Annotated in this window: 104 protein-coding genes, 1 tRNA gene and 1 other RNA gene (1 of these 106 running past the window's edge); 55 read left to right on the plus strand and 51 right to left on the minus strand. The window is 60.7% G+C overall.

All coding sequences use genetic code 11. The features are described 5' to 3' along the window. Nucleotides 1-493 precede the first annotated feature (493 nt). Nucleotides 494-2005, plus strand: a complete 1512-nt coding sequence (locus tag H567_RS0109245) for a B12-binding domain-containing radical SAM protein (RefSeq protein WP_028321186.1) — start codon at nt 494-496, stop codon at nt 2003-2005. A 72-nt stretch (nt 2006-2077) separates the two neighbouring features. On the opposite strand, the gene H567_RS0109250 is transcribed toward H567_RS0109245, so the two are convergent. Beyond that, complete coding sequence (locus tag H567_RS0109250) at nt 2078-2584, minus strand: response regulator transcription factor (protein ID WP_028321187.1); 507 nt, start codon at nt 2582-2584, stop codon at nt 2078-2080. 495 nt (nt 2585-3079) lie between these two features. Here H567_RS0109250 and H567_RS0109255 point away from each other — a divergent pair, with 495 nt between their 5' ends. The 5 genes from H567_RS0109255 (at nt 3080) to H567_RS0109275 (ending at nt 9857) form a co-directional block, all read left to right on the plus strand. After that, nucleotides 3080-3685: a flavodoxin family protein gene (locus tag H567_RS0109255; protein WP_035253905.1), complete on the plus strand. Its 606-nt coding sequence runs from the start codon at nt 3080-3082 to the stop codon at nt 3683-3685. 54 nt (nt 3686-3739) lie between these two features. Beyond that, complete coding sequence (gene glk, locus H567_RS24040) at nt 3740-4780, plus strand: glucokinase (RefSeq protein WP_051184667.1); 1041 nt, start codon at nt 3740-3742, stop codon at nt 4778-4780. Nucleotides 4781-4847: 67 nt separating this feature from the next. Further along, nucleotides 4848-6935 carry a thioredoxin domain-containing protein gene (locus H567_RS0109265; protein WP_028321189.1) on the plus strand — a complete coding sequence of 696 codons (2088 nt, stop codon included), beginning with the start codon at nt 4848-4850 and terminating at the stop codon, nt 6933-6935. 15 nt (nt 6936-6950) lie between these two features. Beyond that, on the plus strand, nt 6951-8534 hold the full coding sequence (gene murJ / locus H567_RS24045) for a murein biosynthesis integral membrane protein MurJ (protein ID WP_051184668.1): 1584 nt from the start codon (nt 6951-6953) through the stop codon (nt 8532-8534). Between the two features lie 15 nt (nt 8535-8549). Further along, entirely contained in the window at nt 8550-9857 is a 1308-nt protein-coding gene (locus H567_RS0109275) for an MFS transporter (RefSeq protein ID WP_028321190.1), read from the plus strand. Here H567_RS0109275 and H567_RS0109280 read toward each other — a convergent pair. After that, on the minus strand, nt 9850-10200 hold the full coding sequence (locus H567_RS0109280) for a hypothetical protein (protein ID WP_028321191.1): 351 nt from the start codon (nt 10198-10200) through the stop codon (nt 9850-9852). The genes H567_RS0109275 and H567_RS0109280 overlap by 8 nt on opposite strands. Before the next feature lie 617 nt (nt 10201-10817). Here H567_RS0109280 and H567_RS28465 point away from each other — a divergent pair. From H567_RS28465 to H567_RS0109295, 3 genes are all read left to right on the plus strand, one after another. Beyond that, complete coding sequence (locus H567_RS28465) at nt 10818-10994, plus strand: hypothetical protein (RefSeq protein WP_153306119.1); 177 nt, start codon at nt 10818-10820, stop codon at nt 10992-10994. Between the two features lie 16 nt (nt 10995-11010). Then, nucleotides 11011-11859, plus strand: coding sequence for a 3-hydroxybutyryl-CoA dehydrogenase (locus H567_RS0109290; RefSeq protein WP_028321192.1), 849 nt, complete (start codon nt 11011-11013; stop codon nt 11857-11859). 225 nt (nt 11860-12084) lie between these two features. After that, entirely contained in the window at nt 12085-12459 is a 375-nt protein-coding gene (locus H567_RS0109295) for a response regulator (protein WP_028321193.1), read from the plus strand. A gap of 71 nt (nt 12460-12530) precedes the next feature. On the opposite strand, the gene H567_RS0109300 is transcribed toward H567_RS0109295, so the two are convergent. Beyond that, the gene (locus H567_RS0109300; RefSeq protein ID WP_035253907.1) at nt 12531-13001 is read right to left on the minus strand and encodes a 23S rRNA (pseudouridine(1915)-N(3))-methyltransferase RlmH; all 471 of its coding nucleotides are present in this window, start codon (nt 12999-13001) and stop codon (nt 12531-12533) included. Nucleotides 13002-13228: 227 nt separating this feature from the next. Here H567_RS0109300 and H567_RS0109305 point away from each other — a divergent pair, with 227 nt between their 5' ends. Both H567_RS0109305 and H567_RS0109310 read left to right on the plus strand, forming a co-directional pair. Beyond that, nucleotides 13229-14428 (plus strand): aminopeptidase, encoded by a 1200-nt coding sequence (locus tag H567_RS0109305; protein ID WP_028321195.1) that lies wholly within the window; start codon nt 13229-13231, stop codon nt 14426-14428. A gap of 109 nt (nt 14429-14537) precedes the next feature. Continuing rightward, a complete protein-coding gene (locus H567_RS0109310) occupies nt 14538-15293 on the plus strand; it encodes a ribonuclease H-like domain-containing protein (protein ID WP_028321196.1) in 756 nt (251 codons plus the stop codon). Nucleotides 15294-15298: 5 nt separating this feature from the next. Here H567_RS0109310 and H567_RS0109315 read toward each other — a convergent pair whose 3' ends face one another. The 3 genes from H567_RS0109315 to H567_RS24050 form a co-directional block, all read right to left on the minus strand. Beyond that, the gene (locus H567_RS0109315) at nt 15299-16351 is read right to left on the minus strand and encodes a uroporphyrinogen decarboxylase/cobalamine-independent methonine synthase family protein (RefSeq protein WP_028321197.1); all 1053 of its coding nucleotides are present in this window, start codon (nt 16349-16351) and stop codon (nt 15299-15301) included. Continuing rightward, complete coding sequence (locus tag H567_RS0109320; protein WP_028321198.1) at nt 16332-17084, minus strand: tetratricopeptide repeat protein; 753 nt, start codon at nt 17082-17084, stop codon at nt 16332-16334. The genes H567_RS0109315 and H567_RS0109320 overlap by 20 nt, the downstream gene beginning before the upstream one ends. An 81-nt stretch (nt 17085-17165) precedes the next feature. Beyond that, complete coding sequence (locus tag H567_RS24050; RefSeq protein WP_051184669.1) at nt 17166-17465, minus strand: FtsB family cell division protein; 300 nt, start codon at nt 17463-17465, stop codon at nt 17166-17168. Nucleotides 17466-17656: 191 nt separating this feature from the next. On the opposite strand from H567_RS24050, the gene H567_RS0109330 reads away from it, so the two are divergent. Then, the gene (locus H567_RS0109330; RefSeq protein ID WP_028321199.1) at nt 17657-19381 is read left to right on the plus strand and encodes a DUF6178 family protein; all 1725 of its coding nucleotides are present in this window, start codon (nt 17657-17659) and stop codon (nt 19379-19381) included. Here the strand turns inward: H567_RS0109330 and H567_RS0109335 are convergent. The 13 genes from H567_RS0109335 to H567_RS0109410 form a co-directional block, all read right to left on the minus strand. Further along, entirely contained in the window at nt 19356-19571 is a 216-nt protein-coding gene (locus H567_RS0109335) for a hypothetical protein (RefSeq protein WP_028321200.1), read from the minus strand. The two genes, H567_RS0109330 and H567_RS0109335, sit on opposite strands and share 26 nt — an antisense overlap. An 87-nt stretch (nt 19572-19658) precedes the next feature. After that, nucleotides 19659-20618: an ABC transporter permease gene (locus tag H567_RS0109340; RefSeq protein WP_028321201.1), complete on the minus strand. Its 960-nt coding sequence runs from the start codon at nt 20616-20618 to the stop codon at nt 19659-19661. A gap of 3 nt (nt 20619-20621) precedes the next feature. Next, the gene (locus H567_RS24055; protein WP_051184670.1) at nt 20622-21374 is read right to left on the minus strand and encodes an ABC transporter ATP-binding protein; all 753 of its coding nucleotides are present in this window, start codon (nt 21372-21374) and stop codon (nt 20622-20624) included. A gap of 1 nt (nt 21375) precedes the next feature. Continuing rightward, nucleotides 21376-22587: a COG1470 family protein gene (locus H567_RS0109350; protein WP_028321202.1), complete on the minus strand. Its 1212-nt coding sequence runs from the start codon at nt 22585-22587 to the stop codon at nt 21376-21378. 15 nt (nt 22588-22602) lie between these two features. Then, nucleotides 22603-22974, minus strand: coding sequence for an FmdB family zinc ribbon protein (locus tag H567_RS24060; RefSeq protein WP_035253909.1), 372 nt, complete (start codon nt 22972-22974; stop codon nt 22603-22605). Between the two features lie 105 nt (nt 22975-23079). Beyond that, nucleotides 23080-23880: an enoyl-CoA hydratase/isomerase family protein gene (locus H567_RS0109360; protein ID WP_028321203.1), complete on the minus strand. Its 801-nt coding sequence runs from the start codon at nt 23878-23880 to the stop codon at nt 23080-23082. A gap of 13 nt (nt 23881-23893) precedes the next feature. Further along, nucleotides 23894-25768: a bifunctional acetyl-CoA hydrolase/transferase family protein/GNAT family N-acetyltransferase gene (locus H567_RS0109365; RefSeq protein WP_028321204.1), complete on the minus strand. Its 1875-nt coding sequence runs from the start codon at nt 25766-25768 to the stop codon at nt 23894-23896. Nucleotides 25769-26111: 343 nt separating this feature from the next. Then, nucleotides 26112-27155, minus strand: coding sequence for a histone deacetylase family protein (locus H567_RS24065; protein ID WP_161626589.1), 1044 nt, complete (start codon nt 27153-27155; stop codon nt 26112-26114). 383 nt (nt 27156-27538) lie between these two features. After that, on the minus strand, nt 27539-29497 hold the full coding sequence (gene acs / locus H567_RS0109385) for an acetate--CoA ligase (RefSeq protein WP_028321206.1): 1959 nt from the start codon (nt 29495-29497) through the stop codon (nt 27539-27541). A gap of 247 nt (nt 29498-29744) precedes the next feature. After that, nucleotides 29745-31661: a GNAT family N-acetyltransferase gene (locus H567_RS0109395; protein ID WP_028321207.1), complete on the minus strand. Its 1917-nt coding sequence runs from the start codon at nt 31659-31661 to the stop codon at nt 29745-29747. 21 nt (nt 31662-31682) lie between these two features. Next, nucleotides 31683-33404, minus strand: coding sequence for an AMP-binding protein (locus H567_RS0109400; protein ID WP_028321208.1), 1722 nt, complete (start codon nt 33402-33404; stop codon nt 31683-31685). A 147-nt stretch (nt 33405-33551) separates the two neighbouring features. Further along, entirely contained in the window at nt 33552-34043 is a 492-nt protein-coding gene (locus H567_RS24070; protein WP_051184672.1) for a GNAT family N-acetyltransferase, read from the minus strand. 148 nt (nt 34044-34191) lie between these two features. Further along, entirely contained in the window at nt 34192-34698 is a 507-nt protein-coding gene (locus H567_RS0109410; RefSeq protein ID WP_153306120.1) for a hypothetical protein, read from the minus strand. A 494-nt stretch (nt 34699-35192) separates the two neighbouring features. Here H567_RS0109410 and H567_RS24075 point away from each other — a divergent pair, with 494 nt between their 5' ends. After that, nucleotides 35193-36743 (plus strand): B12-binding domain-containing radical SAM protein, encoded by a 1551-nt coding sequence (locus H567_RS24075; protein WP_051184685.1) that lies wholly within the window; start codon nt 35193-35195, stop codon nt 36741-36743. A 23-nt stretch (nt 36744-36766) separates the two neighbouring features. Here H567_RS24075 and H567_RS0109420 read toward each other — a convergent pair whose 3' ends face one another. Continuing rightward, nucleotides 36767-38821, minus strand: coding sequence for an NAD(+) synthase (locus H567_RS0109420; RefSeq protein ID WP_028321210.1), 2055 nt, complete (start codon nt 38819-38821; stop codon nt 36767-36769). A 580-nt stretch (nt 38822-39401) separates the two neighbouring features. Between H567_RS0109420 and H567_RS24080 the strand changes: the two genes are divergently transcribed. The 8 genes from H567_RS24080 (at nt 39402) to H567_RS27120 (ending at nt 52545) form a co-directional block, all read left to right on the plus strand. Then, entirely contained in the window at nt 39402-40784 is a 1383-nt protein-coding gene (locus H567_RS24080; RefSeq protein ID WP_084517091.1) for a malonyl-CoA decarboxylase domain-containing protein, read from the plus strand. Between the two features lie 321 nt (nt 40785-41105). Then, nucleotides 41106-43715, plus strand: coding sequence for an FAD-binding and (Fe-S)-binding domain-containing protein (locus H567_RS27115; protein WP_051184674.1), 2610 nt, complete (start codon nt 41106-41108; stop codon nt 43713-43715). A 335-nt stretch (nt 43716-44050) separates the two neighbouring features. Further along, complete coding sequence (locus H567_RS0109440) at nt 44051-45292, plus strand: 2-hydroxyacyl-CoA dehydratase subunit D (protein WP_028321211.1); 1242 nt, start codon at nt 44051-44053, stop codon at nt 45290-45292. Between the two features lie 3 nt (nt 45293-45295). Next, nucleotides 45296-46069 carry an acyl-CoA dehydratase activase gene (locus H567_RS0109445; protein WP_028321212.1) on the plus strand — a complete coding sequence of 258 codons (774 nt, stop codon included), beginning with the start codon at nt 45296-45298 and terminating at the stop codon, nt 46067-46069. A 247-nt stretch (nt 46070-46316) separates the two neighbouring features. Then, nucleotides 46317-47897: a class I adenylate-forming enzyme family protein gene (locus H567_RS0109455; protein ID WP_028321214.1), complete on the plus strand. Its 1581-nt coding sequence runs from the start codon at nt 46317-46319 to the stop codon at nt 47895-47897. Between the two features lie 177 nt (nt 47898-48074). Beyond that, a complete protein-coding gene (locus tag H567_RS0109460; protein ID WP_028321215.1) occupies nt 48075-49265 on the plus strand; it encodes a thiolase family protein in 1191 nt (396 codons plus the stop codon). Nucleotides 49266-49536: 271 nt separating this feature from the next. After that, the gene (locus H567_RS0109465) at nt 49537-51216 is read left to right on the plus strand and encodes a Na/Pi cotransporter family protein (protein WP_208598359.1); all 1680 of its coding nucleotides are present in this window, start codon (nt 49537-49539) and stop codon (nt 51214-51216) included. Nucleotides 51217-51786: 570 nt separating this feature from the next. Beyond that, nucleotides 51787-52545, plus strand: coding sequence for a YkgJ family cysteine cluster protein (locus H567_RS27120; RefSeq protein WP_153306121.1), 759 nt, complete (start codon nt 51787-51789; stop codon nt 52543-52545). Nucleotides 52546-52576: 31 nt separating this feature from the next. Here the strand turns inward: H567_RS27120 and H567_RS0109480 are convergent, their stop codons facing one another. Beyond that, a complete protein-coding gene (locus H567_RS0109480) occupies nt 52577-53041 on the minus strand; it encodes a universal stress protein (protein WP_028321217.1) in 465 nt (154 codons plus the stop codon). 486 nt (nt 53042-53527) lie between these two features. Here H567_RS0109480 and H567_RS24095 point away from each other — a divergent pair, with 486 nt between their 5' ends. From H567_RS24095 to H567_RS0109495, 3 genes are all read left to right on the plus strand, one after another. Further along, complete coding sequence (locus H567_RS24095; RefSeq protein ID WP_244155449.1) at nt 53528-53932, plus strand: iron-sulfur cluster assembly scaffold protein; 405 nt, start codon at nt 53528-53530, stop codon at nt 53930-53932. A gap of 501 nt (nt 53933-54433) precedes the next feature. Next, nucleotides 54434-54970: a GNAT family N-acetyltransferase gene (locus H567_RS0109490; RefSeq protein WP_028321218.1), complete on the plus strand. Its 537-nt coding sequence runs from the start codon at nt 54434-54436 to the stop codon at nt 54968-54970. A gap of 49 nt (nt 54971-55019) precedes the next feature. Then, nucleotides 55020-56123 carry a M20 family metallopeptidase gene (locus H567_RS0109495; protein ID WP_028321219.1) on the plus strand — a complete coding sequence of 368 codons (1104 nt, stop codon included), beginning with the start codon at nt 55020-55022 and terminating at the stop codon, nt 56121-56123. A 30-nt stretch (nt 56124-56153) separates the two neighbouring features. Here the strand turns inward: H567_RS0109495 and H567_RS0109500 are convergent, their stop codons facing one another. Further along, nucleotides 56154-56990, minus strand: a complete 837-nt coding sequence (locus H567_RS0109500; protein ID WP_028321220.1) for a phosphate ABC transporter substrate-binding protein — start codon at nt 56988-56990, stop codon at nt 56154-56156. 497 nt (nt 56991-57487) lie between these two features. Here H567_RS0109500 and H567_RS0109510 point away from each other — a divergent pair, with 497 nt between their 5' ends. From H567_RS0109510 to H567_RS24105, 6 genes are all read left to right on the plus strand, one after another. Next, entirely contained in the window at nt 57488-58687 is a 1200-nt protein-coding gene (locus H567_RS0109510) for a M24 family metallopeptidase (RefSeq protein WP_028321222.1), read from the plus strand. Between the two features lie 436 nt (nt 58688-59123). After that, complete coding sequence (locus H567_RS0109515; RefSeq protein ID WP_035253914.1) at nt 59124-59414, plus strand: ComEA family DNA-binding protein; 291 nt, start codon at nt 59124-59126, stop codon at nt 59412-59414. 405 nt (nt 59415-59819) lie between these two features. After that, nucleotides 59820-60293: a PaaI family thioesterase gene (locus H567_RS0109520; RefSeq protein WP_028321224.1), complete on the plus strand. Its 474-nt coding sequence runs from the start codon at nt 59820-59822 to the stop codon at nt 60291-60293. 103 nt (nt 60294-60396) lie between these two features. After that, on the plus strand, nt 60397-60822 hold the full coding sequence (gene mscL, locus H567_RS0109525; RefSeq protein ID WP_028321225.1) for a large-conductance mechanosensitive channel protein MscL: 426 nt from the start codon (nt 60397-60399) through the stop codon (nt 60820-60822). Between the two features lie 304 nt (nt 60823-61126). After that, on the plus strand, nt 61127-61462 hold the full coding sequence (locus tag H567_RS28470) for a hypothetical protein (protein ID WP_028321226.1): 336 nt from the start codon (nt 61127-61129) through the stop codon (nt 61460-61462). A gap of 28 nt (nt 61463-61490) precedes the next feature. Beyond that, complete coding sequence (locus H567_RS24105; RefSeq protein WP_244155450.1) at nt 61491-62900, plus strand: glycosyltransferase family 2 protein; 1410 nt, start codon at nt 61491-61493, stop codon at nt 62898-62900. A 222-nt stretch (nt 62901-63122) separates the two neighbouring features. On the opposite strand, the gene H567_RS0109540 is transcribed toward H567_RS24105, so the two are convergent. Further along, nucleotides 63123-65366, minus strand: coding sequence for an aconitate hydratase (locus H567_RS0109540; protein WP_028321227.1), 2244 nt, complete (start codon nt 65364-65366; stop codon nt 63123-63125). Nucleotides 65367-65644: 278 nt separating this feature from the next. Between H567_RS0109540 and H567_RS0109545 the strand changes: the two genes are divergently transcribed. From H567_RS0109545 to H567_RS0109555, 3 genes are all read left to right on the plus strand, one after another. Beyond that, complete coding sequence (locus H567_RS0109545; RefSeq protein WP_153306123.1) at nt 65645-66013, plus strand: hypothetical protein; 369 nt, start codon at nt 65645-65647, stop codon at nt 66011-66013. Beyond that, a complete protein-coding gene (locus H567_RS0109550; RefSeq protein WP_028321229.1) occupies nt 66003-66482 on the plus strand; it encodes a metallophosphoesterase family protein in 480 nt (159 codons plus the stop codon). Before H567_RS0109545 ends, H567_RS0109550 begins: the two co-directional genes overlap by 11 nt. A gap of 149 nt (nt 66483-66631) precedes the next feature. Further along, nucleotides 66632-67531, plus strand: coding sequence for a S1C family serine protease (locus H567_RS0109555; protein WP_028321230.1), 900 nt, complete (start codon nt 66632-66634; stop codon nt 67529-67531). Nucleotides 67532-67544: 13 nt separating this feature from the next. Here H567_RS0109555 and H567_RS0109560 read toward each other — a convergent pair whose 3' ends face one another. From H567_RS0109560 to H567_RS0109585, 5 genes are all read right to left on the minus strand, one after another. After that, nucleotides 67545-67901: a hypothetical protein gene (locus H567_RS0109560; RefSeq protein ID WP_028321231.1), complete on the minus strand. Its 357-nt coding sequence runs from the start codon at nt 67899-67901 to the stop codon at nt 67545-67547. A 205-nt stretch (nt 67902-68106) separates the two neighbouring features. Beyond that, nucleotides 68107-68529 carry a universal stress protein gene (locus H567_RS0109565; protein WP_028321232.1) on the minus strand — a complete coding sequence of 141 codons (423 nt, stop codon included), beginning with the start codon at nt 68527-68529 and terminating at the stop codon, nt 68107-68109. Nucleotides 68530-68563: 34 nt separating this feature from the next. Continuing rightward, nucleotides 68564-69592: a zinc-dependent alcohol dehydrogenase family protein gene (locus tag H567_RS0109570; protein WP_028321233.1), complete on the minus strand. Its 1029-nt coding sequence runs from the start codon at nt 69590-69592 to the stop codon at nt 68564-68566. A gap of 378 nt (nt 69593-69970) precedes the next feature. After that, the gene (locus H567_RS24110; RefSeq protein ID WP_035253921.1) at nt 69971-70471 is read right to left on the minus strand and encodes a flavodoxin family protein; all 501 of its coding nucleotides are present in this window, start codon (nt 70469-70471) and stop codon (nt 69971-69973) included. A 527-nt stretch (nt 70472-70998) separates the two neighbouring features. Further along, entirely contained in the window at nt 70999-71643 is a 645-nt protein-coding gene (locus H567_RS0109585; RefSeq protein ID WP_028321234.1) for a class II aldolase/adducin family protein, read from the minus strand. A gap of 488 nt (nt 71644-72131) precedes the next feature. Here H567_RS0109585 and H567_RS24115 point away from each other — a divergent pair, with 488 nt between their 5' ends. From H567_RS24115 to manA, 4 genes are all read left to right on the plus strand, one after another. Further along, nucleotides 72132-72506, plus strand: coding sequence for a hypothetical protein (locus H567_RS24115; protein WP_153306124.1), 375 nt, complete (start codon nt 72132-72134; stop codon nt 72504-72506). Next, nucleotides 72503-73339 (plus strand): fumarylacetoacetate hydrolase family protein, encoded by an 837-nt coding sequence (locus H567_RS24120; protein WP_051184677.1) that lies wholly within the window; start codon nt 72503-72505, stop codon nt 73337-73339. Before H567_RS24115 ends, H567_RS24120 begins: the two co-directional genes overlap by 4 nt. 125 nt (nt 73340-73464) lie before the next feature. Continuing rightward, a complete protein-coding gene (locus tag H567_RS24125; protein WP_051184678.1) occupies nt 73465-74112 on the plus strand; it encodes an alpha/beta hydrolase in 648 nt (215 codons plus the stop codon). 2 nt (nt 74113-74114) lie between these two features. Further along, nucleotides 74115-75338, plus strand: coding sequence for a mannose-6-phosphate isomerase, class I (gene manA, locus H567_RS0109610; RefSeq protein WP_051184679.1), 1224 nt, complete (start codon nt 74115-74117; stop codon nt 75336-75338). 72 nt (nt 75339-75410) lie between these two features. On the opposite strand, the gene H567_RS0109615 is transcribed toward manA, so the two are convergent. After that, nucleotides 75411-76187 carry a prepilin peptidase gene (locus H567_RS0109615; RefSeq protein WP_028321238.1) on the minus strand — a complete coding sequence of 259 codons (777 nt, stop codon included), beginning with the start codon at nt 76185-76187 and terminating at the stop codon, nt 75411-75413. A gap of 225 nt (nt 76188-76412) precedes the next feature. Between H567_RS0109615 and H567_RS0109620 the strand changes: the two genes are divergently transcribed. After that, on the plus strand, nt 76413-77036 hold the full coding sequence (locus tag H567_RS0109620; protein ID WP_051184680.1) for an L-threonylcarbamoyladenylate synthase: 624 nt from the start codon (nt 76413-76415) through the stop codon (nt 77034-77036). Here H567_RS0109620 and sppA read toward each other — a convergent pair. From sppA to hisC, 4 genes are all read right to left on the minus strand, one after another. Beyond that, nucleotides 77020-77937 carry a signal peptide peptidase SppA gene (sppA, locus tag H567_RS0109625; protein WP_028321240.1) on the minus strand — a complete coding sequence of 306 codons (918 nt, stop codon included), beginning with the start codon at nt 77935-77937 and terminating at the stop codon, nt 77020-77022. The two genes, H567_RS0109620 and sppA, sit on opposite strands and share 17 nt — an antisense overlap. A 120-nt stretch (nt 77938-78057) precedes the next feature. Then, nucleotides 78058-79956, minus strand: coding sequence for a 30S ribosomal protein S1 (locus H567_RS0109630; RefSeq protein WP_028321241.1), 1899 nt, complete (start codon nt 79954-79956; stop codon nt 78058-78060). 112 nt (nt 79957-80068) lie between these two features. Continuing rightward, the gene (gene cmk / locus H567_RS0109635) at nt 80069-80734 is read right to left on the minus strand and encodes a (d)CMP kinase (protein ID WP_028321242.1); all 666 of its coding nucleotides are present in this window, start codon (nt 80732-80734) and stop codon (nt 80069-80071) included. A gap of 4 nt (nt 80735-80738) precedes the next feature. Further along, nucleotides 80739-81839 (minus strand): histidinol-phosphate transaminase, encoded by a 1101-nt coding sequence (hisC, locus tag H567_RS0109640; protein ID WP_028321243.1) that lies wholly within the window; start codon nt 81837-81839, stop codon nt 80739-80741. Nucleotides 81840-82498: 659 nt separating this feature from the next. Between hisC and H567_RS0109645 the strand changes: the two genes are divergently transcribed. From H567_RS0109645 to pgeF, 3 genes are all read left to right on the plus strand, one after another. Then, entirely contained in the window at nt 82499-82777 is a 279-nt protein-coding gene (locus tag H567_RS0109645) for an HU family DNA-binding protein (protein ID WP_028321244.1), read from the plus strand. Between the two features lie 36 nt (nt 82778-82813). Further along, an RNA gene (gene ffs, locus H567_RS27840) (signal recognition particle sRNA large type) lies at nt 82814-83073 on the plus strand. Between the two features lie 25 nt (nt 83074-83098). Continuing rightward, the gene (gene pgeF / locus H567_RS24130; protein ID WP_035253925.1) at nt 83099-83857 is read left to right on the plus strand and encodes a peptidoglycan editing factor PgeF; all 759 of its coding nucleotides are present in this window, start codon (nt 83099-83101) and stop codon (nt 83855-83857) included. A 7-nt stretch (nt 83858-83864) separates the two neighbouring features. Here pgeF and H567_RS0109655 read toward each other — a convergent pair whose 3' ends face one another. The 5 genes from H567_RS0109655 to H567_RS0109675 all read right to left on the minus strand — a co-directional run bounded on the left by H567_RS0109655 (nt 83865) and on the right by H567_RS0109675 (nt 90943). After that, a complete protein-coding gene (locus H567_RS0109655; RefSeq protein ID WP_028321245.1) occupies nt 83865-84602 on the minus strand; it encodes a hypothetical protein in 738 nt (245 codons plus the stop codon). Nucleotides 84603-84626: 24 nt separating this feature from the next. Beyond that, complete coding sequence (locus H567_RS0109660) at nt 84627-87764, minus strand: efflux RND transporter permease subunit (protein WP_028321246.1); 3138 nt, start codon at nt 87762-87764, stop codon at nt 84627-84629. After that, nucleotides 87761-88765 (minus strand): efflux RND transporter periplasmic adaptor subunit, encoded by a 1005-nt coding sequence (locus H567_RS0109665; RefSeq protein WP_161626590.1) that lies wholly within the window; start codon nt 88763-88765, stop codon nt 87761-87763. The genes H567_RS0109660 and H567_RS0109665 overlap by 4 nt, the downstream gene beginning before the upstream one ends. A gap of 236 nt (nt 88766-89001) precedes the next feature. Further along, nucleotides 89002-89952 (minus strand): dihydrodipicolinate synthase family protein, encoded by a 951-nt coding sequence (locus H567_RS0109670; protein ID WP_028321248.1) that lies wholly within the window; start codon nt 89950-89952, stop codon nt 89002-89004. Further along, nucleotides 89930-90943: a KpsF/GutQ family sugar-phosphate isomerase gene (locus tag H567_RS0109675; protein ID WP_028321249.1), complete on the minus strand. Its 1014-nt coding sequence runs from the start codon at nt 90941-90943 to the stop codon at nt 89930-89932. Before H567_RS0109675 ends, H567_RS0109670 begins: the two co-directional genes overlap by 23 nt. A 561-nt stretch (nt 90944-91504) precedes the next feature. Between H567_RS0109675 and H567_RS0109680 the strand changes: the two genes are divergently transcribed. The 3 genes from H567_RS0109680 to H567_RS0109700 all read left to right on the plus strand — a co-directional run bounded on the left by H567_RS0109680 (nt 91505) and on the right by H567_RS0109700 (nt 95864). Then, nucleotides 91505-92245, plus strand: a complete 741-nt coding sequence (locus tag H567_RS0109680) for a nicotinamidase (protein ID WP_084517096.1) — start codon at nt 91505-91507, stop codon at nt 92243-92245. Nucleotides 92246-92599: 354 nt separating this feature from the next. Further along, the gene (locus H567_RS0109690; protein ID WP_084517098.1) at nt 92600-93445 is read left to right on the plus strand and encodes a helix-turn-helix domain-containing protein; all 846 of its coding nucleotides are present in this window, start codon (nt 92600-92602) and stop codon (nt 93443-93445) included. 256 nt (nt 93446-93701) lie between these two features. Then, nucleotides 93702-95864, plus strand: a complete 2163-nt coding sequence (locus tag H567_RS0109700; protein ID WP_153306126.1) for a hypothetical protein — start codon at nt 93702-93704, stop codon at nt 95862-95864. 203 nt (nt 95865-96067) lie between these two features. Here the strand turns inward: H567_RS0109700 and H567_RS29005 are convergent, their stop codons facing one another. Then, nucleotides 96068-96271: a hypothetical protein gene (locus tag H567_RS29005; RefSeq protein ID WP_161626591.1), complete on the minus strand. Its 204-nt coding sequence runs from the start codon at nt 96269-96271 to the stop codon at nt 96068-96070. Nucleotides 96272-96637: 366 nt separating this feature from the next. Between H567_RS29005 and H567_RS27125 the strand changes: the two genes are divergently transcribed. Further along, entirely contained in the window at nt 96638-98998 is a 2361-nt protein-coding gene (locus tag H567_RS27125) for a hybrid sensor histidine kinase/response regulator (protein ID WP_161626592.1), read from the plus strand. Here the strand turns inward: H567_RS27125 and H567_RS0109710 are convergent. Next, complete coding sequence (locus H567_RS0109710) at nt 98988-99845, minus strand: methyltransferase domain-containing protein (RefSeq protein ID WP_084517100.1); 858 nt, start codon at nt 99843-99845, stop codon at nt 98988-98990. The genes H567_RS27125 and H567_RS0109710 overlap by 11 nt on opposite strands. A 518-nt stretch (nt 99846-100363) precedes the next feature. On the opposite strand from H567_RS0109710, the gene H567_RS0109715 reads away from it, so the two are divergent. The 9 genes from H567_RS0109715 (at nt 100364) to H567_RS0109755 (ending at nt 107724) form a co-directional block, all read left to right on the plus strand. Next, nucleotides 100364-101518, plus strand: a complete 1155-nt coding sequence (locus tag H567_RS0109715; protein WP_035253929.1) for a radical SAM protein — start codon at nt 100364-100366, stop codon at nt 101516-101518. Between the two features lie 116 nt (nt 101519-101634). Then, complete coding sequence (locus H567_RS24140) at nt 101635-102321, plus strand: precorrin-2 dehydrogenase/sirohydrochlorin ferrochelatase family protein (protein WP_028321255.1); 687 nt, start codon at nt 101635-101637, stop codon at nt 102319-102321. A gap of 5 nt (nt 102322-102326) precedes the next feature. After that, nucleotides 102327-103160, plus strand: a complete 834-nt coding sequence (gene ccsB, locus H567_RS0109725) for a c-type cytochrome biogenesis protein CcsB (protein WP_028321256.1) — start codon at nt 102327-102329, stop codon at nt 103158-103160. Then, nucleotides 103160-104500, plus strand: a complete 1341-nt coding sequence (hemA, locus tag H567_RS24145; RefSeq protein WP_051184683.1) for a glutamyl-tRNA reductase — start codon at nt 103160-103162, stop codon at nt 104498-104500. Before ccsB ends, hemA begins: the two co-directional genes overlap by 1 nt. Beyond that, nucleotides 104466-104828, plus strand: a complete 363-nt coding sequence (locus tag H567_RS0109735) for a molybdenum cofactor biosynthesis protein MoaE (RefSeq protein WP_208598360.1) — start codon at nt 104466-104468, stop codon at nt 104826-104828. The genes hemA and H567_RS0109735 overlap by 35 nt, the downstream gene beginning before the upstream one ends. Before the next feature lie 15 nt (nt 104829-104843). Next, nucleotides 104844-105275 (plus strand): cyclic pyranopterin monophosphate synthase MoaC, encoded by a 432-nt coding sequence (gene moaC / locus H567_RS0109740; protein ID WP_028321258.1) that lies wholly within the window; start codon nt 104844-104846, stop codon nt 105273-105275. A gap of 19 nt (nt 105276-105294) precedes the next feature. Beyond that, the gene (locus H567_RS27130; RefSeq protein ID WP_028321259.1) at nt 105295-105972 is read left to right on the plus strand and encodes a TIGR04211 family SH3 domain-containing protein; all 678 of its coding nucleotides are present in this window, start codon (nt 105295-105297) and stop codon (nt 105970-105972) included. A 292-nt stretch (nt 105973-106264) separates the two neighbouring features. Continuing rightward, entirely contained in the window at nt 106265-107578 is a 1314-nt protein-coding gene (locus tag H567_RS24155) for a competence/damage-inducible protein A (protein ID WP_084517104.1), read from the plus strand. Nucleotides 107579-107647: 69 nt separating this feature from the next. Next, nucleotides 107648-107724 (plus strand) — tRNA-Arg (locus tag H567_RS0109755). A gap of 652 nt (nt 107725-108376) precedes the next feature. Here H567_RS0109755 and H567_RS0109760 read toward each other — a convergent pair. The 9 genes from H567_RS0109760 to H567_RS28475 all read right to left on the minus strand — a co-directional run bounded on the left by H567_RS0109760 (nt 108377) and on the right by H567_RS28475 (nt 112702). Beyond that, nucleotides 108377-108613 carry a hypothetical protein gene (locus H567_RS0109760; RefSeq protein ID WP_028321260.1) on the minus strand — a complete coding sequence of 79 codons (237 nt, stop codon included), beginning with the start codon at nt 108611-108613 and terminating at the stop codon, nt 108377-108379. Further along, nucleotides 108610-108864, minus strand: coding sequence for a hypothetical protein (locus tag H567_RS0109765; RefSeq protein ID WP_028321261.1), 255 nt, complete (start codon nt 108862-108864; stop codon nt 108610-108612). Before H567_RS0109765 ends, H567_RS0109760 begins: the two co-directional genes overlap by 4 nt. After that, nucleotides 108861-109049 carry a hypothetical protein gene (locus H567_RS0109770; protein WP_028321262.1) on the minus strand — a complete coding sequence of 63 codons (189 nt, stop codon included), beginning with the start codon at nt 109047-109049 and terminating at the stop codon, nt 108861-108863. Before H567_RS0109770 ends, H567_RS0109765 begins: the two co-directional genes overlap by 4 nt. Before the next feature lie 233 nt (nt 109050-109282). Next, nucleotides 109283-109474 (minus strand): hypothetical protein, encoded by a 192-nt coding sequence (locus H567_RS0109775; RefSeq protein WP_028321263.1) that lies wholly within the window; start codon nt 109472-109474, stop codon nt 109283-109285. A gap of 54 nt (nt 109475-109528) precedes the next feature. Next, on the minus strand, nt 109529-110083 hold the full coding sequence (locus H567_RS0109780) for a hypothetical protein (RefSeq protein WP_028321264.1): 555 nt from the start codon (nt 110081-110083) through the stop codon (nt 109529-109531). Between the two features lies 1 nt (nt 110084). Further along, complete coding sequence (locus H567_RS0109785) at nt 110085-110393, minus strand: P27 family phage terminase small subunit (protein WP_028321265.1); 309 nt, start codon at nt 110391-110393, stop codon at nt 110085-110087. Between the two features lie 314 nt (nt 110394-110707). Then, nucleotides 110708-111925: a phage major capsid protein gene (locus H567_RS0109795; protein ID WP_028321266.1), complete on the minus strand. Its 1218-nt coding sequence runs from the start codon at nt 111923-111925 to the stop codon at nt 110708-110710. 322 nt (nt 111926-112247) lie between these two features. Continuing rightward, nucleotides 112248-112478, minus strand: coding sequence for a small ribosomal subunit protein bS21 (locus H567_RS30085; RefSeq protein WP_084517106.1), 231 nt, complete (start codon nt 112476-112478; stop codon nt 112248-112250). Further along, nucleotides 112454-112702 carry a hypothetical protein gene (locus tag H567_RS28475; protein ID WP_153306128.1) on the minus strand — a complete coding sequence of 83 codons (249 nt, stop codon included), beginning with the start codon at nt 112700-112702 and terminating at the stop codon, nt 112454-112456. The genes H567_RS30085 and H567_RS28475 overlap by 25 nt, the downstream gene beginning before the upstream one ends. A 65-nt stretch (nt 112703-112767) precedes the next feature. Here H567_RS28475 and H567_RS28480 point away from each other — a divergent pair, with 65 nt between their 5' ends. Then, a complete protein-coding gene (locus tag H567_RS28480; protein WP_153306129.1) occupies nt 112768-113034 on the plus strand; it encodes a hypothetical protein in 267 nt (88 codons plus the stop codon). A 136-nt stretch (nt 113035-113170) separates the two neighbouring features. On the opposite strand, the gene H567_RS28485 is transcribed toward H567_RS28480, so the two are convergent. Beyond that, entirely contained in the window at nt 113171-113455 is a 285-nt protein-coding gene (locus H567_RS28485) for a hypothetical protein (RefSeq protein WP_153306130.1), read from the minus strand. Between the two features lie 612 nt (nt 113456-114067). Beyond that, a protein-coding gene (locus H567_RS0109815; protein WP_153306131.1) for a hypothetical protein crosses the window boundary here: on the minus strand, nt 114068-114704 show its 3' portion. The gene runs 140 nt beyond the window's last position; only the last 637 of its 777 coding nucleotides appear in the window; its start codon lies beyond the right edge, outside the window; it ends in the stop codon at nt 114068-114070.

Genomic DNA, 114704 nt, shown 5'->3' on the forward strand with positions numbered 1-114704 from the left:
GCACGTTTGCTTGTGCGGCGACCACCAGGTCGCCTCCGCGCAAACGCTTGATCTCCTTGATATTGGCCAAAAATCCTCATTTCCGGATTGGAAACCGGGTTCTACCGCGAAATCATTTCCGGATCGGATCTATCTGAGGCGGCGTGCCGCTTCGGAGAGTGGAGAGCGGGGGCTGCATGTCCATTCGATGGGATTTTCGGGGGGCCGTTGGCCGGAAGGATGCCCCGGGTTCGATAAATGGTCGTTCCGGTTTACCTGGAAGCGAATTGTTTTGCTTTGCCGGCCCCGGAGGGGTAGATTGATCTGAGACTGACGGACATCGATCAAGGTCGAGGCCGGCCCCCGGCGGCATTGGCCGAGGGTGTCTTTGTGAATTTTCGATCAAGTTGCCTGTGCGACGGCCGCGCCCTGCGGAGCGCCGCATGAACGGCACCGATGAAGGTGCAAAGAGCGGGAGGCTGCCCCCTCCGCTGCTTGAAAGGAACGCTGCTTTATGAACGTCCTGCTCGTCTATCCCCGTTTTCCGGATACCTTCTGGTCCCTGCGCTATGCCCTCCGTTTCATCCGCAGGAGCGCCTCCCACCCGCCGCTCGGGCTGCTCACCATCGGGGCCCTTCTTCCCGGAGACTTCGACAAGCGCCTCGTGGATATGAATGTGGAGGCCCTGACGGATGGGGATCTCGGCTGGGCGGACATGGTCTTCATCAGCGCCATGGTCGTCCAGAGGGAGAGCGTGAGAAGCGTGATCGCACGGTGCAGGGAGAAGGGGGTGCCGGTGGTCGCGGGCGGTCCGCTCTTTACGGGAGAGCCTGATGAGTTCAGCGATCTCGACCATCTCGTACTGGACGAGGCGGAGATCACCCTGCCGCTTTTTCTGAAGGATCTCAAGGCCGGGCGGCCGAAGCGGGTCTACCGTTCGGAGGGCTTCTGCAGCATCGAGCAGAGCCCGACGCCTGCCTGGGACCTCCTCAAGATGAAAAAATACGCCTCCATGAGCCTCCAGTTCTCGCGCGGATGCCCCTTCAACTGCGATTTCTGCAACGTAACGGTCCTTTTCGGCCACAAGCCGCGCATGAAGCGGCCCGAGCAGATCACCGCGGAGCTGGACAGCCTTTACGCCCTTGGCTGGCGCGGCAACGTCTTTTTCGTGGACGACAACTTCATCGGCAACAAGCAGTATCTGAAGTCGCGCCTGCTGCCGGCCCTGATCGCCTGGCGTAAGGGCAAGAAGGGCTTCGTGTTCTACACCGAGGCGTCCATCAATCTGGCCGACGACCCGGAGCTCATGCGGCTGATGGTTCGGGCGGGGTTCGACTCGGTCTTCATCGGGATCGAATCACCGGATGAGGCCTGTCTGGCCGAGTGCCGCAAGAAGCAGAACACGAACCGGGACCTGCTTCAGAGCGTCAAGATCATCCAGCGCGCGGGTCTCCAGGTGACGGGCGGCTTCATCGTGGGCTTCGACAACGACACCCGCTCGATCTTTCAGCGCCAAATCGACTTCATTCAGAAAAGCGGGATCGTGACCGCCATGGTGGGCATCCTGAACGCGCCTCCGGGCACGCGGCTTTTCGCGCGGCTGCAGGGTGAAAACCGACTGATCTCGAAGATCACGGGGGACAATGTCGACGGCACGACCAACATCATCCCGAAGATGGGCATTGACAGCCTCCTCGAGGGGTACCGCACGCTGATGGGGCACATCTACTCCCCCAAGCACTACTACCGGCGCGTGAAGGTCTTCCTGAAGGAATTCGGGGTGCCCCGCGCGAAGGCGCCGTTGACCTTCCAGAGTTTCCTGGCTTTTTTCAGATCCTGTTTTCTGCTCGGGGTGTGGGGGAAGGAGCGGTTCCAATACTGGAAGCTGCTTTTCTGGACGCTCCTGCGCAAGCCGCGGGTGGTGTCGCTGGCCGTGACGCTGGCCGTTTACGGGTATCACTACCGGCGGATATGCGAGATGTACATTTTGCCGAAGCGCAAGGCCCTCCCCGCCGGCAAGGTGTGAAGGGACCGCACACAATAGATTTTTCAACACGCTTTCAGGCATGCAAAGGAGCGTCTACACCCGCCCGGGCGTTTACTCGGCGGTGTCGGCGCTCTTTTTGAGCTCTTCGAGAAATTCCTTGAAAAACCTGTCCTTTTCCCGCCAATCGGGTCCGAAATGCTTGTTGAAGGAGTCGCCGAGGCGGGTGAAAAGCCGTTTCCAGACCGGCTTTCCTCCGCCCAGGACCACGTCTTCGAGATAACTGGCGAGCTCAGAGATCTTTTCCTTCGGAAGAAAAGAGAGCGCACCGAGCTTGATGGCGGTCTTGAGGGCGTCGGGCGTAAGGGCGTGCGCCGTGAGCATGACGGTGGGAAATCCCCTGGAAACGGTGTGGCGCAGGAGTTCGAAACCGTTCACCCCCATGATGTCCAGGATGACGATATCGTAGGTGTAGCTGAGGAGATACTGGAGGGCGGTGTCGTAGTCGCCGGCCTTGTGGACGAGGCACATGTCCAGCTCTTCCTCGATCGTTTCCAGGATATCAGGTTCGTCATCCACCACCAGAACAACTTTGTCTTTGAGAGGGCTCGCATCGCTCATGACGGTCTTGCGCTCCTTTCCATCGGGTCGGCGGGCGAAGGGGGGCGGCGGTTCGCGACTCCCCCTGAGAAGCCGGGGTGAATGCCTCGTGTGCCTGCGCTTTCAGCTTTCACCTCTATAGCAGACTTCCTCATGCCAGTCAAAATCAATCATCGGGGTTTTCAGCGACCTTTTTCCCGCGGCTGTCAGGCGGGCCGATTTTCACCGTCGACAGGCTTATCGTGCTACCCACACCCTTCCGCAATGTGTTAGACTGCAGCCATCCGGAAAGGATCTTTTTTGCCCACCCCGGCATCGATCTGCCGCCCTGCTTGTGATGAGGACCTGCAGAGCGCCGCTGCGCAGGGATGTGAAGAAACCGGGGCCCGCCCTGCCGGGGTGGGACTGAGCGCGCAGTGTGTGGATAGACCGGGACCCGAAGTTTTCTTTCCGGATGCAAACGTTTCCCGACAGGAAAGGGCGACATTTCAACGATTGGAAAGGAGGTCGAATTACATGACGGTCAAGATTGTCGGTGTTTGTTGCAGTCCGCGGAAGGGAAAGACCACCCGCTATGCCTTGGATGTCTGTTTGAAGGCGGCTGAAGAGGCCTTCCCGGACGTGAAGGCAGTCGCGGTCGAACTGGCCGGGATGGATATCCGAGGGTGCATCGCCTGCGGGGCGTGCATGAAGAAGCTCGAGTGCAGCCAGGAGGACGATTTCGGGAAGCTTATCCCTACGCTGGCCGACCCCGACCTGGGGGGGCTCATTGTGGCGAGCCCGGTTTATCTCGGTGTGATGACCAGCCAGTGCAAGGCCTTCCTGGACCGGACGGTCATGTTCAGGCGCAACGGCTTCAAGTTCCGCAACGTCGCCAGCGGCGCGCTGGCGGTCGGCGGCTTCCGGAGCGGCGGACAGGAGGCGACGATCCAGTCGATCCACACCGCGATGCTGGTGCATGACATGGTCGTGGTAGGCGACGGGAGCCCGGGGGCTCATCTCGGCGGGACCCTGTGGAGCAACCATCAGGGCGGAATCGAGGCCGACGACCTCGGGCTTGCCACCGCGCGCAGCCTGGGTGCGCGTGTGGCGGAAGTGGCGCTGAAACTGCGCGGGAGATGATGCAGAGGAAGGCGGGTGCCGAACAAAGCCGCGGGCGCCCCTAGAGGGGGGGAAATGGACGGTGAGACCTCAACCGGCATGATGCTCGCCGGCGATATCGGAGGCACCAAGACGGTCCTCGGGCTTTTCAGGCGGGGCGCGGCGAGGCCTGTGCTTCAGGTGTCGGAGACCTGGTTGAGCAGCGCCGCACAAGGGGTTGCGGAGCATGTCGAGCGGTTTCTGGAGCGCCACCCCGCCGAGGTCCAGGGGGCCGTTTTGGCCATGGCCGGGCCGGTGATCGACGGGGTCTGCAAGACCACTAATCTTCCCTGGCGCGTTTCGGAAAAGGAGCTCGAGGCGCGTTTCGGATGGCGCGTCCGGCTCATCAACGACCTGGCTGCAGCGGGTTGTTTCGTGCCGTTCCTCGAAAGCGGTGAAGTCTACGCGTTGAACGAGGCCAAACCGCGCGCCCGCGATGCCATCGCCCTCATCGCACCGGGAACGGGCCTCGGAAATGCCTTTCTGACTTTCGTGGACGGGCAGTATCGGCCGTTCGCCTCCGAAGGCGGACACATGGACTTCGCGCCTGCCGACGAGGAGCAGCTGGAGGTGTGGCGCTGCCTTGCCAGGCGATTCGGCCATGTGAGCGTCGAGCGCGTTGCCTCGGGACGCGGCCTGCTGAACCTGTTCGCATCCCTGAGGGAGATCGGCGGGTACTCCATCCCTGATTGGCTCAGGGACGATATGGAACGTAAAGACCCGGCCCGCGCGATCACCGATGCCGCCATGGAAAAGGGCGAGCCATTGTGCGTCAAGGTTCTGGGGACCTTTTGCTCCGTCCTGGGGGCGGCCGCCGGAAATCTTGCGCTGGCGGTGCTTGCGACAGGCGGGGTGTATCTGGCCGGCGGCATTCCCCCGAAGATCCTACCGGCGCTTGCCGACGGCCGATTCATGAAGGCCTTCGCCGACAAGGGCCGGTTCAGCGGCCTGCTGCAGGGCATCGCCGTGAGGGTCATCCTCAATCAGAAGGCCAGCCTGATGGGAGCCGCCCAGAGAGCGTTCGAGATGGACGCGGCCGCAGCCCCGCGGGCGGGCGGAGACCCGCAGCTTTTTTGAACCCCGGTGCGCATGCCCGGTCGATGCATCGGCCACCCCTCGAGCCGTCGGCGGAAAGGACGCAGTCATGCAGGAGCGGAGAACGAACAGACTGGCCCGGGAGAAGAGCCCCTATCTCCTTCAGCATGCCTACAACCCCGTGGACTGGTACCCCTGGTCGGAGGAGGCCTTCGCCCGGGCGGCGGAGGAAGACAAGCCGGTGTTCCTGTCGATCGGGTATTCCACGTGCCACTGGTGCCATGTGATGGAGAAGGAGTCTTTCGAGGACGAGGCGGTCGCGCGGCTGATGAACGACGCCTTCATCTCGATCAAGGTCGATCGCGAGGAGCGCCCGGATCTGGATCACGTCTACATGACGGTCTGCAACATGATGACCGGCAGCGGAGGCTGGCCGCTCACGATCGTGATGACCCCGGAGAAGGCCCCGTTCTTTGCAGCGACCTACATCCCGAAGGAGAACCGCTTCGGGCGGGTCGGACTGCTCGAGCTGATACCGCGCATCCGCGAGGTCTGGCAGACCCGGCGGGCGGAAGTCATGGCCTCGGTGGGAAAGATCACGGCCGCGCTGAACGGGGTCGATGCGGGTACGGCCGGCGGCGACCTCGGGACCGCGCTGATCGAAAAAGGGTACCGCGAGATCGCCCGGCGGTTCGACGCAGCCCATGGGGGCTTCGGCCCGGCGCCCAAGTTTCCGACCCCGCATCAACTCCTCTTCCTGCTGCGCTGGTGGAAGCGCTCCGGGGATGCCGCGGCCCTGGAAATGGTCCAAAAGACGCTGAGGGCGATGCGCCTCGGGGGAATCTTCGATCAGATCGGCTACGGCTTCCACCGCTACAGCACGGATGCGGAGTGGCTCGTGCCGCATTTCGAAAAGATGCTCTATGACCAGGCGCTGCTCGCGCTGGCCTACCTCGAGGCGTTTCAGGCGACCGGTGTGGCCCTCTACGCGGAGACGGCGAGGGAGATCTTCGCCTATGTGCTGCGCGACATGCGCTCCCCGGAGGGGGCCTTCTACTCGGCTGAGGACGCCGACAGCGAGGGGGTCGAAGGGAAGTTCTACGTCTGGAGTGCGGCGGAGCTGCGGAGCCTCCTCGGGGATGAGGACGCCGCGCTTGCCATGGAATGCTTCAACGCGAAGCCGGAGGGGAACTTCCAGGAGGAGGCCACCGGCCGGAGGACGGGCGGGAACATCCTGCACCTCCGTGAACCGCTCGAGGCCAAGGCGGGGCGGAGGGGCCTTTCCCCTCAGACCCTCGCGGACCGGCTGGCGCGCATCCGGGAGCGGCTTTTCGCGGCGCGGGAAAAGCGGATCCGGCCGCACCGGGACGACAAGGTCCTGACGGATTGGAACGGGCTGATGGCCGCGGCCCTCGCCCGGGGCGCCATGGTCCTGGGCGAGCCGGACTACGCCTCGGCGGCCGCAGCGGCGCTCCGTTTCATCCTGGAGAGCATGGGCGGGGCGGACGGCGCCCTGCTCCATCGTTACCGGGAGGGGGAGGGAGGGATCGGCGCGTTTGTGGATGACTATGCCTTCCTGGTCTGGGGGCTCATCGAGTGCTACGAGGCGACCTTCGATGAAAAGTGGCTGCGCTCGGCCCTGGCGTTGAACGACAGGATGCTGGAGGACTTCTGGGATCGGGAGCGGGGCGGGCTGTTTTTTACGCCAGAAAAGGGAGAGGCCCTGATCGTCCGCAAGAAGGAGATCTACGACGGCGCGGTCCCGTCGGGCAACGCCGTGGCGATGCTGAACCTCCTGCGCCTGAGCCACCTGACGGGCCGGAGCGCCCTCGAGGAGCGGGCGGCTGAGCTGGCGCGCGCCTTTTCTTCGCGCATCGGCGACATGCCCTCGGCCTACACCTTTTTTCTGATGGCGGCGGATTTCGCCGCAGGGCCGGTATCCGAAGTGGTGCTGGTGGGGAGGCGGGAAGACCCCGATCTGCTGGCGCTTCGACGGGAACTGGCGGCCCGGTTCCATCCGAACCGGGTGACCCTCTTCCGGCCGGGCGACGAGGACCGGCCCGAGATCGACGCCTTGACCGGTTTTACGTCCGGCTACCGGATGCGCGACGGCAAGGCCACCGCCTACGTCTGCCGCTCCCAGGCCTGCATGGCCCCGACGACGGAGGCCCGTGAGATGCTTTCGATGCTGGAGTGAAGAGAGGCAGCGCTCTTGAAGACGGCCGCAACCCGAGACTCAGGGACCCACGGCCTCGGCCGTGCGGCCGGGGTGATCAGCGCCTTCACCTTCCTCAGCCGGATCCTCGGGCTGGTGCGCGACATGGTCGTGGCCCGGTTCTTCGGCGCCGGGATGGCCGCCGACGCCTTCTTCGTGGCCTTCCGCATCCCGAATTTCCTGCGCAGCCTCTTTGCGGAAGGCTCGCTGACGATCGCGTTCATCCCGGTCTTCACCGAGTACCTGACCCAGAAGGGAAAGCCAGCGGCCTTCGAACTCGCCCGGACCGTCCTGACGCTCCTGTCGATCATCCTGGTCGTTTTAAGCGTGGCGGGGATCCTGCTCGCCCCATGGATCGTCCGCCTGCAGGCCTTCGGGTTCGGCGGCGAAACCGAAAAGTACGCCCTGACGGTGCTGCTGACCCGCATCACCTTCCCCTACATTCTGTTGATCAGTGTGGTAGCCCTGTTCATGGGCGTCCTCAACTCGCTCCGGCGGTTCGCCGCCCCGGCCGCGGCTCCGATCTTCCTGAACGTGGGCATCATCGCGGGGGCCTACTGGATATCGCCGCGGCTGAGCGAGCCGATCGTCGGGGTGGCCATCGGGGTGCTGCTGGGCGGGTGCATGCAGGTCGGGCTGCAGATCCTGCCGGCCCTGCGCGCCGGGATGAGCCTCAAACCGCGCTGGCGGTTCGCCCACACGGGGGTGAAGCGGATCGGCCTCCTGATGCTGCCCGCCATCTTCGGCTCGGCCGTCTATCAGTTCAACCAGATCATGGGCACCCTGATCGCCTCTTTCCTGCCCGAGGGGAGCATCTCATGGCTCTACTACGCCGACCGGCTGGTGCAGTTCCCTCTGGGCGTTTTCGCGATCGCGATCAGCACGGCCTCCCTCCCCACGCTCTCGGGCTATGCCGCCAACCGGGACTTCGAGCGCTTCGGCCGGACCCTCGAATACGGGATACGGCTGGTTTTCTTCATCACTCTCCCGTCTATGGCCGGCCTCATTCTCCTGCGCGAACCCCTGGTGGAGCTCTTCTTCGAGCGCGGGGCCTTCGACAGCGTGTCGAGCGCCATGACCGCCCTGGCGCTCTTCTACTACTGCCTCGGGCTGTGGGCCTTTTCAGGGGTGCGCATCCTCGTCTCCGCGTTTTACGCCCTGCAGGACACACGGACGCCGGTCAAGATCGCCATCGTGGCGCTCGTCACGAACCTGAGCATGAGCCTCGTCCTGATGGGGCCTTTGAAGCACGGCGGGCTGGCCTTGGCGCTCACCCTGGCCTCCACGTTGCAGTTTGCCTGTCTGCTGCTGCTGCTCAAAAGGAGGGTGGCGCTGCTGGCCTTGCGACCCGTGGGCCGCTCCATCCTGAAGTCCGCCTGCGCCGCGGTGCTGATGGGGGCGGCGATCCTTCTCTATGAGCGCTGGACCCTGCCGATGAGCCTGTGGGGCGCCGGTTTCTGGCCGCTCTTGACGCGCATCGCGGCGGCCATCGGTCTGGCGGCGGGGGTTTATTTCGGGGCGGCTGTGCTGCTGCGCTGCCCCGAACTCGACGCCGTCCGCGGCCTGCTCCGGCGGCGGTAGGGGTTCAGGGGCCTCATGACCACGCCTCCTGCGCGCAGCGAACGATTCGGCTGGTGCGTTTACGACTGGGCCAATTCCGCCTTCGCTACGACGGTCCTGGCGGCGGTCCTCCCGGTCTATTTCGCCGAATGGGTCGTCCCGCCGGGGGGCGCGGCCCTCAGTTGGCTCGGGGTGGATACGCGCTTGAGCGCCACGAGCCTGTGGGGGTATGCCAACGGGCTCATCGCGATCCTGGTGATCCTGACCGCGCCTGTATTGGGTGGGATAGCGGATTTCAGCTCCCGCAAGAAGCTGTTCCTTATGACCGGCGCGTATGCCGGGGCAGTCGCCACCCTGGGGCTCGGGTTCTGCGGCGCAGGGGACGTGCAGGCGACCCTCCTCCTGTTCTGCATCGGACACTACGCCTTCGTGTGTGCGAACGTCTTCTACGACGCCTTCCTTCCGTTTCTCGCCACCGGCCCCGAAATGGACCGGCTCTCCGGTCAGGGGTATGCCCTGGGCTATCTCGGGGGCGGGCTGCTGCTCCTGTTGAACGTCGTTTTCATCCATTTTCACCAGGTCTTCGAGGTGGAGCAGGAGACGGCGGTGCGCCTGTCGCTTGCATCGGCCGGGCTCTGGTGGGGCGGCTTCAGCACCGTGACCCTTTTGACGCTGCGGGAGCGGTCCGCATCCGTTTCCAGGCGGACGGGGCTCGCCTTTTCGGTGCGAGCGGGCTTCGCCTCGCTCCGTGAAGCCGTCCTGCACATCGTCCGGCGGCGGAACCTGCTGCTGTTTCTGGTCGCTTACATGATCTACAACGACGGCGTGCAGACGATTATCAAGATGGCGGCCATCTTCGGCAAGGAGGAACTGGGGCTGTCGAGCTCCACGCTCCTCGGGACGCTTCTGATGGTGCAGTTCGTCGGGATCGGGGGGGCGCTCGGGATGTCCCGGGCGGCGGAGGCGCTCGGGGTCAGGCGGACCATCCTTGGCGCGCTGGCGGTCTGGCTGGGGCTGACACTCTTCGCCTTCCGGATGGAGACGCCGGGTGAATACTGGATCATGGGCCTGGTGGTGGGGCTGATTCTCGGGGGAACGCAGGCCCTGTCCCGTTCGTTCTATGCCCGCCTCGTCGCCCGAGAGCACGCCGCCCAGCTCTTCGGGTTCTTCTCGGTCTTCTCCAAGTTTTCCGCCGTCTGGGGGCCGATCCTGTTTGCGCTGATCCGGCAGCTGACCGGGACATCCCGGCTTTCGATCGTCTCCATCTCGGTCTTTTTCCTGGTGGGCGGGGCGATCCTCTGCTTCGCGAAAGAGGAGCAGGAGGGTGCGTCTGCGCCTATTTGACCCGCCGCAGCCGCTTTCGTTTGAGGGCGCTCGCGAGGAGCCTGAGGATCGGGCCCTCGATGCGATCCCAGGAGGCCTCCGGCGCCTTGATGATTCGGATCTCTTTGGGCTTGACACGGATCTCGGTGATGCCCTGCAGCGTCATGATCTCCTGGACGATCTGTCTGCCGAGCGCCCCGAGGGAGGGCAGCGATTTGGTCTTTTCGGGCGTGTACGGCGCTCTGAACGACTCGACGACCGGGTTCGAGATCGGTTCCTGCGTCAGGTAGGACCGGATCTCTGCATTCGGATGCCGATAAACCTCGATCTCGGGGCCGTCGTCGATTTTTTTTACGTCGCTCATCGCATGTCCTCCATGCTCCGGTTAGGGGTGCGTATTCGTGCGTAAAGGGTCTGCATGGGGAGGCGGGGCCTAGAGCATTGCCGGCCTCGTTGCTGCGCCGGCGCTTGCCGGGTGTCTGAAGAAGTGCGGCCGCAGCCGGGCCGGCGGAAAACCCGGGGGAGGCTTGCACGCTCTGCGGGTGCGCGCTCCATGGCAGGCAGCGGTTGGGGGAAGGGCGCATCGAAGTCCCGGTGGCCGTCTCCAGATGCCCATAGAAGCAGTTTAGCGTTTCATCCCGAAATTTACAATGACCTGCCTGAAGCGGGCCGCTGCACACCGGCCGTGGGTGGAGCGGGTTGAGACGAGGGTGCAGGATGACTGGATGGGCTGAGACGGGATGCTTCGCACCGGCTTCGCGTCAAGTCACCATGGATCGGAGCGGTTTCCGGGCGGGAAACGGCGTCTGTTTCGAAAGGGGTCTGCAAGCACCGCAACAGCTTTCAGGCTGGGAGAATGCCGGCGGATCATTTTCAAGGTGTGGCAAAAAGAGACTTGCTTTTGCCGCCCGCTTGAGCCTATGAAGGAAAGGCTGCGGAGCTTTCTCTCTTGGCCTTTCGAGTCGAGAGCGGCGATGGGGGATGACGGGCGGCGCAGAATCGGCACGCAAGCCGTCTGCGGGCGGCCGGGTCCGCAGCCGGTTGCGCCGGTCGCTGAAGCGCGGCGCTGCAATGGCCGGCGCGCCCGCGGGGGCGGGGTTCGCCCGCAAGGCCGCCACCCGCGGAGGGGTTCAAGAATGCAACATCCATTTCATGTGATCGAGGAGGACGAACGGTGGACATCAGGACAGTGGGAGTGATCGGTTCGGGGCAGATGGGCTCCGGTATAGCGCAGATGGCGGCCGCAAGCGGATACGCGGTGATCATGAACGATGTACAGGATGCGTTTGTAGAGCGTGGCTTTGCGACCATAGAAAAGAGCCTCGGACGGCTCGTCAAGAAGGAGAAGATGAGCCCCGAGGACATGAAGACGATTCTGGGCCGCATCGAAGGTTCGACAGCGCTCGATGACATGGCCCGTGCGGATTTCGTCGTCGAGGCGGCCGTGGAGAACGAGGAGCTGAAAGCGCGGATCTTCGAGCAGTTGGATGCGGTCTGTCGGGAGGAAGTCATACTCGCCTCCAACACGTCTTCGATCTCGATCACCCGGATCGGATCGGTCACCAAGCGGCCTGACAAGGTGATCGGCATGCACTTTATGAACCCGGTCCCGATGATGAAGCTTGTCGAGATCATCAACGGCCTGGCCACTTCGCAGGAGACCTTCGCGACCACCCGCGACCTGGCGGTGGCGATGGACAAGACGCCTGTGCTGGCGAACGACTTTCCGGGTTTCATCAGCAACCGCGTGCTGATTCCCATGATCAACGAGGCGGTCTATGCCCTGTTCGAAGGGGTGGGGACGGCCGAAGACATCGACCAGGTCATGAAACTCGGGATGAATCACCCGATGGGGCCGCTGGCCCTGGCGGACCTGATCGGCCTCGACACCTGCCTCGCCATCATGGAGGTCCTGCAGCGCGGGCTAGGCGATGACAAGTACCGCCCCTGCCCCCTGTTGAGGAAATACGTCGCCGCGGGGTGGCTCGGCCGGAAGTCGGGTCGGGGCTTCTACGTCTACTGAGCGGAGCCGGGGGCAGTGCTTTTTCCGCGGGATCTCCACGAGCATGCGATCCGGCCGGTCGGCATCCTCGAGGCCTCCGGGAGATAGAGGAGAGGGAGCCGCCGGGTCCGGCCGGCGCACCCCTCTTCAGGATTCATAACCTTTGCAAAAAAGAATCGGTTGCTTTATAGTAACCGGCATCGGGTGAGGAAATCCAAGGTCCAATTCAGATAAGGAGACTTGCACATGGCAAAAATCCTGATCGTCGATGACGAGGAACATATCCGCTATCTTTATTCCGAGGAATTGACCGAGGCCGGATATGAAGTCATCACCGCTGACAGCGGGTACAAGCTCCTGGAACGAATAGAGAACGAGAAGCCCGACCTGGTGGTGTTGGATATCAAGATGGTTGACTACAACGGGCTCGATCTGCTCCAGGACATCCGAAACAAATTCTACAATCTGCCTGTCGTTCTCTGCACGGCTTACGATACCTTCAAGGAAGACATGAAGTCCATCGCGGCTGATTTTTACGTGATCAAGTCGTTCGACTTGACGGAGCTCAGAAACAAGATCGCCATGGCGCTCGAATCGAGGCAGAACAACTCAGGGGATTGACCAGCCCTGACGGGAGATGTTCCTGGCCGGCATGAGGTGCAGCCGTGCCCGCAGCGGGCGAGGGACACGGACTATTTGTGGTATTTGGTGCCGTTTATAATGGTGAATGCCCGATAGATCTGCTCGAGGAGAAAGACCCTGGCCATCTCGTGCGTCAGGGTCATTTTGGAAAGGGAAAGGATTTCATGGGCCGCATCTCTGACGGCTGAAGAAAGCCCGAGCGGACCGCCGGTGACGAAGATCAGGTGGCTGGTCTGCATATAAAGCGCTTCGAGGCGGGAGGCGAACTCCCGTGAACTGAACATGCGGCCCGTACGATCGAGGGCGATCAAGGCGGCCTGAGCCGGGACCCGTTTGAGGATGGACTCCCCTTCCAGGCGGATGATTTCCTCATCGGGGCGGGACTTGGAGGCCTTCTCAGGTTTGACGACGATCCAGTCGGTCTGGGTGTAGGGCTTGAGCCGCGCCAGGTAGAATGCTTCGGCATCGCGCAAGAAAGGGGCCCTCGTGCGATCCACCACCACAAAGCTTATCTTCGGCATGCCTTCACTCCTTTCCTGGATTCCTCGCGGCCGCCTTGTCGCCGCGGAAGACTGACCGACCGCGCGGACCTTTCCGTATTGCCTCCCGATGCCATTCGGCCATCGACTGAAGACTATCACACGCGTTTCGGGGTCTGCAACCGCCGACTGGGCTTGGCGGATCTCTATTTGCGGATTGGAAGCTGGTTTGTACCAGGAAATCATTTCCATTCCAAGGAAGGACGAACATGTTCAGCAAGGATCAGTTGGAACGATATTCCGATGTGCTCCTCTGGGGTTTGAAAACCGCGCGCAGGGAGCCTTATGCCAAAGGCGATCTCATATTGCTTCGCTTCGATCTGTCCGCCATCCCGCTGGCGGAGGTCATGCAGGGGAAGCTGTTGGATTCCGGCTACAACCCGGTTCTCAGGCCGGGAGGCACACCGGTGATGGAGCACCAGTTTTATGAGAAGGCGAATCAGACGCAGTTGACCTTCATCCCGCCGGGCGAAGTGGATCTTTTCAGGGCCCTGAACGGGAACATCTTCCTGCACGCGCCGGCCTCGCTGACCCATTTGAGCGACATCGACCCGAAAAAGATCGGGAAGGCGGCGGTGGCACGCAAACCTCTGCGGGAGATCCTCGACGGGCGCGAGGCCGAAGGACGTTTCGGCTGGACCCTTTGCACCGTGCCGACCGAGGAGCTGGCGCGCCAGGCGAGGGTCTCGCTCGAGGAGTACTGTGACCAGGTGGTGCGGGCCTGCTACCTCGACCGCCCCGATCCGGTCAAGGCCTGGCGGGAGATCCACCGCGAGGCCCAGGCCATCAAAGATTGGCTGAATGGCATGGAGGTCGAGGCCCTGCACATCGAATCCGACCACACCGACCTCATCGTCAAACCAGGCAAGATGCGGAAGTGGATCGGGATCTCGGGCCACAACATCCCGAGCTTCGAGCTTTTCCTGTCTCCGGATTGGCGGGGCACCACCGGGATCTACTACGCGGATCAGCCTTCCTTTCGGAGCGGCAATTACGTCGAGGGGGTGCGCCTGACCTTCGAGAGGGGCGTCGCCAAGACGATGGAGGCGGAAAAGGGGGGTGAGTTTCTGCGCAAACAGTTGACGATGGACAAAGGGGCCTCCCGGGTGGGGGAATTCTCCCTGACCGACAAGCGTTTTTCGCGGATAGACCGCTTTATGGCCAACACCCTCTACGATGAGAATTTCGGAGGCGAGTTCGGCAACTGCCACCTGGCGGTGGGGGCCTCCTACGCCGACACCTTTGCAGGCGACCCGGACACCTTGACGAAAGATCTCAAACGGAAGCTCGGGTTCAACGACTCGGCCCTCCACTGGGACCTCGTCAACACGGAGCGCAAACGGGTGAGCGCCGTGCTTGCCTCCGGGCGGCGCACCGTGATCTACGAGGATGGACAGTTCCAGTACTAGCGGAGTCTTTGAAGAAGTCCGCCGCTCAGCGGGCAGGGAATGGCGCCGAAATGCAAACCCTGCGAACCCCCGCGGAGCGAGGCGCAAATGATGAGGGTGCCCGGTATCGATGCTTCAGAACACCTTTCTGCATATCCAGGGGATCGGCCCGAAGACGGAAAAGGGCCTGTGGCGCCGCGGCATCCGCTGCTGGGACGACTTTTTGCGCCGGAGCGGCACCGTCTTCTCGGATGCGAGAGACCGCTACATCGAGGAGGAGATCAGACGCTCGGCTGACCACCTGGAGGATATCCGCTTCTTTGCGAGGCGTCTGCCGCCGGGTGAACTCTGGCGGCTCTTCGGCGAGTTCAGGTGCCGGGCGGTCTACCTCGATATCGAAACGAGCGGCGGGCTCGATGGGATGGATGAGATCACCGTCATCGGACTTTACGATGGCAACCGGGTCTTTTCCTTCGTGAACGGGCTTGATCTGGACCGCTTCGAAGAGAAGGTGTGCGCCTACGACCTGCTGGTCACCTTCAACGGCAGCCTGTTCGACGTGCCGTTTATCCGGCGCGCCTTCCCGCACATCTGCCTGCCCCCGGCCCACATCGATCTGCGCTTCGTGCTGAAGCGGCTCGGATACAGCGGCGGCCTGAAGCGGATCGAGAAGGCGCTCGGGGTCGGCCGGGATTCAGGAGTCGACGGGTTGAACGGCTATGATGCCGTGAGGATGTGGCGAGCGCACCGGGAGGGGCGGGAGGGGGCGCTCGAGCGTTTGCTTGCCTACAACCGGGCGGACATCGTCAACCTCGAGCCGCTGATGGTCCTCTCATACGAGCGTCTGAAAAGGGAGAAGACCGGGGGCGCCGAGCCTGCCCTTTGAAACGCTCACCTTTCCGTCCAATCCCGTGACAGCATCCCCAGGAGTTCCAAGGCCTTGCGGGCCTCCCTCTCCGTCATGCTTCCCATCCCGCAGGCGGGTGTGAGGAGGGAGCGCTGCGCCAGAAGACTGCGGTCGATCCCTTTTTCCTCCAGGTAGGCAAGCCCCTTCCTGAGGCGTGATGCCAGCGAGTCGAAGGTTGCTTCCATGACGGCGGGCGATGTCGGGACGATCCCCCAGGCCACCGCTCCCCCCGCCAGCAGGAATTTCCGAATATGATCGGGATAGAGGAGGAAATAGTCGAGGTGTTCGAAGGCGTCGAAATTGACGATGTCGGGTTCCGCCTCCAGGATCATGGACCAGTCCGTGTTGCCGCAGCAATGGATCCCTATCAGCGTGTCGGTGTGCGTCCTAAGATAGTCGATCACGATGCGCAGGAGTTCGATGACCGTCTCCCGCTGGATCGGGGAGAAGGCCGAGCCGAAGCCGGAGAGATAGGGCTCGTCCAGGAAAATGACCGGTTGGCGGCCGGAAGATGCCAGCGCTCCGACCTGCCAGCGCGCTTTAATGGCCAGGGCGTGGGTCAGGGCTTCGAGCAGTTCGGGATTGTGGAGGACGGATGTGCCGTTGGTGTCGCGGATGCCGGCGGCGAAGGTGACAGGGCCGACCGTCTGCCCTTTGAAAAAGCCTCCCTCGTCCGCGGGACGATCCGCCAAGGAATCTGCCATCCAGTAAAGTCCGGGGGCATATTCCCGGCTGAGGGCAAAGGCCTCCACGTCGTGAGACATGAACCGATCGTAGAAGGCGACCAGTGCGTCGGCCTGCGGAGTGTCCGAATCGATGGCCAGGGAACGGTTTTCCAGGTCCGCCGAGAGGAGCGGCATCCCTTCGCTGAACTGGATGGACATGTCCTCGACCGGGCTTCTCCTCGGAAACTGGGGCCAGAAGGGCATCCGCGGCGCCTCCCGCAGGATTCCGTTGCAGGTCGAGGCGATGTCCGTGAAGGGAACGCTGCCGATTCCCGTGGCGATGAAGTGAAAATCAGGTGAGTGATTCTGCATGCGCTTTTTTCCGGATCCGTTCGAGCCATCCCTCGAGGGCGGCGATGTGCTGTCGTTTGCGCTGTTCCTTCCGCCTCTGCCGTTCGAGCTTCGTCTGCAATTCTTCCAGGCGCCGCCGTAGGCCCGAGTCACCGGGGTCTGCGGCGACACAGGCGGTGTAGATGCGGACGGCCGTCTCGATATCGCCCTGGTTCAGATAGATCTCCGCCAGGGTCGGGCTTGCCAGGGTTTCTTCGTCCCCCTCTTCGCCGACGGGGACGTTTTCGGCCTGCGGCTCGCTGGGGGGCAGGCTGAGGGAGCGCAGGGCGGCGGCCAGGTCTTCGTTCTCGGGGAGGGGCCGGCCCGAGGCCTGCTCGACGGCGCTTCCGATAGGCGAGGCGTCAGGGTCGAGGGCCAGATAAGCCTCGATCGCCCGCTGAGCCTCCCGGCTCCGCCCCCGGCGTCTGCAGATATCCGCCTTCAATGGGAAGACGCGGCCCAGGCTTCGCAGGGAACGCTCGATCTGCTCCACCTCCCGCTCGGCGAGGGTAACAAACCCGGCTTCCAGCAGTCTTTCGGCGGTGAACAGTCTCAGAGCGAGGCTCTCCGGATGCCGGTGCAAGGCCTCGAGGGCCTCCTGGAGCGATTCTCTCACCCGGCCTGCGGCGTGCAGCTTCTCCAGGATTTGGAGGGCGGCTGCTTCCGGCGGCCCTTGGCGAAGAATGGTCAGGAGAAAGTCAAGATCGTCGGGCATGGCGCAAAGAGTCCTTCCGAAAGCGGCAGGGGCGGGGCAGTCTGCGGGCCGGCTCCGCCGGAAGTGCGGAGGGCAGGAGCTTCAATCCGCCTTTTCTTTTTTGTCGAACCGGTATATGATTTCGTTTTCCTTGAGGAGGTTTAGTTCTTTTCGGGCGATGGTCTCCAGATAGAGCATATCGGTTTCAAGGCGGTTGATCTCGTCCATCAAAGCACGGTTTTCCTGGCTCAGCCGATCATTGATTTCCCTCTGCGCGTCGCGGTCCTGCCTGGCCTGGTAAAGACGCAGAAAGCCTTCGCTGCCCAATCCCAGCCACAGCAGGATAGGGGCGATGATGGAGACAGCCAGAAGAGGGATTTTTAAAAGTCCTATAATCTTCAATGGCATAGCCTCGATCAGTGCCTGTTCGAGTTCATGCCGGAACGTGTACCGGACCGGAAAAGGCCCGATTCCCGGCAGGGGGTAAAGCTGTTCTGCATGGGGTTTTCATAGCACATCCCGCTGTGGAGTACAAATGCTAAAATGGGCATGCCGTTCGATCCGGGCAGAGGGAAAAGAGGAGCGAGGCGATCATGGGATCAGATGATATGAAAACCGTTTTGCCGGCGGACCGGCCGCCCAGGGGAGGGGCTGATCTCCTTGCGCTCGAGAGGGACAAGGGCGGCCTTCTCCCTCTGCAGGTCCTGTCGGGGTCGGAGCTGATCAACCGGGTGCTGGCGATGGACAGCCCCGAAGCGTATGTCCAGGATCTTTCCTCCGAAGACCTTTACTGGCTGGTCAAGAAGGTGGGCGCGGACGATGCCGGCCCGCTGCTCCAGTTGGCATCGGAGGACCAATGGCAGTACATTCTGGACCTCGAGTTATGGCGGAAGGACAGCCTGGAGCTGGAGGCGGCGGATCGATGGCTCGCACGGCTGCAGCAGGCCGATCTCAGGCGCCTGACCCGCTGGCTGGTGTCGGAGGAGGGTCAGAGCCTGGGCTACCTCTATTTTTTCAGGCGCCTGGAGGTGCTGGTCAAATCTTCCGATGAGGATCTGGAGATCCCGGACGGTTTTTTCACCCTGGACGGTATTTTCTACCTGCGCGTACCCTGGGAGGAGGCGCGGCAAGCGGTCACCGCGATCCTGCACACCCTTGCCGCGAACGACTTCCAGAAACTGCAGGCGCTGCTCGCGACACTGGGGGGCGTGATTCCGGCCGAACTCGAGGAGGGGATGTACCGGCTCCGGAACGTCCGCCTGGCCGAGCACGGGTTTCTGCCTTACGAGGAGGCCCTGGCCATCTACGCACCTCTGGATCCGCGGTTCCTCGCAAGACCGGACGACGCGGAAGCCCCTGCGTTGGGGCTGCCGGATTGGGTCCTCGAGGAGGAGCCGCTCCCGGTGGCGCCGCTTTATCACGGCGGGGTGAAAGGGCCCCTCGCCGAGGCGCTCTCGCATGCGGATGACCCGGTGTTCCTGGAGCGGATGCAGATGGAATTCGCTGGACTCTGCAACCAGATCGTCGTGGCCGATCGGATGACGAGCTTCGAACTGGAGGATCTCATCCGGGTGAGCCGTAAAGGCGCGGGGTACATCAATATCGCCCTGGAGCGGGCCGCCTCCGGGGACCTGGAGCGGGCGCGATCCCTGATCGAACGGAACACTCTGGCGGCGCTTTTCAGGGCGGGTTTCGGCGAGGTGCTGAGCCTTCGCTGGGAGGCCGAGCGCTGGACGAAGGAAAGCTGGTTCGCCGGCGAGGGCCTTCAGCCCGGTTTTTGGGGGGAAGTCTGGGGGGGAACGCTTTCAGCCGTGCTCGAACCGAGGCCGCGTTTCTTTGCTGGGATCGGTGCAACAGAACACGTCCGGGATTTCCACTGCCTCGAGGAGGTCGAATCGGCCCGGCGGAGCCTTGGGTTGCTGAAGGTCCTCGACAGGCTTCTGGGAAGCATTTCCGAAGGGTGTGGGCTGGACAGACGCTTGCTTCGCGCCGAAGCGGCAGCCTTCGAACCGATCCTTTTCAACCCCTTCGCCTATGTCTGCCTGGGGCTCGAACCGTCGCTCGAACCGCTTCCGGTGGAGCAGGCACGGGCATGGCTCAAGCGGCTCGGAGGCTCCGCCCCGATGGCCGCCTTCGAAGATCTTTTCATAGCAACCATGACAGGATACGCCGCTGGATTCAGCGAGGCCGATCTCCAGACCCTGGAGACGGCGCTGCGGACGCTGTGGCATGAGTTCGAGGAGGAATACGGGCAGGTTTCCCCTGAAACGCTTTCCTCCCGTTATGCCCCTTTTATTTGGATCGAGTCCGCTCCCTGAGACTCTCTTCGGTAAAACAGGCCGAGCAGGCATCGCCCCAGCAGGCGAACGTCCGGTTGTCTTTGAAGACCTTCGCGTGCTGGTAGCCCTCTTTTTCGAGCGCCTTCAAGGCCGCGACCGGGATGGAGAGGCCGTCGATCACGACCTGCTCGCCGTTTTTTTTGCCTGCCAGGAGTTCCGCAATCTTCATCGATCTGTCTCCTTGATCCTTTGGGGTCGTTGACGATGATCTACGAAGGGGTTGGCCCTCACGGCCCGCTGCCCCTCCGGGGCCGGTTCAGGTTCTGATCTCCTGCGTCATGAAGATCAGGTAAGAGACGGCGAAACAGATAAGCGTGACCGCGATCAGGACCGTGACGTGGGGAAAGACCACGAGAAGGCTCTGGCCGAGCGGCAGCGGGTTCTGAAAGCGGGAGAGCGAGAGCTGCTCCATGTAGCCGAGGAGGACCATTTTACGGGTCGTCTTGCGCATCGGATCGATGACGGTCCCGGCGGCATCCGTGTACAGGACCATCGGGGAAGTCAGGGTGAAGAGCTCCTTGATCCGGGCATGCCGCATCGCCGCCTCTGCATCCTGACCCTGCGGGCCCTCGATAGGCGCGGCGACGCCCGCCGCCACGTCCGCTCCAAGGGAGATGAAGAAGGACAGGAAGATCCAGAGGGCCACCGATGCCATGGCGGAGGTGGCGATTCCTTTGAAAAGGATTGAAAAGAGGATCGCAAGACCCAGCCAGAACGCGACGTAGAAGAGGCTCAACATCAGGAAGACGGCCAGCCGGAGGATCTCCTCGACCCCCGGGACGATGCCGAGCAGGGTGATCCCGAAGCCCGAGATGATGAGGACGATGCTGAGGAGCATGACGCCGATCACGGTGACCCCCGCCAGGAACTTGCCGTTGATCACGGCGTCGCGGTAGATCGGCTGGCTCAGCACCTTGATGAGGGTTCCCTGGGCCCGCTCGCGGTTGATGGCGTCGAAGCCCAGCACGAGCCCGATCAGCGGACCGAAGAAGGCCACGAACTGAAGCATGGAAAAAAGCGCCCCGGGCGTGTTGAAAAGCATCAGGAAGACGAACTTGGGCCGTGCGATGCCCTCCAGGTTCTCCCTGAGGGTGACCCCGGCCATGTAGCTGGTGATGAAGCTGACCATCGCGATCATGGCGAAGAGGATCACGAAGCGGTAGCTGCTGAAGTGGTCGCTCAACTCCTTGCGGTAAACCGCCCAAAGCCCCTGCATATCTCACCCCTCCTTAAAGTACTTGAGGTAGATCTCTTCGAGGGAATACCGGCTGCCGCCAAGTCCGAAGGTCTGCTCGGCCAAAGCGTCGATGGGGCCTGAGGCTACCATGCCGCCTTCGATCATGATCCCGACGCGGTGCGAGATCCTCTGGACCTGGTGGAGATTGTGGGAGGACAGAAGCACGGTCATGTTCCTCTCGCGGTTCAGGGCTTCGATCAGTCCGGTCAGGCGGGCCGCCCCGTCGGGGTCGAGGCCCAGGGTCGGTTCATCCAGGAGGAGCACCTTCGGATCCTTCAGGAGGACTTCGGCGATCCCCAGACGTTGGCGCATCCCGCGCGAAAAGAAACCGACCTTTTTCCGGGCGGCGGCGGCCAGACCCACCTGTTCCAGCAGTCCGGGGATCACGCGGGCGGCGTCGTCAGGGGATCTTCCGTTGAGGGCGGCGATGTAGGCGAGGCTTTCGACTGCGTCCAAGTCCCCGTAAAATCCAACGTTTTCAGGAAGGTAGCCCACCAGCTGCTTGACCGCGCGGGCCCGCCGGACCGGGTCGAGCCCACAGACCTCGACCGTGCCGGCCGTCGGCACGGTCAGGCCGAGCAGCATGAGGAGCGTGGTCGTCTTCCCGGCGCCGTTCGGGCCGAGGAAGCCGAAGATCTCGCCTTCCCGCACCTCCAGGCTCAGCGAGCGCACCGCTTCCTGCCCGCCGTAGCGTTTGGTGAGGCCTTCGGTCCGGATGATCGGTCGCCCTTCCATCTCAGCGTCTTCCCAAGCGCATGAACAGGAAAACCAGGCCTGCCAGGACTCCGATAATCAGCCCGATTCCGACCCAGCCCCAGACCACGGAGGCCTTGACGGTCACTCTCAGTTCGAGGTTTTTCGAGAGTTTTCCCGCCTCGGCGCTCAATGCGAGCGAGTAGTCTCCGACCAGGGCTTCGGCGCCGGGTGTGATCGTGGCCTCTACCTGCTTGAGTTCGTCAGGGGCCAGAATCTCGATCTGCCCGGGTTCGAACTCGACGGTCCAGTTCTCGGGTTTGAAGGAAAGGAAGTGGATGTCCTGCAGCGGGGCGGAGCCGCTGTTGCGGACATAGAAAGAGAGGTTTGCGGAATTGCCCTTGACGGCGCTGAGGGAGAGCAGTTCGTTGGTGGTGGCCATTTCCAGCCGGTAGGTGCCGGTCAGGATCACGGTCAGCTGGGTCTCGGCCTGGGCCCCAGGGGTCTTCACCCGGACCAGGATCGGGTATTCCCCCGGTGCAGCCTGCGGCGCAGGTTCGACCTCCACGGCCACGCTCTGGCTCTGGCGCGCCTTCAGGCGCAGGCTCGAGATGAATTTGTCCTCATAGGCCGGCTTGAAGTTGACCTCCCAGTTTTCGGGGGCCTGGCCAGTGAGGCTGAAAACGGCATCCTCTTCGAGCCGGCTTTCCACCTCGACCGAGAACTCGAACCGGCCGTCGGTCGGCCCCCTCAGCACGGGGTAGGCGGTTTGAAGAGCCGCCCCTTCGGCCTTCCGCTCCGTCTTTTCCCCTTCGACGGCCACCCGAAGCTCGGCGGTCGAGCGGAGGGCGCCATCGGAGCTCCGTCCCTCGACGGTAAAGGTGTATTCCCCCGGTGCCAGCGTTTCATCCTGCTCGAGATCGAGGGTGACCGTCTTGGAGGAGTCGGCCTTCACGAAGACCCCTCTGACCCCGAAACGGTAGGTCTTGAGCTGCGCCGTCCAACCGTCCGGCGGGGGCTGGATCATCAGTTCGACGGCTTCGTCAGTGCGGCCGCCGTTCGTGACGATGAGGTCCAGGCTCAGATCCTCCCCCCGGGGGATGACGATACCGGGGTACTCGACCGCCACCGATATCTTCCGCTCAGGAAGGTCTTGCTTCTCCTCGGCGGGAGCGGGGGTCCCCGCGAAGCAGACTAGGGAGAGCAGCATTCCTGTCAAGGCCCAACCCAAACGCCGGTTCCGTCTTCCTTCCATGCACCCAGCCCTCCTCTACTCGGTTTCCGTTTTGGCGTGTTTCTCGAGGGTTTCCAGAGGGTAACCCGCCTTGCGGTAATCGTCGATCGCCCGCATCTTGAGGGCATCGTCCCCGGCCTTCGCCGCATGGGTGTCGGCGAGCTCCGCCGCGTGGCTCCAGAGTCCCTGCTGTTCGTACTCCTTGATGCGTGTCTCGACCGCGCCGCGGCCCTCGTCAGGCTCGGCAACGGCCGCCCGGAATCGCGAAACCAACTTCCGCACCGGGGCGCCGCACGCCGGGCAGCGCTCGAGAAGGGGGTCCTTCATGGACTGCAGGACCTCGAATGCTCGCCGGCAGCGGGCGCAGGCACGCTCGAGATCACAGGCTTCGTATTCATAGATGGGCATCGCCGATCCCCTGGTTTGTCGATAGATCGATACGCTTCGAACTCCTCAGCGTATAATGTATAAAAAAAGCGGCGTTTGTAAAGCCCTTCGGAGGCCCTTCAGCCATCATTCGCCCGTAAAAACAGGGGCGCGCTTCTCGGCGAAGGCGGCGATGCCCTCGGCGATGTCACGGCGTTTGAGCGAGGCGTGAAACAAGGACTGCAGGGCCCGCTCTTCAGCGTGACCCAGGGTTGCACCGCCCGCGATGGTCCGCAGCACCCGCTTCGTGCCCGCTAGGGAAAAAGGGGCGTTGCGGGCGATGCGCCGCGCGAGGTCATAGGTGAAGGTCTCGAAGACCTCGTCGGGGACCACGTGATGGACGAGCCCCATCTGCAGGCAGGCCCGGCTGTCGAAGGTGTCCGCAGTCAGGAACAACTCGAGCGTCCGGGCGAGGCCGAGGACCGCCGCAAAACGGCGGTAGCCCGGATAAGGGTATACGAGGCCGAGCCTCGCCGGGGGCATCCCCATGCGCGCCCGAGCGGCGGCGATGCGGATGTCGCAGGCCATCGCCAGTTCGCACCCGCCCCCGAAGGCATCGCCGTTCAGCATGGCGATGACCGGGCGGGGAAATTGTTCGATGGCCTGAAGGGTCTTTTCGAGCGGAAGGGTCTCACCGGCATCGGCACTGGTGAGGTCCTGCTCGACATGCCTCAGGGCCTCGATGTTGTAGCCGGACGAAAAGGCCCGGTCCCCGGCCCCGCGCAGCACCAGGACCCGGGCGGCGGGGTCCTCCGTAAGCCCTGCAAGGGCCTCCTCGATGGCCTTCAGACATTCGAGCGTCAGGAAATTGCGCTTCGAAGGCAGGTTGATGCAGAGGGTGACGACGTGTCCCTCCCGCTTGACCAACAGGACAGGCTCGTCCGGCATAGCGGCTCCTCCCTCAAGGCTCTTCCTTTTCTCCGTGGAAGGGGATGATCAACTCGTAGACCCCGCTGTCCAGCACGGCCTTCAATGGGAACGGCGATTTCTCGAAGACCTTGATCATGGCTTTGTTGGAGGCCAGGACGTCGGCCTTGAAGCCTTCGATCCCGCGGTTTCTCGCGATGTTGATAAGCATCTGGAACAGGTAGGTGGCGATCCCTTTGCCCTGGAACGCCTCGTCGACGACGAAGGCCACATCTGCGTAGGGCCGGTCCGGCAGCCGCACATAGCGGGCCTCCGCGATGATGGTTCCTTCGCCCGGCTCGCCGATGAGCCCGACGATGGACATGGTCTTACGGTAGTCGACGTTGACGTATTCCTGCATCTTCGCGTGGGGCATGGTTTTGATCGGAGAAAAATAGCGGTAATAGACGGCGTTGTCGGAAAATCGATAGAAGAGGCGCCGCATCTGCTCGACGTCCGAAGGCCGGATCGCGCGGAACCGGAGCACCAGGTTCCCGTCGAAGGTTTGGGTGGTAGCGAGCTCCTCCGGGTACATCTTTCCGGACTCGGAGAGATACGTCTGGTCCGGGTAGAGGATATGGTCCTTTTTGGCGAGGCGGACGAGCTCCGCCCGGTCGTCCGGGTGGGCGATGTCGATCAGGGCGAGGGCGCGCTCGCGGATCGTCCGGCCCGCCAACGGGGCGGTTCCGTACTCGGTCACGACGATGTCCAGGGATTCGCGGGCCGAGAACTGGTTCGGGTAGTCCCGAACCGAGGGGACGATATTGGATTCGCCGAGGAGATTGCGGCTCGGGAGCGCCAGGATCGTCTTCCCGCCGTTCGAGAGCCACGCCCCCGAAAAGAACTCCTGTGCCTCGCCCGGCTGGGTGCCGACGTTTCCTTTGCCGCTGTGAAGGACGATGCCGCCCGTGAAGTCGACCTTCCGGCCGGGCAGCGTCACCACGAAGCGGTCGATGCTCGCGATCCGCTTCGGGTCCGCCACCACGTCGACGCCTTGAAACTCGACGAGCGGGTTGTTGTCCAGCCAGCGCATCAGTTCGGCCGACCCGAGGGCGTGGGCCGCGACGGACTTGCCCTTGAAGATGCTCTTGCGTCGATTGGTAACGGCACCGCTCTTGACCAGGTCCATCAGCGCATCGGTGAAAAACGGGGAGTGGATCCCGAGGTTCGACTTGCGCACCAGGTGGCGGGCGAGGGCCTCGTAGAGGGGACCGATGGAAAAAGGAAGGCAGCTTCCGTCCTGGATCAGCGAAGCCACGTTCGCTCCGATTTTATCGTAGACCTCCGTGACGGGCCAGCGCGGAAAATAGAAAGGCGGGGTGGTCGCCTCCACGAGGAAATCGAAATCGTCCACATGGACGAAGGTATCCCCGAAGGTGCGCGGGACCTGCGCGTTGATCTCGCCGACCACAAGGGATGCCTTGGCCATGGCCTGGCGGGCGACGTCCACGGCGACGCCCAGGCTCGCGTAGCCGGCCTCGTCCGGAGGCGTGATCTGGACGAAGGCCGCGTCGATCCCGATCGTGCCCGATTCGATCAGCGAGGGGACCCGTGAAAAGCGGCACGGAATCAGGTCCACACGCCCCGCCTTGATAGCCTCGCTCGCGACCCACCCGGCGAAAAAGGTCTTCAGCCTGAATTTGTTGGCATACTTGTCCCCGATCGATATCGCGTCGCCCAGGCTCACGAGCTGGATCAGCTCGAGATCCTGCAGGTTGTTGGCCTCCGAGGCCATCAGGCTCTTGACCAGGGTGCGCGGTTCAGCGACCGCCGTGCCGAGGAAGATGCTCATTCCCGGCCGGATCTTGCTCAACACCTTCTCGGGGCTGACGATCTTGCTTTTCCAGTTCTTGTTTTTCGAGCCCGGCATGGGGCCTCCTCCGTGAGGCCGTCCCTGGTTGGAGGGCCTGGCCTTCGTTGAAAACGAGCGCAGAGGGTCGCGCGCAACCCGGACCTCGCTGGGCCGCGGGACCGGATCACCCCTGCGTCACCTGCTCCGGCCAGCCCGATTCCCATCCGGAAACGGACTTTTGGGCAATCTCGGCGTCAATCTGCGCGTTTGCTTGTGCGGCGACCACCAGGTCCCCTCCGCGCAAACGCTTGATTTCCCTGATAGGGGCGAAAATTCCTCATTTTCGGATTGGAAACTGGGTTGCACCGGAAAATCATTTCCAAATGGAAACAAACCATCAAGGCTAACAGAATCGTCCGCCTTAGTCCACCCAAACCTTGAAGGATTTATGGGCGCGGAAAACCTCCTCGGCCAGTGCATCGGCCCTGGTCGTCCCACCCACCAGCATGCAGGCCCGGCCCGGGGGCGCACAGAGGACCTGCAGCACCCTTTCGACGCAGCGGGAAAGGGCGCGCGGATCGTAGCCTCCTTCAAGGACGAAAACGATCTTGGGATCGCCCAGGGCCGATCCGAGATTCAGGATCAGGCGGGTCAGTTCGGTGAAGGCCTCTTCGGTCAGGTGCGAGCGCCCGATGGGATCGTCGCGGTGTGCGTCGAACCCGGCATCGACCAGGATCAGCTCCGGGCGGTAGCGCTCCACGATGCGTGGCAGCAGCATCTGGTAAAGAGCCACCATGTCCTCGTTCTCCAAATCCCGCGTCAGGGGCACGTTCACGGTGTATCCTGCGCCTTCGCCTTCACCCGCTTCGTCGAAATCCCCCGAGTAGGGGTAGAGCAGCTTGTCGTGGGACGAGAAATAGAAGACCTCTGGGTCGTCGTAGAAAAATTCGTGGATTCCGTTCCCGTGATGGATGTCCCAGTCGACGATCAGGGTCTTTTTCACGCGCATGACGCGCTGCGCGTAGCGCGCCGCGATGGCGACGTTGTTGAAGATGCAAAAACCGCCGGCCCGGCCCGGGAGGGCATGGTGGCCGGGAGGCCGGATCAGCGCGAAGCAGTTGCGGCAGAGGCCTGACCAGACGGCCTTGAGCGCCTCGATGCAGCCGCCGGCCGCGAGCCAGGCGGCGAGATACGTCTTGGCACTTGCCGGCGTATCCGGGGCTAGGCTCGTGAACTGGTGCTCGGCGGTCTTGAGGACCTTCTTGATATAGGCCGGTGTGTGGACGAGTTCCAGGTCGTCCATGGCGGCGGGCTGGGGTGTGATCGTGAGAAGCTTTTCCGCAAACTCCCGGTCGATCATTTCGTAGATCGCCCTCAGGCGGCTGGGGTGCTCCGGATGGGTGTGGCCCGGCAGATGATCGAGGTAGCGGGCGTCGCGGATGATTCCGGTAACGGGTTGCATCATCGTCCTTTTCGGAGAGGAGGTCCGGGGTTTCAGGGAGCGGCCTCCGCGGGCAGCCGGAGCTGGCTCTCGCGGAGTCGAAAACGCCCTCCGGGGCGCTTCGCCGGTTTGCATCGCTGCGGGGAGCGGAAACTTCGGCATTTCCGGTTCTTGTCATTCGGATAGGAAACCGGGTCGTGCCGGATCATCGTCTCCGAAAGGGGTTCCTTCCTGTGCATCCCGAAAGGATGTTCCGTTAGAACCGAGTTTCCAATCCAGAAATGAGGATTTTGGGCCAATATCAAGGCGATCAAGCGTTTGCGCGAAGGCGACCTTTAAGGTCGCCGCACAAGCAAACGTGCAGATCAACGCCGAGATTGGCCCAAAAGACCATTTACGGATTGAAACTACGGTAGTCCGACGCGCTCCTTAATCAACGTCTCGATGACGCTCGGATCGGCGATCGTGGAGGTGTCGCCGAGTTCGTCGACGCGGCCGGCCGCGATCTTCTGGAGGATGCGGCGCATGATCTTTCCGCTCCGGGTCTTCGGCAGGGCGTCCGCCCATTGCAGGGCGTCGATCGTCGCAATGGGGCCGATCTCCTTGCGCACCATCTGGATCAGTTCCTTCTTCAGTTCCTCCGACTTCGGCACCCCCGTGTTGAGGGTGACGAAGGCGTAGATGCCCTGGCCTTTGACCGGGTGGGGCATGCCCACCACCGCGGCCTCGGCGACCAGGTCGTGCAGGACGAGCGCGGACTCGACTTCGGCGGTGCCGAGGCGGTGGCCCGAGACATTGATAACGTCGTCGATGCGGCCGATGATCCAGAAGTACCCGTCCTGGTCCTTTTTGGCGCCGTCGCCGGTAAAATACATCCCCGGCACCTGGCTGAAATAGGTCTGGCGGAAACGCTCATGGTCGCCGTAGACCGTCCGCGCCATGCCGGGCCATGGTTTCCGGATGCAGAGCACGCCCTCCTGGTCGGGGAAGCGGGCCTCCTGTCCTGTTTCGTCGAGGATCACGGGGTCCACCCCGAAAAAGGGGAAGGAGCAGGACCCCGGCTTGATGGGGGCTACGCCGGGCAGGGGGGTGAGCATGTGTCCGCCCGTCTCCGTCTGCCACCAGGTGTCCATGATCGGGCACCAGTCGCGTCCGACGTAGTGGTAGTACCACCGCCAGGCCTCGGGATTGATGGGTTCGCCCACGGACCCGAGGAGTTTGAGCGAGGAGATGTCGTGCTTCTGGACCGGTTCAGGGCCTTCCTTGGCGAGGGAGCGGATCACGGTGGGGGCGGTGTAGAACTTGGCGACGCGGTACTTCTCGACGATCGCCCAATACCGGTCGAAGCCGGGATAATTGGGGACGCTTTCGAACAGCACGCTGGTCAAGCCTTCCGTGAGCGGCCCGTAGACGCTGTAGGAGTGTCCGGTCACCCACCCGATGTCGGCGGTGCACCAGAAGACCTCGTCGTCCTTGAGGTCGAAAACGAGCCGGGTGGTCATGGCGGCGTAGAGGAGGTAGCCGCCGGTGGTGTGGACGACGCCCTTCGGTTTGCCGGTGCTGCCGCTGGTATAGAGGATGAAAAGCGGGTCTTCTGCGTCCATCGGTTCGGGCTCCACGAAATCGGGCAGGCTCGGGTCCTCGAGGGCCTCGTGCACCCAGACCTCCCGCTTCGAATCGAGCTCCGGCTTCAGGCCGGCACGCTCGAAGACGAGCACCGTATCGACGCCGGGGCAGGTCTTGAGGGCGTTGTCGACGTTGGTTTTGAGGGGCACCGGTTTGCCGGCCCGGAATCCGCCGTCCACCGTGACGACCAGCCTCGCGCCGCAGTCTCGGATCCGGTTGGCGAGCGCCTCGGCGCTGAACCCCCCGAAAACCACGCTGTGGACGGCGCCGATGCGGGCGCAGGCAAGCATGGTGACGGGCAGTTCCACGATCATCGGCATGTAGATGATGATCCGGTCCCCCTTCTTCACCCCTTTTTGCCTCAGGAGAGCCGCCATCTTGTTGACGCGCGCGTAGAGATCCCCGTAGGTCACGGTGAGGGTTTCCTCCGGGTTGTCCCCTTCCCAGTAGTAGGCGACCTTGTCCTTCAGGGTTTTCATGTGGCGGTCGAGACAGTTGGCCGACGCGTTGAGGACGCCGCCGCCGAACCAGGCGATATCGGCCTGGTTGAAATCATAGCGCAGCACGAAATCCCACGGCTTGTCCCACGAGAGGTATCTCCCGGCCTGTTCGGCCCAGAAGCCGTCGGGGTCCTCGATCGAGCGGCGGTAAAGCTCCTGGTACTGCTCCAGGGAGTTGATGAAGGCGACCTTCCGGTAGTCCTCGAGGTGGGCGTCATACCATTTGGGTGCATCCGTCATAGTCCGTCTCCTTTCAAGATGTTGGAACCGGAAATGCGCCTGCGGCTGTCATCGCCGGAAAGGTGTCCGCCGGTTCAGTCTGGTTCTGCAGCGGGTCCGGGCCACGGGCCGCCCCCGTCCCGCCCGGTCTTTCGCGCTGCCCCAAGCATGTCGGGATGGTTTTCCTCCTGCTTGAGCATACGTTCTCCTGTGGCTGGATTCTTCGGTGTCTGCGCCCTCTCCGCCTGATCGGCGGCCTTTTGCCCCGTCAGAGGTCCCCCGTGCAGGGCGCCGGGGAGGGGAGGTCGTCGAACGTGGCCTTCAGCGTGACGCCGTCGGCGTCCTGCAAGATGTCCACCCGGTAGGGCAGCTTCTCGAAAAGCCGGATCATGGCGCGGTTGCCGGCCGAGGTGTAGGCTACGAAGCCGGGGATGCCGTGATTGCGTGCACTGTCCAGAAGCTTTTCCTGCAGGATGGACGAGACCCCCTTGCCCTGCCAGTCCTTGGCGACGCTGTAGGCCACCTCGGCTGGTCCGCCGCCCGGGCTCGAGAAATAGCCGCCGACGCCGATGACCCGTTCGAAGCCGGGCTCGCCGGTGACGGCGAGGATGGCCATGTCGTTCACGTAGTCGACCATGAAGACGTCTGCGACGTCTTCGCGGAGGAAACTGGTTTTTTCGTGCAGAAAACGACGGACCACGTCCTGCTGGTCCATGGCGTAGAAATGCTCTTGAACGAGTCTTTCGTCGGTGGGGCGGGCGGGCCTGAAAAAGACCTTGTGCCCGCCGATCGTGCGGACTTCCTCGATGTCGAGGGGATAGATGCAGCGCATGGTGTCGGCCAGGGTGCGCTCCTGGCCGAGGAAGCCCTTCTTTTTGGCCTCGTGGAAGAGTTCGTCCCGGAAGTCCGGATGGGCGATGCTGATCAGGGCGACCGCGCGCTCCTGAAGGCTCTTCCCGAAGAGGTTCACGACCCCGTACTCGGTGACCACGTACTGCACGTCGCCGCGCGGGACGACGACGGCGACGTTTTCCATGAGCGGGACGATCCGGCTGCTCCTCCCGTCCAGGGTCGTCGAAGGGATCATGATGATGCTCTTGCCCTGGGGCGCCTGGCTGGCTCCCCGGACGAAATCCATGAAGCCGTTGACGCCCGTGAAGTGGTTGAAGGGCATGGCGTCGGCTGCCACCTGGCCGGTGAGATCGATGGCCATCGCGACGTTCAGCGAGGTCATCCGGTTGTGGCGGGCGATGATCATCGGGTCGTTCACGTAGTCGGAGGGGTGGAACTCGATGCCGGGGTTGTCGTGCAGGAACTCGTAAAGGTTGGCGGAGCCGATGGCCCCGCTCGCCACGAGCTTCCCTTCGTTGAAGCCCTTCCGGCGGTTGTTGACCACCCCGCTCGAAAAGAGGTGCATGATCCCGTCGGTCAGGAACTGGGTGTGGACCCCGAGGTCGTTTTTGTCCGAGAGGCCGAGCAGCAGGGCCTGGGGGGTCGTTCCGAGGCTGATCTGCAAGGTCGCGCCGTCTTCGATGAGTTTCGCGGCATGTTGTGCGATCCACCGGGCCGTCGGGAAGTCGGGCGCTTGCCCGATCGTGATCAGGGGTTCGTCGTGCTCTACGACGATGTCGACCTCGTTCACGTGAATGAAACTCCGCCCCAGGACGCGCGGCATCTGCGGATTGACCTGCGCGATCACCAAATCAGCGGACTGGGCCGCGGCCATCGTGACGTCGACGCTGACCCCTAGGCTCATCCAGCCGAAATCGTCCGGCTCCGAGACCTGGATCAGGGCGACGTCCAGTTTGAGCTGGCGGCTCTTGAAAAGCCTCGGAACGGCCGAAAGGTTGATCGGCGTGATGAAGCGCTTGTTGGCCGATAGGGCCCGGGGCTTGGCGGAGCCAAGGTAGAAGGATCGGACGCTGAAGTTGTGGCAGGCGGTCTGATCGGCGATCAGGGTCAGCGGGGTGATCTCCAGGCTGAGGACCCGGACGATCTCCAGATCCGTAAAGGAGGCCGACTGCGCCGCCAGTTCCCGCACCAGGATCTGGGGCTCCCCGCAGGAGGTCCCGATGAACACCCGCTGCCCGCGCTTGATCGCGCGGATCGCCTGCGCGGGGGTCCGGCGCTTCGCGACGTATTGGTCTGGCCAGTAAGGGGTCCGCGTCTTTCCGGAATGGGCCATGTCGTCTGCCACCGCGTGAGGTCAGTCCTGCATACGGGAGGGGTCGCCGGTCGGCAGGCCCAGTTCGCGCGCCCGCAGGACGCGCCGCAGGAGTTTCCCCGCGCTTGTCTTAGGGAGGTTATCAACAAATTCGACTTCCCGCAAGGGGGTGTCGGGAGAAAGATTGGCCTTGACGAAGGCCTTGATCTCCTGGTTCATCCGCCCGCTCGGGGCAATGCCCGCATTCAGCTTGACGAAGGCCTTCAGGTGGGGCTGGTTCGCCTGGGCGGTCTTGGCGATGACGGCGGATTCGGCTACGGCTGGATGCTGAAAGAGGATGTGCTCGATCTCGAAGGGGCCGATGACCTTTTCCCCGATCTTGATGAGGTCGTCCATCCGCCCCTGGTGGTAATAGTAGCCCTCCTCGTCCATGATGACCATGTCTCCCGTGGAAAACCAGCCTTCGAAGGGAAAATAGGCCAGGAAGCGCTCCCGGTCTTCCCAGATGCCCGTCATGAGGGCGGGCCAGGGCGTCTTGAGCGCCAGTTCCCCCATGGAGAGAAACGGCAGCGGCTCCCCCTTCTCGTCGAGGACGGCGGCCTCGATGCCTGGTACGGGCCTGCCCATGGCCCCGGGCTTGATGTCCATGGAGGGGAAGTTCGCAAAGCAGATCATCCCGGTCTCGCTCATCCACCAGGTGTCGTGCGGAGAGTGGTGGAGGTGGTTCCGGACCCAGTAAAAATGCTCCGGGGCGAGCGCCTCTCCGACGGTCAGGACATGCCGGAGGTTCGAAAGGTCGTAGCGCGTCGGCAGGTCTTCACCGGCCTCCATGAGTTTCTTGATGGTCATGGGGGTCGTGTACCACACGGAGACCTTGTGCCGCTCGAGGGTCCGGTAGCAGTTCGATGCGGAGAAGGGGTCCCCCAGCACCACGCTCGTCGCTCCGCAGAGCCAGGGGGCGAAGGTGCTGTAAACGGTCGCCATGACCCAGGCTGGGTGGCCGTCCGTCCAGAGCACGGTCCCCGGGGAGAGGTCCAGCACGTACCGGCCGGTCATCAGGTGCCCGGCGAGATCCCGGTGGGCGTGGACGACCCCTTTCGGCGGCCCGGTCGAGCCGGAGGTGTAGATGAGGTAGAGCGGGCTGTCCTCGGCCAGGAGGACCGGGGAAAGGATCGTGGTGCCGCCGGGCAGCCTCTGCGGGATCAGGGTCTCGCGGTTGAAGACGCGCGGCAGCGGGCCTTCCGTGAAAAGCACGTGTTCGACGGGGCCCAAGGCCTCGGGCGGCAGGGTTTCGACGGTTTCGGGATGGGTCAGCAGGGCGCGTGGCGAGGCGTTGCGGATGCGCTGATCCAATTCGTCGAACCCGAGGGTCGGGTAGAGCGGGCAGAAGATGACCCCCACGCGGGCGCAGCCGAGCATCGCGAAATAGATTTCGGGGCAGGGCGGCACGAAGATGAACAGCCGGTCGCCGGCCTTCAGGCCCAGGTCGAGGAGCATGGCGCCCCACTGCGAAGAGATCGTCTGCAGTTGGGCGTATGTCCAGGAGCGCGCCTCCCCCGCCCGGTCGAAGACGAGCGCCGGCCGCTGTCCGTGCTCCGGGTCCTCCGCCCAGCGGTCGATGGCGTAGGCGACGATGTTGAGCGGTTCGCCGGGTGAACGCCGCAGCTCCCGGTGGATGTCGTCCCAGGCGAAGGCGCGGTAAAAATTGCCGTAGGAACCTATTTGGGCATTCGGGTCTTCTGCCTTGATACGAGCCTTGATCATAGGTTACCCTGCTCTGGCCGCTGTCATACGGCGTTGGTTTGAAAGGAGGCCCTCGTGGTCTGAACGCGCTGAGCCCGGAGGTGTTTGCCGGCGTTTTTCGGACCCGGGAAACGCCGGTGCGGGCGGCCCAGGGTGGAGATCTCCCCCTTATGGCCCTTCGATGTCTATCCGCATCATCCTTTCGCAGTCGAAGGCGTCGCAGAACTGGAACCCGATATTGCGGTACAGCCTCACTGCATGGAAGTTGACGGTTTCGACGGTCAACCAGACGCATCCGATGCCCCGGTCCCGGGCAAGTTGGAGGGTGCCCCGGGTCAGGATGGTCCCGATCCCCTTGCTGCGGAAATCCTGATGCACGAAGATCAGGAATTCGGCGTCGCATTTCGCCGGATCCATCAGGATCGCGGCGTGCCCGATCAGCCGGTCGCAGCGGTGGGCGCAGAGGTTGACCCCGTTGTGCAGGAGAAACGCGACCCAGGACCGGCATGCGGTCGGATTGGAGGGGGGAAGCCCCTGTGAAGCCGGTTTCGGTTCGAAGCCATCGTACATGTCGAGAAGTTCCGGGAGAGCAGACGCATCGGCCACCCTGAGTTCCACCGGCATCCCGTATTTGTCGAAGCGGGTCACCCTGTCATCCACCTTCTACGCTCCATTGCGGCCAGCGCCGCTTCGCAGAGTCGGGTCAGCCCGGTTTTTCGAGGGCGCCGAGAGGTCCGGCGCCCCTCTTTTCTTCAAACCGGCCCCTCCCGCGAGGGCGGACCGATCGAAGCACAGAGGACCGATGGACCTACAGCGGATCGATCGAAGCGACGTAGCGCACGATCTCGGCGGCATGATCGATCTCGGTCATGTCGGCCGTCCAGGAACCGAAGCCGTTGAAGGTCTTCACGACGGTTTCCGCCAGCACGCTTTCATCCGTGGGATCCACCAGAATCACCCGCGAAAAGAGAGCGGAGTAGGCGTAGTTGGCGGCGATGCCGCTTCGGGCGGCGAAGCCCTGGTAGGTCGCCCGCGTTTCTACGTCAAGGCGCAGCCTTTTCCCCCCCTGCCCTTCGCTTGGCCGGAGGCCTGCAATCATGAGTTGCTTTTCCAGTTCGAAGCGCAGCCGGGAAGGGATCGACGGGGGCGTTTCCAGTTCGTCTGCGGCCTTGACGATGCCCAGTTCGACCCGGTAGCCCTTCTCGCGAAGCGGCGAGCGATCGGGGGGCTGTTCCGCAGTCTGGATGCCGGCGCAGGCCGCTGCGAGGCTGACGATCAGGACGGTGAGAAGCAGCATCGATCGCTGTGTTTGCATGTCGAATCTCCTTGGCATCCATCTGAAAAAGGTCTTTTTCGCCGATCCTGGCGTCCATCTGCACGTTTGCGCGCGTGGCGCCCCATAGGTTGCCTCTGCGCAGGCGCCTGATAGACTTCATTTATCGGGCGAGCCGGGACCCGCCGCAAAGGGGTGGGACTGAGCGCCCGAAGGGTGTAGGGAAAAATCCTCACATCCGAATTGGAAACCGGATTATACCGGAAAATGATTTCCGGAAGGGCGCTCCTCTGAAGGAGCGGACTTCTTCGACCCGTCTCCGAAGGGTCTGCCCGGCGCTCCGCCGGGGGGCCGGAAGCGGTGCTGTCCAGAAAAAGCATACTCAGTATCGCTTGAAAATTCAACCGGGAAGGCGCAGGATCATGACAGGAATCCGCACGGTGGAGGGCGGCGTGAAAGAAAGTCATCAATCCAGGCAATCTTGTCGGGATGTCGTGTATTCGCGCGGTCCGGCCCGGCTCGAACGAAGGGGCCCGCTGCTGCTCATTCATCCGCCCGTGGCGAAGGCGAGCGAGCCGCCGGCCGGGATCGCACGGCTGGCCGGAGCGCTCGGCCGGCACGGGATCGGGTGCGTGGTCCTCGACGCCAACCTCGAAGGGCTTTGGGCGTCGATCCGGACACCGTTCGCGGCGTCGGACCGCTGGACGCAGAGGGCCGTGCGCGGAGTGGAGCGCAACATCGCCACGCTTTCGTCATGGGACGGTTATCGGAATATCGACCGTTACAAACGGGCTGTCGCGGATCTGAACCGGGTGGCGGGGGCGGCAGCGGCTGCATCGGGCGTGCACCTGACTCTTGCCGATTACCAGGATCCGCTCCGCTCAGCCGTGCGAAGCGCCGATCTCCTGGCCGCAGCCGAGGCGCCGGAGGCGGACCCGTTTTTCGGCTGGTTCAGCCGTCGCCTGGAGGAGGTGCTTTCCGTCCATGGCCCGTCGATGGTCGGGTTCTCCCTCAATTACTTGAGCCAGGCCCTCACCGCCTTCGCCATGGCGGGATTCCTGAGAAGACTCGACGGACGGCTTCCCATCGTTTTCGGCGGCGGACTGGTGACCTCCTGGATGCGGCGCCCGGCTTTCCGGAATCCGTTCGGGGGCCTTATCGACACATTGGTCGCGGGCCCCGGCGAAGGCTTCCTCCTGGAAAGCTTCGGGGTCGAGGAGCCGGGCGCGGCCGGCCCGCCCGATTTTTCGGTGTTTTCCCGCTACAGGTACCTTTCTCCTGGGCCGATCCTGCCCTACAGCGCCTCGAGCGGCTGTTACTGGGGACGCTGCTCATTCTGCCCCGAGCGCGCGGAGCGCAATCCCTACCGGCCCGTACCGCACACCGACGTGCTGACCGATCTCGGAGTGCTTTCACGCGCCGAGCGGCCTGTGCTGATTCATCTGCTGGACAACGCCGTGAGCCCGGCGCTCCTGAAGCGCCTGGCCGCAGGCGGCGGACCGGGCATGCCGTGGTACGGTTTTGCGCGCGCCTCGGAACTCCTGGCCGATGAGGATTTCTGCCGGGCCCTCAAACGCTCGGGCTGCGTGATGCTCAAACTCGGCCTCGAATCCGGGGACCAGGACGTCCTCGACGCGATGGGGAAGGGGGCGCGGGTCGAGACCGCGGGGCGCGTCCTCGATGGCCTCCGGCGGGCGGGAATCGCGACCTATGTCTACCTGCTCTTCGGCACACCGGGCGAAGACCGGGCGGCGGCGGAAAGAACGCTGGAGTTCGTCGTGCGGCACCGGGAGGCGATCGGTTTCCTGAACCTGGCGGTCTTCAACCTCCCCGTCCACAGTCCCGATGCCCGCGCGCTCGCCACGGACCCCTTTTATGAAGCGGATCTGTCTCTTTACACCGGCTTCGCTCACCCGCGGGGCTGGGATCGGCCCCTGGTCCGGCGGTTCCTGGACCGGGAGTTCCGCCGCCATCGGGCGGTGGCGCCCATCTTGCGCCGCGACCCTCCGCTGTTCACCTCCAACCACGCCCCGCTCTTTTCCATGGCTGCAGCGGCGGAAGGGCAGGCGCAGGGGCGCCGCCGCTGAACGCCTTGGCGGCCGGGGGGCGGCTATTCCGGCACGTTCCGCCTCAGTTCTTCCAGCCACACCTCCGCCTCGGAGTCGCTCGGGGCCCTCCAGTCGCTGCGGGGAGAGAGGGATCCGCCCGACCCGACCTTGGGGCCGTTCGGGATCGCGGTGCGCTTGAACTGGCTGATCTTGAAAAACCGGTAGAGGAATACCTCCAGCCACTTGCGGATGGCGGCCAGATCGTAAGCGTGGCGCTTGTCCGCCGGGATGAAGGGGGGCCAGGGACCTTTTTCCGGGTCCCTCCACGCATGGTGGGCGAGAAAGGCCACCTTGCTCGGGCGGAACCCGAAGCGGGTGATGTAGTAGAGGTTGAAGTCCTGAAGTTCGTAGGGGCCGATTTGCGCCTCGGTCTTTTGTGCGGGCTGGTCCGACAGGCCGCCGCCGGGGACGAGTTCGGGGGAGATTTCGGTCTCGAGGATCTCCTGGAGGACGGCGCCGGCCGCCTCGTCGAACTGCCGGGTGTGGATGACCCAGCGGATCAGGTGCTGGATCAGGGTCTTCGGCACCGAGACATTGACGTTGTAGTGCGACATTTGATCCCCGACGCCATACGTGGTCCAGCCGAGGGCCAGTTCGCTGATATCGCCGGTCCCCAGAACGATCGCCCTGCGGAGGTTCGCCAGGCGGAACAGGTGGGAGGTCCTCTCGCCGGCCTGCACGTTTTCGAAGGTCACATCGTAGACGGGCTTCCCCTGGGCGTAGGGGTGCCCGATGTCCTGGAACATCTGCATGCAGGACGGCCGGATGTCGATTTCGTGGGCCGTGACCCCGAGGGCGGACATGAGGCGGCGGGCGTTTTCGAGCGTCCTGGCGCTCGTGGCGAATCCCGGCATGGTGTATCCGAGGATGTTGGCGCGCGGCAGGCCGAGGCGGTCCATGGTCTTGGCCGCCACGATCACGGCCTGGGTGGAGTCGAGTCCGCCGGAGACACCGATGACCACCCGTTCGATACCGGCGGCGGTCAGACGCTTCATGAGGCTGTGGACCTGAATGTTGTAGACCTCGAAGCAGCGCTCGTTCAGGACACGGGGGTCGCTCGGCACGTAGGGAAAGCGCAGAACCTCCCGCAAAAGGGCGCTTTCTCCCTCGGGGACCGCGAAGGTGAACGGCACACGACGCAGTGCATGCAGCCGCTCCGTGTGGTCGCCGACGGCGTCGCCGAAGCTCGTCGTGCGCATCCGTTCCTGGAGGAGGCGCTCGAGGTCGACATCGGCCAGGATCACCTGCTCCTCTTGGGCGAAACGCTCCGACTCGGCAAGGAGATCGTTGTTCTCGTAAATGAGGGCATAGCCGTCCCAGGCGACGTCGTTGGTGGACTCGCCCGGGCCCGCCGCCGAATAGAGATAGGCCGCGAGGCACTTGGCGGATTGAAATGCGCAGAGGAGGCGGCGGTGCTCGGCCTTTCCGACGGTGATATTGCTTGCGGAGAGGTTCGCGAGGATGGTCGCACCGCCCATGGCGGCCCACGTGCTCGGGGGGATGGGGGCCCAGGCGTCCTCGCAGACCTCGACGTGCAGATTGAAGCCGGCCACGTTGCGGGCTTCGAAGATCAAGTCGTTTCCGAAAGGGACGCTCCGGCCGGCGAACATCACCTCGTGGGAAAACGCCTGGCGGGCGGCGGCAAATTGCCTCTTCTCGTAGTATTCGCGGTAATTGGGAAGAAAGCTTTTGGGGACAATGCCGAGAACCTCCCCCCGGTAGACGACGATGGCGCAGTTGAACAGGCGCCCCTCGCAGCGGAGCGGGGCCCCGACGAGCAGCACCGGCGCGAGGGTGCGGCTTGCCTCCACCAGTTGCTCGAGGGCGGAGCGCGTCGCCTCGAGCAGTGCGTCCTGATGAAAAAGGTCGTCGTTCGAGTAAGCGGAAAGGCCCATCTCTGGAAAAAGGGCCAGGGCCGCGCGGGCGTCCGAGGCGCGCTGGGCGAGGGCCAGGGTCCGCTCCAGGTTGTAGACGGGGTCCGCCACGCGCAGGAAAGGCACGCAGACCGCGGCTCGAATGAAACCATGCGTATAAGGGGAAAAAAAGGAAGGTCTCATGGGGCTCCTGAGTGCGGTTGAGGGCTGAAACCCGGTTTCGGTTCGAAGCTGGTGGGCTGTCTGCCGGTTCGGCCCGAAGCAGGCGCCTGTCCAGTCCACACCCCTCGGAAATGCTTGCCAGAAGCCTGCCGAAGACCTTCAGCAACCCAACGCTCCGCCGGGCTGATTCGACCTCCTCGAGGCACCGGCTCGGCGCGCCCGGCATGCTGAAAGGCCTGCATGCTCCAAATATTTTGTATAGCCTGCAAGGCCTTCCAAATCAAGTCAAATGACCCGGGATATCTGTGGATGATTTTACTTTCACATCGGGCCGTTTTTTAGATATTATAAAAAATTTGGTGATGCAGGCATCCGGGGCGTCCATGCAGCGGTGCCCATGTGCAGGCCGCCCTCGTTGGAGAGGACGGGGTGCCGGTGGAAGCTGCCGATGCTTCTGGGCGGCGGGCACGGATCGGTTTTCCGAGACAGGCCGGCGGTGATGTGCGGAAGGGGAGCGGTCGGGCCTTTGGCCGAAGGCCGGACCGGGTTTGCAGTTCGACAGTGCGGGATCGTCATTTCCGGATGAATACGGGGCAGACGGATGGTTGAACCCGAACGGCAGCAAAAGGGCATGATTGGAAGGAATGGCTCGTCGAGCATGGTGCAGCAGGTCCTCAGGGCCTTCGACGAACTCGAGAAGGAGGGCAGGCCGCTGGCCGCCGCTTTCCAGACGCTTCGGGCGGGTTATCACGCCCTGGGGGAGCCCGATCGCTTGCGCCTCTTTCTGGAGATGCTCAGGCGGGTCGAGGTCTCCAAGGCCTCGGTCGCGTCTCCGATCGAGGCTCTTGCCCAGTGCGACGAGGGCGACCCCCGCTGGGCCGGTCTCCTCGCCGACCTGCGGAGGCGCATACTGTCCCCGCGGTTGAGGCGTTTCCGAAAGCTCGCGCACATCCCGGGAGGGCTCAAGTTCATTCTGGATTTCAGGGGCGACCTCCTCGCGGCGCAGCGGGAGGGGGGCGTGGAGTTGGGGGCGTTGGACGCGGACATCGTCTTTCTGCTGGAGATGTGGTTTCAGGAGGGATTCCTGTATCTCGAGGAGATCACCCTCGATTCATCCTACCGGCAGATCGAACTGATCAAGAACAACGACATGGTCCACCCGATGACGCGCATCGAGGAAATGGGGCGGCGTCTCGGAAAGGACCGGCGCTGTTTCGCCCTCTATCATCGACTGCTGCCGTTCGAACCGGTGATCTTCATCGAGGTGGCCCTCACCTCGGGGCTTGCCCGCAGCATGGAGGAGGTTCTCGCGCCGGCTGGGGAGGGCTCGAGGATCGATACGGCGATATTCTATTCCATCAACAACACCCAGAACGGTTTGGCGGGGCTTGGCCTTGGGAGGATGTTGATCGGCAAGGTCGTGGATTACCTGCGCGGTGAAAACGAACATGTCCGCACCTTCGCTACGTTGAGCCCTATCCCCGGTTTCTGGAAACGCTATCTGCGGCCTGTCCTGGAGGGCCGGAAAACGGATGCGCGACTGACTTGCAGAGAGATTGCGGGGTTCTTTTCCAAGAAGGGGGCGGCCGTGGTCAGGGCGCGTTCGGACGGCGAGGCGGAAGGGGACGAGGCCTTCTGCAGGGCCCTTGCCCGCATCCTTGGCGAGGAGCAGTGGGTCCGGGACGAGGAGTTGAGGCGAAGCCTCGAAGGGCCGCTGAAGCGCACGACCTATGTCTACCTGACAGAGGAGAAGACCGGGCGCGGCAAACCACTCAACCCCGTAGCCGCCTTCCATCTGGGCAACGGCGCGACCGTGGCCCCGCGCCACATCCACTTCCTGGCCAACCCCACCCCGAGGGGGCTGCAGGAGTCGTGCGGGGTGATGGTCAACTACGTTTACGACTCGGATTGGCTGGGACAGATTCGCCGGACATTTCAATGGTTTGATCTCATGGAAGTGCGGGGGATCTTCCGGCGGCGCTGACGATGGCTCATCTGCATTTTACCTTGACAGGTTTACATGCCTTTATTATAGTTATTTTGTAGCTAAATAGTAGCGATAGCCGATGACGATAGCATAGAAGGGAGATATAGCAGCGACCAGGAAAAGCGATAGATATTTTCGGGAAAAACCACCAGCGTCACACAGATTTCAACGATCATTCGACCCCGCAGGGGGTCTCCGATTTCACCCCTTATCTTAAAATGCCGGCAGTGCCCGCCCAGGCTGCGGACTATCCAGGATACGCTCCGTGCTGCCGTAGGTCGAGGGCTGCGGTCTGCGCTCAGAGGAGGCTTGTTTTCTATGGATATCGCCAAGGTCATACCGGAGATTCAGGAGATTGTGGGTGCCGAGAACGTCTTCTACGATCGGGTGGAGTGCCTCAGCTATTCGCGGGATATGTCGGTCCACCAGGGCGTCCCCGACGCAGTGGTTTTCGCGAAGACGACCGAGCAAATCGCCGCCATCATGAAGATCGCGCACCGCGAAAAGATCCCCGTCACTGCACGGGGGACCGGAACCAGCGTCACCGGTGCGGTGTTGCCGGTAAGAGGCGGGCTGCTGCTGGACCTCCACCAGATGAACAACATCCTCGAGATCAACAAGGCGGATTTCTACGCTCGCCTCGAGCCCGGGGTCGTTTGTGTGCAGCTCAACAATCGGCTTGCCAAGGACAACCTCATGTTCCCCCCCAATCCGGGGAGCGAGGTCGTCGCTACCATCGGCGGCATGGTTTCCACCAACGCGAGCGGGCACCGCGCGGTCAAGTACGGGACGACGCGGGACTACATCAAGGGACTGAAGGTGGTCCTGGCCGACGGTTCCATCATCGAGACAGGCACGCGTGCACCCAAGACCTCCCTCGGATATGACCTGACGCATCTCTTTACGGCGGCCGAAGGGACCCTCGGGATTATCACGGAGGTCATCGCCAAGCTGGAGCCCAAACCGGAATATGCGGCGCTGGCCCTGGCCATCTTCGGGGATCTGAACGCGGCCGGCGATGCGGTGACCGAGGTGACCACCTCCGGGATCAAGCTGGCGGGGTGCGAGATCCTCGACAAGAACAGCATCAAGGTCGTCGAGAAGGCCCTCGGACGGGATGCGAGCAAGATCGAGGCGATTCTCATCATGGAGGCGGACGGCGTCAAGGAAGTGGTGGTCCGCGACATGGAGAAGATCGGCGAGATCTGCCGGAAATGGAACGTTCAGGAATTCGAGTGGACGGACGACCCCCACAAGCGGGAGGAGATGATGCGCGCCCGCGGCGGGCTGGTCCCGACCCTTTCGCGCTTGAAGCCGGGCAACCGCCTCGTGCCGATCGCTGAGGATCTGGGCGTACCGTCGAGCAAGATCCCGGAGACCATCCGGCGCGCCCAGGAGATCGCCAAGAAATACAACGTGCTGATCGCCACCTTCGGACACGTGGGCGATGGGAATGTGCATACGACCTTCGTCTCCGACGTGCGCAGCCGTGATGACTGGGACCGCCTGAAACCGGCGGTGGAAGAACTCGTTGCAACCGCCCTGGAGATGAAGGGAACGCTGAGCGCCGAGCACGGGAGCGGCCTGACCCGGGCGCCCCACATGGAGATGCAGCTCGGCCGGTCCTTCGATCTGATGCGGAAGATCAAGCAGGCGCTCGACCCGGACAACATCCTCAACCCGGGCAAGATGGGCCTCGATGATTCGGAGCGGAAGCCCGACATCTATGACTACTTCGCCTTCCAGCCGCTGGTGGAGCATCCCGAAGGTCTGAACTCGCTAGGCAAGAGCCTGGACGATGAAGTCTTGGCCTGCATCCACTGCGGGTTCTGCCGGCTGGGATGTCCGACCTTCAGCGTCACCCACCGGGAGGCTCGCAATGCGCGCGGCCGCAATGCCTTGGCCTTTTATTTCATGAACGGCACGATCGAGCCGTCGAAGGAACTGGCCGAGGCCTTTTACTCCTGCACCACCTGCCAGGCCTGTACCTACTTCTGCCCCGCCCGCATCTGCGTGGACGAGATCGTCGAGGGCGTGCGCCGCAAACTCTATGACGCTGGTTTCGTCCCCGAGTCGGTCCTGGCCGTTCGGGACAATATCCTGAAGACCGGCAACGTCTATGCGAGCGCCCAGACCGACCGGATCGAGATCTACCCGCCGGCCCTGAAGGAGAAGGCAAAGAAAGGTGAGTTGAAGGCCAAGGCCGAGACCCTGCTCTTCATGGGGTGCGTCCCGAGCTACCTCGATATGAAGATGGTGCCGAGCCTGCTGAAGCCGTTGGATGCCGCGGGCGTGGATTACACGGTGCTGGCGACGGAGGAGAACTGCTGCGGATTCCCCCTTTACCTGATGGGGTCCAAGGATTTCGAGTCCCATGCCGAGCAGTTGATGGAGCGGATCAAGGCTACGGGGGCGAAAGAACTCGTCACCCCTTGCGCCGGGTGCTTCAAGACCTTCAAGAAGCTTTACCCGCAGTTGGGTGAGATGGGCATCGAAGTGCATCACTCGGTGACCTATTTCGACAAGCTGATCCAGGAAGGAAGCCTGAAGTTCAAGGGGGATCTGGGCAAGAAGGTCACCTATCACGATCCGTGCGACCTCGGGCGCGCCCTGCAGATCTTCGATGAGCCGCGCCGGATCCTGCAGGCCGTCCCGGGACTGGAATTTGCCGAGATGGCGCGCAATCGGCTGCAGTCCCGCTGCTGCGGCGGCGGGGGCGGCGTCCAGGCGTTCGACCCGGAGATGTCCGTGGCGATGGCGGCCGAGCGCGTCAGGGATGCCCTGGCGGCCGGGGCCGAGGTGATCGTATCCGGATGCGCCGCATGCAAGGACAATCTCAAAAAGGGCGCGAAGGCCATCCCCAAGGGGGAACGCGGCAAGATCAAGATCATGGATATCACGGAGATTGTCGCTGACGCGATGGCATAGGAGTGAAGACTGGCGGCCCGGGCGTCTGCGGCGCCCCTTCCCCGGGGCTTGCCCCGGGGAGTGCCGCCTTATCCAGAGCGGGCCGTGCATCCTTGGGGTAGGTCTTCAGGGTCGCGGGCCGGTTTTTCTTCCGGGAAAAGCGCTCTTTCCTCGGTGTGCGGACCGGAGAGGCACGCTCATCCAGGGAGGCTCCAACCGCCGCCCTTCTAGATAAAGCGAAAAAGGCCGGGATGTGGCCGGCGGGATTGGGACCAGCGGTGCGAAGGGGCCGGCGTCGTCGGTGAGAGGCTCCGCCGGGAAGGCTTCCGGAAGACTATCAACGAGAAAAGGGGTGTATGGACGTGGGAGAAAAACCCTTGAGAAAAGAGATCACTGCCGGCAAGGTCCTCAAGAAGATCATGGCCGACCATTTTTATGAACTGGATGCTGCAGCCAAGAGCCGCAGCCCGAAGATCGCCTGGTGCACCAGCGTGGGGCCGGCGGAACTGCTGAGGGGGATGGGGTTTCTGGTGTATTTCCCCGAAAACCACGGCGCCATGCTGGGAGCCACCCGGATGGCGGCGGAGTTGATCCCCTACGCGAACGCCGTCGGCTACTCCCCCGATATCTGCTCCTACCTGACCTCCGACGTCGGATCCTACCTTCGGAAGCAAACGCCGCTCACCAAGGCCTACGGGATCGAATCGGTGCCGCTGCCCGATGTCCTGGTCTTCAACACCAACCAGTGCCGGGATGTGCAGGATTGGTTCGCCTGGTATTCCCGGGAATTGAACGTGCCGCTGGTCGGTCTTTACACGCACCGCGACATCGGCCCCATACACAAGTATGAGCTGGAGGACATCGCCCAGCAGATCCGCGACCTCATACCGCCGCTCGAAGAGATTGCGGGGACCCGTTTCGATATGGACCGCTTCAAGGGGGCGCTCGCCCTGTCGAGGAGGACATCGGAGCTTTGGCGGGCCTGCCTCGAGTCGGCGGCCGCGATCCCCTCGCCCTGGACCTTCTTCGATGCCACGATCCACATGGGCCCCGCGGTGGTGGCGCGCGGTACCCAGGCGGCGGTCGATTACTATGAACTGCTCCTGAAAGAGCTGCAGGAGCGGGTGGTGAACAAGGTGGCGGCGGTCGAGGGCGAGCGCCACCGGATCTATTGGGAGGGGATGCCGATCTGGGGCAAGTTGAGGCCGCTCTCCGATCAGTTCGCCTCCCTGAAGACCTGCGTCGTGGCCTCGACTTACTGCAACAGCTGGATCTTCGATCAACTGGACCCGAATGATCCATTTTTGAGCATGGCTCGCGCCTATACGGAGCTTTTCATCGTCCGCGACGAGCCTTACAAGGAGGCCTATATCCAGGATGCGCACGAGCGGTTCCGATTCGACGGCATCCTCTTCCACGACGCCAAGACCTGCCCCAACAACTCCAATAACCGCTACGGCATGCCCGAGAGGCTGAGCCGGAACCTGGGGATCCCCGTTCTGACGATCAACGGCGATCTGAACGATCTGCGCTGCTACAGCGAGGAACAGACGAAGACCAATATCGAGGCTTTTATCGAGCAGTTGGAAGAGGTTTGAGCGTTGGGAGGAATCTTTGCGGGTGTGGATGTCGGGGCCTCCCGCACCAAAGTGGCCCTGCTGGACGAGGATCGGAAGCTGATCGGCAAAGCTGTCTTGAAATCGGGCACGGATTTTTCGCGCACGGCCGAGGCAGGGCTGTCGGCGGCATTGGAGGAGGCCGGATGTGGGCGGCCGGAGATCCGGGGGTGTGTATCCACCGGATACGGCCGGAAAAACGTGACATTCCACAACGACACCAAGACCGAGATCAGCTGCCACGCGAAGGGCTGTTTCCACTATTTCCCGATGGCCATCACCATCATCGACATCGGCGGCCAGGACAACAAGGTCATCAAGCTGGACGACCATGGCCGGCGGATCAGTTTCAAGATGAACCGCAAGTGCGCCGCTGGGACGGGGGCCTTTCTGGAAGAGATGTCGGTTAGGCTCGATATCCCGTTGGAGGAGATGGACGGGCTGGCGGAGGCCTCCACGGATATGGTCGAACTGGGCAGTTATTGCACCGTTTTTTCGGCCACGGAAGTGCTGGAAAAGATCCGGCAGGGGAAAAAAGTCCCGGACATCGTCAAGGGGCTTTTTTTTTCGGTCCTGAAGCGGGTGCTCGAGATGGATTCCTTGACGGAGCGGGTCGTCATGACCGGCGGGGTCGTAGCGCACAATCCTTACCTCGTGAAGATGCTGGAGGAGCTGGTGGACCGGGAGATCCTGGTGCCGCCGTTTCCACAGCTGACCGGTGCGGTGGGGGCGGCCCTGTTCGCGCTGGAGGCCGCTTAGTTTCCGATTCGGAAATGAGGACTGTTCTTCACACCGTTCGCGTGCCGAGCTTCACACGAGAAGACACCGGCCAGGCGTCCTGCGGCTGTCTCGGGGCAGGCCTTTCATCATTCCGGGTTGAGGCCGGCCCGGCGCTGTTGGCTGGGAAGAAGACCTGCAGCCGTCTGCAGGGCACGGCTGAAGGCCGTGTAAAAATTCCGCGCTTTCAGGTGGAAGCGAAATGAAACGATAGGGGGAGGTTTGCACAATGACGAGAAGCAAGTGGATGCACATGGGTACCATCTTGAAGATGAACGCCTACAACTATCCCGACAAGTTGGGATGGCAGGACCGCAACAAGGAATTCACCTTCAAGCAATGGAACGAGCGCGCCTGTCGGTTCGCGAACGGGTTGGTCAAGCTCGGGGTGGGGCATAAGGACACCTTTTCGGTGATCGCTTACAACAGAGGGGAATGGATGGATATCTACGCCGGCTGCGCCAAAGGCGGACAGGTGGTGGTTCCCGTCATGTTCAGGTTGGCCGGACCCGAAATCGAGTTCATCGCGAATCACTCGGAGAGCAAGGCGTTCATCGTGGAGGCCCCCTTCGTGGATCTGATCAACAGCATCCGCGATAAGCTCTCGGTCCCCAAAGGGAACTACATCTACCTGGGCGATGGGCCTGCCCCCGAAGGGTATATCGGTTTCGAGGAATGGCTGGCGGCCTCCTCGCCGGAAGAGCCGGATTGGGTGGTGGATGCCGACGACATCTGGACCATCATGTACACCTCGGGGACGACCGGCCGCCCCAAGGGCGTCATGAAGACCCACGAGAGCTTCATGGCGATGTACTATCTGAACCTTGTCAACATGGGCGTCCGGCCGACCGACAAGGTGATGCTGGTGATGCCGATGTGCCATGTCAACTCCATCTATTATTCATTTCCGTACACGCTCATCACGGCGCCCGTGTTCGTCAACAACATGGTGAGCTTCGACCCCGAAGATCTCCTGCGGACGATCGAAAAGTACAAGATCACCTTCACCTCCCTGGTGCCTACGCATTACATCATGATGCTGGCGCTGCCCGACGAGGTCAAAAACAGCATCGACGTTTCTTCCATACGGCAGTTGCTGATTTCGTCCGCACCCGCCCGGAAAGATCTCAAGCTCGCGATCATGGAATACTTCAAGAACGCCGAGTTGTGGGAGGCTTACGGCAGCACCGAAGGCGGGCTGGTAACGCTCCTCAGGCCCGAAGACCAGTTCAAGAAGCTCGGTTCGATCGGCAAGGAGATCTTCGGTACGGACCGCATCCGGATCCTGGATGAAGACCGCAACGAGGTGCCGGACGGCGAGGTGGGCGAGCTCTTTTACCGCACCCCGATGCTCTTCAAGGAGTACCTGAAGGAGCCCGAAAAGACCAAGGAGGCCTTTTTCGAGGGCTGGTCCTCGGCCGGTGATATGGTCCGGCGCGACGAGGATGGTTACTATGCCCTGGTCGACCGCAAGGCCAACATGATCATCACCGGCGGCGAGAATGTTTATCCCTCGGAGGTCGAGAATGTGGTCGGATCGCACGACGCGGTGAAGGATGTGGCCATCATCGGGATCCCGGACGAAAAATGGGGAGAAACCATCAAGGCGGTGGTCGTTCTGCACGCGGGATACGAGCCGTCCCCGGATCTGGCCAAGGAGATCATGGACTTCTGCAAAGGCAGACTTGCAGGTTTCAAGCGGCCGAAGAGCGTCGATTTCATTGCCGACGACCAGATGCCGAGAACCCCGACTGGAAAGATCCTGCACCGGATCCTGCGGGAAAAATACGGAAAATGGAGCGACGCCTGATCCAAGACCGGTAGGGGGAGCAGACAAAGAGCAGACGGTATGGCTGAAGCTGTTGAACTTGCACCATCATGGCGTCCACTCGAGCGAGGGGCGCGAAAATACCATTCCAGATGGAAACGGGCTCATGCCCGCCAATCATTTCCAGATGGACACTAATCAATCGGGAGGGTTTGTATCATGTTGAAGAAAGCGTTTATTCCTTACAAGGGCTATTACTCGACCCCGTTCTGCCGCTGGCAGGGCAGCATGGCCAATGAGAACGCCATTTCACTGGCCGCCAACACCGCCAAGCGATGGCTGGCGCAGAAGAACTGGGATCCGAAGATGTACGAGTACCTGGTTTTCGGGAACACCATCGGGCAGCACCACCAGTTCTACGCGAGCCCCTGGGCCGCCGCCCTCATGGGATCGGGCGCAACGCCCGGGCTGATCCTGAGCCAGGCCTGCACCACGTCGATGACCTGCATCTTCACCGCCGCGATGGGCGTCGAGGCCGGTTGGTACACGGTGGCTTCCGCGCTCATGACGGACCGCTGCTCCAACGGACCCCACACGATTTGGCCCAACCCGATGGGACCGGGTGGAGAGGTCATTTCGGAGAACTGGCTGATGGACAATTTCAACAGCGATCCGAATGTCGGCCTCAAGATGATCGAGACCGCGGAAAACGTGGCCAAAGAAGGCGGGTTCACCAAAGAGCAGTGCGACGAACTGACCCTCAGGCGGTACGAGCAGTACAACGAATCGCTCGCCAATGACCGGGAATTCCAGAAGCGTTACATGTTCCCCGCGGAGGTGGTCATCTCGAAGAAGAAGAGCCTCCTGATCGAAGAAGACGAGGGCATCACGCCTACGACCAAAGAGGGGCTGGCCAAGCTGAAGCCCGTCATCCCGGGCGGCGTCCACAGCTTCGGTGCCCAGACGCACCCCGCCGACGGCAACTGCATGGTGACCGTCACCACGGAGGCCAAGGCCAAGGAACTCAGCGCCGACCCCGCGGTCAGCATCCAGGTGGTCTCGGGCGGCTATTCCCGTGAGCGTCCGGGTTACATGGCCGCCGCACCGGTTCCCGCCGCTCGTCTGGCGCTCGAGAAGGCCGGTCTCAAGATCGAGGACATCAAGGTCATCAAGACCCATAACCCGTTTATCGTGAACGATCTCTATATGAGCCGGCAGATGGGGCTCGACCCGTTCAAGTTCAACAACTACGGCTGCTCGCTCGTCTACGGCCACCCGCAGGGACCGACCGCGGGCCGCATCATCATCGAGGGGATCGAAGAGACGGTCAAGCTCGGTGGCGGCTACTTACTCTGGGCCGGCTGCGCAGCGGGTGACACGGGCGGTTCGTTGATTCTCAAGATCTCGTAACCCGCCCTTTAGTTGACCTTCAGTCTTCAATTTGTTATGAAAGATCGTCCCTCTCGAAGGGGGGCGGTCTTTTTTTTGAACCTCTGATCGAAGAACGACCAGCAAGGCATGGAGCATGCGGACCTTTCCGATCGTTGGAAAGGGCTCGATCCCGATTCAGCCGCGGCGGTGGGGAACCCCGGGCCCATGCATGCGATTCGGCTTTGGGCGCGGAGTGCGAGGGAGTTGGCTTGTTTTTTAGACGAAATCCGTATTTGAGGGTCGGCGCGCCATGATGAAAATGGTGATCTTCCAGTCGCTGGGTGGACTGGGCCTGTTCCTGTTCGGCATGAAGATCATGTCGGAAGGGCTGCAGCGCGTGGCCGGCAGCAAAATGCGGCAGATATTGGGTTTTGTTTCCAACAACCGGCTGATCGGCTGTCTGGTGGGGACGGGTGTCACTAGCGTGATCCAGAGTTCGAGCGCGATGACGGTCATGCTGGTCGGGTTTGTGGACGCGGGCCTCATGACGCTGCGCCAGGCCATCGGCGTCACCCTCGGGGCGAACATCGGGACGACGGTCACGGCACAGCTGATCGCGTTCAAGATCGAAGACTATGCGCTGCCGGCCGTTGCGCTGGGCGTGCTGCTGAAGTTTTTCATCGGCCGGAAGAAATGGCGTTATGTTGGAGACGTCATGTTGGGATTCGGATTGGTCTTTTTCGGGCTGAGCCTCATGAAGACCGGATTCGCGCCGCTCCGAACCAACCCGACCTTCATCGCCTTTTTCACCAAGTTCCAGGCCGACACGCTTGTCGGGATCATGCTCTGCGTCCTGGCCGGTGCGGTCCTCACGATGATTCTGCAGAGTTCCAGCGCGACGGTGGGCATTACCATGGCCCTGGCGAGCCAGGGACTGCTGAGTTTCGAGGCGAGCGTCGCCCTCATCCTGGGGGAGAACGTCGGTACGACGGTCACCGCACAGCTGGCGGCGGTCGGTGCGAGCGACACCGCGCGTGAGACGGCGATGGCGCACAGCCTTTTCAACGTATTGGGCGTTTTCAACATCATTCTGATCTTCCCTTACTTCGTGGACCTCGTGTCCTGGGCCACCTCCCTCATGTTCGAGGAGGGCGGAGCCCGTCTGCTGGTCGATGGCGAATACCCTTATGTCGCCCGCTATATCGCGAATGCGCACACGCTGTTCAATGTCGTGAATGCCGTCGTCTTTCTGGGGCTGCTGCCTTATCTCGTACGGGCCGCCGTCTGGCTGACCCCGGGCAAGGCCAAAGAGGATGTGATGGAGGAGATGCACCACGTCAAATACCTCGACAGCCGTTTCGTCGAGACGCCTTCGGTCGCCATTGGACAGGCGCGTGCCGAGACCATTCGAATGGGCGAGATCGTCGAGGTCATGTACAACGACGTGGTGAACTGCCTGAAAGACCGGCAGATGGGGGAGTTGTCCAAGTGGCGGAAGCGTGAGGACGCCGTGGACATCCTGCAGAAAGAGATCACTCAGTTCCTCGTGCGGGTTGTCCAGGGCCCGATTACACCCGAAGAGTCGAAAGAGGTCAATTCGTTGATCCGCATGGTCAACAACTTCGAGCGCATGGGGGATGCGGTCGAGAACCTCGCCGAACTCATTCAGGAGCTGATCGAGCAGGATCTCCATCTTTCGGAGGGCGGCCTGTACGATTACCAGGTGATTTCGGATGAAGCGAGGCGGTTTATCCGGTTGATCATCGACGCCATGAAAAAGGATGACAAGACGGTCATGGGCAGGGCGCAGGTCTTGGAAGACAGCATCAACAACATGCGCGAGGAGATGCGCGGCAATTACCTCATGCGCCTCCAGAGCGGTATCTGCACGGTGGATCCCGGCCTGATCCTGGTGGACATGCTGACGGCCTTTGAGAAGATCGGCGACTACTGCTACAACATTGCCCAGGCTGTGGCGGGAGTGAAATAGTTAGCCGGAAATGGTCTTTTTTGCCCATCTCGGCGTCAATCTGCACGTTTGCTTGTGTGGCGACCCGCAGGTCGCCTCCTGCCGGAAATGGTCTTTTTTGCCCATCTCGGCGTCAATCTGCACGTTTGCTTGTGCGGCGACCTGCAGGTCGCCTCCGCACAAACGCTGGATTGACTTGATCTGGGCAAAAAATCCTCATTTCCGGCCTGTAGGCGATGTCGTGAGGGATGTTTTTCTCAGGTGAGAAAACTGACGAAGGTCGTCTTCGCCTTAGGCTGGAAGCTTAATATGGCCGGGTAATCTATCTCGTGGAGGGGCTTGCGTCCTGCGGAATGTTCCTTTGCGGGTTGGGAAGCCGAAAGGGCCTTGCAGTTCTTTTTGGATGGGATGGGTCATGTGGTTGCCGGTTGGCCTGTGCGGGGAAGGTATAGCGGCTGAGGGCCGTAAAAAGCGCCTGCCCAGCATCGGTTGGCCTGTGCGGGGGAGGAACAGGGGTCTTGCCGGGTGACCCTCCGTGTAAAGGAAGACAGGGTGGTGCCGGAGGGTGATTTCCGGGCTGGAGGTTTGCGGTTGGATGAATCGATTCCGGATGGGAAGCAGGAGATGATGCAATCGGGACATGAACCGAGAACGGAGTGCATTCGCTGCGGGCAGTGCTGCCTGAACAGCAGCCCCACGCTCCAAAAGGAGGACGCCCGCCTCGTGCTGGAGGGGCGGATCCCACGGGACGCGCTGTATACCGTCAGGGTCGGAGAACTGGTCCATGACCCGGTGGAGGGGCGCAGCGGAATCGCCGCCAAGGAAATGATCAAACTCAAAGAGCGGGGGCAGCGAGGCGGGTGCGTTTTCTATGACGCGGAGGAGCGTGCCTGCCGCATCTACCCTTCGCGTCCGAGCCAGTGCGCAGCTCTGGCCTGCTGGGACCTCAGCGCGTTCATGCGTGTCTACGAGGGGGCGAAGGCCCAGCGTACGGATGTCATCGAGGACCCGACCCTTCTCCGTCTGATGGCCGAACACGAGGAGCGCTGCAACTACGAAGAGATCGCGCACTGGGTCTGGGCCATCGAAGAGCAGGGTGAGAAGGCGGTCAAAGAATTGCTGAATCTCCTGCGTTTCGATCACGACTTGAGGCCTTTGGCCGCAAGGCGTTTGAACCTCGATGCCGCCTGTATGGATCTGCTTTTCGGGCGGCCCCTTGTCGAGACGATCGGGATGTTCGGTTTGGAGGTCAAAAGGGAGGCCGGCGGCGCGTTTCTGCTGACAGCGCTTCCGCGGGACCGCCGCGCAGAGGGCGGTTCCGGCGCCCGGAAGCCCCCAGCGCGGATTTGAAGCCGCTTGATGGATAGCCTGCGCCTGGAACTCAGGTCGTTTCGAAGCCTCGGATGCTGAGCAGCGGGACCGGGCATTTCCGGAACATCTTTTCGGCCGTGGACCCGAAGATGACGCTCGAGAGATTGCTTCGGCCCTTGGTGTTCATGACCACAAGATCCGCCTTTTCCGCTTCGACGGCCCCGAGGATCTCGAGAAAGGGCACGCCCGTCTTCAGGAGGATCTTCGTTTCGACCCCGCTGTGACCCGTCCCGGCCAGCATCCGCTCGATGGCGGTTCTGCGCTCCGCCTTCTCCTGTTCGAGATAGGTTTCGACCCGAAAGGTCTCGGTGAGCCGGGAGACCTTTTCCACCGCCTCGATGTCCCGCTGATTGATGACGTGGACCACCGTCAAGCCGGCCTTCATGCCGGCTGCGACAAGAGCCGCGTAGTCGAGAGTAGGTGCTGCATAGCTCGAGAGATCTATGGCGACCAGAATACGTTTTATCTGTTTCATTCCCTCTCTCCTCCTCATGTGTACGTCCAACAGGGGCGGAATCATCCTGGATTCGACAGCCGCCGGAACTCAAATCTGAAGGATTTGGCTCGATCTGTCAAAGGATATCCGAAAGCCATGAAGGTTGTCCTGTGAAATCCGCGGCTCCGCCCCTCGGGTGTGGATTTTGCGGGTTCTGTAGGCGCTTTTGGCCGGCGCTGACGGGATAGGGGATCGAGGCCGCCCGGAAATTATGGAACTGCGCTTCGGTTCCCGCTGCGTGTCGACGGTACGACCGGTGCTGGTGCCCGTCGGGCTGCATTTGGGTGGTTCCCAATTCCAGCGGAATCGGATATCATGGATTTCAAGTGCAGAGATTCCCCTGACCCGGGGCCGCCGGTCCGTGATGCGGTCCAGCGTCGGGAGGTCCGATTGCAGCAAGGATACGGGAGGTTGAAACAGGGTTCAATGGAAGAAAAGACATTTGATTTTTGGCAGGATCACTCCTTGCATTATCTCGAGATGGCCTTTCGAACGGATCGGCACGAGCGCCCGGCGCACCCTGAAGGGTATGGCAAACGGACCGGGGTGTGCGGAGACACCATCGAGATGTTCCTCTCGTTCCTGCACGGTCGGATTCAAGGCATAAACTTTCAGACAGACGGCTGCATGAACACCAATGCCTGCGCGAATACGGTTGGCCAGTTGGCGGAGGGCAAGTCCATCGAAGAGGCCTGGGAGATTACGCCCCAGCATGTCGTCGATTTTCTCGAGACGCTTCCCGCCGGCGACCATCACTGCGCGGAACTGGCGGTGGGCGCCTTCTATCTGGCCCTTGCCGATGCCGAACGGCGCCGGCGCGACGCCTACCGTTGGCGCAAGAAGAGCGACCCGGCGAGCGAGGCTTCTTGAGGCGGCTGGGTTCGGCCGGGGCATGCCGCTGCGGTTTTTCGACCCGGGCGCTGCCGCCTGGGAGCGTCCAGGATGTTGTTAGGCGGCTGTTGACCTATTGAGCAGGTCTCTTACGGTACAGCTGCATCCCTGTTGGATTTCCATCCGGAAATGGTCCTTTTTCCCAACCTCGGCCTCGACGTGCTCGTTTGCCTGTGCGGCGACCTGCTGGTTGCCTTAGCACAAACGTTTGATTTCATTGATATTGGATGAGAATTTTCATGTCCGGATTGGAAACTGGGTTCTAAGGGGAAAACCTTTCCGGGTGGGAAAATTTTTTTGATACCGGATAAGCCTGGCCGTACAGCGAGGCGGTGAGACTAAGCGCACGAAGCGTGTGAAGAGAAGCTCTATATTGTCCGAATTGGAAACTCGGTTGCACCCGAAAAATCATTTCCGGACGGAAACTAATTGAATACGGGCCAGGGTTCAGCCCCCGACCTTTTGGAGAAAATCGGTTTTATGACGGCATCAGCAGAGGATCCAGAGCCGAAATCCAGGCGCTCGTCGATCAAGATCCGTGAGATGGAGATCGACGACATTGCGCAGGTGTTTCACCTTGGAGAGAAATTATTTACGGCGGAGAGCGCGCCCAACACCTATCGGACGTGGGATGAGTACGAGGTGATCGAACTCTTTTACGGCGATGTGGAATTTTGCCTTGTGGCGGTAAAAGATGAAAAGATCGTCGGTTTCATCCTGGGAACCACCATCACCAAGACCCACTCGGCCTGGAAATACGGACATCTGGTGTGGCTTGCGGTCGACCCGGCCCTTCAGCGCAAAGGCGTTGCCGAGAAGCTTTTCAGGCGTTTCAAGGATGTCATGCTCAAACACGACGTGCGTATGCTCGTGGTGGACACAGACGCCGAGAACCTGCCCGCATTGCGCCTCTTCAGGCGTCTGGGGTTCGGCAACCCCAAACAGCACATCTATCTGACGATGAACATGGCCGGCGAAAGACAGCTCATGAAGAAAAAAACGAACGGGGGAAACTGACCTCCCCCCAAGAACCCCGGTGGAATCTTTGATCCAGGATCCTTCCTGCATGATCCAGCCCCAGCGTCTCAAAAAGCTCCTCGAGCGGATGGTCGATATTTACAGCCCCTCAGGCAAAGAAGAGGAGCTCGTCGAGTTTCTGAGGGGGTACCTCAAGCGCCGCGGGCTGCCGGTTACCCTTCAGCCCGTGGACGAAAACCGCTCCAACCTGCTGGTGATCCCGCCGGAGACCGAGGTGCGCCTGGCCCTGGTAGGGCACCTGGACACGGTCGCGGCCTACGAAATCGAAGACTACGGCTACTCGGAAACGGACGGCACCGTCAGGGGGCTTGGCACCGCCGACATGAAAGGGGGCTGTGCCGCGATGATCGAGGCCTATCTCTCTCTCTGGCAGAGTGGACGGCAGCGGTTTCCTGCCGCCTTGTGCCTGGTCGTCGGGGAGGAGGAGGCAGGGGACGGGGCGAGGCAGTTGGCCAGGCAGTATCATTTTCCGTGGGTGCTGATCGGCGAACCGACCGATCTCAGACCTTGCCTGAGCCATTACGGCTATGTGGAACTCCATGTGACGACAGGAGGGCAGCGGATGCATGCCTCCCTGGCGGGCAGGGCCCAGAGCGCCGTCGAAGTGCTCTTGAATGTCCTTCTGAGTCTCTCCAAAGACATCCAGGCGCGGCATCCCGAGACGACCTACAACATACGCGACCTCTACAGCGTCCACGCGGGCTTTGCTGTACCGGAGTATTCGGAGGCCTGGATCGATCTGCATCTGCCCCCGTCTTCTCCTATCGGCGAGATTGTGACGGAACTGGAAGAAGGGGTTGCCGAACAGAAAGGGCGTTACCCCGGTGTCGACGTCGGTGTGAACGTGACGACCATCGATGCCGGCTACGCGCTTCCCGAGAAGGGCCGCCTGATCGATGCGCTCAAGACCGTCTATGACCGCCGCGGCCTCCTGTGGGCACCCGAGCCCTTCAGGAGCCATTCCGATGCCAACCAGCTTTGGGCCGCCGGGATGAAAGCCCTCATCCTCGGGCCGGGCCGCCTGGAGTATGCCCATGCGCCTCAGGAGGAGGTGCCCTTCGAGCAGGTTGTCCTGGCCTCCGAGATCTACGCCGAGCTGATGGTGGAATCCTGCCCCGAATCCGACGGGTGAGGGCCCGCAGGCTTGTGCATCCGCCCCTCGTTATCCGAAGATGTCCACCGGCACGAAACCCGCCTGCCTGACCTCCCTCTGCCCCTCGTCGCTCAGAAGATAGATGATGAAAGACTTGATTTCCCAGGTCAGGCAATCCGATGAGGTGTAGAGCAGGAGGCGTCTGAGAACAGGGTACCGTTTCGAGCGGGCGTTTTCGATGGAGGCCTCGATGCCGTCGATACTGAGAGGCCGGATCTCCTCGTTAACGAATCCGGAGCTGATGTATCCGATGGCCTCCGGATGCGTGGCCACATAGGCGGCTACGGCGCTGTTGGAGGCAACCACGATGGGTTCAGCGGGGATCCCCTCCGGGGCGGGGGCGACGATCCGGTTCCAGATGTCGCGGGTTCCCGAGTCTTCACTGCGGTTCACTGTCACAATGGGCAGGTCCGCCCCTCCGAGCTGGCTCCACCGCTCGAGCTTTCCGGAGAAGATGTCTCGAAGCTGCCCAAGGGATAGATCACGAAGGGGGTTTCGAGGGTGCACGATGGGCACGACCATATCATATCCGAAGACGAACTCACGATATTGGGTTGCGCTCTCTCCCAGCTCCGAAGCTGTCGCCGGGACGGAGGAGACTGCAATCTCGCACTGTCCGCCGACGAGGGCCGCGATGCCCTTGTGCGACCCGATGGGCACGACCTCGATCCGGACGCTGCTCTGCCTGGAATAGGCCTGCACAATGCGCTCCAGGACCGGTTGGGTGGTCGTTGAACCGTAGATGCGGACAACGTCGGGTTCGCTCTCCGCGCAGCCGGAGGCTCCCAGCAGGATCCCGGCACAGAGAATGATGCAGGCAAGAAAACGAAGGCTGTGTAAGGACATGACCGACCTCGAATACGTTTGGGTGGGTGAAAAACGCATGCAGCCAAGCGAAATCGTTCGAAGAAAGGGTTCCTCTTGCGGGACCCCGGTTCTGCCCGGCCCTCTCTTCCCGTGCTCTCTTTCCCCGAAGATTTCAACCTCCGGATGCAATCCGGACGATGTCATTCCAGAAGGCATCATCCTGAAAATGCCCGCGCCGGTCAAGGCCTAAAAGGGTGTTGAATGGGTTTGTGCAGGCCTCATGACGGGCGCTCGGGCTTTACAACGACTGTCGGTTGCAGTATTTTCGAGACTCCTGCCGCAAGAGTCGATGCGGGAGGCCGGCGCCTCGGGCTCGGACCCGAGCCCCAAATCCCGAGATCCGAAGACGGAACGGTGAAACCGGAAACCCGATGACGCATTCCGGGTTCCCGAATCCGAAACAGCGAACCATGCGACCTTGATAAAGGACGGCTGTCCGGGAGCCTGGTTCCCTTTGCCTGTGACGGGGGGAGATTGTGGAAAAGGTACCTCGAAGCGAGATCCGGCAGCGCATCGAGCGGCTTCAGTCGCTCCTGCTAAGTCGTGGCCTTTCAGGAGCGCTGATCTTTCAGAATGTGGACCTCTACTATTATACGGGAACGATTCAGTCCTCGGTCCTCTTCGTCCCCGGCAAGGGCGACGCCGTGCTCATGGTGCAGAAAAACTGGACCAGGGCGCGGGCCGAAACGTCCCTCGAGACGGTGGTACCGCTCCCCAAGGGAAGACGCTCCATGGCGGATGTCCTCCGGGATTGCGGATTCGAGCCCAAGGGGAAGGTCGGCATCGAACTGGACGTCATTCCGGCCGACCTCTATCTTTGGCTGTGCACCCGCTTCGAACGCTGTGCCTGGGAGGATTTGAGCCCCCTCATTCGCCTCCAGCGGATGCGCAAATCGCCTTACGAGGTGGAACGGATCCGCATGGCGGCCGGAATCCTGGATAAGGGTTTCCGCGCGCTTTGCGGAATCATACGGGAGGGGATGACGGAACTCGAGGTGGACGGGCATATGGCCCTCATCGCCCGGCGCCTGGGCCACATGGGCATCTTGAGGATGAGGGGCTGGAACCAGGAGATGACCTATGCCCACGTCCTGTCGGGTGAGAGCGGGGCGATGAGCTCGTTCTTGAACAGCGCCCATGCAGGCAAGGGCACCACCCCCGCCATGGCGCAGGGGGCGGGATTCCGCAGGTTGAGGCGCAACGAGCCGATCGGCATCGACTATGCGATCGGCGTGGACGGCTACGTGGGCGATCAGTTCCGGACCTTCGTCATCGGTGCTCTTCCCGGGCCGCTTCAGGCTGCCCACGATTGTTCATTCGAGATACACCTTCGCTTCCAGGAGACGGCCGGACCCGGAGTGCACTGCGACGCCCTTTATGCCATGGCGTTGAAAGAGGCGGAGCGGGCCGGTTTGCAGGCTCATTTCATGGGTTACGGCGAAGGTCAGGTCCACTTCATCGGGCATGGAATCGGTCTGGAGATCGACGAGTTCCCCATCGTCGCCCCCGGGTTCCGCAAACCCCTCGAACCTGGGATGGTGCTGGCACTCGAGCCCAAGTTCGTCTTCCCCGGCGAAGGTTTGGTTGGCCTGGAAGATGATTACCTGGTCACCCCGAACGGTGTGGAGCGGATCACTTTGACAGATCAGACGGTGATGAAAGTCTTGTGCGATTGATTCTCCTGCCTTCGCCGCCAGTCCACTGGGCGGGTGGATGACGTGCGGGCGTCATGCAAAGTCCGGCCTTTCGTCTGCTTCCCGACCAAGACGACCTGCACGGGCGGGTCTGGGCCCGCACAAGGGGTCATGTGGAAATGAAACCCGAGTGCCTCGTTTCGAGGGCACATCCTTGGGATTCTGAGGGCGAGCGTTGATCGAAGAAAGGCTTTTTCGATTCTATCGGCAGCGCCGCTCTGCAATGGAACGCTCTGGTTTCATTCGCTATTCGACTGGCGGATCAGGGCATACCCCGATTTGCACGCTGTCTCGTCTCCGGTGTTCCCACTTTTAGGCATAGCCTTTGCTGCTGGTCTTACCGTTTCCGCCAAAGCCCCTTGGGGTCAGGCGGGGTGGTGGGGCTGGCAGCGAGGGATGGCACGAAAGGATAGGTCAAATGGGAGCGATTAAAAAACAGTGTTTCGGTGTGTTTGCAGCCGTTTTTTTTCTGATGATGTTTTGTGCCGCAGCGGTTGGGGCAGCTGAGACCGTTGGGCAGATCAACATCAACGAGGCTACCGTCGAGGAATTGACCGATCTTGAAGGGGTCGGACCGGGGTATGCCCAGAAGATCGTTGAGTATCGCAAAGAGAACGGGCCTTTCGACAAGCCGGAGGATATCATGAAGGTGAAGGGCATCGGAGACAAGATATGGGAAACGAATAAGGACAGGATCAAAACAAAGTAACCAGGAAGAAAAACCAGATCCCCTCCTGCCTTAGCACCACCTAGCGAAGGTGTATTCGCCCCCACCGCCGCAGGGCCTGTTCCTCCACCAAATATTGCTTGCCGATTTTCTGCAAAAGGGCTAAAGATCATAGGACGAAGGCCGCTAAACCTGTACCTCACGTCCTAACGGGGCCTTTCCCGTTCTGGTCCATCCGGAAAAGAACATCCGGTACGGCCGATTTTGATCATGTGATGCACAGCCGGGGCGGCCGGGTTGGGCGGAAGAATCTTTTGCCGGTCCAGGAGCAAGCCACCGTTTGTGCGGTTGTCCGCAGGCCACCGGACAAGCGAACCTGCAGATTGAAGCCGAGACTGGGAGAAAAGCCTGTTTTCGGATGGAAACCTACTCAGGCGGGCGCAGGGCATGATGCAAGCAGAGGCGTTCCAGGATTTGATACCGGACAATAGGTGTTTCGGGTGCGGCCCACGAAACGAGCACGGGCTGCGCATCAAGAGTTATTGGGATGGGGAGGAATCTGTCTGCACCTTCCAGCCGGAGCCGTTCCATACAGCGGGTCCTCCTCACTTTTTGAACGGCGGCATCACGGCCACCATCGTGGATTGCCACTGCGTCTGCACCGCCATCGCCCATACCTACCGTGCTGAAAATCGTCCCATCGGATCAGAACCCCACATCTGGTGTGTCACGGCATCCCTCAATGTCAGATATCTAAAGCCGATCTACCTTGAAGATCCGGTGCATCTGCGGGCGAGGGTCATGGAGTCGGACGGCCGCAGGACGAAGATCGCCTGCAGCGTTTTTTCGAGGGGCTCGGAAGCCGCCAAGGGGGAGGTCGTTGCGGTTCGAGTGCCGCCCGAATGGCGTTCCGGACTTTAAGCGCCCTGTTGGATGCGAAAGGAGGCAATCCGGGGCGTCGGGTCGAGAGGCGCGGGTGAAGGGTCCGATTTGAGAAACCATCTTTGCAGAGGAGGAGCTTGATATGGGGTTGATGAAGGAATTCAAAGAGTTTGCGATGCGGGGAAACGTCCTTGACATGGCCATCGGCATCATGATGGGGGCGGCCTTCGGCAAGATCGTGTCCTCCTTGGTAAACGATGTGCTGATGCCTCCGATCGGCAAAGCGCTTGGAAACGTCAACTTTTCAAACCTTTTCATCCTATTGGGCGACGGGGAGTTTCCTTCTGTGGCGGCTGCAAAGGAGGCCGGGGTGGCGACCATCAATTACGGCATCTTCATCAACACGGTCATCGATTTCGTGATCGTCGCCTTCGTCATCTTTCTCTTTGTGAAGGGCATCAATTCCATGAAAAGGAAGGAAGAGGCAGCGCCTGCCGCGCCCCCCGAGCCATCCGCGGAAGAGAAACTTTTGACCGAAATCCGCGATTTGCTCAAAAAGCGCGCTTGAGGACGGGCCGCCGGGGAAGGGGTGTTTTTTTGCCCTTAATATCTTGATATATCAAAGACTTTTTTGAGCTTCAGATTTATTGAGGATTTTGTTGACATCGGATTGAGACAGCCTTAAATTGGCGCATTTAATACGGCGGGCTGGTTTCGGGCCTCTCCTGGGGTGCGGAGTGAGCCCGCTGTTTTGTAGGGGGATGGCGTGAGGCGGAATTTCCGAAGGGAATTTTCGCTGCCGGGCCTAAATCGTATCCATCCGGAAATGATTTCCCGGTAGAACCCAGTTTCCAATCCGGAAATGAAAATTTTTGGCCAATATCAAGGAAATCAAGCGTTTGCGCGGAGGCGACCTGCAGGTCGCCGCACAAGTAAACGTGCAGATTGACGCCGAGATTGGCCAAAAAGACCATTTCCAGATGGAAACTAGATCACGCGATCCTGAAAGGGGCGAGTCACACCGAGTTCGACCATGCTCCAAATCTTCAGAGCTTGGCAGGAGGTGGACCATGCTGATCAAAGACTATTACGAGGAATACATCAATGAGAATGGTAAAGAGGTTTTTGCCTCATTCGGCACTAACCGCGTACCCCGAAGGCTCAAGATTTCAATCGAGCGGGCTGCTGCAGGGCGGCCGTCTGTCTGACAAGACGGTCCATCCGCTGGCGGCGTATTTGGGTCTGCTGCTCATTCTGTCGACTCTTGCAGCTGTGGCGGCAGCCGGCTTTCATTATGCGGAAGAGATCACCCTCGCGAGGGACAAACTCCGCCAGAATCCATGGGGCGAAGTATTTTTCCTCTCGGGGCTTTTTTTTGTGCTGATCAATGGGTCCATTTTGATTTGGCGTATCGTGCTGTTCCGCCGCTACCGGCCGGTCGAGGCGTGTGCGGATGAATCTCTGCCGCGCTGCACGGTGATCGTTCCGGCTTACAACGAAGGCAGGCAGGTGATGGGGACGCTGCTGAGCCTGGCCCGCAGCGATTACCCCGGAGAGAAACTGCAGCTCATCGCGGTGGATGACGGAAGCGTTGACGATACGTGGACCTGGATCATGCGGGCCAAGAGGGAGCTGAAGGGCCGGGTGCAGGCGATCCGGCTGCCGAAAAACCAGGGGAAGCGCCATGCTCTCTACGCCGGCTTCAAGCGCAGCGAGGGGGACGTCCTGGTGACGGTGGACAGCGATTCGGAGGTCGAGCGCGACACCCTGCGCAAGCTGGTGAGCCCGTTCGTGGCGAACGAGCAGGTCGGGGCCGTGGCGGGCAACGTACGGGTCCTGAATGGGAGGGAGGGGCTCATTCCGAGGATGCTGGATGTGACCTTCCTCTACAGCTTCGATTTTATCCGGGCGGGTCAGAGCATGGTCAACACGGTCATGTGCACGCCCGGGGCCCTGTCCGCGTACCGGCGGGGGATCGTCGAAGAGGTTATGGAAGAGTGGGTGAGGCAGACATTTTTCGGACGGCCTGCCAATATCGGCGAGGACAGGGCCATGACCAACCTGATTCTCAGGGCCGGCTACCACGTTCATTTCCAGCAGGATGCATACGTTTACACGCAGGTGCCCATCCGTTACAAGAATCTGTGCAAGATGTTCCTGCGCTGGGCCCGGAGCAATATCCGCGAGACGTTCGTGATGAGCCGTTTCGCCTTCAGACGGTTCCGCAAGGGGCCTATGCTCGGGGCGCGTATCAACCTGCTGGCCGGGTGGATGTCGATGTGCCTCGGGCCGGTCTTCTGGGCGGTGACCTTTGCGCATCTGCTCGCGGCTCCCTCCATTTACAGCTTTCAAATTCTCTCCGGGATTGTGATCAGCACCAGTCTGCCCGCAGGGCTTTACTGCTGGCGCCGGGGCAGCTTGGAGGGCCTTTGGGCTTACCTATACGGGATCTTCTGGTTTTTGGCCCTTTCCTGGATTACACCTTATGCCCTCCTGACCCCGCATAAATCAGGCTGGTTGACGCGTCAGCTCAAACAGCGGAACCGGCCGGTACGGCAACGGGTGGCGGCGCGTGCCGTCGATGCGATTCGCCCCGCGCCTGCCGCCACCGCGCGATTCTCGCCCCACGCCCAACCCCGGCTCTGAAGCAGGGAGACGACGGACGGGGCGGCGCAGGCCGCCGCCCCGTCCGTTTAATGGGCCCTTACGTTTGCCGAGGACCACAACGAGCTGCTTCACCCGGCCGGAGCCAGGTTCGAGGCCTTTCTTCCCGTAAAAATGTCTGCAGGCCGCCCGGCAGCGAAAACCGGGCGGCCTTGCGCATCGTCGGCTTGCGGCAGACGTTTCGAAAGATTGGCGAAGGGCGGTTTAGGTCGCTGAACCGCGCAGCGCTGAACCGGCCTTGAACCACGCGATCTGCTTATTGTTCAGGCTGTGGTCGAGGCGGATCTCAAAAGAATCGCCGTTTTTCGCCGACACCCTGGCGATGACCGGTTTCCCGGGTGCGAGCCGGTCCAATCCCAGGATACTGATGCGATCGAACTCCCCGATTCTGTCGTAGTCCGACGGATCGGAGAATACGAAGGGCAGAATGCCCTGCTTCTTGAGGTTCGCCTCATGGATGCGGGCGAAGGAGCGCGCAATGACGGCCTTTGCGCCGAGAAAGCGCGGAGTCATGGCCGCATGCTCCCGGCTGGAGCCCTCGCCGTAATTCCAATCCCCGATGATGATGCATCCGCCCGCGTTCTCTTTGTAATACAGGGCGAGGTCGGGGAAGGGGACCCCGCGGGCGCCGGTCAAGACGTTCGTGCCGTGCCCGGTTTCCCGGGTGAAGGCATTGAGGGCGCCTTCCAGCAGATTCTTCGAGATATTGCTCAAGTGCCCCCGGTAGGCCAGCCATTTTCCGCCCGGGGAGATGTGGTCGGTGGTGGTCTTTCCCTCCGTCTTGACGAGGATCGGAAGGTCGATGAAGTCCCCGCCATCCCAGGGATCGAACGGCTTCAACCGCTCAAGCCGTTCGGAATCAGGGGGGATGATCACCTCGGTGCCACTGCCGTCCTCGTTGGGGGGGCGGAAGCCCTCCTTGCTGGAGACAAGGCCGTTCGGGGGGAGGGCGGGCGGTTCGGGAGGGATCAGCTTGAAGGGTTCGCCGGAGGCGGAGACAAGGGGGTCCCGCTCCGGGTCGAAGCCCACCTTACCGGCGATCGCGAGCGCTGCCGCCATGGCCGGGGAGGTGAGAAACGCCCTTGTCTCCGGGTTGGCGTCGTTCCTTCCGCGGAAATTGCGATTGAAGGTGGTGAAGATGACGTTGGGCGTCCCCTTGGGAAGGTCTGTCCGCTCCCATTGGCCGATGCATGGGCCGCAGGCGGAGGCCAGGATCGTCGCGCCCGCTTCGAGAAAGGTGTCTAAAAGGTGGTTGCGGCGGATCGTCTCGAAGATTTGGCGCGAGCCTGGTGAAAGGAGAAAAGGCGCCTTCGGTTTGAGGCCTTGGCGAGCGGCCTGCTCGAGGATGTCCGCCGCCGCATGGAGATCCGAATAGGATGAATTCGTGCAGGAGCCCAGAAGGACTGCAGAAACGCTTTTCGGCCACCCTTCCTCTTCGGCCTTGCGGGCGAATTCGGCGACGGCGGTGACGTTATCGGGGCTGAAGGGGCCGGCGTGGGCAGGTTTGATCGACGCGAGGTCCAATTCGACCACATTCGCAAAGACGCTTTGAGGATCGGCGGTGCAGGCGTCGTCCTGTGCGAGGACCCCGGACATGGCCCTGACTTCGTCGGCGTCACCGCTGCGTCCAACGTTGCGCAGGTAGGCGTCCATGCTTTCATCGTAGACGAACACGGAGGAGGTGGCGCCGAGTTCGGCTCCCATATTGGTGATGGTGGCCTTCTCGGTGGCTGAGAGAGACCGCGCTCCATCACCGAAGTATTCGAAGATCTTGCCCGTGCCGCCTTTGACGGTGAAGCGCCGTAGCATCTCCAGGACGAGGTCCTTGGCGGAGGCCCAACCACTCAGGCGGCCGGTGAGATGTACGCCGACGATGGTTGGACAGGGTGTTTCCCACGGGAGGCCGAGCATGGCCTCGGCCGCATCCGCTCCCCCGACGCCGATCGCCAACATGCCGAGCCCCCCGGCATTGGGGGTGTGGGAATCGGTGCCCAGCATCAGGCCGCCGGGGAAAGCGTAGTTTTCGAAGACCACTTGGTGGATGATGCCCGATCCGGGTCCCCAGAAGCCGAGGCCGTAGCGTTCGGCCGCCGACGAAAGAAAATCATAGACCTCGTGGTTGGCCTCGCAGCCGGTGGCGAGGTCGATTTCCGCGCCTCGGGAGGCCCTCAAAAGATGGTCGCAGTGGATGGTGGCAGGGACCCGAGTCCTCTCGGCCTGGGACTGCATGAACTGGAGCATGGCCATCTGGGCCGTTGCATCCTGGAGGGCCACACGGTCCGGGTAGAGTTCCACGGGGTCTTGGCCGGGTGTCAGGCGTTTTGCGTAGGAGCCTTCACCTTCGTGGAGAAAAAGGATCTTTTCCGTATAGGAAAGGCCGCGCCCCAGCACACGCCGCTTCTTGTCGAGGATGGCTCGCGCCTCCTGCACGTCGAATCGAAAAAGCATCAGTCAAATTCCTTGGGCGATGCCCGCCAGGGCATCGGAGAGAGTGAGGTCAAGAAGAATTCTCCGTATCCCCGCTGCTTCCCGGGAACGGCCGCTTCGAGGGCGGCCGGCGCTGCCGGATGAACCTCCACAGGACAACGATGCAGCCTCGGGGGGCTGAAAAGGCATGTTCAGCCGCGCCGGCCCAAAAGGGTTGTTCGGAAGTCCAGTGTTCTATAATAGAGGAAAATGGAGGGTTGGCAAGACCCCAGATCCGAGATTCTCGATATTTCCCCTGAATGGATCTGCAGGAGCGGGTAGGCGTGCGCTTAGGAGTTGAAGATCCTCGCTCGTATGCGTATGCTGGCTTTCAGCTGCAAAGAACGATTTTGCTTCCCAGCGGGGCGCGTTCAGGCTTTTCCCGCATCAGGGAAATCAAGCCCGCGTGCTGGAGCGGGCTGAAGGCCGCCGCGCAGGGTAACGTTCAGATGGATGCGGAGAATGACAAGAAGAAACTTTTCCGGATGGGGAGCCGGGCATCACGGGATCGTCGTTTCCCGGCGGATGCAAGCCGATGCTGCCTGGCCGGGTCGGCGGAGCGGCGCACCCGGTCCCGGCCGGGCCTGATCCGGGGACGATTGGATGGTGTCGCGATCGATGCGGGATGAAAGACAATCGGCGATTGTAGGGGTTGTTTCCGACACCCATGGACTGCTGCGCCCCGAGGTTGAAGAACGCCTCGGGGGTGTCGACTTGATCGTGCACGCGGGCGATGTGGGCAATCCGGTGATTCTGGAACACCTTCGCCGTATTGCGCCGCTCAGGACCGTGCGGGGCAATACGGACCGCGGGCCTTGGGCCCGCGACCTGCCGCGATCGGACCTGTTCGAGTACGAGGGGCGGGGCTTTTACGTGATCCACGACATCCTGGAGATGGACCTCGATCCGCGTGCGGCGCAGGTTGCGGTGGTCATCAGCGGCCACTCGCACAGGCCGTTGATCGAGAGCCGCGAAGGCATCCTGTATCTCAACCCGGGCAGCGCCGGTCCCCGCCGTTTCCTTCTGCCTGTGGCCATGGCGAGGCTGGCGATAAATCCCGACGGTCTGGATCCGGAGATCATCCTCCTTCAAGGGTGAGGCGGAATCGGCAAGGAGGGCTATCGAGGGTTCGAGAAGGATATTGCCAAATAGAAAAACATGTGTTATACAGCGAATTTAAACGGTTGTCCGGCGCCTCCGTCGCCGGATCCTTCCTCTTCGAATCAGAACAGGCATAGGAAGACGGTTTGACGGCATCCTTTTCGGAGGTTCAACCCATGGTGGATCGGTCGGCTCACTGGCTGGTGACGGTGCTTTTAACGGGATTGCTCGCTGTATTTTGCACAAGCGCAGCGTGGGCAGGGGTCATTGAAGGGAGTGTCGAGGAAACGGACGGCGCGAGGGTCAAGGTCCGTTTCGCTGCAGCCGAGATGCCCGAGGCAGGGGATTTCGTCGATCTGGGGTTGGAGGACTCCGACGGCAGGACGACGTTGCTTGGCACCTGGAAGGTGACGGAGGTCGCTGACGGGTTTGTCTGGGCTGAGGCCCTGGATGAGGCTGCCGAGCCGGCACCGCAGGCGAAGGCCTTTATCTATGCGGGGTCGGCGGACATTTGCGCCGAAAAGAAGGCCGGTGTGGCATCCGCAATCGGCCCCGAGAGACCGTCCGGCGGTTACGCCAAGACGGGCGCTTCGGGTGAGGCCGAGATCGGGCGTGAAGTCGTTGCGGCGTTCAGGGCCGCCCACAACCGGGTGAACCCGCATGGTCTACAGGGGAAAACAGGGTTGGAGGAGCCGGGGTGGCTGGGTGTCACCCTGAAGATGGTAACCCTCGACCTTGCAAGGTCCTTCGGGATGTCAGGACCCCAGGGGGTGCTCGTGGCCAGCATCTTTGCGGGAGGTCCGGCCGAAAAGGCGGGGTTTCATCAGGATGATGTCATCGTGAATTTCGACGGCACGCCGATATCCAATTGCCACGTGATGCCGGATCTCCTGGCCTGTGCGAGTCCGGGCAGGAAGGTGACCGTGGTGCTGTGGCGCGGGGGCAAATTCATCTCGAAAGAGGTCGTGATGGGAGCCCAGCCGTGGGCGATGGGCGGCGAAGAGAAGAAGGCCGTCGCGAAGACCGCCAGGAAGGCAAAACCCTGATGAGGGAAAAGGCTTACAGAAGATCCTCCAGAAGCCGGATCTCAAGCCCCAGGGCTGCACCCCATTTCTGAATCAGCCAGCCGTTTTCGAGGGTGCGTTCCTCTCTTGCCTTCCGGTCTTTTCCGTGGTCGACTTTGTCGCCTTCATAGGGAAGACAGCCGAAATAACGCCAACCGGAGTAGCCCCCGAAAGGGGTCCCGTCTTCGGGCGGAATGCCTGCCCTGACGCTGCGCGCGATCTGCCGGTCGACCGGCACGATGATGTGGTAGCGCTCACCTTCCGGATCGATGCCGATATACCCTTCATTCCCCGTGTAGTCAGCGAGAGTGGCGCGCCACAGATCGCTCAACTTGATACGCATCTCCTTCATGATCTACCTTCTCCGGGCTCGATGGATCGTCGATGATTCTATTGCCGAAGCTTTGCCCGGCCGCTCGGCAAAGGACGCACCTCCGTGCCAAGGGTGCCGCTGTCGGCCGGAGCGGGCGCCGACGACATGCCAGCCCTTTTCCTGCCGGGCCGAAGGCGGCATTCCCCGGCCATTCCGGCTGGTGTCGTTTTACAGACCGAGGCGCTCATTTCACCATCAGCACGGGGCATGGAGAAAGAATGCCCACTTTGTAGCTGATGGTGCCCAGACCCTCAGGGGCTTTTTCCGGATCGATCCTGTGGGAGCCGAGGACGATCAGGTCCACCTGGTTTTCATGGACGAAGTGGATGATTTCAGACACCCGTTTGCCGAACACGATGGGGGTTTGGGCAGCGGCAGCCTCGGACCCCAAAGATTCGACCAGCTTCTGCATCTTCCTGACCGCGCGCTTGTGGAGTTTCTCGTAGAATTCCGCGAATTCGGCGTATTCAGCTCCTTCGATCGTTTCGATAACGTGGAGCAGGGTGACTTTGGCGCCCTGCTGCAGCTTGGCCAATTGCAGCGCAATCTTGGCCGCATGCAGGCTCTTCTCCGTAAAGTCGGACGGAACCAGGATATTCAGGAACATGGTGATCAACCTCCTTTGAATCGGTTCTGGGGACTCACGCGATCCTCAAGACTTTTGCGCCCCGGATCTTTCGTTCTTTCAGTTCAACCAGGGCCTGGTTGGCCTCATCGAGGGCAAATTCCTGAACCTCAGGTTTGAGGGGGATCTCCGCCGCGAGTTGAAGAAATTCGTGAATATCCGCGCGGGCGACATTGGCGACGCTTTTGATCTCTTTTTCCATCCACAGGTGGGCGGGGTAATCGATTTTGAGGAGTTCGTCCTTGTCGGCCGATTCCTTACGAATGGCGTTGATGACCAACCTGCCCGCGCTTTCGAGATTCTTCAGCGCTTCGACCACCGGTTTCCATGCCGGCGTGGTGTCGATGATAGCATCCAGCTTACGGGGGGACACGTCTTCCGCAGGGCCTGACCAGACAGCGCCGAGCTCCCGCGCGAAGGCCTGTTCGGCTTCGCTGCGGGCGAAAACGAAGACCTCCGTGTCAGGGAAGCGGTGGCGGACCATCTTGAGGACTAGATGAGCCGATGCGCCGAAGCCCGTAAGGCCGAGGCTTTGACCGTTCTGGATTTGGCTCAGCCGAAGGGAGCGGTAGCCGATGGCGCCTGCGCACAGAAACGGCGCGGCCTCGATCGGGGTGAACACCGGCGGGATGGGATGTGCGAAGTCTTCCGGAACGACCATCATTTCCGCATATCCGCCGTTTGCATCGCGGCCGGTGGCCCGGAACCCGGGGCAGAGGTTTTCGAGCCCCTGCCTGCAAAAGGCGCATTTTCCACAAGCGTCGAAGATCCAGCCCACGCCGACGATGTCCCCTTCCTGGAAGCGCGTCGCGTTTCGGCCCGATGAAACGACTTCTCCCACGACCTCGTGCCCCAGAACGACCGGGAGCGAAGGCGGGGGCGTCCGGCCTTCGATCTCATCCAGTTCGGTATGACAAACGCCGCAGGCCGACACGCGGATGAGGACTTCCGCATCACCGGGGACGGGGTCCGGGAGTGTGACGAGCCTGAGAGGTTGTTTCTCGGTATCCAGGCGTGTCAGTGTTTCAAGGATCATCGCTTTCATGTCGGCTGCCTCTCGATTATGAAACACCCTGCAGGAAATTTCCACCCATAAGGGCGGGTGCAGGGTGTGGGCCGAGTTCCATCCTGCAGGACGGCGCTCAGCGGGACAAAGGCCTCCCGCGGGGGGCCCGTTCGAAGCCACCGTCCAGTCAGCCTGAGGCGGCCGCGCTCAATGGCACCGGGCGCCGCTGAGCGTCTTCCTCTTCGGGCTCTTTGGAATGCCTCTCAAAGCAGGTCCCGGAATGCCCGCCGACGGGGACGATCCGTTGCTGCCTTATGGGAGTGTTTCCCGGGCGGGGAGGTGTGGTTTAGGCCCCGCCGATCTGAAAATCATCGTTCGGTGAGGCCTCCGAACGGGCTTTTCCGGACGAAAGGCTCTTTATCGTGCGCGGGCCCGCATGACCATCGTCTGCGCGAATGCCTTCGCGTCGTCGATGTCTGCTTTGTCGGGATGACCGGCTGCGCTCTGCGCCTCTTCCGCCCATGCCTTGTTTTCGGGTTTCTGCATCAAAGCATCGATCAGCGCGGGTTTGACCTGCCCACGTGATCCGAAGGTGCCGAGGATCTTGAGCTTCGAACCGATGGTCAGCGCATGATAGAAGGCCGTGATGGCCAGTTCCCCTCCCCGCAGGGAGCCATGGGTGGCGAAAAAAGCGATTTTTTTCCCTTCGGGGAGCGACTTGACAAAGGCTTCCACTTTGCCTGGGACACTATGGGCATGAACGGGAAAGCCGCAGAAGATCAAGTCGTAATCGGCGGTGTTCTGCACCTCCGGGATGGGCAAAAGATCTTTCTCCGCCTCCGTTACCGCCTCGAAAATGCCGTTGGCCAACCTTGCCGTGTTCCCCGTTTCGGACAGAAATGCAACCAGTACCTTCATCTTTCCCTCCTGGTGGAATAATGCTGTACGCCGGAATGCCGCGGATCAACTCGGTGCAGCCGCCCCGCTCCAGACGCCTCCAGCCTGGAAGCACGCCGGCATGGAGCGTATAGGAGCGGTTGGCGTTTGAGCGACCATTCGGAAACGCACCGTCTTGCAGCCTGTCTGTGCGCAAGGATTGGAACGGACGGATTTAGGGCAGACCGGGACGCATCCCGCTGAGGAAGTTGTCAGCGCTCCAGGGGCATTTCCGAATGGATCTATGTATATAATTTCGGTGCGGATTGCAAGATCTTTGGCGCAGGGAGGAGGGTTCTGTGCTAGAATCTTACCTGTAATGTAAGGAAACAGCCTTCCTCTTTGCGAAAAGGAGTGGGTTTTGAACGAGGAAAAGGGGTTGAAAAAGAAGCAGAGCTGGTGGCGGCGCCTCCTGGCGCGGATAGCAGCGGCCCAGGCGAGCTATCCGCAGGGCGGATGCAGCACCTGAGCCCCCCGTTCTCCGGGTGCCGTCGGCACCTCGCGGAAGGTCACTTCAGACGATCGAGATCGGCGGACGTAAGAAAACGGGCCTTTCCTCGGGCCAGGAGGTAAGCATGGGCGGCCTCTTCGACCTCTTCGGCGACGTTGAAGGCCTCGTCGAAATCGCGGCCTGTCGTTACCAGACCGTGGTTCTGGAGGAGGACCGCCTGACGGCCGCCGCTCCCTAGAATCTCGGCGACGGCCGCCGACAGTTCGTTCGAACCGGGTGTAAAGTAGGGAATCAGAGGGAGAGGGTGCGCGCAAAGCGCGAAGCCTGGTGTAATGGGCGGCAGGGATTCCGGTCCGGGGGTGAGCAGACTTGAGGCTGCAATGATCGCTGCGCCGTGGGTGTGGCAGACCGCGTGGACATCAGGCCTCGCCCGCAGGACCGCCAGGTGCATTCCGGCTTCGCGCGTCGGCCGAAGGCCTTCGATGAGGTGCCCGTCCCCGTCTGTCACCGCTACCTGAGCGGGCTGCAGCGCGCGCAGGGAATGGCCGGTCGGGGAAAGCAGGATGCGGCCGCCGTTGCGGAGCGCCAGATTGCCGCCGGATCCGCAGACGAGGCGCCGGTCATACATCAGGCGGCATTGACGGCAGAAGGTCTTTTTCGACGCGTCGGAAGGCGGTTTTGGCGGCGCTTTTTCTCTGCTCATGTTGTTGCCTCTGTCAAACGTTGTGGTTCAGCGGTTCGCGGCCGGTGTCGATCGGCGAACGAAGAACGGTTCCGGTGCTGCTCCCGCGAGGACCGGATGGGTGCCGCGGCGATTTCCGCCGGAGAGGCCACAGCGTTCGGCGAAATCGCTTCCTTGGAGTGGATGGAGGCCTTCCGGGGCGGCGCGGATGAGCATTTCGCCAAGGCATCATAAGCCCGGCGAAGCCTGCAAGGCAAGGGCCTTTTCGTCCCAAGCAGGATATCAAGCAAGTAGGAGATGTGTCATGCCGGCGAAGCCTGCAAGGCAAGGGCCTTTTCGTCTTGACGGTCCGGGGGCCCTGTGAAATAGTGCCCTGCAGGGATGTCAGCCGGGGGCGGGGACGCCTTCCCGGCAGACCCTTTTTACACTTGCCGGGGGGCCGGTTCTGGCCGCCGACTGGGGGAAAGGCCTTTTGCGGTCTCCAGGAGCAGGAAGGGAGCAAGATCATCGTGAATGACGACCAACCGTTGACAGCAGCTGCAACGACGATTGCATCCATCGAGAACAAAAGGAAGCCCGGCCAGGTGGTTGAGATCCGCTACGTGGCGGAGGAGGGGGCCTTTGTCACCGCAGGGATCGAGGCGCACTTCGCCGAAAAGGAGATCATGATCCCTTCGCGTTTGGTCCTGCAGGATTTTCAGCTGATGGGGACGATCCTCTCCGCGCTTCTCGAGAAGCTTTCCGAGGCCCAGGACGCCGAGACGGTCTTTTCCTACGCCTCGCATTTCGAGGCGATGGGACGCTTCTATCTGCTGAAAGAAGGCGAGCGGTATGTGCATTTGTCGCTGGCCGAGGAAGGCAAACCGCAAGAGAATCCCAGTTGAGACGGGTTTTCGGCATGAGGATCGCGCAGTACCGCCAGGGGGATGAGATACGCATCGGTCTGATCGGTGAGGGGGGCCTTCAACCGGTTGATTTCCGCGGTGACCTGATCGATTACCTGAGACAGCGGGTGGAACTCCGCCCGGCGGGGGCACCGCTCCCGCTCGGCCAGGTCCTCTGGGCCCCGGCCGTATCCCGGCCCTCCAAGATTGTGGCCATCGGCCTGAACTACAGGGATCATGCCGATGAAAGCGGGGGGCGCCCGCCTGAGCGGCCGCTTCTTTTTGCCAAGTTTCCGAACAGCGTCGCGGCGCACGGCGAGGCGGTCACGTGGGACACGTCCTTGACCGAAAAGGTGGATTACGAGGCGGAATTGGCCGTGGTCATCGGGCGGCGGAGCAGAAACCTCGGCGTCGGTGATGCGCTCGCGGCTGTCTTTGGCTACACGTGCGCGAACGATGTCAGCGCCAGGGATTTGCAGTTCGGGGATCGGCAGTGGGTGCGCGGGAAGTCCCTCGACAGCTTCTGCCCGCTCGGCCCGTGGATCGTGACGGCCGACGCCTTCACCGAGCCGCTCGATGTGGAGATCACCTGCCGGGTGAACGGCCGGCTGATGCAGTCCAGCCGAACGAGCCGGATGATCTTCAAGGTCCCGGAGCTGGTCTCCTTCTTGTCGCGCAACTTCACGCTCCAGCCGGGCGATGTGATTCTGACCGGGACTCCGAGCGGGGTCGGCGCCTTTCGCGATCCGCCTGTCTACCTTCAGTCCGGCGATGAGGTCTCGGTGACCATCGAAGGCATAGGGACGCTCACCAACCCCTGCCGGACGGTGTGAGGCGTTGAGCCGGATCCCGGGCCTCGAGGAGAACGGGATCTGCGAGCCGAATGAGACAGCACGGTCGAGGTGTGATGCAAGGAGGATGGAACCGGGGAGGCTGACGGGAGGGAGAAAAGAACGGTTTGAGCGAGGAAAGGATCTTTTTTGAAAGCGAAGGGCTGGACCTGGAGGGCCTGATCAGCCGGCGGCCCGGGCTGCGTGGCGCGGTGATCGCCCATCCGCATCCGCTTTACGGCGGGGATATGCACAACCCCGTCGTGGCTGCGCTTGTACAGGCCTACGGCCGGGCCGGGTTCACCACCTTGCGCTTCAATTTCAGGGGCGTCGGGTCGAGCCGCGGGACCCACGGCGGAGGGGTGGGCGAACAGGCCGATCTTCGGGCCGCCTGCGACCTCCTGGCGCGGGAGGGAAAGACGCAGGTGGATCTGGCGGGGTATTCGTTCGGGGCCTGGGTGATCGCCCATGCACTGGCGCGGCTGCCGCAGGCACGCGATGTGGTGATGGTGTCTCCCCCGGCCGCTTTCATGGATTTCAGCGGCCTGCAGACATTGGACCGGCTCAGCCTTGTGATCACGGGAAATGGAGATGACATCGCGCCCGCCGATCTTTTGGAGCGGCTGGTTCCGCAGTGGAACCCCGAGGCTGTTTTGAAGGTGATCCCCGGCACGGACCATTTCTATTGGGGGAAGGTACGGGAGCTCGAGGCGCTTTTAGGGGAGCATCTGGCGGGGGAAAGAGAGGCCGGGACGGCTGCAGGGGAGGAGCGGTGAGGATGGAAAAGGAAACGGCCTTTTCCGGCCTCGGCCTGTTGGAGAACCGTGTGATGCACTATGCCTGGGGGTCCCGGACCGCCATTCCCCGGCTGTTGGGCGCAGATGAGGCCGCCGAACCGTGGGCCGAGCTTTGGATGGGGGCGCACAACAAGGCGCCTTCGTGTCTGGTTCGGAACGGTGAGCGGTTCCTGCTGGACCGGTGGATCGCGCAGCACCCCGAAGAGGTGCTGGGGCCGTCGGCGGCGAGCCGATACGGGTCGGAGCTGCCGTTCCTCTTCAAGATCCTCGCGGCGGATGAACCGCTGTCGATCCAGGTTCATCCGGACCGGCGGCAGGCCTGGGAAGGATTCGAGCGGGAGAACCGGGAGGGAGTCCCGCTCGACGGGCTCGAAAGAAATTTCAGGGACCCCAACCACAAACCCGAACTGCTGGTGGCCGTGACGTCTTTCGAGGCGCTGAAGGGGTTCCGGCCTGCGGTTGAGATAGGCGAACTCCTCGGGCGGGCTGGAGTGCCTGTAGAGCTGAGTGGATTGCAGGGGGCTGCGGACGGTGCAGATCCACAGGCCATCAGGGAGCTTTTTCGTGGGCTCTTCGAGCTGCCGGCCGGCGCACGCGAACAGTGCCTCGAAAAGACGATGGATTGCGCCCGTGCCCTGGATGGAGCCCACCCGGCGTTCGAGTGGGTGGCTCGTCTGGGGGAGCGATATCGGGCCGATATCGGCGTCCTCGCGCCGCTTTTCATGAACCTCGTTCGGCTCGATCCCGGGGAAGGCTTCTTCGTCGCGCCGGGGGAACTGCACGCCTACCTCGGGGGAGTGGGAATCGAACTCATGGCGAACTCCGACAACGTTGTCAGGGCCGGATTGACCGGGAAGCGGGTCGATCTTGAAGGGCTGCTGGACATCGCGCGCTTCGATCCGCGGCCGGTCGAGGTCCTCCGAGCCAGGACCGACCACCCGTTCGAGTCCGTCTTCGATGTGCCGGCGGAGGAGTTCGGGCTGTCGCGGATTGCGCTGTCGGAAGGGGACTGCTATGCGGCGGAGGCAAAGCACAGCGTCGAGATCCTTCTGTGTATCGAAGGCGAGGCCTTGATCAGCGATGCCGTTACGGGCGAGGCGCTCAGTCTGCGGCAGGGTTCCTCCGCCGTGGTGGCGGCTGCGGTGCGCTCCTACACCGTTCAGGGTCGCGCCGTCCTGTACAGGGCGTATGTTCCGGAGGGCTGAAGGCCGCCTGTGAGGGGTTTTCCGTTGCTCCGTCCCGGCTTTTCGATGCCGGAGAGGGCGCGGGCAGCCGTCTTAGGACAGGACGTCCAGGTACCAGCGCGTAATGAGCGGCCCGAAAAAGAGATAGATGACCGCTCCGAGCGAAAGGAAGGGGCCGAAAGGGATGCGGGTCCTGAGGCCCTGCCCGCTTGTGACGATGAATACGAGCCCGGTCACGATCCCGCTCAGAGAGGCGATGAGGACGACCAGGGGCAGGGACCAGGCGCTCAGCCAGGCGCCGATCATCGCGAGCAGCTTGATGTCTCCGCCACCCATCCCGGTGCGTCCGGTGAGCCGTTCATAGGCGAAGGCGATCAGAAGAAGGATCCCCCCGCCGGCGATGGCTCCGATGAGGGAGGAGACGAAGCTGACGTGGCCGAGCAACAGGGCGGCGGCGAGGCCGCAGAGGATCCCCGGCAAAGACAGGATGTCAGGGATGATGCGGTGGTGTAGATCGATCACGCTGATGACCTCCAGCGCCGCGCAGAAGAGAAAAAAGAGAAGATATTGCAATGTCGGCCCGAATTTGATAAAGAGGGCAAGGCTCAAACCGGCGGTCAGGGCCTCGACGATCGGGTACTGCGGACTGATGGGGCGTCGGCAGGTGCGGCATTTGCCTCTCAGCATCAGGTAGCTCAGGATGGGGATGTTGTCGCCGATGCGAATTGGTGCGCCGCAATGAGGGCAGGAGGACCGCGGCGCGACAATGGAGTTTCCGAGCGGAACACGATGAATGAGGACGTTCAGAAAACTCCCGATGGCCAGGCCGAAGAGAACTGCGAAAACCAGGGCGATAGCGTATCCATCCATCGAGACGGCTCCATAAAGAGGATGTGCCCTTGAAAAGGGCGTCTTCGAGAATCTCGCAGCGGCTGCAGGAGCAGGCGCTGTACAAGTTGCTCATGATAACTCTTCGGCCTGGGCGACGGCAACCCTTGAAACCGCGGCCGATCAATGGTTCGAGCGGCAACCCTTTGGCGCTGGCCGCGGAGGGGGGCGCGGCAAAATCCGAGAAGACAGACGGAGGGTTTTTCCATGACGGGAGTAGCGGGCTCCGGCAAAAAGGCGCAGATTTTCGCCATCAACCCTGAAAACCCGCAACAGAGGCTGATTCACCGTGTGGCCGAGATCCTGGAGGGGGGCGGCGTGATCGCCTACCCCACGGACACCTTCTACGGCATAGGCTGCGATCTCTACAACAAAAAAGGCATTCAGCTGATTTACCGCCTCAAGAACAGGCCCCTCAAAAAGCCTTTTTCCTTCGTCTGCGATGGATTGACGGAGATCAGCCGGTATGCGGTCGTTTCCAATTATGCCTACAAGACGATGAAACGTCTTCTGCCCGGCCCCTACACCTTCATCCTCGAGGGGACCCGCCTCGTCCCGAAGATCATGCTGACAAAACGCAAGACGGTCGGAATCCGGGTGCCTGACAACCATATCTGTCAGGCGCTCGTCCATGCCTTGGGAAAGCCCATTATCAGCACGAGCGCGGGGTTCGACGATCCGCTTTCCATCCAGGAGGCCTTCGGCCACCAGCTGGATGCTATCATCGACGGAGGGTTGGTTTCGCAGAGCCCGTCGAGCGTCGTCTCGCTGATCGATGACATTCCGGAGGTCATCCGGGTGGGGAAGGGGGATGTCAGTCTGTTCGAGTGAGGCCTGCTTCAGGGAGCCCTTGCCACCTGTAGTGGATCCGTGATGATGAGCCTTCCAGCGAGCGGATGACGGCCTGGACGGCCGATTCGGTCAGAAGTTTGAGAAAATCGATCTCGCGCCGCTTCGGGAGGACGAGCTCAGCCTCTCCTGAGATGCCGGCAAGTTCTTTGGAGAGGATCACGGCGTCCTGAAAATTGCCGAGCGCATCCACCAGCCCCAGTTCCTTCGCCTTTGCCCCCGAGAAAACGCGTCCGTCCGCGATGTTGACCACCTTCTCGATTTCGATCCCTCTTCCGGCGGCGACATCCGTCACGAACTGCTCCTGAATATCTCCGATCAGGTGCCCGATCATCTCGCGGTCACGGTCCGTCAGATCCCGGTGCGGTGAGCCGATGTCCTTGAACTCCCCGGTCTTGAGCACCTCGAGTTCGACGCCGATCTTCTCCAGCAGGCTTTTGAAGCGGAAGAACTCCATGATCACGCCGATGCTCCCGGTGATCGTGCCCGGGTTTGCTACAATGCGCGTGGCGCCGGCCGACGCGTAGTAGCCGCCGGAGGCGGCGACGCTTCCGAAGGAGGCCACGACGGGCTTGCTTTGGCTGATCCTTTTGACCTCGCGGTAGATCTCCTGGCTGGGTCCGACGGCCCCCCCCGGGGAGTCTACCCTCAGGATAATGGCTTTGATGGATTTGTCGCGGTTGAACCCGTCAAGTTGGGCGAGCACCTCGCGACTGTCCATGATCGGGCCGCTCAGGGTGACGACGCCGATCTTTTGACCGAACGCGATCCCAGGGGCAGGCCCTGCGAGGTGCATGACCAGCACGAGCAGCCCTCCGAAAAAGACGGCCGCGGAGAACAGGACCAGGAAAACAGCCAATAGGGAGCGTTTTTTCGAGGACATGGGGGCCTATGGTCGAAAAGCGCCGTCTGCAGCCGGCTGGTGCTCCAACGGTGATGAACGGCTGCCGACGGCGCGGATCTTTCTTGGATGCAGGGGATGCGCAATCGATGTGGCTTCGAGTTACTCTTCCTTGGGAGCGTCGGTGTCGGACTCTTCCTCGCCGAAATCGCCGTCTCCCGGCTCTTCGTCGTCATCGGCCGCAGCGGCGCTCTGACGCTGAAGGTTCATCATCTCTTCCTTGAGCAGTTCACCCAGGTTGGACGTCGCTTCTGTACGGTTGTTCAGATAGCTCGTGTAGTTCTCCTTCTCTGAACCTTCCTCGAGTTTGCGAATCGAGAGGCCGATCTTCTTCTGCTCGGGGGAGACATTCAGCACCTTCGCCTGGATCACGTCATCCACCTGAAAGCGCGAGAGAGGATTGCCCCGCTTGTCCTTGGCGATCTCGGAGACGTGGACCAACCCCTCGATCCCCTCCTCCAGTTCGACGAACAAACCGAAGTCGGTGACGTTCGTGACCGTCCCCGTTACACGGGTGCCGGGTTTGTAGCGGATGGGGATCTCGTCCCACGGGTCGCGGGCCAGCTGCTTGATCCCGAGCGAGAAACGTTCGTTTTCTTTGTCGATGTTCAGGACGACGGCCTGCACCTCCTGGCCCTTCTTGTAGATCTCGGAGGGGTGCTTGATCCGTTTGGTCCATGAGATGTCCGAGATGTGGACGAGACCGTCGATGCCCTCGTCGATGCCGATGAAGATCCCGAAATCGGTGATGTTCTTGATACGTCCTTCGATCGTGGTCCCCACCGGATATTTTTCTTCGATGACATCCCACGGGTTGGGTTCCACCTGTTTCAAGCCGAGGGATATCCGCTTCTTTTCGATGTCGAGGTTGAGGACCAATGCCTCCACCTCGTCGCCGATGTTCAGAATCTGGGAAGGATGCCTTATCTTGCGGGTCCAGGACATCTCGGAGACGTGGATAAGGCCCTCGACGCCCTGCTCGACCTCTACGAAGGCGCCGTAGTCCGTCAGGCTGACCACCTTGCCCTTGATCTTGGTGCCGGGCGGATAGAGCACGGCGGCGTTGGTCCAAGGATCCGGGGTAAGCTGCTTGATCCCGAGGGAGACACGCTCCTTGTCAGGATCGAAGCTGAGAACCTTGACACGGATCGTGTCGCCTACCTGGTGCATTTCAGAGGGGTGCCCGACGCGCCCCCAGGACATGTCGGTGATGTGGACGAGTCCGTCGATCCCGCCGAGGTCGATGAACAAACCGTAATCCGTAATGTTTTTGACCGCGCCTTCGAGGATGGCGCCTTCTTCGAGGAGGGCCAGGGTCTTTTCGCGCTGAGAGGCGCGCTCGGCTTCGAGGATCGCCCGTCGCGACAGGACGATATTCCCCCGGCGCTTGTTGTACTTGACGATCTTGAACTCGTGCTCGGTGCCGACCAGGGAATCCATGTCGCGCACCGGCCGGAGATCCACCTGCGATCCAGGCAGAAAGGCCTGGAGACCGATGTCGACGGAGAGTCCGCCTTTGACACGCGAAAGGATCTTCCCCTGGATGGTTCCATTGCTCTCGTAAATGTCCTTGATCTCGTCCCAGATCTTGATCTTGGCGGCCTTCTCCTTGGAAAGGATGATGGTGCCGTCCTCGTTTTCACGCCTTTCCAGGAGGACATCCACCTTGTCGCCGACTTTGGCGGTCATGTTGCCGTCCGGGTCGATGAATTCCTGGATCCGGATCTGCCCTTCGGACTTGTAACCGATATCGACCAGAACAAATTCTTTGTCGATCTGGACGATTTCCCCTTTGACCACTTCGCCTTCCTGGATGCTCTTGAGGCTCTCCTCGTAGAGTTCCATGAAGTTTTCGGTGTCCTGCAGGTCGTCCATGGATCCGATGTCGTCATCCGAGGCCGAGGCCTGCATCATGCCTTCTTCCCGGTCGTTGGGGAATGCTTCCATGTTTTCGGTTTCGTACGTGTCGTTATTGGTTAAGCCGGTTGTTGATTTTTCCATTAAAGTTGGTACCCCCCTGCATCATTTTGGCCCTGCGTGCTGGCTTAAATGTTTATTACTAACAAATCCGGGAAATAATATCAACCGTCTATTTCATCAAGCCCGCCGTTATTCAATAATTTTTGATGATTTTCAGCAGAGCTTCGAGCACCGCATCGACCTCCATGCCGTCTGTGTCGATCAGCGTCGCGTCCTGGGCGGGACGCAGCGGAGCGACCGGACGGTTTTCATCCTGACGGTCCCGCCGTTTGAGCTCGATGAGCACGGTCTCGAACACGGCGTCCTCCCCCCGGTCCAACCGTTCCTGCCAGCGCCTGCGTGCACGGGTTTCAGGGGAGGCCGTCAGGAAAAACTTGTGCTGCGCCCGGGGAAAGACAACCGTCCCCATGTCCCGGCCTTCGGCAACGAGGTCGGCCGAGGCCGCGATTCCGCGCTGAAGAGAGACCATGGCCCATCTGACCTCCGGTATGGCGGACAGATTCGAGGACAGGATATCCATCTGGGGTGTGCGGATGGCTGTCGAGACGTCTTCTTCGCCGAGGAAGAGACGGGGAGGGTCGGTCTCGTTCAAAAAGTGCACATCGAGGCTCCGGCAGAATGCTCCGAGCCGCTCTTCACCGGGAAGTCGGCTGCCGAAGCGGCGCTGTGCGGCGAGGGCGGCGGCCCGGTACATGGCGCCCGTATCCAGGTAAAGGAAGCCGAGTTCACGGGCCAGGCTGCGGCTGACGGTGCTCTTGCCCGAGCCGGCTGGACCGTCTATGGCGACGATGTTTCCCAGTGCACTACCGCCTTTCGCTTTCGAGCACCTTTTTCATGGCGTTGAGAAACCGTTCGTTCTCCTCGGGGAGCCCCACATTGATGCGGATGAACTCCGGCAGACCGTAGCTGTCCATGGCGCGGATGATCACGCCTTCGTGCAGCATCCGCTCGAAAACCCGTTTCCCGGGGATGGGGACCCGGATCAGGAAATAGTTGGTCTGGGTGGGCAGGGCCTCGAGGCCCATCTCACGAAGCCCCGCGTGGAGAAAAGCAAGCCCGGCGCGGGTGGTATCGAGGGTGCGGGCGACGAAATCGCGGTCATCCAGAGCGGCCGTCGCGCCGGCCTGCGCCAGGGCGTTTGCGTTGAAGGGCTGACGGACCCGGTTCATGTAATCGATCAGTTCGGGCTGCGCGAACCCATAACCGATACGGAGACCCGCCAGGCCGTAGAGTTTCGAGAAGGTCCTCAGCACTATCAGACGCGGGCAAACGGCGAGCAGATCTTCTCCGCGGGCGACGTTCGGATCGGTGGTGAATTCGATGTAGGCCTCGTCGAGGACGACCACGATGTCGCGGGGGATGTCCTCCAGGAACCGGAGCATCTCGTCCTTCAAAAGGATGGTTCCGGTCGGGTTGTTGGGGTTGTTGATGAAGATGATCTTGGTCCGGGGTGTGACCGCGGCATGAACATCGTCGAGACCGATCCTGAAATCCTTCAGCGGGACCGATATCATGAGCCCGCCGGCGCCGAGCACCATCTTCTCGTAGACCAGGAATGTCGGAAAGGCCTGAACGGCCTCATCTCCCGGAGCAAGGAAGGTCCTGATGATCAGTTCGATGATTTCGTTGGAGCCGTTGCCGAGGATGATCTGTTCCATCGGCAGGCTGAGAAGCTGCCCGAGCCTGCGCTTCAAATAATAGCCGCTCCCATCGGGATAGCGGTGGAGATTCGGGATCTTCTCGACGATCGCCTTCACGGCCATAGGGGAAGGGCCAAGCGGGTTTTCGTTCGAGGCGAGCTTGATCGAACCGAAGATGCCGAGTTCCCGTTCCAGTTCCTCGATGGGTTTTCCGGGGGGGTAGGGCACCAGGGTTTCGACGCCTTTGTGGGTCAGCGGTTTCATGCACGATCCTTCTTTCCCCGGGCAGGCCGCCCGGTCTGCGACCCCCTTTGGGGTTGCTGAACAGGCGTGTGCCCGGCTCTAAGTTCGCCGGGCTGCCCGGCGGCGGTTTGCGGGCTCCCTTGAAGATGCGGCGGGAGTCCACGGAACAAGGGTGTTTTACATCCGAGGACGACGCATGGTAGTCTGCGGTTCCCGGTACCGGTTCCGGGGCGGAAAGCGCGGGCGGCGAACGGGCAGGTGCTTCAGTGCGTGCCGGTCTGCGCATTTATAACGCAACGCGGCGGGAATGTAAATCGTGTCTGCCGGAAATGGGCGACTGGTCAGGGCTGTGCTCCCTCCCCGGAAACGGCGATTTTTATGCCCTTCGCGGCTTCGATTTGCAGGATTAAGTCTGGGCCGGGCGCCGAATGCCTGCGCACAAACGTTTGTTTTTCGGGCGTGGGCGAAGAATCGGTCTATAGTTTCGAGAAGGGGGATCGGGCCTCGGGACCGCCTCTACCAGGTCTCGAGCCTTTCTCGGGCGGGATAGGTCGTTTTGGGCTGAAGGGGGATGGGGGATCCATTTTCTGGCTTGACTTCACGCGGCTGATCCATTAGGTTTACCCAATCTACTCGGTAACCGCTCATAATCGTTCCCTTATTTTCACCAGAGGAGTGCCATGAACAAGTCGCAGCTGATCGAAGCGCTTGCCAAAGAAGAAAATCTGCCGCTCAAGAAGGCCGAAGAGGTGGTCAATACGATTTTCGCCGAAATGGAGATGGCCCTTGTCAAGGGCGAGCGGGTCGAGATTCGTGGACTGGGCAGTTTCAAGGTGAAGAACTACGACGGCTATAAGGGAAGAAACCCGAAGACGGGGGATGTTATCGAGGTAGCCCCCAAGAAACTGCCCTTTTTCAAGGTGGGTAAAGAGCTCAAGGAACGCGTTGATCTTTTTTGATAAGTTCTTGATCCAGGACGAGATATCAGGCCTTGGTCGTGCTAGACGGGGAGTTAGCGGTGCCCTGTAGCCCGAAATCCGCTCATGCGGGGTCGAAGATCTCCACTGAGGGGGCGCGCGAAACCGCCCCAGGGCGTCCTGGAGACGAGGTGGACCTCACGTAACCGGCGCTTATGAACCCCGCCAGGTCCGGAAGGAAGCAGCGGTAAGTAAGAATGCCTGTGTCGTGATGGAATCTACCTCCTATCTCCCGGATCCCGAGGCGCTTCGTCGCGTTTTCGAATGGGGATGCACGGCCAAGGACTCCAATCCTCTTTCCACATGATCTCCCAAATCCCTCTATTTTTGCGGTTCCCCGGCCTGTCCCGGCAGCCCGGCCTTTCGCACGCCGTTTTCACGAGGCGCGGCGGGGAAAGCTCTCCGCCGTATGACACCCTCAATGTCAGCGAAAGCGTAGGCGATGCGGGAGGGTGCGTGCGGGGGAACCTCGAGAGGATCCGCCGCCACCTGGGGGCCGAGAGGCTCTTCTGGATGAACCAGTGCCACGGGGATACGGTGGCGGTGATTCGGCCGGAAGAAGCGGCCTTGGCAGACACGGTTCCGGACGCGGATGCCCTGGTGACCGATGCCCCCGGTCTGGCCGTCATGGTCAAGCAGGCGGACTGCCAGGGGGTCGTTCTCTTCGACCCGGAAAGGCGCGTGACGGCGGTCGCGCATAGCGGGTGGCGCGGCAGCGTGCGCAACATCCTGGGCTGTACGGTGTCGGTGATGGAGCAGGTCTTCGGATGCATCCCGCGGGACATCCGCGCGGGGGTCGGACCATCGCTCGGCCCGTGCTGTGCGGAGTTCAAATCCTTCCGGGAGATATTTCCCCGTTCCTTCAACGCCTTCAGGGTGGGGGAGGCGCATTTCGACCTGTGGGGCCTCAGCATCCATCAGTTGATGGCCGCCGGCCTGCGGCGGGAACGGATCGAGACGGCCGGGATCTGCACCCGCTGCCGGAAGGATCTGTTCTTTTCCTACAGAGGGGAGGGCGCCACCGGGCGCTTTGCAACGGTAGCCATGCTGAAGCGCCCCTGAGAGGGTGTCAGTCCCGCTGATACATCTCCATCCAGCGTCTGCGCGCAGACGAATACCAGGTCACGGGGTACCCTTCTTCTTCCCCGATCTTTACCGTTTCGTCCTCCAAAGCCGCCCCGCGATAGCGGAGGCCGGCAACGAAGGAGTCTTCACCGATCCCGATCGAGGTCAGGTCCGCCATGTCCAATTTCAGGGCACGGGGGTCGATGATCTCCGCCGGCGGCAGGGGGTAGACCACCGTGCCCTTGGCCCAGGTGCCTGCGCTGACGGCGCTTTGATCCGGCGGATGCGGGGGAACCCGGGGAGGCTCCAGCCAATGGAGCGGCACCGTCCGGAGATGAAGGGCGGGCGGATCGACATCAGGGGGAGGGTCGTAGGGGACGAACTCGAAGACACAACGCTCCCCCTCATAGAATCCGATCTCGAAAAGGCCCGGCCCCTCCCTGCCTCCGCCGAAGCCCCGCAGGTGAAAGAGGTTGTCGAGTTCCCGGAAATCGCGCCATCGCAGTCCGGCTGTCTGCATGATGCGACGCATCGCGTCCAGGTCTTCGTACCAGAGGCGCTTGATCTCCTCCGCGCCGACATAGTCTGGAAAACGATGGAGAATCATGGCTGGAACGGCCGCGGCGTCGCGGTGTTCGACAAGATGCGCCGCAACGGCTTCCCTGGCCGGCAGAGGCAGGAGGCCGCAGACGATTTCGGCGGCGTATCCGCTGACGCGGATGCTTTTGGGAACGTCGACCATCGGACTTCCTCTTGACGTTTACGGTCAGGCGGCTGCCTTTTTGCGGGTGCCGCGGCTCCCGCGCCCCTCGAGCCATGCGCGCCCGCTTTCCACGATGAAGCAGAGCACCGGGACGAGCACCAGCGTCAGAAGGGTGGCGACGGCCAGTCCGAAGATGACCGCGACCGCCATTGGGCCCCACCATTGGCTAGATTCCCCGCCGATATCGAAGGCCAGCCGTCTGAAGTCGAGGCTGATGCCGGTCGCCATGGGGAGGAGCCCGAGAATGGTGGTGATGGCCGTAAGCATAACGGGCCGGAACCGCACCATCCCCGCCTGCACCAGGGCCTCCTTGAATGGCATCCCGCGGTTTTTCAACTGGTTGTAATAGTCGATCAGCACGATGGCGTTGTTCACGACCACTCCCGCCAGACTGATGACGCCGATTCCCGTCATGATGACGCCGAAGGGGGTCCCGGTGATCAGGAGGCCCAGAAAGACCCCGATCAGGGACAGGAGGACCGAGGTCAGGATGATGCAGGGCGTGAAAAAGGAGTTGAACTGGGTCATCAGGACCAGAAAGATCAGAAAAAGGGTGGCTGTGAAGGCCTTCGAGAGAAAGGCCGAGGCCTTTTCCTGCTCCTGCTGTTCTCCGGTGAAGCGGTGGTTGTAGCCGCGGGGCCACTCGAATCCCGCCCCGATCCGGGCCTCGATATCCCGGATGACCTCATTGGCGAGCCTCCCGGAGACATCCCCCGAAATGGTGACGACGCGCTTCTGGTCGAGGCGCATGATGGCGCCGAGGCCGCTCGCGATGCCGATCTCGGCGACCGTAGACAGGGGGATCGGCTCTCCGCGCGGGCCCGAGATCGTGAGACGCTCGAGGTTCTCGATGCTGTGGCGGTCGCGCTCGGGGAGCCGGGCCAGGATGTCGTATTCATCCTTCCCGTCGCGGAAAACGCCGACCTTGACGCCGTTGATGGCGGCCTTGATGGTGTAGGCGATATAATAGGTGTCGAGCCCCAGGAGGGCTGCCTTTTCCTTGTCGACCCGGATGCGGATCTCCGGCTTTCCCTTGACGAAGTTGTCTTTCAGGTCAACGAGGCCGGGGATGTCGCTGATCGCCTTGTGGACCCGGGCGGCGAGTTCGCCGAGCACGTGGATGTCATCGCCGCTGATCTCGAGGTTGATGGGCGGACCGGTGGGCGGGCCTTCCTCTTCTCTTTCGACCTGCACCTCCGCCCCGATGATCCGCTCCAGCAGCCGGGTGCGAACCTCTTTGACAATTTCGGACGATGGGCGCGTCCGGTCGTGGAATTCCCGGAAATCGAGGGCCACCCGGCTCAGGTGGGTGCCGGTCCCGCCCTGTGAAAAGGGGTCCCCTCCGACCAGCCCGACGTCGGAGATGACATAGCGGATGTCCTCGTATGGGGAGAGGACGGACTCGACCTCTTTGACGAGCTGGTCGGAGGCGTCGAGGCTCGCCCCCTCGGGCGCCTTGATGTGGACATAGGCACGCCGTGGTTCGGTTTCAGGGAAGAACTCGAAGCCCTTGCCGAGGAGCCCGAAGGCTGCCGCCGAACCGATGAGAAGCAGGAAGGCCAGGAAAACCACCAGGATCGGATGTCTTAAGGACCCCTCGAGGAGGCGGGCGTAGACGCGCTTGACGAGCGGTTCACGGCCCGGCTGCGCGCCGTTGGCGGGGGCTGCCGGTTTGGCCGTCTGGTAGCGTGCGGAAAGGACGGGGTTGATCACCAGGGCCACGAAGAGGGAAGCCGACAGGGCCATGATGATGGTCTGCGGGAGGAACTTCATGAATTCCCCCATGATGCCGGGCCAGAAGAGCATCGGGAAGAAGGCGCCGAGGGTGGTCAGCGTGGACGTGATCACCGGCCAGGCGACCTGATCGGTGCCGACCGCGGCCGCCTCCCCGCGCGTCATTCCCTGCTGGATGTGGCGGTAGATGTTCTCGACGATGACGATGCCGTTGTCCACGAGCATGCCGAGGGCGAGGATCAGCGAGAAGAGGACCACCATGTTGAGGGTGATGCCGAAGGCGGCGAGGAGCGCGAAGGTGATGAGCATCGAGTAGGGGATGGCCAACGCCACGAAGAAGGCTGAGCGGCCGCCGATGAAGATGAAGATGACCGCCAGGACGAGGACGAGGCCCGTGAGGATGTTGTTCTCCAGATCCGCGATCATGAGCCGCACGTCGTCGGACATGTCGGAGGTCAGGTCGATGGCGAGCGCGGAAGGGAGGAGCGGTTTCATTTCCGCGACGACCCGCTTGACCTCGTCTGTGACCCGGACGATATTCTCGCCGGTGCGCTTCTTGATGGCGAGGGTCACGCTCTGCTCGCCGTTGATGCGGCTTCGGGTGAGGGGGTCTTTGTGGGTGTCGAGGATGGTGGCGATGTCGCGGAGGTAGACGGGTTTCCCGTCGCGGACGAAGGCGACGATCGAAAAGATCTCCGCCGGCTGTTTGAAATCCTCGGGGACCCGCACGAGGTATTTCCCCTCGCTGATGTCCATGCTGCCGCCCGGCATGTTGACGTTGCTTCTTGTGACGGACTCCACGATGCTCGAAAAGGGCACGTTGTAGGCGGCCACCCGGTCGAGGTCGAAGGCGACATGGATCTCCCGCTCGAGACCGCCGCTCAGTTCGGCGTCGAGCACCCCCGGGATCGCCTCCATGCGATCCTCCAGATCCTCGGCGAAATTCTGCAGGCGCCGCAGATTGAAGGGGCCCGAGAGGACCACCCGGATTACCGGAAGGTCGGAGAAGTTGACTTCGAGGATGACCGGTTCGTCAGGCAGGTCATTGGGCAGGTCGGGCTTGGCCTGGTCCACCTTGTCCCGGACCTTCTGCACGGCATCGTCGATATCGATGTCGGGAAGGAATTTGATGGCCACGGTGGAGATGCCTTCGGCCGATGTCGAGCGGATCTCTTCAACGTCGGCAAGGCCCTTGAGCTTGCGCTCGATGGGGACGGTGATCAGTTCTTCCATGTCTTCCGGGGCCACGCCCTCATAGGTCGTGTTGACGAACACGTAGGGGATGGTGATGTCCGGAAAGGATTCCCGCGGGATGGTCAGGTAGCAGTACAGACCGGTGACGACGATCAGGACGAGCAGGGCGAAGACCGTTACCTCCCGCTTGAGGGCGGTTTGGTTGATGATCATTGGATCCGGACCCTCGTTCCCTCTTCGACGTTGCGCTGCCCCTTGACGATCAGCTGATCTCCAGGCTCGAGACCCGTGACGATCTGGACGCGGTCCCCTTCGATGACACCGATCTCCGCGCTGCGTGCGCGGGCGAAACCGTCCTCGACGACAAAGACCAGCCGTTCGCCGCTCCGGTCAACGACGGCGAAGAGGGGAACAGCCAGCGCATCGGGAATGACGCGGCGCAGGAAGGCGAGCCTCGCGATCATGCCGGGCCGAATCTCGAGGGCCGTATTGTCCATCACGACCTTCACCCGAAAGGTCTTGGTGGCGGGATCGGCCTTGAAGGCGATGAAATCGATGCGGCCGAGGGACTCTTTTCCCGGCAGGGCATCGATACGGACCTGTACGCTTTGACCGACCCGGAGATAACGGACATCGCTCTCGGGCACACTGGCGATGATCTCGATCTGCTCGATGTCGACGAGGTCCAGCAACGGGTCGCCCCGGCTGATGAATTCACCCTGGTCCACGTGCAGAAGGTTGACGCGGCCGCTGATCGGCGCGTGCACGAAACCGTCCTGGTATTCCACCCGGGCCTGATCGAGATCCGCCTCGGCACGGGTCCGTTCGGCGATGCTGTAGTCGAGCTCCTCCTGGGTGATGATCCGCCGGTCGAAGAGCTTGCGGCGCCGGTCGTAAACGTTTTCCGCCAGTTCATAGGCCGCCTTAGCCCGGTCCAGAGCCGCCTTGCGGGCCGCGACATCGATCCTGGCCAGGAGCTCCCCCTTTGCAACGGCGGCTCCTTCGCGGAAAAGGAGCGCCTCGACACGCCCGGCTGCATCGGAGGCGACCCGCACGTCCAGGTGCGGTTCGGTTTGACCCGGCAGAATCAGGATGTCGCGGAGGGGGGCGGGGTGAATCGGAACGACGGAGACCGCAACCTCCGGCGCTTCGCGGCCGGCGGTTTCACCGGCCGTTTTCTGGTCGCGGCATCCCTGGAGAAAAATAGAACCCACAAGAAGGGCGCACAGCAACAGGAGCAGGTGTGCGGCCCCAGATGGTTTCGGTCCGGAATTGATTTGCCGGGTGCAACCGAATCTCCCAGTCGCTAATGAGGGTTTTCTGCCCATATCAACGCCGTCATGCGTTTGCGCGGGGGCGGCCTGCCGGTCGCCGTGCACGCCAACGTGCAGGTTGACGCAGAGATGGGCGAAAAAGACCGTTTCCGGATGGAGTCTGGATTGAATGCGTGTCACCGTGGGCGGTCTTTCATCATCGCTGCGATCTCCCCGGCCAGCGCTTCGGCCGCAGGGCAGGGGACGTGCGAAAAGGGGGACTCGATGACCCCCTCCTTTGCCAGGACCGCTTTGATCACAGCGGCCGGGGAAGCATCATAGCGCTTTTTGACGAGGCGCAGGAAATTGCCGAGATCCCAGATCTGTCTCAGAAAGTCAGGGTAGTTTTTCGAAGATCCCTCGAGGTGCAGCGACGACTGCATGATCGTCTGCCAGCCGCTGGACAGGAGGTTCGCACCGCAGGAAACCACGCCGCTCATGCTCGGAAAATCCAGAAAATGCTCCTCGTCGCCGTCGTAGATCCGGAAATCGGGGTGCGCCCTCACCGCCTTCTGATAACCCCCGGCGCGGTCGAGGGAGCCGTGGAAGATCAGGCCCGCAAGATGGGGCAGCGAGCTGAGCTCTTTCAGGATGGCGGTGCGGATGTTGCTGCGTTTAAGCCGCTTTGCGGTCGAACCGACGAGAGCCGGGTCGTTGTAAAGCAGAAACGTCCCATCGCCGGTCAACTCCCGGTATTCCCGATAGAGAGCGGCGAGCCCGCGGTTGCTGTGGTAGTACAAGGGCGCATCGACGAAGAAAACGGCGTGCTCCGCGGCGTGACGCTTCCGCAGGCGGTTCAGGATCACCAGGGTCTGCCGGGTGCGTTCTTCATCTTCGTTGGTGAACCAGATGAGGACAGGTTTTCGGCCGCGAAGTACCAGCAGGGCGTCTTCGAGGAGTTTGGCCCGGGTGTCCGGATCGAGGAAAACGCCCTCGCCCGCCCGTGGGCTTGCGAGGAGCACCGCCTGGCAGTTGCCTGCGACACGGTCGAGCAGACGTCCCAGGCTTCGGCTGTCGAGCGATCCGTCGCCTTGCATCGGGGTGACGAGATCGGTCAGGAGCCCCTTAGGGGAGCGGATGTTTGCCATTGACTTTGAACTCCTCCCGCCCAAGCAGGTCGTGGAGATGGACAATGCCGACCACGCAGTGGCCCCGGTCGACGACGGCCAGGTGCGTGATCTCGTAAAGCTCCATCAGCCCCAGGGCCTCAAGGGTGGTCTGGTCTTCGTCGACGGTCTTGGGGGAGGGGGTCATGACGGAGCTGATCGGCCGGGCAAGATCTGGGCGGTCGTTGAGCAGGATGCGCCGTATGTCACCGTCGGTGAAAATGCCTTCGAGGGTTCGGTCCTCCCTGACGACGAGCGTTGCGCCCAAGTCCTTGACGTTCATCTCACGGATGGCTTCGGCGATCGGTGTATCCAGCGTTACAATGGGGATGCGGTCGCCCGTCAGCATGATCTCCCGCAGTTTCACCGACAAGCGCTCGCCAAGACTTCCGCCTGGGTGGAAGCGCCGAAAGTCGTCCTGGCTGAACCGATGCTGGTTGATGAGGACGACAGCCAAGGCGTCTCCCATGGCGAGGGCGGCGGTTGTACTGGCTGTCGGGGCCAATCCCATCGGGCAGGCCTCCCGGTCGACGCCGACGTCGATCACCTCGTCGCAGAGGGCGGCCATCGAAGAGTCGAGCCGCCCGGTGAATCCGATCACCCCTGTGCCCATCTGTTTCAAAATGGGGAGTATCATATTGATTTCATTCGTTTGCCCGCTATTGGAGATGGCCAGGACAATGTCATCTTGCGTCACCATGCCGAGATCACCGTGGATGGCCTCCGCGGGATGCAGGAAAAGGGCGGGTGTGCCGGTGCTGTTCAGGGTGGCGGCTATCTTCCGGGCGATCAGGCCGGACTTGCCCATGCCCGTCAGGATGACCCGTCCCTTGGATTTGAGGATCATTTCGATGGCCCTTGTAAAGGAAGGGCCGACTTTGTCCACCAGGGCGAGGATGCTTTCCGCCTCGATCGTCAGAACCTGTCTGGCCTGACCGAGGATCTCCCGGCCCGAACGTTTTGGTTTCGCCATGTCTTTAGGGTCCTAGCGTATATTGCCCTGTTTCGAAAGAGAGATTCAAAAAAATACATGTTTAACACCGGGCAGGACGGAGCTCAAGACTTTATTGTTTTGGAGGTCAGAGGGCCGAAGGGAATCCGAAAAATCCTTTTTACACAAAAGTATGCAATAACAAATGCTTGACGATCTATTTTGAGTGGTTGCATCAGCTTTCAGGTGGCAAAATTCACCCATCGAGAAACGGAGTTCGATGCACCAACCCCCGGCCTGCTGAGACTGGTCTGGACAGTGGGTTGAAAATAGGCGAGAATCGGCATAGTTCCGCAAGCTCGAGACTGAACGCGGGGGCATGACGTCTCTCTATTGCCATCCATCCGGATATGGTCTTCCGGTACGGCGCCGCGTGTGGAAAAATCTCTGGTGTACAGGCCGTTGAAAAAGGCCTGCTGCAAGGTTTGTGAAATTCCGTGGATTAAGGGCTGCGCATGACTGCGCCGCCGGGAGACGGGATGCGTGTGACGCGGCAGATGGCCTCTTTTGAAGGGCAGATAAGAAGGACAGGAGGGTTCGACGATGGCTGACAAGGATAAACGAAATGGAGAGCCGCTTGATTTCTGCAGGACTGCGCCGTCCGCCGAACAGGCGAGGGCGGCTGATGCCGATGAACCCTGCGACGATTACAGGGCGGCGACAGGCATCGGCGACTCTGAGGGCGAGGAAGATGCCGCCGTTTCCCCGCAACCTGGAAAAGGCGATGCCCTGGTCCTCATCGACATCCAGAACGACTTCTTGCGCGGCGGTGCGCTGGAGGTGCCGGGCGGGGAGGAGGTGGTCCCGGTCTTGAACCGTTACATGAAGATTTTCGAGGGAAAGGGCTTGCCGATTATCGCAACGCGTGACTGGCACCCGCCGGACCATGGCTCCTTCAAACAGCAGGGTGGCCCTTGGCCGCCGCACTGTGTTCTAGAGACCCCCGGCGCGGCTTTTTCTCCGGGACTGCACTTGCCGGGATCCGCCGTCATCGTCTCGACGGGTGCGGAAGCGGAAAAAGAGGGATATTCGGGCTTCGAGGAGGAAACCCTCGAGCATCACCTCAAGCGTGCGGAAACCAAACGACTCTGGGTGGGTGGGCTTGCCACCGATTACTGTGTCCGCCACACGGTTCTCGATGCCCTGCGAAGGGGCTACGAGGTTCTCCTCCTCGAAGATGCGGTCCGGGCGGTTGATGTGACCGCGGGAGACGGGGAGAGGGCGATCGAAGAAATGCAATCGGAAGGGGCGCAGTTCGTGCGTTTGGAATCCCTCTCCGATTGAGAAAGGGACCTTGCGCTTGCGTTGCCACGCGCTGCGGTTCTCCCGCACACCGGTGGATCGCAGCGCCGATCCCGGGGGCTTTGTTGCACGCGGTAGGGAATGGCAGGGGAGGGGGATGAGATGCGCCCGCGATTCTTCGACCTGCTTATGGCGTATGGGCTGGTTGTCCCGGGGCGGGGGATTTTGGTCGGGGAAGCATTTTAAACTGTATAAATAATCAGATCACTTTTCTTATAAAAGCGCCTTTCAATTTGAACAGATATCTTTATCTGTTGACTTTTCTTTGCCTATCTGTCAAAGTCCTCTCAAATAGTCTAAAAACGCAGACAATTCAGCCCGACGGTTAATTTCGCAATGGCCGGACATCCATCTCAAGAATGGGTCTCGAGCAAAGAAATCATTGCAACCACGGGTATTTCTAGGGCAACACTCAACAATTACATCCGCTTGGGCCTTTTGCCCAAGCCGGTTCTGGCGAATCCCCGAGCCACGGCCGGCGGGCCGAAGCGGTTGGGCTATTTCCCTCCGTCCGTATTGGACCGTATCGAAGAAATTAGACAATTAAAAAGAAGCGGCAAGACAATCGAGGCCATCATCGCGATGCTTCGCGGGGTCCCGACGGAGAGATCCGCTCTTGCATCTTTTGACGAAAAGGGCATTTCAGCGCATGCCCGGGAGAGAAGCGATGAGTGCAGCCGTCCTTCCCCTAACGCCGGCGGCACCGACGATGGGCTGCGCCTTACATTCGATACGGAGCGGGTTCCCTCCTATTTTATCGATGGCTCGCTTCGTGTGACCTGGATGAATCGTGCCGCGGAAAAACGATTTTTCGGGCAGGAAATGTCTGACGGGGCTGCCGGGAGAGGCCAGAGCATCTTCAAGCTCCTTTTCCACTGGAAGATGCATGAAAGCGTCTTGAACTGGAAGGATCTGGTCCGATTTCATATGTCCTATGCCAAGCGCTTCATCGCTCGCGAAGAGATCGATTTCTTGTACACGGGCATTACCAGAAGCGAGGCCGATCTGCTGCGGGAGATTTGGGAGGGGACGGCGGAATTACCGGAAACGGTGTTTCGGGTCGTGCGCATCCCTTTGCTGGGCAGCAATGGTTTGTCGGAATCGGTGCTGATTCACAGCCTGGCCTTTCGGGAAGGGATACTTTTTGCGGTCGAAGCCGATGCCCTATGGCTGGATGGATGACAGTTCGCTTGCCAGAAAGCGCTTTTGTCGAGAACGGATTGTGCTGCCTTGTTTCTGCCGCAACCCGTGTTTGGCGGCGCGGGAGGCTTCGGTTTCAGGCTGGAAAAATTGATCGGGAGGTCTTTCTTCTTCTAACCAGCGCAGTTCCCGGAGTAGGTTTTTTGTTTTTATTTGGAGGGTGGCTTGTTCTGGACAAGCCGTTTCGGATAGACAGGTGCAAAGCTCGACCTGGTCGAAAATGGGGAGAGGGGAGAAGATGGAGAACGGCAATGCAGTTGAGATGGTTTCAGGGACTGGTAAACCGAGGGGAGAGATTGTCCTGCTCGACAATCAGTTTCCTCCCTCACTCTTTAAGCACAGTGATCTGATCGATGGTGGAGATGGTTCTTCGGTAGATGGAAAATATGTTATAAATATTTTGAATTACATGAATTTTACCGGTAATGGGATCCTGCTGCGCCTCCAGCACTCGAGGTTTGAAGAGAGTATTCTGATTCGGGTGTATCCGAATGTGTGCGCCGGGGATGGATTGAGCTGCCGGTGGGAGGGTGAACCGCCGGCCGGATTTCTCGATGATGCCGTGAATGCAGGCCATTTGCTGATCGACCGGGGTGCTTCGGTGCTCGTTGTTCCGATCAGTTTCGGGATGGGAGGCGGGGGGGAGCCTGTGCTGCAGTTCACGGAAGGGGCCTATTCGGTGGCAAGGCGTGAGATGCGGCGGTATGTCTGCCAGAAGCGTCTGAACGTCGAGGTTATTCAGAGCGGTTTTCTTGCTTCGGGCAGCCTGGTTGATTTCAATGCGCGAGCTTTCAAGGTCTGCGTGAGTCCCCTGTCCACCGGGGCCTTCCAGTGGCTCAATACGGACGAGCCGATCGGTTTGCAGATCAGGACTGATCAGGATGTGATATATTCGGGCCTTTGCCGGTTCGTGCGCGGACAGCGGCTCCCGCTTGGTGCGACGGAGGACAGGCAGATTGTCCTCGAGCCCACCCAGAAAGAAATCAGCCGCTTTCAGCGGAGGCGCATCCGGAGTCCCAGACAGCGTCTGTCGCCGCCCCCCACGGTCAACTTCCTTCATCCTCTCCTCGATACCTCCGTGACGCTCGATGTTTGCGATCTTTCGACCTCGGGGTTTTCTGTCTGTGAACATGGCGATGAAGGCCTGTTGGTCCAGGGTTTGATCATTCCCAAACTGGAGATCGAATTTGCGGGCGGCGCCTGCGCGGTTTGTTCAGCGCAGGTCATTTACAGAAGAGAAGAAGAAGCTGCAGGAAGCGTCCGATGCGGATTGGCCATACTCGATATGAGCCTGAGGGATTTTAACAAATTAGCGAATGTCATCAACAAGGTCCAGGATCCTCGAGCACATGTTTCTCCACACATCAACCCGGATGCCCTCTGGGAGTTTTTTTTCGAGACGGGGTTCATTTATCCGGGGAAGTACGCTTTGATCGATGCCGAAAAGAGCGAGTTCAAAAGGACCATCAAGAAACTCTACGAGGAATGCCCTGATATTGCCTGTCATTTCACGTACCAGCAGAACTCCAGGATCTTTGCCCACGTCTCCATGGTGCAGGCGTACGAAAAAGCATGGTTAATTCAACACCATGCCGCAAAGGCTCTGGAAAGCAAGCCGACCGGATTTAATGTCCTCAAGCAAATCATGTATTATCTCTATGATATGTGCCGTCTTCCATCATCGAATATGGATTACCTTTTCTGTTATTACAGACCCGACAACAAATTCCCGGATCGGGTTTTCGGTGGTTTTTCAAGAGGATTGAAAGACAATAAAAAGTGCTCAATGGATGTATTTTCGTATTTTACAATTTTCAAAAAAATACAGAGAGACATAAGTATTTCAAACTTTGACATCAAAACAACAAGCAAAATGGATTTATTTCAATTGAATTTATTCTACAATCATATTTCAGGTGGTTTGATGCTGAATATATTTTCAATGCTGCCGGAAAATATGCAGAATAACAAAACGATTGAAAGTATTTATAAGGATATCGATTTCACAAGGAAAACGAGATTGTATTCTTTAATCTACAATAAGAAGTTATGTGCTGTTATCATCCTTGACCAATCCGATTTCGGATTCAATTTTTCGGAGTTGATCAATGGTATCAAGGCGATTATCCTTGAGCCCAAGTCCTTACCTTGGCCTGTCTTTTATGAGGCTGTCAATCAATTGGCGTCGGATTATAAAACGGATAATGTTCCCGTAATGGTTTTTCCCGGGGGATACGTTTCCTGTGCGAATAAGGCTCCGAAAGATCTAAAACAGTATGTGCTCTGGGCGTATGATGTGGCTATCATTTCGGAATTCATGGAATTTCTCAAGAAAAAATTCCGTATCCGCTATTGGGAGGAGCCTGTAAGAGAAGAAGCTTCTCCAGAAAAAGCTTCTTGATATTTTTTCCTTCCTTAAGTATAAGTCCCGATAATCCTGATATTTTCTTCTACCTTCCTTTTTTGCGTTTGCTTGCGTGGGGCGGCCTGACGGCCGCCGAATCTGCAAACGAGGGATTTCCTTGATAACGGATAGTGCGCCGCACAGGCAAACGTGCAGATCAACGCCGAGATTGACCCAAAAGACCATTTCCGGATCTAGACTCATGAGAGGGTCGGGGACAAACTGCCATGACGGAAGATGCAGCGATTTACAACAGCAGAATCACCAAAGGTTACATCGAATTTCTCAAGAGAGAATATCCCGAAATCGAGTTGGAAACGCTGCTTCACTATGCCGAGATGCCGGTCTATGCGGTGGACGACGAGGCCCACTGGTTTACGCAACGGCAGGTCGACCGCTTTCATGACATCCTGGTCGAGAAGACCGGCAACCCCCACATCGCCCGGGATGTTGGAAGATTTGCCGCCTCATCCGATGCGATGGGGGTCGCGAAGAAATACACCCTTGGTCTTGTCCGTTTGAGCACCGCCTACCTTCTCATGGCCCGTCTCTATCCCATGATCAGCCGCGGAGCCGATATTACCTCGAGAAAGGTGGCTCCGAATAAAATCGAATTGGTCGTGACGCCCAGGCCGGGCGTCCAGGAAAAGCTGTACCAGTGCGAAAATCGCATGGGAACCTTCGAGGCCCTGGCGCGGTTTTTCACGGACAAGTTCGCGACTATCGAGCATCCCGAGTGTTTTCACAACGGGGCGAAGGCCTGCCGCTACATGGTGAGTTGGGAAAAGACGCCTTCCAGCCTCTGGAAGATGGCGCGTAACTATGCCGTTTTGTTCGGGGTGCTTTTGACGGGTGCCTCTCTCTTTCTCTGGCATGTCGAGGTGAGCATCGCGATTGCGGAAATCTTCGCGTTTAGCGTTCTTGCGCTGTCCGTTTACGCGGACAATCTCGAAAAACAAGAGCTTGCCAAAACACTGGAACAGCAGGGCGATACGGCGAAGAAGCTTCTAGATGAAATGAATATCCGCTACAACAATGCATTGCTGGTCGAGGAGATCGGTCGGGCGACGTCCGAAGTGCTTGAGGTTGACCAGCTTCTGGAAGATGTGATGGCGGTCATTTCGAAGCGGCTCGATTTCGACAGAGGGGTTATCTGGCTCGCGAATCAAGAAAATGAGAAATTGATTTACAAGGCCGGCTATGGGTATAGCGCAGAAGAGGAAAAGGTCTTGAAGAAGGCAGAGTTCCACTTGGACAACCCAGAGTCGAAAGGGTTCGCCGTCCAGGCTTTTAAGCATCAAAAGGGATTTCTACTGGATGACGTGGAGGTCATGAAAGATGATCTTTCAACAAAAAGTTATGAGCTGATTTCTCAATTCAATGCCACATCGGTCATTTGCGTCCCATTGGTTTACAAGGGTAGGTCATTAGGGGTCTTGGTCGTCGACAATGTTGAAACCAAGAGGTCATTGAACCAGAGCGACATGAATCTTTTAATGGGTGTGGCATCCCAAACAGCTGTAAGCATTGTGAACGCACGCTCTTTTCAGGAAGTGCAGAATAGTGAAAGAAAATACCGGGAGCTTGTTGAAAACGCCAATAGTATTATCATGCGGGTCGATCCTGAATTCCGAGTGACTTTCTTCAATGAATTCGCCCAGAATTTCTTTGGCTATAAGGAAGGGGAAATTATCGGCAGGAATGTGCATGAAACGCTTTTTTCCTCGAAGGCGCGTGCGGGTTTAAATCTATATCGCTTATTCAAGAACATGAGGGGAAAACCACAATCGCTTCTGGTTGCAGAAGGTGAGTGCACAAGGCATGACGGCCGGCAAGTGATTGTGGCTTGGACATTCAAACCCGTTTTCAAGAATACAGATCAGGAAATTCAACAGATTCTTTGCATTGGCAATGACGTGACTGAATTGAAGAAGGCGGCGGATGCCAACCGGGCCTTGGAGATTAAGTTGCAGCAGGCCCAGAAAATGGAGGCGATTGGAACCCTGGCCGGCGGGATCGCGCACGATTTCAACAATATTTTGACGGCCATCATCGGGTACGCCGAGATAGCGAAACTGCGGCTGACGGGTGAGAGCCGGGCGAGAGAAAGCCTGGAAGAGGTTCTGCGTGCCAGCGATCGTGCGAAGGATCTGGTCGGGCAAATCCTATCGTTCAGCCGGCAGGGCCAGCAGCAACTCCTGCCGGCGCAGATCGGACCGATCGTTAAGGAGGCACTTAAGCTTTTGCGTGCATCATTGCCTTCCACCATACAAATCAAACAGGATATCGATCCGGACGCGGGAGTGGTCAAGGCGGATCCTACCCAGATCCATCAAGTCCTGATGAACCTTTGCACCAACGCACTCCATGCCATGCAGGAGAGGGGGGGGATCCTCACGGTGAGCCTTCGCAACTGGAGTGTCGATGAAGGTTTCGCGTTCCGCAGCCCCGGACTCGAACCTGGAAAGTATGTGAGGCTGCAGGTCCAGGATACGGGATACGGGATTGCGCCGGAGGTCTTGGACCGTATTTTCGAACCGTATTTCACGACGAAGAAGACTGGAGAAGGGACCGGACTCGGACTTGCGGTGGTGCACGGGATCGTAAAGAGCCATGAGGGTGTCATAACCGTCTCGAGTAACCGGGAGGATGGGACGGCTTTCGATGTGTTTCTGCCGGTCATCGAGGGGGGTGAGTTGCCCGTATTGCAGCCGTCAGAGGATTTGCCGCGGGGAGACGAGAGGATCCTTTTCGTGGACGACGAGCATGCACTGGTGCATCTGGGCAAAGAAATGCTGGAATTCCTCGGGTACAGGGTAAATGCCTGCAGCAGCAGCCTGCAGGCGCTCCAGTTGTTTCGGTCCAGGCCGAACGACTTCGATCTTGTGATAACAGATCTGACGATGCCGCACCTGACAGGAGAGGGGCTGGCGCAGGAGGTCCTGTCGATCAGAGAGGATATCCCGATCATCCTTTGCACAGGATTCAAGCAGAAGATGACGGAACGCTACGCGGCGGAAATCGGCCTTCGGGCTTTGCTCATAAAGCCGTTGAGGATGAGGGAAATGGCCGACACAGTCAGACGTGTGCTAGACAAAGGTAGATTGCTGGATGCTCATCCTAAGGCCTGATCCCCTTGCACAGAATGACAGGCGTGTAGGTAAAACGCGCCGGATCTCTGAAAAAGTTCAGGAAATCTTCGAAAAATCCTGTGTGTCCGCCAGGATATCCCGAGAACAGGGATTGTGCTTTCCGTGTGGCCATTTCAGCCTTCTTCAACCAATTGAAGAAGTCGTGCTCTTTCACCTCGCCGTAGATGAGATGGTGAGCCTGCAAATCCACCGTGATATCCCGATAGCCGCTATCGTACAGGTAGCTGTAAAGTTTTCTTCCGGCGTATGGGTCGAAGTTGTATTTTTCTTCCAGCAGCCGCATGAGGTCCATTAGGATCTTTCCTATCTCTTCAGGCAAGGGGAAATGGCTGAGGCAGTTGTAGTCAAGATCGATCAGGCAGAGAATTCCCCGGCTTTTCAGTAGACGTGTCAGGTTTTCCACGATTTGCATGGCTTCAGCCAAGTTGTATTCCAGGACGAATCGGACCAGGATGCAGTCGAATAGACCGGATATTTCAATCGGTTTTCTGATATCGTGAACCTCGAATCGAATGGCGGAATCCTTCCCGTATTTCCGGGCCGCGTAGTCGACGCGCTTCGGGGAATAGTCGATGCCCCAAACTTCTCCTCCAGGCTGAACCAGACGCTGAAGGATCGCAGAAGTCAAGCCGGGGCCGCAGCCTGCATCCAGGACTCGCATTCCTGGACGGATGCCGCTCCATTTCGCCTGGGTCTCGAAGGTCTTTGAGTCGGTCTTGGTTTCGAGGCGGAAACTCTCCTCGTCGCTCTCCATAAGGTAGCTCGATCCGGTGTTCATGGGGTGCCTCTGAAAGGGTTCTCTCGATGTTTTTTCAGAAATGATCAGGTTCCTTTCGGTTTTCTTTGCATTGCGGTTGGCCGCTGAGGAGCCTGAATCCGGCTGATGGCTTCCATTTGCATGCGATGCAGCCGATCATATCCTGTCCTGATGAATTTTGCCATCGTGAATGGGGCCGAAGCCGGCTGTCCACAAGCGATTGGCAGCGTTTGGCTCGAAGGAGGAATGCGCCCGCTGAGCGGCCGCAGGTCGATGGCCTTGATTGAGGTTGATATATTCCAAGGTGTCTGTCATATTAATAAGCTGGTTTCCGGCAGGAGGAGGTCTCTTCGAATCGCCTTCGATACCGAACGTAAACAGGCTGGGTGCTGGTGCGCGAGGGCCGGAAATGAATGTGCCCTACGGGCAAATTTCGACTCTGAACGGGTCTTCTTGCCGATTTCAGGGTGAATTTTCAGGATTGCGGTTCGCATGCACAGGTCGGTGCACGGTGACCGTTCGATTTTGTTCGCATGGGCAAAAGCCCATTTCCATATCGTCATTGAATGAAGGAGCGGTTTATCGTCATGACTCGCAAGACATTCGAGCAGGGCCCCATTCGGCCGCCGAATGAGGCACGCAGCCTGCTGTTGCGTTTTACGCGGAATTGCCCGTGGAATCAGTGCCGTTTTTGTCCGGTATACAAGAATCGGAAGTTTTCGCTGCGGACGGTCGAGGAAATCAAGCAAGACATCCGCACCGCGCGGGAAATCGCCGACGAGATCAAGGACCTTTCCTGGAAGCTCGGGGAATCCGGCAAGGTCACGGACAAGGTCGTAAGCGACATCTTCAGCGGGGGAGGGTACACTGACGCCTACCACAGCGTGGCAGCCTGGCTGTACTACGGTACGGGCGCCTGTTTTCTTCAGGATGCCGACAATCTGGTCATGCCGACCGAGGATCTGGTAGCCTGTCTGAGTTTTCTGCGGGAGACCTTCCCTGAGATCAAGCGCGTCACGACCTATTCGCGGTCCCGGACGATCGTCCGGAAGAGCCTGGAGGCGATGAAGGCCATCCATGAGGCCGGGCTCGATCGGGTCCACATCGGCCTCGAGAGCGGCTATGATCCCGTTCTCAAGCTCATGAAAAAGGGCGTGACGGCCGCCCAGCACATCCAGGCCGGGAGGCTGGTGGTGGATGCGGGGATGGAGCTTTCCGAATACGTCATGCCAGGGCTGGGGGGGCAGGAGATGTGGCGGGAACACGCGGTCGAGACCGCCAGGGTGCTGAACGCCATCAACCCCCATTTCATCCGGTTGAGAAGTCTCCGCATCCCGAAGCGCGTACCCCTCTATGAACTTCTCGAGAAGGGCGAGTTCATCATGCAGACGGACGACATGCTCGCCGAAGAACTCCGGGTGTTCATCGAGCATCTCGATGGCATTACGAGCACGGTCACGAGCGATCACATCATGAACCTGATGGAGGACATCGAGGGGAAACTTCCGGAGGACAAGGAGAAGATGCTCGAGGCGATCGAGCGCTACCAGGAGCTTCCGGATGAGGACCGGCTGGTCTACCGTGTCGGCAGGCGCGGCGGTGCCTACCGCTCCCCGCTCGATTTGAAACGGGATCCGTCGACTTACCAGAAGATCCAGCGGCTGATCCAGGATGTGGAAGTCAAGGAAGGCCGTGACGGGGTGGAACAGTTCATCAAGGAACTCGCAGACCGTTATGTGTGAGGATGAGAGCCGGGGGCAAATTGTCATTGGGGCCGCCGCTGGCGCGAACCTTCATGTGTGAAGATGAGAGTGGAAATCTTTTTTGAACGGGATAGTTCGGGCCCGGGGAAACGCCTGTGAAATATTTTCCGGTCATGCTTGCCCTCGAAGGCCGCCGTGTGCTGGTCGTCGGGGGCGGGAAGGTTGCCGAAAGAAAGGTTCAGACGCTGCTCGAGTACGGAGGGGTGGTCACGCTTGTCTCAAGGGAGGTGACGCCGGCGCTGCAGGCGCTGGCTGAGAGCGGGCGGATCCGCTACCTTGGGCAGGCCTACGAACCTTCGTGTCTTTCCGGCGCTTTTCTGGCGGTTGCGGCCACGGATGACGCGGAGCTCAATCACGTTGTCAGCGAGGATGCCCAGGCGCGCGGGATTCTCATCAATGCGGTGGATCAGCCGGCCGACTGCACGTTCATCCTTCCCTCCATCATCAAGCGCGGCGATCTCGTCCTGGCCGTTTCGACTTCGGGCCGCAGTCCGGCAACCGCCAAGCGGATCCGCCGCAGGCTCGAAACTCTGTTCGGCCCCGAGTATGCCCTTTTCCTCAGGATGATGGGATGCATCAGGGAGGCCGTCATGGCGCTGGGCCTGACGCAGGAGGAAAACAGCCGGGTTTTCCATGAACTCGCGGGTTCGAAGGCGCTCGAAGCCATCGGCCGGGGGGCGTGGACCGAGGTCGAGGCCATTCTTGCCGGGATTCTGCCCGGAGGGCTCGATCCGCAGGAGATCTGTCGAGCGGCGCAAAAAGGCGCCGAGGCGGAGGAGTAAGCCGCTTGCTCTGGTTTTATCTGGCGCTGATTCTCGAATGGATGGCCACCGCCGGTTTCCTGGCCTACATCATCACGCGGCGGAAAGGATTCTTCCGGTACGGGTACGGCTTCCTGCTGGCCGGGTTCATTGCCCACACGATCTTCCTGGGCTATCGTTATCATCTCCTGGAAGCCGCGCCCGTTTTGAATTTCAAGGCGGCGCTCGGGTTCTTCGCCTGGAGCATCGTCCTGGTTTATCTGATCTTCGAGATCCGATTCAGACTGAAGGTCCTCGGTTCCTTCGTCGCACCTTTCGCCGCCTTCCTGATGGCCTTGTCCTTTACGCTGACCGGAGTCGATGAGCCGGTCAAACCGATCTTCAAGAGCTTGTGGCTGCCGGTGCATGTGGTGACGGTCTTCGCTGGGAACGGCCTCTTTACCATCACTTTCGTGGCCTCCGGGATGTATCTGCTCCAGGAGCGGTTCATCAAGCGGAAACGGCTTGGTGCGCTGTACACCAGGCTGCCGTCCCTGGCCACCCTCGATGCGATCGCTCATCATGCCTTGATCTATGGTTTTTCCTTTATGACCGTCGGGATGATCACGGGCTCCATTTATGCCCAGGTGGCCTTGGGGAGCTACTGGCAGTGGGATCCCAAGGAGGTCTGGTCGTTGATTACCTGGCTCCTTTACGCCGTGTTGCTGCACCAGCGGCTGACCGTTGGATGGCGCGGCCGGCGCGCGGCGATTATGGCGATGGTCTGTTTCGCGATGCTGATCTTTACATTTGCAGGGGCGAGTTTCTGGCTCGGCGGATACCACAGCTTCGAGAATCTCGGCGCCCGGAATGGATTGTGATGAAGATCATCAGCATCGGAATGAACCATGAGACCGCTCCTGTGGAACTGCGGGAATGCCTGGCGGGTGAGGCGGACAGCGCGGGGCAGGCGCTGAGGGCCATGCGCGGGATCGGCTCACTTCAGGAAAGCTTCTTCCTTTCGACCTGCAACCGGGTGGAGGCCCTGTTCACGACGGAGAATCCCGGGCCGGCGGCCGAAGCGGTCGTGGAGTTTCTGGCCCGCATGGGGCGGGTCGAAGAAGGGATCCTGCGAGCCCATCTTTATGTGCTCGAGGACAGGGAGGCTGTCGGGCATGTGTTCAGCGTCGCCTCGAGCCTCGACTCCATGGTCGTGGGCGAGCCGCAGATCCTGGGCCAGATCAAGGAGGCCTACTTCCTGGCGACCCGCGAGAAGTCCTCAGGGGTGATCCTGAACCGGTTGATGCACCGCGCTTTCCATGTCGCCAAACGCGTCCGGACCGAGACGGGCATCTGCGAGGCGGCTGTCTCCATCAGCTACGCCGCGGTGGAACTGGCGAAGAAGATCTTCCACGAACTGGAGGGGAAAAAGGTTCTGCTCATCGGGGCGGGCGAGATGGCGGAACTGGCCGCCAAGCACCTTTACCGCCAGGGGGCGCAGGAGATCTTCGTGGCCAACCGGACCCTCGAGCGCGCGCAGCAGGTTGCCGCGCCGTTGGGGGCGAAGGCGGTCACGCTCGAGGAGATCGATGCGCGGCTCCAGGATGTCGATATCGTCGTGGCATCGACCGCCGCCGCCGGCTATGTCATCACCCATGCGCAGGTGAAGGCCTGCCTCAAGAAACGGCGAAACCGTCCGCTTTTCTTCATCGACATTGCGGTTCCGCGGGACGTCGAGCCGCGGGTCAACACGCTCGACAACGTTTACGTGTACGATATCGACGATCTGAAAGGGGTGATTCAGTTCAACCTGGCCCAAAGGCGCCAGGAAGCGCTCAAGGCCAGGGCGATCGTCGAGGAGGAGGTGTGCAAGTTCGAGAAGTGGTTGAAGACCCTTTCCGTGGTCCCTACGATCGTGTCCCTGCAGCGCAAGGCCGAAACGATCATACAGACCGAACTCAGGAAGAGCCATTCGGCGCTCGAGCATCTGCCTGAATGGCAGCAGGAGGCTGTTGCAACGCTTGCCCGTTCGATTGCGGAGAAACTGCTGAACGATCCCATCCTCTTCCTGAAAGGGCGGGCGGACCGCAAGACGGTCAACGATTACCTGGATGTGACTCGCAGGCTGTTCAACCTGGATGATGAGCGCCGGGAATTCTCGGCGCACAGTGCAGACAAAGGAGACGATGATGGACCTGAGCGCGATGATTCAAACGCTTAAACGGCACCCTCGATTCGATGCGATGGGCATGATTGCAAGCCACCTGGGGATCGTCAGAGGCCACTCCTTGAAAGGGGGGCAGGTCTCGGCTATCGAGGTGGTCTTCGATCCAGATGTCATAGAGCGTATTGTCAATGAAACCAAAGCAATGGACGGCATTGTCGATGTGTTGGTAGAAGTCAATCCCGGCCGTCTTTCGGTGGGGGATGAGGTGATGGCGGTAGCGGTCGGTGGGGATACCCGTGAGCACGTCTTCCCGGCCCTCGAACAGACGGTGAACCGGATCAAGGCCGAGGCGAGCCGCAAGCGGGAGATCTTCAAAGAGTAGGGGAGGGGATCGACGATGGGGATGATCGATGTAGGCGCCAAGCCGGTGATCAAGCGGGAAGCCGAGGCGGGCGGGGTCATTCATCTGCGGGCGGAGACCGTTGCGGTTATCCGGCGCGGCGAGGTCCGGAAGGGAGACCCTCTCCCCGTGGCGGAGGTCGCCGGGATGACAGCCGCCAAGCAGACGCACCTGTTGGTTCCGCACTGTCACCAGATCCTGCTAGAAACGGTGAGCGTGCGCTTCGATGTGAAGGACAGCAGCGTCGAGGCCCGCTGCCTCGTGCGCGCCGAGGCCAAGACCGGCGTCGAGATGGAGGCGTTGGTTGGGGTGGCGATGGCGCTCAACACCATCTGGGATATGGTGAAATACCTCGAGAAAGATCCGCAGGGGCAATACTCCGAAACGCGAATCGATGATATCCGTGTGCTTTGGAAGAAAAAAGGGTAGGTTGAGAGGAGTGACACGAATGCGCATTTACGGCCTGGCTCTGGGATGCTTCCTGCTGCTGATGACATGCGGCTCCGCCTGGGCGGAGCGGGCTTATGTGACGGATTCCTTCCAAGTGACGGTTCGAACGGGCCCGAGCACGGGGCACAAGATCATCGCTTTCCTCGATTCCGGGGCGTCTGTGGAGGTTCTGGGGGAGGACCAGGGCTGGAACAGGGTGCGCCTGAGGGATGAAGAAGGCAAAGCGGTCGAGGGCTGGGTGTTGGCGCGCTACCTCATGACGCGCGAACCGTGGGAGGCAAAAGCCAGATCCTTCGAGGAGAAATACGAGCGGCTGAAGGCGCTCTCATCGAAGACAAAAGGCGAATGGGAGTCTGTCTACGAGGAGAATCAGCGTTTGACGAGTCAATTGGCGGAAAAGACCAGCGCCTTGCAGACGCTCGAGCAGGCGCATGAGACGCTGAAAAAAGACTCTGCGGGTGTTTTAGCCGTCAAGGAGGCCCATCGCCAGTGTTCGGAAACCCTGGCGGGGCTTGAAAAGACGGTGGGGGAATTGCGCAAGGAGAATGACGCGCTCCGCTCGAATGAGCGGAACAAGTGGTTTGCGACCGGCGCGCTGGTGCTTTTTGTCGGACTGATCATCGGGCTCGCCCTGGGCCGCTCGCAGAAGAAAAGAAAATCTCTCCTGATGGATTGAGGTCGTCCCTGAGGGTATCGGGGTCAAGAGAAGCCTGGATGCGGATGAAAACCCTTCCTGGTCCATTCCAGCAGACGGCGGGGTGATCGCGGCGCCTTTCGCCCGTAGATTCCACTTCATTGTGGGTCGCATCGGATCGGATGCAGGCCATTGGAGGTGAGGCAGTCGGAGCGAAGGGTTCTTGGTTCGACTTTTCTGGAAGGGGCCAGATCTGCCTCGTTTCAGGCTGCATGGGGCGGCTGTTGAGTGTGGTTTTCCGTGGTGGCATGTCTTGAGCATTAGGAGATAGTGGGTGCCTGCAGCAGTGGAAAAGGACTCCGACGCGGGATCGAGCGGCGGGCTGAAGGATTGCGCGGTCGTCACCATTGGGACGGAGCTTCTGCTCGGGCAGATCGTGGATACGAATGCCTGCTACCTCGCTGAGGCGCTGGCGGAGGCCGGGCTCCGGGTGCGGCTGCGGATCGCGGTCGGGGACGAGATCGGCGAGATCGTTGACGCCTTGAGAGTGGCGCTCGACCGGTGCGCCCTGGTGATCACGACCGGCGGCCTCGGGCCGACGCTGGATGACCTGACCCGGGAGGCTGTGGCGGCTGTGGCGGGTGTGCCGCTGGAGTTCCGGGAGCCGCTGATGGCGGACATCGAGGCGATCTTCAAGCGCTACGGCTACCACATGGCGGAGAACAACCGCCGCCAGGCGTTCGTCCCTCAGGGGGCCGAAGCGGTGCGAAACCCGGTTGGAACCGCGCCGGGCTTCATTTGCCGGATCGGGGATAAGGCCATCGCCTGCCTCCCCGGTGTTCCCCGCGAACTCAAAGTCCTGTTCCCTAGCACGGTGCTGCCCTGGATACGGCGGTTTTTCCGCCTGCCGGAGCAGGTGCTCTTTTATCGGACTTTGAAGACCGTAGGGATCGGCGAGAGTCAGGTGGATCAATCGATCGGGGATTTGATCAAACCGGGCGGCGATCCAGAGATCGGCCTGCTGGCTTCCGAGGGCGAGATCAAGATCCGAATCGCCGTCCGCGCCGGAGATCGGGAAGGCGCCCTACAGCGGATCGCACCGGTCGAAGAGGAGATCCGTTCGCGCCTCGGCAGGCGGATCTTCGGTTTAGACGAAGAAACCCTCGAGTCCGTGATCGCGGCCCTGCTTACGTCGCGCGGCCTGTCTCTCTCGATTCTCGAATCCTTCACCAGCGGCACGGCCGCCTGCCTCGTCTCGCGCGTCGATGACTTCCCGTTGGGGGAGGCGCAGGTGATCCGGAGCAAAGCGTCCCTCATGGCCTGGGACCAGTGCCGTGAACAAAATCCAGGGGATCGGACCTCCCGCTCTCGACCGTGGGAGGAAGCGGATCTCAGGCGCTTTGCGGCGGCCTTCCTTTCGCGAAGCAACGCCGATGTTGCGCTTATGATCCTGGGATGCCCCGAGAGAGACGCCGAGGGTTGGCAGGTCGATGCGCACGCGATCGTCGCCGACAGGACGGATCTCTGGAAGGCCTTTTCATGGCACATGGGCGGGACCTGCGCGACCCTCCGATCCCGGGGCGCGGTCACCGGACTGAACACCCTCAGGCTCGCCCTGCTCGAAAGGACCGATCCCGCCGCCCGATGAAGCTCCCCGCGATTTTTTTTGCTGCGGATCAAAGCCATTTGCGGTATAAAATCATGTCGTGTCATGTAAGCGCCTGTAGCTCAGCTGGATAGAGCAGCGGACTTCTAATCCGCAGGTCGGGGGTCCGAGTCCTCCCAGGCGCGCCAGTAAAATCAAGGGGTTACGTCAAAAACGTAGCCCCTTTTTCATTTCGGCCAGAAACGTACCCAGCACTATACCCAGCACCCAGCAAAATTCAGGTTTGCAGCCTCGCTTGGTGTAGGCGTCTTCGATCCGGTAGGACTGGCGCGGGTTGCGGGTGCGTGTACACTCCGTTCACGTACCTCCACCGCGAGACCCACGCCACCTTCGAGGACTATTGCCGGGAGCGGTGGGATATGCAACGTCGGCAGGCGTACCGGCTTATAGACGCGTCGGTCGCTGTAGCAAATGTGTCCAATTGGACACAAACAATCCCTGTTTCCGAATCCCAGGCCCGCCCCCTGACCCACCTGGACCCGGATCAGCAAGTCAAACACGGCCGTTCCCGTTCCGCCCATACCATGACAAGGGTCAAAGGTAGATCGTCGATCCTGGCGCGTCCTGCTGCGTCCGGTGGGGTGCTGGAGACAAAAGAGCCGCCCGAAGGCGGCTCATGGTGGCGGGCTGCTTGCGCTGTGCGGGGTAGGTCCTGCCATCGGATGTTTGTCGGGGGCATTGGGGAATTTCCCCAATACTCTCTGACTCCGCCCTTTGAGCGCTCACTGTCTTATGGTCCACCCCTAACCCCCGCGCGATCTGACGGTCTGAGAGCGCCGGTCATGGCTTCACCTCCTGGCCTTCCACTCTAAACCGCCCTGGTATCAACCGGAGACCGGTCCAGGGACACCCTCCACCCATCGCGTGCGTGTATCCGCTTTGCCACGCGGCCCTTACGGCTGCGGCCTTAGACTTGTAACCCGGGCCCCGGGCGTCTCGGTAGGGTAGGTCGTTCGAACAGAAGTGATAGAGACCAGTCACTTCTTCGAAGACGTGCGCAATTCTCTTCTCGGTCATGGCGTCGCCTCCTTAGATGCGGCGATCAACTCCGCTGTGCTCGGAAACTCCACATCTGAAAATGGACTATCCTCCCCATACATGCCGATATGGTACGCCATAAGATCATCGACCACGCTTTCAATGATGAAGACATAACCGTCTAATTCACTGTCAGGGCGCTCGCGCAGCTCCTCCTCTACAACCCGGAGCCGCCGGACCATTGACTCAATTATAACGTTAGGGTCTTTCAGGTCGTATAAAAAGATCATACTTGCACCTCCCCACCTTCGGCCGCATCGGCCGGCGGAAAAAGGGTCCGCTTGTAAGTGTCGGCCGCCTCCCTGGTGATCCGCTCCATGACCTCCGCGCTGCTGCAATGCCAGGCTTGCGCGAGGCGGTTCAGTCTCCAGGCTGCTGCTGTGCTCAGGTTCGTTGTGATCTTGACGGTCTTCATGGTCACCCCTCCAATAGAAAAAGCGCGCAGTGTTGTCAAGGGTCACAACAACCCCGGAGTCCTCGCGGATCCTCCACACTGCGCGCACAAAATACCTATTGATGAAATAGAAATAGCCATGTAACGGCTGGCCTCCCGGCTGTGAATTTTGACGTTCTGAGCGTAACCATATGTCGGAGCACCTGTCAATTAAAATCGTCGATCTGCGTCCATCCTGGTGGCCCTGGTGGGGTCTATGGCTCCGATTCGATCCACTGCGCGAGCTCGTCCAGATTATCCCCCACGCTGCCGATAACGGCGGCCACGCTGGCCAGGTAGGTCAGCCCCATCTCTTCGAGCGGAACCCGGCGCGAGTTCGCCAGGATTCCCTGGAGAAGTCGGAGTTTCATAATCTCGTCCCTCAAAAATTCGACGGCCTCTTCCATATCCCCCCCCCCCCCTAAAGGTGGTGGTACACTTTGTACCACTACTGGATGATGTCAGTCGTCTTCGTCGGCCTCGATCCGTTCCGGCTCGAAGTCGGCCGGCGGTATCCGTTCCCTCTCCCCGGGTACGAACAGGTTCAGCCGGTCCAAATAGCTTGCTTGAGATTCATATTTCGGCGGGTCGCTCGGGTCAATCGGCCGGCCCTCGAAGTCGTCGCCGTACATTTCAAGGTCAAATTCCGAGATATAGCCCTCGTTTGGCAATCCATATTTGAAATATGGGGCATAAGCCAGGACCTCACTGCATGGCGTGCCAACCCCCCCGAGGCGCCGCCGGCCGGGTTCGGGTGCATCATACAGCCACCATGCTTGTGGCCGCCGGCCGGGGTGCTCTTCGATGAATTGTTTCAAAAAAGGTGCTCCGTGCTCGCGCCAGAGCTCGCGGGGGTCCTCACCTCGCGGCCCCTTCATTCCATCGCGGAGCTGAGAAGCGAACATCCGTTCCCATTCGTTGCCTTCCACATGGGCGCCGTTGTCGGTCAAAAATGCCCGAATATAGCCCGGTAACTGCTGCCAGCTGCTTGCTTTTTTCGTTCTTTGTGCCTTCATGTCAACTCCATTTCGGCGGCCGTCCTGGTGCTGGTCGCGGGGGTTCGGCCTCAAGGCCAAGATGTTTAAGGTATTGCAAAATCGAAGCCCGGCAATCCCGTATGACGCTCAAAAGCGGGTGCGCGATGATCTTTCCGAACCGGTCGATCTGCGTCATGCCGTCCGTTTCAACCTGGCGTTCAGCGCGGCGCAACTGGTCAAAGGTCCTCGTCATGCTTGCCATAAGAAGCTGCGCTTCAGCATCGCCTAAATTGTACTCAGCTTCCAGCTTTTTGCGCCATTCCAGCGCTTCCTTGCATAGTCTAGCCATAGCTAACTCATTTTTAGGAAGAATTTTTGAAAGGAAATAATTATTTTCATATAAAATTTACTGAGCGCCCGGTCTAGCGCGGTTGCCTTGTAGGGAATGAGACCGCCCATGGGGTTGAGCAGGGGACGCCGACGCGCCCCCCCTGCTCGCTTCTACGGAGGAACCTTGCCGGCGGCCTAATCGCCAGCGGTGGTACTGCTCTACCACCAGCCAAACAGCGCTGTCGATGTCGCTGTCTCGATGGTGGTGGCGGGAGCCGAAGCTCCCGCACTTGGTGCAGAGGGTGGTGACAATTCACCTAATTGCTAGAGTGTTTATGCCAAGGTGACCATCGAAAACGCCTCTTCGATCAAGGGTCCGCCGTCAACGTGGGTCTGTGCGACGTATGCGTTGCAATTTTCAAGCGCATATTTTTCGAGTAGCGCTTGTACGCTGATCTGATCGGCTTCGGCAATTCCATAAAAGCTCAGGTCGCCCACGCAACCAACACGTAAACCACTCGTGAATGTATTTGGACAATACTCCGAAATAGTGTACGGGATGCCCAAAATTGTCGACGGTCTATTGTCACCCAATCCGGCCTGCCATAGGTATGTGCCGCTTCCGTCTTTCAGCTTCCGAATCATCTTGATAGCATCCCGGTGAAAAATCCATCGGCATGACCCGCTCCTGATGTATTGCCCCTTTAGATTGTAAAGGGCATTTATCAGTCCATCGGCTGTGATCGCCGTGTTCGTGTTACCTGTCGATATGTCACGCGAGGTGCTCACACCAAAATCGCTGACGGTGAAAATTCCAAGAGGTTCATTCGATCCTGAACCGGTCAGAAACTTGCTTTCTTCGACCACGGAAATCTTTTGAGTGAGGCGGTTGATTATAAACTCTGCAATGTTTGCGGAAGATCGCTCGATCAGGTCACGCGAGACTTTGATTGCCTTCACGAGCCGGCGAGGATACAACGCCCGCTTCTCAAAGCTCATTGCACTGTCGAGGTCCGCCTCGGCAACTTCGCTCGTAAATTCCGGGTCGGAAACGTCCGCGTCCATGATGGGGATGCCCAGGCTCGCGGACTTCGCCACGCGAAACATTCTTGCTAGTCCTCGGACAAACACGCTGTTGTCGAGGTCGTGCAGGATCTCTGTGGTGATGCTCTCAGGTAACACCGCATATCCGCCAGCGGTGTCCAGATCCATCTGCAAGGTTCGGCTCTCAAACTTGCCGCGGCGAAAATAACCGTCAAGCGCTCGGACCATTTCCGAGTCGTACCGTGCCCGACGCGACGGTGGTGCAGCCTGACGGTCATCGGCCGGCGGCCGGAGCATTGACCGGCTTCCGGGGTCCGATTCGATCAGATCGGCGAAATGCCGCCGGCTTGACGCCAGCTCATCACGAAGGTCCTCGATCTTGTCCTCGATCTGGCGGATTTCGTGCGTTTCCTTGCGGCTCAGGTCTCTTTTTTCGGCCTCAGCCTTCGAGAGAATCCGACCAATGTCCAAGGTCAGTTCCCGAATTTCAATCTCAATTGCAGCCATCGTGTGGCCTCCATTTATATAGTTATGTCAATATGTTAATTGCCGAGCCCGATACAGCCGGCGATCATCGGATGCGCTGGGTGTCGGGGACCGGTCGTTCGTAGGAATGGCCGGGTTCGTTCGCGTTGCGGTCGAGGCTTCCCTCATCATCGGATGCGGTTCGCCCGTTCCAGGGAATCGGGGTGAGCAGCCCCCAGCCCCCGCCTGTGCCTGTGCCTGTGCTGAGCAGCAAACCAGATGAGCAGAAACGGCCTTGACTCCGCCCCCGCTCCGGTATCGCCGAGCGCGTCTCGGCCCCGTTCCATCGTCGGTGATGGAAAAATCATTCCTCACTTTTGCGCGCCCTAGCCTTACGTTCGGCCCTGATGCGCCGGATCATGGCGCCCCTGGCCTTTTGCCGGCGGCGTTCGCTCGGCTTCGGCGGTCGTGGTCTCATGTCACGGAGAATCCCGTCCCGCCGGCATGCGCTGCGGAAGCGCCTCAGAAGCGAAGTGGTGTCTTCGTTATGGCGTGCCCTCACCCCGAGCATTACAGATCCACCTCGGCGGTCCATTCGGTGTCCGGCCCTTCGATCTCTCTGTCGGGGAACAGCTCCTTTGCCGGGATGCCCGTCTTGTGCGCGAGGAATCCACACTCTTCAGGACTGAAGGTCCCGGCAAAGGTGAGCAGATCATCGAGGGTCTGGCCCATAGGTGTGCCTCGCGCCACTGACAAGAGTTTGAGGCGGGTCCAGGTCGCCGGAGTAACTCGAATTTGCTTTTGTTCGGTCCTTCTCATGTCGAATCTCCTTTGTTGTGTTGTGGTGGCATTAAAAAAGGCGGTCTCCCTTCAGGAAGATCGCCATGCTGAAAATCGAAAATCTGGTGCAAAAGGTAGCGCTGCGCTTGCTGGTGCGGCTCACCCCTAGACGGCAAAAGCCGCGTGAATCGCGGCTCTCCGGGTCTTGCGCTTCGTTTGTGGTGGTGCTTATGGACACCGATGACAGCTTATTCTTGTGTTTCAGACAATTTCTAAAATGTCAAGCGTTTTTATCTTGCCTGACATTCTGGACAAAAAAAATGAGATATTCCCCTCCTACTTATGGCCATGGCTGTCACGGTTTTTTCTGATCTTTCCTATGATATTGCAAAGATAATCCATTGCTATATAAAGCCTTTTAGCCACTTCGATCCGTGTATCACCTCTTGCCAGGTGTGACAATTCCCCTGTGCTTCCTGGCGCTCGGCGCCGGTTGATGGTTGCCGATCAAATACAGCCTTCCTCAATATGTTCCGCCATGTCGCGAAGGGTCTCGGCAATCTCCCCCATGCTGACGGAAGGGTGCGCCTCGATATAGCTGTTCACGGTATCGGCCAGCCGATCCCATAGTCGGAACGGATCCGCCTTCGCCTCACGTCCGAGCCGATAGCGCCGGATCATCACCACGGCGTCCTTCGTCTTCGGCTTTAGTCTGCAAACCTCCAGCGCGATCCGCTCCCGTTCCTGGTCGTCAGGAATCCGCCCGAGTTCGGCCAGTATGGACAGCCTCATGGACTTGCGGCCCTCCTTCATGGCTGCGGTCGATCCGAGCCATTCAAAGCGCTCATCGTCCAGAAGGTGAAGCGCGAAAAGTCTGTAGAAAACATCCTGCCTGCCACGTTCCGAACGGATACCAGCCGCCAGAAAATCAACTTGAGATTCTAACCGTGGATCATTTATGCGCCGTGGCCGGCCTCGTTTTCTGGAAGCCGCTTCCGATATTCCCTCTTTGCTGAGCTGATCCACTGCTTCACCCTCAATCCTGGTCAAAAGCGATCCGGTATAACTCCCTATCATCCTGTTCGGGATCCGGCTCCGTCTCCTCCGAATAGGGGCACTCCGGTCGATGATACTGTCCCCGGTAGGCGCCACACGAAGGACAGCGTTCAAATTCTGAATTGATTTTCTCAAGCATGGGTGAGTTCCTTCCTGCTGGCTGGACTTTTGAATTTAAGAAGTCGCCGCGTCCGAAGCGGGTCCCTGCTTCGGACCCTGATAAAACCTGATAGTCTTAAAACCTGATAGTCTTAAACCTGATATAGCGGTAGTTTTTGCTATGCTCTACCGGTCATTTTTTCTATGCTCTACCGGTAGTTTTTTCTATGAGCCTATCGGTAGTTTTTGCTATGTGCTATCTTCGGCCACGTTCTGACGCTGCTTTGCAAGGAGCCCGTTCAACCACTTTCTTTTGTAGGTATAGCTTGCTCGGATATACACCTTCCAGCCGCAAAACAACTCGGTCGATTCCCGCTCGATGAAGCCACGCTCCTCGAGGCTTTTCATGGCGTCCTTGATTCCCCTGCGGCTGATCCCGGCCAGTTCGGAAAAAAGCGCCAGGTTCAGCTCTGCTTCTTCGATCAGATTGAATCTTCGAGTGCCATATTCCTCGGCCGTGTCCATCGGCTCATGGTTGTCGGACCACTCAAGATCCAGCTCCTTGTAGATATCAGCATCCCACTTGCTCACCGTCGCTAACACAGGATAAAGCGCTCGCGCTGCGCTCGTCAGCAAGCTCCAGTTTCCCCCGAGGAGGAAGCAACTCCGGAAAGGAAACGCTTCATTCGGTCCTGCCTGTTTCGGAAGGTGCAGCCGGTAACGCTTTGAGCCCCAGCGCGTACCTAGACCCTCGATCCGCTGACGTTCGCGCCAGACCTTAAAATCGGCGAACCCATCAAGATCCTTGACCCCCTGGCGCACGGACTTCGGCGTCCTGCCGGCGAGGTGCCCTATGCGGTCTTCTGATGGAAATGCAATCCCGCTC

Origin of the sequence: Desulfatiglans anilini DSM 4660 (assembly GCF_000422285.1) — a bacterium.
Lineage (GTDB): Bacteria > Desulfobacterota > DSM-4660 > Desulfatiglandales > Desulfatiglandaceae > Desulfatiglans > Desulfatiglans anilini.

Excerpts from the sequence above, each read along its gene's own strand:
- H567_RS0109245 (WP_028321186.1), top strand. The coding sequence starts at position 494 with ATGAACGTCCTGCTCGTCTATCCCCGTTTTCCGGATACCTTCTGGTCC.
- H567_RS0109250 (WP_028321187.1), bottom strand. The coding sequence starts at position 2,584 with ATGAGCGATGCGAGCCCTCTCAAAGACAAAGTTGTTCTGGTGGTGGAT.
- H567_RS0109255 (WP_035253905.1), top strand. The coding sequence starts at position 3,080 with ATGACGGTCAAGATTGTCGGTGTTTGTTGCAGTCCGCGGAAGGGAAAG.
- glk (WP_051184667.1), top strand. The coding sequence starts at position 3,740 with ATGGACGGTGAGACCTCAACCGGCATGATGCTCGCCGGCGATATCGGA.
- H567_RS0109265 (WP_028321189.1), top strand. The coding sequence starts at position 4,848 with ATGCAGGAGCGGAGAACGAACAGACTGGCCCGGGAGAAGAGCCCCTAT.
- H567_RS0109275 (WP_028321190.1), top strand. The coding sequence starts at position 8,550 with ATGACCACGCCTCCTGCGCGCAGCGAACGATTCGGCTGGTGCGTTTAC.
- H567_RS0109280 (WP_028321191.1), bottom strand. The coding sequence starts at position 10,200 with ATGAGCGACGTAAAAAAAATCGACGACGGCCCCGAGATCGAGGTTTAT.
- H567_RS28465 (WP_153306119.1), top strand. The coding sequence starts at position 10,818 with ATGACGGGCGGCGCAGAATCGGCACGCAAGCCGTCTGCGGGCGGCCGG.
- H567_RS0109295 (WP_028321193.1), top strand. The coding sequence starts at position 12,085 with ATGGCAAAAATCCTGATCGTCGATGACGAGGAACATATCCGCTATCTT.
- H567_RS0109300 (WP_035253907.1), bottom strand. The coding sequence starts at position 13,001 with ATGCCGAAGATAAGCTTTGTGGTGGTGGATCGCACGAGGGCCCCTTTC.
- H567_RS0109305 (WP_028321195.1), top strand. The coding sequence starts at position 13,229 with ATGTTCAGCAAGGATCAGTTGGAACGATATTCCGATGTGCTCCTCTGG.
- H567_RS0109310 (WP_028321196.1), top strand. The coding sequence starts at position 14,538 with ATGCTTCAGAACACCTTTCTGCATATCCAGGGGATCGGCCCGAAGACG.
- H567_RS0109315 (WP_028321197.1), bottom strand. The coding sequence starts at position 16,351 with ATGCAGAATCACTCACCTGATTTTCACTTCATCGCCACGGGAATCGGC.
- H567_RS0109320 (WP_028321198.1), bottom strand. The coding sequence starts at position 17,084 with ATGCCCGACGATCTTGACTTTCTCCTGACCATTCTTCGCCAAGGGCCG.
- H567_RS0109330 (WP_028321199.1), top strand. The coding sequence starts at position 17,657 with ATGGGATCAGATGATATGAAAACCGTTTTGCCGGCGGACCGGCCGCCC.
- H567_RS0109335 (WP_028321200.1), bottom strand. The coding sequence starts at position 19,571 with ATGAAGATTGCGGAACTCCTGGCAGGCAAAAAAAACGGCGAGCAGGTC.
- H567_RS0109340 (WP_028321201.1), bottom strand. The coding sequence starts at position 20,618 with ATGCAGGGGCTTTGGGCGGTTTACCGCAAGGAGTTGAGCGACCACTTC.
- H567_RS24055 (WP_051184670.1), bottom strand. The coding sequence starts at position 21,374 with ATGGAAGGGCGACCGATCATCCGGACCGAAGGCCTCACCAAACGCTAC.
- H567_RS0109350 (WP_028321202.1), bottom strand. The coding sequence starts at position 22,587 with ATGGAAGGAAGACGGAACCGGCGTTTGGGTTGGGCCTTGACAGGAATG.
- H567_RS24060 (WP_035253909.1), bottom strand. The coding sequence starts at position 22,974 with ATGCCCATCTATGAATACGAAGCCTGTGATCTCGAGCGTGCCTGCGCC.
- H567_RS0109360 (WP_028321203.1), bottom strand. The coding sequence starts at position 23,880 with ATGCCGGACGAGCCTGTCCTGTTGGTCAAGCGGGAGGGACACGTCGTC.
- H567_RS0109365 (WP_028321204.1), bottom strand. The coding sequence starts at position 25,768 with ATGCCGGGCTCGAAAAACAAGAACTGGAAAAGCAAGATCGTCAGCCCC.
- H567_RS24065 (WP_161626589.1), bottom strand. The coding sequence starts at position 27,155 with ATGATGCAACCCGTTACCGGAATCATCCGCGACGCCCGCTACCTCGAT.
- acs (WP_028321206.1), bottom strand. The coding sequence starts at position 29,497 with ATGACGGATGCACCCAAATGGTATGACGCCCACCTCGAGGACTACCGG.
- H567_RS0109395 (WP_028321207.1), bottom strand. The coding sequence starts at position 31,661 with ATGGCCCATTCCGGAAAGACGCGGACCCCTTACTGGCCAGACCAATAC.
- H567_RS0109400 (WP_028321208.1), bottom strand. The coding sequence starts at position 33,404 with ATGATCAAGGCTCGTATCAAGGCAGAAGACCCGAATGCCCAAATAGGT.
- H567_RS0109410 (WP_153306120.1), bottom strand. The coding sequence starts at position 34,698 with ATGCAAACACAGCGATCGATGCTGCTTCTCACCGTCCTGATCGTCAGC.
- H567_RS0109420 (WP_028321210.1), bottom strand. The coding sequence starts at position 38,821 with ATGAGACCTTCCTTTTTTTCCCCTTATACGCATGGTTTCATTCGAGCC.
- H567_RS24080 (WP_084517091.1), top strand. The coding sequence starts at position 39,402 with ATGGTTGAACCCGAACGGCAGCAAAAGGGCATGATTGGAAGGAATGGC.
- H567_RS27115 (WP_051184674.1), top strand. The coding sequence starts at position 41,106 with ATGGATATCGCCAAGGTCATACCGGAGATTCAGGAGATTGTGGGTGCC.
- H567_RS0109440 (WP_028321211.1), top strand. The coding sequence starts at position 44,051 with ATGGACGTGGGAGAAAAACCCTTGAGAAAAGAGATCACTGCCGGCAAG.
- H567_RS0109455 (WP_028321214.1), top strand. The coding sequence starts at position 46,317 with ATGACGAGAAGCAAGTGGATGCACATGGGTACCATCTTGAAGATGAAC.
- H567_RS0109460 (WP_028321215.1), top strand. The coding sequence starts at position 48,075 with ATGTTGAAGAAAGCGTTTATTCCTTACAAGGGCTATTACTCGACCCCG.
- H567_RS0109465 (WP_208598359.1), top strand. The coding sequence starts at position 49,537 with ATGATGAAAATGGTGATCTTCCAGTCGCTGGGTGGACTGGGCCTGTTC.
- H567_RS0109480 (WP_028321217.1), bottom strand. The coding sequence starts at position 53,041 with ATGAAACAGATAAAACGTATTCTGGTCGCCATAGATCTCTCGAGCTAT.
- H567_RS0109490 (WP_028321218.1), top strand. The coding sequence starts at position 54,434 with ATGACGGCATCAGCAGAGGATCCAGAGCCGAAATCCAGGCGCTCGTCG.
- H567_RS0109495 (WP_028321219.1), top strand. The coding sequence starts at position 55,020 with ATGATCCAGCCCCAGCGTCTCAAAAAGCTCCTCGAGCGGATGGTCGAT.
- H567_RS0109500 (WP_028321220.1), bottom strand. The coding sequence starts at position 56,990 with ATGTCCTTACACAGCCTTCGTTTTCTTGCCTGCATCATTCTCTGTGCC.
- H567_RS0109515 (WP_035253914.1), top strand. The coding sequence starts at position 59,124 with ATGGGAGCGATTAAAAAACAGTGTTTCGGTGTGTTTGCAGCCGTTTTT.
- H567_RS0109520 (WP_028321224.1), top strand. The coding sequence starts at position 59,820 with ATGATGCAAGCAGAGGCGTTCCAGGATTTGATACCGGACAATAGGTGT.
- mscL (WP_028321225.1), top strand. The coding sequence starts at position 60,397 with ATGGGGTTGATGAAGGAATTCAAAGAGTTTGCGATGCGGGGAAACGTC.
- H567_RS0109540 (WP_028321227.1), bottom strand. The coding sequence starts at position 65,366 with ATGCTTTTTCGATTCGACGTGCAGGAGGCGCGAGCCATCCTCGACAAG.
- H567_RS0109545 (WP_153306123.1), top strand. The coding sequence starts at position 65,645 with ATGGATCTGCAGGAGCGGGTAGGCGTGCGCTTAGGAGTTGAAGATCCT.
- H567_RS0109550 (WP_028321229.1), top strand. The coding sequence starts at position 66,003 with ATGCGGGATGAAAGACAATCGGCGATTGTAGGGGTTGTTTCCGACACC.
- H567_RS0109560 (WP_028321231.1), bottom strand. The coding sequence starts at position 67,901 with ATGAAGGAGATGCGTATCAAGTTGAGCGATCTGTGGCGCGCCACTCTC.
- H567_RS0109565 (WP_028321232.1), bottom strand. The coding sequence starts at position 68,529 with ATGTTCCTGAATATCCTGGTTCCGTCCGACTTTACGGAGAAGAGCCTG.
- H567_RS0109570 (WP_028321233.1), bottom strand. The coding sequence starts at position 69,592 with ATGAAAGCGATGATCCTTGAAACACTGACACGCCTGGATACCGAGAAA.
- H567_RS24110 (WP_035253921.1), bottom strand. The coding sequence starts at position 70,471 with ATGAAGGTACTGGTTGCATTTCTGTCCGAAACGGGGAACACGGCAAGG.
- H567_RS0109585 (WP_028321234.1), bottom strand. The coding sequence starts at position 71,643 with ATGAGCAGAGAAAAAGCGCCGCCAAAACCGCCTTCCGACGCGTCGAAA.
- manA (WP_051184679.1), top strand. The coding sequence starts at position 74,115 with ATGGAAAAGGAAACGGCCTTTTCCGGCCTCGGCCTGTTGGAGAACCGT.
- H567_RS0109615 (WP_028321238.1), bottom strand. The coding sequence starts at position 76,187 with ATGGATGGATACGCTATCGCCCTGGTTTTCGCAGTTCTCTTCGGCCTG.
- H567_RS0109620 (WP_051184680.1), top strand. The coding sequence starts at position 76,413 with ATGACGGGAGTAGCGGGCTCCGGCAAAAAGGCGCAGATTTTCGCCATC.
- sppA (WP_028321240.1), bottom strand. The coding sequence starts at position 77,937 with ATGTCCTCGAAAAAACGCTCCCTATTGGCTGTTTTCCTGGTCCTGTTC.
- H567_RS0109630 (WP_028321241.1), bottom strand. The coding sequence starts at position 79,956 with ATGGAAAAATCAACAACCGGCTTAACCAATAACGACACGTACGAAACC.
- hisC (WP_028321243.1), bottom strand. The coding sequence starts at position 81,839 with ATGAAACCGCTGACCCACAAAGGCGTCGAAACCCTGGTGCCCTACCCC.
- H567_RS0109645 (WP_028321244.1), top strand. The coding sequence starts at position 82,499 with ATGAACAAGTCGCAGCTGATCGAAGCGCTTGCCAAAGAAGAAAATCTG.
- pgeF (WP_035253925.1), top strand. The coding sequence starts at position 83,099 with ATGATCTCCCAAATCCCTCTATTTTTGCGGTTCCCCGGCCTGTCCCGG.
- H567_RS0109655 (WP_028321245.1), bottom strand. The coding sequence starts at position 84,602 with ATGGTCGACGTTCCCAAAAGCATCCGCGTCAGCGGATACGCCGCCGAA.
- H567_RS0109660 (WP_028321246.1), bottom strand. The coding sequence starts at position 87,764 with ATGATCATCAACCAAACCGCCCTCAAGCGGGAGGTAACGGTCTTCGCC.
- H567_RS0109670 (WP_028321248.1), bottom strand. The coding sequence starts at position 89,952 with ATGGCAAACATCCGCTCCCCTAAGGGGCTCCTGACCGATCTCGTCACC.
- H567_RS0109675 (WP_028321249.1), bottom strand. The coding sequence starts at position 90,943 with ATGGCGAAACCAAAACGTTCGGGCCGGGAGATCCTCGGTCAGGCCAGA.
- H567_RS0109680 (WP_084517096.1), top strand. The coding sequence starts at position 91,505 with ATGGCTGACAAGGATAAACGAAATGGAGAGCCGCTTGATTTCTGCAGG.
- H567_RS0109690 (WP_084517098.1), top strand. The coding sequence starts at position 92,600 with ATGGCCGGACATCCATCTCAAGAATGGGTCTCGAGCAAAGAAATCATT.
- H567_RS0109700 (WP_153306126.1), top strand. The coding sequence starts at position 93,702 with ATGGAGAACGGCAATGCAGTTGAGATGGTTTCAGGGACTGGTAAACCG.
- H567_RS29005 (WP_161626591.1), bottom strand. The coding sequence starts at position 96,271 with ATGAAAGCGGTCGACCTGCCGTTGCGTAAACCAGTGGGCCTCGTCGTC.
- H567_RS27125 (WP_161626592.1), top strand. The coding sequence starts at position 96,638 with ATGGTGAGTTGGGAAAAGACGCCTTCCAGCCTCTGGAAGATGGCGCGT.
- H567_RS0109715 (WP_035253929.1), top strand. The coding sequence starts at position 100,364 with ATGACTCGCAAGACATTCGAGCAGGGCCCCATTCGGCCGCCGAATGAG.
- hemA (WP_051184683.1), top strand. The coding sequence starts at position 103,160 with ATGAAGATCATCAGCATCGGAATGAACCATGAGACCGCTCCTGTGGAA.
- H567_RS0109735 (WP_208598360.1), top strand. The coding sequence starts at position 104,466 with ATGATGGACCTGAGCGCGATGATTCAAACGCTTAAACGGCACCCTCGA.
- moaC (WP_028321258.1), top strand. The coding sequence starts at position 104,844 with ATGGGGATGATCGATGTAGGCGCCAAGCCGGTGATCAAGCGGGAAGCC.
- H567_RS27130 (WP_028321259.1), top strand. The coding sequence starts at position 105,295 with ATGCGCATTTACGGCCTGGCTCTGGGATGCTTCCTGCTGCTGATGACA.
- H567_RS0109760 (WP_028321260.1), bottom strand. The coding sequence starts at position 108,613 with ATGACCGAGAAGAGAATTGCGCACGTCTTCGAAGAAGTGACTGGTCTC.
- H567_RS0109765 (WP_028321261.1), bottom strand. The coding sequence starts at position 108,864 with ATGATCTTTTTATACGACCTGAAAGACCCTAACGTTATAATTGAGTCA.
- H567_RS0109770 (WP_028321262.1), bottom strand. The coding sequence starts at position 109,049 with ATGAAGACCGTCAAGATCACAACGAACCTGAGCACAGCAGCAGCCTGG.
- H567_RS0109775 (WP_028321263.1), bottom strand. The coding sequence starts at position 109,474 with ATGGAAGAGGCCGTCGAATTTTTGAGGGACGAGATTATGAAACTCCGA.
- H567_RS0109780 (WP_028321264.1), bottom strand. The coding sequence starts at position 110,083 with ATGAAGGCACAAAGAACGAAAAAAGCAAGCAGCTGGCAGCAGTTACCG.
- H567_RS0109785 (WP_028321265.1), bottom strand. The coding sequence starts at position 110,393 with ATGGCTAGACTATGCAAGGAAGCGCTGGAATGGCGCAAAAAGCTGGAA.
- H567_RS0109795 (WP_028321266.1), bottom strand. The coding sequence starts at position 111,925 with ATGGCTGCAATTGAGATTGAAATTCGGGAACTGACCTTGGACATTGGT.
- H567_RS30085 (WP_084517106.1), bottom strand. The coding sequence starts at position 112,478 with ATGGACCGCCGAGGTGGATCTGTAATGCTCGGGGTGAGGGCACGCCAT.
- H567_RS28475 (WP_153306128.1), bottom strand. The coding sequence starts at position 112,702 with ATGAGAAGGACCGAACAAAAGCAAATTCGAGTTACTCCGGCGACCTGG.
- H567_RS28480 (WP_153306129.1), top strand. The coding sequence starts at position 112,768 with ATGCTGAAAATCGAAAATCTGGTGCAAAAGGTAGCGCTGCGCTTGCTG.
- H567_RS28485 (WP_153306130.1), bottom strand. The coding sequence starts at position 113,455 with ATGAGGCTGTCCATACTGGCCGAACTCGGGCGGATTCCTGACGACCAG.